The following is a 115,343-nucleotide window of genomic DNA, read 5'->3' on the forward strand; positions in this document are numbered from 1 at the left end:
GTCTCCGAACGAAGCTCGTCCGCAACCTGCTTCAGTTGATCAATCGACAGGTTCCGAAGATCAACAGGATACGAAACACGGTCCAGTAACGGAAAACGACCCCGCGTGGGGCACGATCCTGACGTGTCGTTCATGGCTTTCAGCTCCTGCGCTCGACGACGTAACGCGCGAGGTCGCGTAGCCGGTCAGCTTTCTCTCCAAAAATATCAAGGACATGACAGGCACGATCAGCCAGCTTTTCAGCTTCCCTGCGCGCACCGTCTATTCCCAGGAGAGCCACATAGGTGGACTTTTCGGCGGCAAGATCCTTGCCAGCCGTCTTGCCGAGTTCTTCCTCGGTTGCCGTCGCATCCAGCACGTCATCCGCAATCTGGAAAGCCGCCCCAATGTCACGGCCATAGCTTGCGATGCGATGGCGCTGTTCAGGATTCGCGCCGCCCAGAATAGCGCCGGCCTCCGCGGAATAGCGGATAAGGCAGCCCGTCTTCAGGGCATGCAGGTGACCGACTTCCGTGAGAGACAGCGCGCGGCCCTCCCCTTCCATGTCGATCATCTGGCCACCGACCATACCAGCAGCACCGGAGGCGCGGGCCAGTTCCAGCACGATCTGGATGCGAACAGATGCATCGGGATGGGTTTCGGTCTCGGCCAGCACCTCGAAGGCGCGCGTCTGGAGCGCGTCTCCGGCGAGAATAGCCGTTGCCTCATCAAACTTGCGGTGGGTGGAAGGCTGGCCACGCCGCAGATCGTCGTCATCCATTGCCGGGAGATCGTCATGCACCAGCGAATAGGCATGCAGCATCTCAACCGAGGCAGCGGCGCGATAGGCACCCTCCTCACCCGCCGCACCATCGAACAGGGCAGCGACCTCCGCCACCAGATAACCGCGCAGACGTTTGCCGCCGCCGAGGGTGGCGTAACGCATGGCGTCGATCACGCGGGCTTCCGGTCCCTCGACGCGCGGGATCAGGCGGTCAAGCATCGCCTCCACAGCAGCGGCGCGAGATCCGAGAGACGCGCGGAGCGCTTCGGACGACTGTTCGGAAGAGCTGGGGCTTTGGCTTGCGCCGAGGTTGGTCATGACGAAGTTCAATCCACGTTCTTTGCATCCAGGGAGCCATCAGCTTTCCGGACGATCGCCTGCACGCGCTCTTCAGCCTCGCGCAGTTTCGCTTCGCAGTGGGCACGCAGAGCCGCACCGCGTTCATAAGAGGTGATGGCCTCCTCCAGCTTCATCTGTCCGCCTTCAAGGTTTCGGACGATGCGCTCGAGTTCAGTGAGGGCGTCCTCGAAGGACAGGGAAGCAATCTCACCCGTCATGTCAAATAGCATCCTCAATCGCTCATCAAGCCGCTGCCCTTACCCCGCACACGGGCCCATGCCAAGCCCGCAAGGCCATTCAGGGCCCGGACATTTCGCCTCAAACGTCGATTTTTTTCTTCCTGTCGCCTCCCCGCATCACAGGGAATCCGTCTTCATGCAGCCGGTTCGGGTTTCTTGCGGATGACAAAGGACAGAACCCCCGCCTCTTCTCCCCGTGCCACCAGCGCATGGCCTGTCTGGCGGCAGAATGTCTGGAAATCCGAGGAAGAAGCCCGGTCGGTCGCAAGAACGCGCAGATGGTCGCCGGGGGCGAGATCGCGCAGAACCCGGTTCGCTTTCAGCACAGGCAGGGGGCAGCTCAGCCCTCTCACATCCAGAAGGGTTTCGCTCATGGCACGTATCTCCTTGTCTCCACCGGATTTTGGATAGATTGTCCCCCGGCGGCAGTCATCCGGCTGAAGCAAAACGTCAGGATCTGCTCGGGGTGTCCTGATGCACTGTATCGGGCATTTATGCAGGAGCACACAGCTAGCATGAACAGCATACGCCTTGGAATCGACATGGGCGCCACCAAGATCGAAATCGCGGCGCTCTCCTCTGCGGGTGAAATTCTCCTGCGCCGGCGCGTTCCGAATCCCGGAAAATATGAAGCGCTCCTGACCAGTATTCGTGATCTGGCCGATTCAGCCGAAGCCGAACTGGGTGTAAACGACAGCGGAACACGGCTCCCGCTGGGGATCGGCATTCCCGGCTCCATCGACGAGGTGAGTGGTCTTGTCAAAAACTCCAACGCCACGTGGCTGAACCAGACCCCTTTCGGCAAGGATCTTCCCGAAATCACGGGGCGCAGGGTGCGCGTGGAGAATGACGCGAACTGTTTCGCTCTCTCGGAGGCCATAGATGGCGCCGCCGCCGGGCAACATGTCGTGTTCGGAGTGATCATCGGCTCGGGCATGGGGGGCGGTCTTGTGGTGGACCGTAAACTCCTGACGGGTCGTCATCACGTGGCTGGCGAATGGGGCCACACTCCCCTCCCCTGGCCCCGCATCGACGAATTTCCCATGCCGGTCTGCTTCTGCGGGAACGAAGGCTGCCTTGAACGATTCCTGTGCGGCCCGGCTCTGGCTGCCGCATGGAAAGGCGAAGGTGTGCGCAGCGCCGAAGGAATCGAGGATGCCGCCGCAGGGGGCGACATGAAGGCGCAGGCAGCTCTCGACGCCTATGTCGACCGGCTGGCGCGGGCGTGTGCTCTGGTCGTCAATCTGCTCGATCCCGATGCCATCGTCTTCGGTGGCGGGGTCTCCAACCTGACCACGACGCTCGGGCGCGTGCCGGGCATGTTGTCCACCCATGTAGTGACGCCCGTGTGCAAGACTGACATCCTTGTAAACAAACATGGGGACAGTTCAGGTGTTCGCGGAGCCGCATGGCTCTGGGACACGAAGGAACTCGAAATCTGACAGACACCGGACATCCCATCCTGTGCCGGGATTGCCCGGATCTTTTCTGGCCACAGGGCAGTGGACCCCTCCTCCGCTGCCCTGTCTGCGGCTCTCGCCGCCTCGTTTCTCATCCGGACCTAAGCCGTCTTTCCATTATCCATGTCGATTGCGACGCTTTTTTCGCCAGCGTCGAGAAACAGCGCCGTCCCGAACTGGTGGACCGCCCGCTTCTGGTCGGCGGCACGGGTGACCGTGGCGTGGTTTCGACGGCCTGCTATATCGCCCGGCTGACGGGCGCGCGGTCAGCGATGCCCATGCGACAGGCCCGCGAACTCTGCCCCGACGCCGTCATCCTCGCCCCTGACATCGCCGCCTATCGTGCCGTCGCCGAAAAGATGCGCGCCATGATGCGGGAACTCACCCCGCTGGTCGAAGTGAAATCCATCGATGAGGCCGTGCTGGATATGTCCGGCACACGGGAACTGCACAGCGCGTCCCCCTGTGTCGTGATGGCGCGGCTGGCGCTGAGGGTCGAACGGGAACTCGGTGTCACCATCTCCATAGGACTTGCTACCAATCCGCTGATGGCCAAGCTTGCGGCCGGCATCGACAAGCCGCGCGGGTATGGCGTGATCGGACGGGAAGCACGGGACTGGCTGGCGACCAGGCCCGTCCGCACCCTGCCGGGAATCGGCAAGTCGCAGGAGGAATCGCTTCAACGGGTGGGACTCGTCCGTCTCGGTGCCATCGCGTCTCTTACGACGGAAGAGGCGCTGCGCAGGCTCGGTCCCCGTGGTCCGGAGCTTGTCGCCCGGGCGCGCGGTGAAGACAGACGGCGGGTGACGCCGTTCCATCCGGTCAAATCCGTCAGCACGGAAGTGACCTTTGCGCAGGACATTCGCGACCGTGCCATTCTTGAACGAGAACTCTGGGATCTGTGCGAGCAACTCGCCATCCGACTGAAGAACAAGGAAGTATCCACGGTCGGCATCTCGCTCAAGCTGCGCACCGCCGCTTTCCAGACCCGCAGTCGGGCGCTAAAACTGCATACGCCGACGGTTCTGCCCGACCGCCTGTTCGATGCGGCCCGAGGGCTGCTTATGGCGGAAGCGGAAGGCAGGACAGCGTTCCGCCTGCTTGGGCTGGGATCAAATGGACTGGCGCCTCTCGATGCAGCCGATCCACCCGATCTGGCGGATATGCAGTCCCAGAACCGGGTGGCGATGCAGCGGGCCATCGACGCGCTGAGATCACGCTTCGGCAGGGACGCCGTGCAACGCGGCCGGACTCTCGGCCGCGAATAGGCTGTTCAGACGTGAAAGCTCTGTCCGCAGCCGCAGCGGCCTTTTTCGTTGGGATTGCTGAACACGAATCCCGACTCGAAATCACCCGTCTGGTAGTCCATCTGTGACCCGATCAGAAACAGGATGGCCTTGCTGTCGATCAATACGGTGACACCCTTGTCCGTCACACGTTCGTCGCCAGCCTCTCCCCGCTGATCGACAAAATTCATGTCGTAGGCATGACCCGAACACCCCTTGGTGCTCACGGAAATACGCAGGAGTTGTCCAACGTTTGCGCCCGCATAGAGGACACGCAACCGGTCTGCGGCGATATCGGACAAGGTCATCACCGGCGGAAGTTCGCGGACGGGGCGGCGTGGTGTCTGGCCTGTCGAGGTCTGTGCTTCCATTGTCTCTCTCCGCTCAGAACATGTTCAATGCGAGACGGGCCTCATCGCTCATGCGCGACATATCCCACGGCGGATCCCACACCACATCCACATGGGCGTCACTGACACCCGGCACTTTCTCGACCGCTTCCTTGACCTGCAACGGCAGTTCCTGCGCGCTGGGGCAATTCGGGGCGGTCAGGGTCATCTCCACCTTCACCCGACCGTCATCATGCAACTCGATCGCGTAGATCAGGCCAAGTTCGTAGATATTCACCGGGATTTCCGGATCATGCACGGTCGCGATCGCATCGATCACCGCCTCTTCCGACGGGGCGGCCCCGGCAGGCTGCACCTCCCCATCCGGTGTCCAGTGCGCGACCTCTCCCTTATGAGGATCGGCAGGGCCGGTCGCCGGAGTGACTGTCGCTTGCGGAGCCGCAGTCTCCACCAGATTGTGTTCGTCCTGTGCAGGCATCGTATCAGTCATCAAGCAAGCGCCTCCCCAAGCGCTGTCCAGGGCAAAGTCGCACACCGCAGACGGGAGCGATGGGTTCTGAGAGGCTGGAACGCCAGCAGACCCGCAGGCAGGTTTCCCCTCTCAACGGCGCTGTCCATCGCCGACGGGGTTTCCAGCATATCGGTAAACTGACGCCCCAGTTCAAGGGCGGCGGCAACAGACTGTCCGGTCACGGCCTCTGCCATAAGGTCCGCTGAAGCCTGACAGATCGCGCAGCCTCGCGTCTCATGACGAATACCGGCCACACCTTTATCCGTCGCGCGCAATGACAGTTTCACACGGTCCCCGCACATCGGATTGTTGCCTTGCGCGGTTGCCGTCGCATTCTCCACGATTCCGGCGAATTCCGGTTTCCGCGAGCGTGCGAGAATGAGTGTGTCGTAGCAGGAGGTTCCGTCCACGACACGCCTATACAAAAAACTGACGGATACGTTTCAGGGTTTCCGCAAGCACGTCGATCTCGTCTTCCGTCGTATAGATCCCGAAGCTGGCCCGCGCCGTGGCCGTCAGGCCAAGCCGGTGCATCAGAGGTTCGGCGCAGTGATGGCCTGCACGCACGGCGATCCCATTGCGGTCGAGCAGTGTGGCGATATCGTGCGGATGCACATCCTCCATGGTGAAGGATATCACCCCGCCCCGCTCCCGCGGTGCGCCGACAATGGACAGGCCGGGAACATCGGGGAGAACCCGCAGTGCATGGGCTGTCAGTGCTGCCTCGTGCGCGCCGATGGCCTCGTATCCGATGCTTTCCACCCAGTCGATGGCCGTTCCAAGTCCGACAGCCTCCACAATCGCGGGTGTGCCTGCCTCGAATTTTGCAGGAACCGGTGCCCAGACCGACTTCTCGAAGGTGACGGAAGAAATCATGTCCCCGCCGCCCATGAAGGGCGGCATGGCGTCCAGCAGTTCCCGACGCGCCCACAGTACCCCGATCCCCGTCGGCCCATACAGCTTGTGGCCGGTAAAAGTATAGAAATCCGCGCCAAGTTTCTGGACGTCTGTCTTGCGATGCACCACCGCCTGACTGCCATCGAGCAGGATCTTCGCACCCGCATCATGCGCCATCGCCACCAGCCGCTCGGCCGGGGTAATGGTCCCCAGAACGTTCGACATGTGCGTGATGGCGACCAGCGCGACCTTGCCATCGGAAAGATGCTGGCCATACGCATCAAGGTCGAGATCGCCGTCATCCGTGATAGGTGTGACGCGCAGTTCGATCCCGGTCCTGTCGCGCAGCATCTGCCAGGGCACTAGATTGGCGTGATGCTCCATTTCGGAGATCAGCACCACCTGACCGGGCTTCAGAAGGCTGCCGTAAGTATAGGCGACGAGGTTGATCGCCTCAGTGCTGTTACGTGTGAAAACGATCTCTTCGCGGGACGCCGCCCCCAGAAAGGAGGCGACGCGGCTGCGGGCCACTTCATAGGCTTCCGTTGCCCGCTCGCTCATCCAGTGCAGGCCACGATGGATGTTCGCATACTCCGAACGCATCATGTTGGCCATGGAATCGATCACCACGTCCGGTTTCTGCGCGGATGCGGCGCTGTCGAGAAACACCAGCGGTTTTCCGTGGACTTTTTGCGACAGGATAGGAAACTGCGACCGGATTTCGGAAATATTCATGCCGTTTTCTCCGGTGCGCCCACCCGTTCCGTCAGGGCCTTTTCCAGAGCCTGAAGCAGGATCACATGAGCGGTTTCGTCCTCAACGAGGTCCACCGTCTCGACCAGAAACGCCTCGACAAGCATCTGTCTCGCCTGTGCATCCGGCACACCGCGACTGCGCAGGTAGAAAAGCTGATCCTCATCCAGAGCGCCGACCGTGGCGCCGTGGCTGCATTTCACGTCGTCTGCGTAAATTTCGAGTTCCGGCTTGGCATCTATCTCAGATGTAGGCGACAGCAGCAGCGCCTGATTCATCTGGTAACCATCAGTCTTCTGCGCGACGCGCTCGACCAGAACCTTGCCCTGAAACACCGCCCGCGCCCGGTCGGTCAGCACGTTGCGGACCGTCTGCCGCGAGATGCAGTCCGGGGCTCCATGCGTGATAACGCTGGTGATGTCGCCAACCTGCTCGCCACCCAGCAACTGCGCGCCATTAACATGCACGCCTGCATGGTCGCCACGCAGGGTCACATGGACTTCATGGCGCGCCAGCACAGATCCAAGACCGAGAGTGAAACTGTCATACGTCGCCCGACTGGCGACGTCGGCATAGACAGTCGCCAGATGGACAGCCTGATCCGCCTCGTGCTGGATTTTCACATGCGTCAGATGCGCCCCCTCTGCGATGACGCTGGTCAGGACGGGATTATGCAGATAAGCGCCTGCATGCTTCTCGACGGTGACTGCAATCTCGATAAGGGAAAGACGAGCGCCCTCACCCACTTCGACGGCATGACGGGGATGGAAGGATATATCCTCCTCCAGCCCCATCGCCAGCGAGATGAAGACGATTCTTCCTGCGTTTACATGCGGCTTTACGGAAAGCCTTATCCCATCGCCCGCCAGCGCCGTATTCAGCGCGACCAGTGCATCCCGGTCCGGTGCTGTCTGCGTTCCGAAATCAGGAGACCGGGCAAAGGACGTGAAGACTATGCCCGCGGGAAATTCCGCCGAGGAAAGGGACGGTGCGAAGGCTCCGTTCACCAGGACCAGACGCGGAAGACCTGCAAGCCCACCATTATCCGCAAGAATACCGGCAAGCGCCTTTTGAGCCGCAGCTTCATCAAAACCCGCAGCCGGGGCGGAGAAAACGCGCCCGGACAGCGCACGCAGGTTCGTATAATGCCATGCCTCGACATGAGGTGTCGGCAGTCCCACCCGCGCCAGTTCACCGGCCGCAGCTTTCCGATCCGCGTCCTTAAGCCCGGACAGACGAGCGGCGAACGGCGTGAGACTACGCCCGATCGGCGTTATGACGTTCATGCCGCCTCCTTGAGAAAGGCTGCGTATCCTTCCTCATTGATCTGCTTGGCCAGTTCCGGACCGCCGCTACGGATAATGCGTCCCTTCGCCATGACGTGGACACGATCCGGACCAAGATAATCGAGCAGCTTCTGGTGATGCGTGATGACCAGCGCGGAGAAATTCGGCGAACGCAAGTTCTGCACACCTTCCGCCACAATCCGCAGCGCGTCCACGTCGAGACCGCTATCCGTCTCATCAAGGATCGCCAGTGTCGGCTGGAGCATGGTCATCTGCAGCACTTCATTGCGCTTCTTCTCGCCACCGGAGAAGCCGACATTGACGTTGCGCTTGAGCATGTCATCAGCCATCGAGAGATTCTTCGTGGCTGCACGAACAGCTTTCAGAAATCCAACGGCATCGAGCTCCGGCTCGCCACGTGCACGACGCACGGCATTGACCGCCGTGCGGAGGAAGTTGGCATTATTGACGCCCGGCAGTTCCACCGGAGACTGGAAAGCCAGAAACAGGCCGGCTGCGGCGCGCTCTTCGGGCTCCATGGTCAGGAGGTCCTTGCCGCTGAACAAGGCGCTTCCGCTCGTTACTTCGTAGTCATCACGACCGGCGAGAACATAGGACAGCGTGGACTTGCCGCAACCGTTCGGCCCCATGATCGCGTGAACTTCACCCGGCGGGATGACCAGATCGATCCCGCGCAGGATTTCCTTGGGCGTTCCGTCAGCGTCGATGGTGGCGTGCAGGCCGGAAATCTTCAGTAATTCGCTCATTTCTTCCATTCCTTCCCGACTGTGCCGGGTCAAATCCGCACGTATCAGCCGACGCTGCCTTCCAGACTGATCGCCAGCAATTTCTGCGCCTCGACAGCAAACTCCATGGGGAGTTCCTTCAGGACGTCCTTGCAGAAACCATTGACGATCAAACCCACCGCGTCCTCTTCCGAAAGTCCGCGCTGGCGGCAGTAAAACATCTGATCCTCGGAAATTTTCGAGGTGGTGGCTTCATGTTCCACACGCGCCGCCATGTTGCGGTTCTCGATGTAAGGCACCGTATGCGCTCCGCACTGATCACCGATCAGCAGGCTGTCGCACTGGGTGAAATTCCGCGCACCGGATGCTTTCGGCATGATCTTCACCTGACCGCGATAGGTGCTGTCCGACTTCCCGGCGCTAATCGTCTTGGCGATGATCGTGGAGCGTGTATTGCGCCCGAGATGAAGCATTTTGGTGCCGGTATCGGCCTGCTGATGGTTGTTGGTAACCGCGACGGAGTAAAACTCTCCGACCGAACCCTCACCCTGCAAAATGCAGGACGGATATTTCCATGTGATGGCTGAACCGGTTTCTACCTGCGTCCACGAAATCTTGGCACGCGCTCCGCGACAGGCACCGCGCTTGGTGACAAAGTTGTAGATCCCGCCACGACCGTTTTCGTCACCCGGATACCAGTTCTGCACCGTGCTGTATTTGATGGAGGCATCTTCCATTGCCACTAACTCGACGACAGCCGCATGAAGCTGGTTCTCGTCACGCATCGGGGCCGTGCAGCCTTCGAGGTAGGACACAGAAGCCCGGTCCTCGACGATGATCAGCGTCCGTTCGAACTGCCCCGTATTGCGCGCATTGATGCGGAAATAGGTGGACAGTTCCATCGGGCAACGCACGCCCTTAGGCACGAACACGAACGAGCCATCCGTGAAGACGGCCGAGTTCAGTGCCGCATAGAAATTGTCGGCCACCGGCACGACGCTGCCGATATACTGCTTCACCAGATCCGGATAATCCCGGATGGCCTCCGAGATAGGGCAGAAGATCACGCCTGCTTCGGCAAGGTTCTTGCGGAAGGTGGTGGCCACGGACACGCTGTCGAACACAGCATCGACCGCCACCGGCATGCGGGCTTCCTCACCCTCCGGCACTTCCACACCCGCCAGCAGCGCCTGCTCATGGAGAGGAATGCCCAGCTTCGCGTAGGTCCGCAGCAGTTCCGGATCGACTTCTTCCAGAGACTTCGGGCCATTCTTCTTTTTCGGGGCGGCATAGTAATGCACGTCCTGATAATCGATCGGTGGATGAGTGACCTTGGCCCAGGTCGGCTCCTTCATCTTCAGCCAGGAGCGATAGGCCGCCAGACGCCATTCCAGCATCCATTCCGGCTCTTCCTTGCGGGTCGAGATCAGACGAATGATGTCCTCGTTCAGCCCCTTCGGCGCGAGATCCATCTCAATGTCGGTCTCAAAACCCCACTGATAGGAGGACTGGCCGAGTTTTTCGACCTGTTCACGGGTTTCTGTAATGGCTGGCATGACCCATTATCCTCCAAACGTCCCGACCGTCTCGGCCGCCTTCTCGCCATCCTGCGGCGGCGCGCTGCGGGACATCGTATTATTTCCTCGTAACCGCCGTGGTAGCCCGCTCATCTCGGCCATGCGCGCAATCGACACACCTGACAGAGCCTCACGAATCGCGTCATTCACCACATCCCAGCTTCCGTAAAGAGTACAGTCGCCATTATCGCAGCCAACGCCCCCGGTGACACATGCGGTCAGCGAAATGGGGCCATCCACCGCCGTGATGACGCGCGCGATGGAAATCTCTTCCGGCTTCAGCGCCAGCCGGTATCCCCCGCGTGCCCCGCGCTGGGAAATGAGCAGCCCGTCAGCCGCCAGCGTCTTGAGCACCTTGGCGACTGTCGGTTCCGGCACACCCGTCTCCGCCGCCAGCGTCGGTGACGTGACGATGTCGTCATGACGCCCAAGTCTGACGAGGGTCAGAACCGCGTAATCCGCCAATTTCGACAGTCTCAACATGGTTTCCGTCCGTTGCGGCGAGGATGCCCCGCCATTTCGTACCAAATTAGTCCTCTTTAAGGACAGATGGAGTGCTCAGAGCCGCCCGTCAAGCACAAAGCATTGTGATGGCTGCGCGCGAGGGGCGTCCGGGCGCCGGACTTCGTCACGATAGACGCCCGAAATCCCTGTGTTTCAACCGAAAGCGCCGATCCCGTGCATGATGGCGACGCTGATCTCACGCATGGTGCCGAACATATCCTGTATGGGCTGGAAAATCTCCTCGTGTTCCCACTGGTAGGAGTTATCCAGTTGCGGTCCGGCGGGCTCGTGAAAATCGTAATCCAGCTTGGGACCGCCATGTGGGAATATAGCATTCATTTCCCGCAGCACCGCAGGAATTTCCAGACAAAGAATCCGCTGCATCATCACCTCGCGGGTGAAGTTCCCGCGCGGCATGAAAAAGGGAATCTGGGTGGCAAGCACCCAGCTCTGTTCGATGAGCGCAATGCGGATGGCGTGCAGCAGTCTTTCCGACGGATTGATGGTCGGCGCTTCCGGCCAGACCGCGCGCAGGGCGAGATGGTCCGCCTGAATACGGCGGAACATCGATTGCGTATCCGCCCAGAAATCGAGCCGCTCGAGATCGTGCATGACCGAGAGATACCGCTCCCGACGCGCTGAACGTGGCTCGGCCGTGGCACGATCCAGCCAGTAACCGGGATCGAGCAGCCAGATCACGCTGCGCAGCACCTGATCGTCCGAATGGGCCAGCGCGTGCGCCGCGAAATCAAGGGCGCGACGGAAACGGGCGCTCCCCTCGCGGAACGTCTCGAACGTCTCTGGGTGGCGGCGCGCGGCGGAGCCGAGGCCCTGTATCGTATTGGCGCACCAGCCAAGCTGCTGGAGAATCGCGTTGTTCGGAATGGCGCGAAGCTGACTCGGATGCGTGATGCGCGGGACCGCACCTCCCCCCTCGGTCTGACGCGCGGCTGGCCGCGAGCCCGTCTTGTCGATGAGAGAGGGTCCGAATGCACCGAGGACGTCGGCATATCCGGGGTCTTCCACCAGTCCCGTCATGGCTTCGGCAATGGTGGAGAAGAAGTCGGAGGAAAAATCCGGCTCGTCGTAAACCGGATCATCCTGCCTGCGGCAGGGCTCGAACGTATGCTCGGCAATCGTCACGACGCTTGCGGCCGCCAGATCCGGCGTGCCGAACAGCAGGTAGCCATCGCCCCCCTGAAAGGCGCTTTCCTCACGATATTTGACGCCGCGTTCTGCGAAGCGCGCACGGACATGCATGGGGGAGAGGTAGGAAAAGCGATCCGCCAGACGGAAAGGATGCCCCCCCCGACCGACGCTTTCGCCGTGCGTATCGAACAGGATGACCTCGACGTCCTCCATGTCCCAGACATGCAGCAGATCGAGAATTTTCAGGCGCAGACGCTCGACCAGATAGGTCGCGGCGAGTTGTCCGACATAGCGACCGGAGTCGGAATAACCGAACTGGAGGCTCAGGCGACCCGTTTTGCGCAGATATTCGCGCCAGTGCGGCGAACGCAGGGCTTCCTCGATGATGTGCGCGCCGCCCATCAGGGCTTCGCGCGTCTCGAACAGCGGGGAGATCTCGATCCGGTCTTCGATCCCGAAATTTTTCGCCAGCCACAGAGCCGACAGCAGCGTGTAGCCGCTTTCGGTCTCCGCGATCAGGAAGCGGACTTGGGTGGCGGTGTCGATATGCTTTACGATCTGCGCGACCGTCATCATCAGCCGGGCAGCCGATGCCTGCTCGACCAGCAGAGAGCCGAAATCGACCGGGACGGCTTCGACGGTTTCCAGCGCTTCGTTCATCCGCGCCAGCAGGGCACGGCGGTGCGCCGGATCGGCGGGATCATCAGTAAAGCGGAGGCGCTGGCGGATCACGTTATGAATCTGCGTCGCGTTCAGCCGCGTATGGCTGTGCGAGGCCGACATGCCATGCGCGAAGAAACCGGCGCGGGCGACCGCCAGTGCAAGCGCGACCTCCGGCGGGGCGGTGTCGATGGCGTCCTGCAACGCATCCGACAGCACGGCCGGTTCGAGAATGGCGTCCTCTCTCCGCTCCACCATCAGCGTGGCGAATTCCACTGTCGCATCCGCATCGGCATTTTTCGGACAGGCCGCGATCTGCGCCTCGACAGTGTAGCAGGCGCGTGAGAGGCGGCTCATGAGGGCCGCGGCCTCGACGCCTGATTCGGTGATCTGGTGGCGAAGGCGCTGGAGCTGGAACAGCTTCATCCGCAGCCGAAGACGGAGCGTGTCCCACCAGCCGATATCGGTGCGGCCATCCGTGTCGTACCCAACCCAGCTTGTCATGACGACCGGCTTTGGAACAATGCGCGACCATTCTTCGGGCCATTGGTCACGGGCACCGGATAGCAGGGCAGCGTTCAGGCGATCCAGCGCGTCCCGTCCCCGAAGGATGGCTTCTGAAGCGAGCGTGAACTCTTCTTCAAGCGTGGGGGGGGCAGACCTGCGATGCGTTACCAGAGCCGGTGCGCTCTCCCGGGATTCCGGGGCGGAGGCATATTCAGCAAGAGCAGTGTAAACTTCATTGGCGACCGCGAACGTCGGATGAGCCGTAAAGACGGCGGCATACCGAATGCGCTCCAGCTCGGCGCGGAACGCCTCCAGTGCCTCAGCCGGGGTCCGCTCAGCCGTGGGCTCGGCTCCTGCCTCCGTCACACGCCCGAACGCCGTATCCATCACCAGCTTCACGACGCCTTGCAGGCGTTCCGCCGTGACCGTCGGATTGGTGCCTCCCGGATAGCGATGCAGCCGGGTCGCACGACGCAGAAAGGCATCGTCACGCAGGTGGCGCGTCACAGCCTGCAGGTCGGGGAGGGAAATCTTTCCCTCGGAGAGCAGGGAACCGATTCGCCATGCCATTGAAAGAACATCGTTTCCCGTCACTTCTGTCGGGATGTTTTCTTGTTCCAGAATTAGACCGGTATCGTCGTGCAGACGGGCCATGGCGAGTACGGCGCGGGCTCCGGCGGAGAGTTCAGCCGTGGAGGCGCTCTTTGCAAAACCCGGGGACGACTGCTTTTCGGCCATGGAACTCTTTCCTCGCGAAACGTGGCGGTTACACACGACACATAGAACAGGACAATACGATCCTGAAATCATATCTCAATCAGCACGCCTGCGGTTTGGGAAGACGGTCCTGGCAGTGCTATTCAGGTCGTGATGAGTAACCAGCACCATCCAGACGATGAACTCCGTCGCGCTCTCAGCCGCCAGAAGCGTGGCGCCACCGGCCTTCTGGCCCTTATGGGAGGCCTGACCGCAGCAGGCTATCTCGCCCCGGCCTATGGGTTGCTGCCTGACAGCCTCTGGCTCGACACACTGCGCTCAGGCGCGAAAGCGGGTGTGGTGGGCGGTCTGGCCGACTGGTTCGCCGTCACGGCCCTGTTCCGGCATCCGCTCGGCCTACCCATTCCGCACACGGCAATCATTCCGGCACAGAAGGAACGCCTGGGCCGCGCGCTTGGGCGTTTCGTCTCTACACAGGTGTTCACCGGTGAAGAGATCGACCGTGTTCTGGCAAAGATCGATCTGCCGACGTTCGTGGCCGGTGTCCTGTCTGATCCCGCCACAGCCAACACACTGACCAGCAGCCTTGTCGGCGCGGTTCCGCAAATGCTGAACCGCATGGAAGACGGACGGGCCAGCGCGGCTGTCGGGCGGACCCTGCCGCTCCTGCTGGGGGGCAGCCATCTCGCGCCGCTCCTCGCCCGGGGGATGAGGGCGCTCGTGGATGGCAACCAGCATCAGGAGGTGCTGACTTTTCTCCTACGACAGATGAAGTCGGGAATGAAGGCCAAGGAACCGGCCCTGCGTTCGATGATTGAATCACGCGTTCGGGAGCAGGGAGGACGGTTGCTGGGCTGGGCCATTGGCGGTTCGATTGCGGACAAGGTCTTGGTGGCGGCCAGCGAAGAACTGGATCGCATCAATCCGGAAGATTCCACGCTCAGAGAGGGCTTCACGGATTGGGTGCGTGGTGAGATCGACCGGATCGAACAGGATTCAGGCCGGGCTGACGAACTCTCGCACATTCTCAAGACGGTGTTCGCAAATGAATCCATGGTGTCATGGGGGGCCGATATCTGGGCTCGCATGAAACGCATGATTGAAGAGGATATTGAACGCGAGAACGGCTGGATTGCCACGCTGGTCCGCGAAACTCTCACGCGGATGGCGACCCAGGCCCGCGAAGACCCCGCCATGCGCACCCGGATCGAAGACGCCGCGCGGAAAGGCATTGACCGGTCGCTGCCATACCTGCGCGAGCACCTCGCCAATTTCATTGCGGAAGTGGTGGGAAACTGGGATGCCGAGGTCGTCGCCGAAAAACTGGAACTGCGTGTCGGGCGCGATCTGCAATATGTGCGCGTCAACGGCACACTCGTCGGTTTCGGGGTCGGTGCAGTGCTTTCGCTGGTTCTGGAACTGATTTGCGGCGTTTCTGGACAGTAAATGAATCGTATAAATGGCCTCCGCAACCATCAGAAATGATTGCCGCCTTGAAAATACCTCAAAATTTTCTTGCCATTGCCACTTCCTTCTCATGTAATCCGGTGTATCTGATTATATCAAGGTGGGTGTGAAGCCCTGCCTTTGGTACTTGGCCCTTGCGGCCAGATAAGTTCATAAGGATATGTTTCATGCGGTCGTTCGCTTCCAAGGCCCTTCTCGGCGCAACACTTCTGGTGGGAGCTCCTGCTCTCGTCCTGTCAGTGGCTTCGCCCGCAGCCGCTCACACCCACCACAAGCATCACAAGAACAGCGAGAAGACGACGACGGGCGAAAAAACCGCAAAGAAGAGCGGTGAGTCCGAGACCGCCGATCTGAACGCCAAGAGCCTTTCCGCTGCACAGCAGGACAAAGTTCCGGCGATTGGCACGGCTGCTCCGGCCACTGCCGCACCGACTGCTGCAGTTCCGTCCGTTGCAATGCCGTCCGTTACAGCTCCCGCTGCTGGCACGGGCGTAACCGCACCGGCGACGACGATTCCGACGAACGCTCCGTCAGCAAACTGATCGGAGCCGATCGTTTCGGCCAAAAAGGCACAGGAGATTTCTCCTGTGCCTTTTTTTATATCCTGGGGGTGAAAACGGCGCGAGTAGAACGCCACATCGTGCCTGAGCACCATAACGCCATACTCTCACCACCGGGCTTGAGAGGAAGCGTCTCTCCCCCTCCCGCGCTCTGCTGATCAGGCTGCTTCAGTCAGCGCCTGCGTCGTACCCGTGGCGGCCAGCGGCACTTCAGTCAGCAATATTTTCAGCGCCGCCACCATGTCATCCATCATCTCGTCCGTATGATACGGTCCGGGCGTGAGACGCAGCCGCTCTGTTCCATGCGGAACGGTCGGATAATTGATAGGCGTCGCATACACCCCATATTCATTGAGCAGACGCTGGCTGATCACCTTGCATCGTTCCGCATCGCCCACCGGAACAGGCACGATATGGCTTGGCGTCATCGTGAACGGCACGCCTGCGCTCCGCATCTTCGCGCGGAAGGTCTCGACCCGCTCGAACATCTTCTCACGCCGCCAGTTCTGGGCACGGACCATCTTCACGCTGGCCAGCGCTGCAGCCACGACGGAGGGTGGCAGAGAGGTAGTAAAAATGAAACCGGAGGCCGTCGAACGCAGGTAATCGACGATCTGCGCGGACGCGGTGATGTAACCGCCATGCACGCCGAATCCCTTCGCCAGCGTGCCTTCGATGATATCCACCTGTGCGGCCACACCGTCGCGCTCGGTCACACCGCCGCCATGCTCGCCATACAGGCCGACGGCATGCACTTCGTCGATATAGGTCAGCGCATTGTATTTCCGCGCAAGGGCGCACGTCCCGGCAATGTCGGAGATGTCTCCATCCATTGAATAGACGCTTTCGAAGGCAATCAGCTTGGGTGCGTCGACGGGAGCCGCCACCAGCTTCGCCTCAAGGTCCGCAAGATCGTTGTGCTCATAAATGACCGTCGTGGAGCCACGCGCGCCCTTGATGCCCGCAATCATGGAGGCATGATTCAGACGGTCCGAAAAGCATATCCAGCCGGGCATGGACGTGAGGATCGTCTGCAGGCTGGCCTGATTGGAGACGTAGCCCGAGACGAACAGGAGCCCTGCTTCCTTGCCATGAAGCGCTGCGAGTTCTGTTTCCAGTGCTTTGTGAAGCGGACTGGTTCCGGCGATGTTACGCGTGCCGCCAGCGCCAGCGCCGTGTTCACGGATGGCGCTGATCGCGGCCTCGCAGACTTCCGGCTCGACGCCCATGCCCAGATAATCGTTGGACGACCAGACGACCACTTCCCGACCGATATCGGTATTGGGAAGCTCTTCCTCATAGACCGGATAGCGCGATGCTTCCCGGGCCAGTGGGGTAAAAGTCCGGTAGCGTCCCTGCTCCCGGATGCCGGCAAGCGCCTCATCACAAAAATCGTAAAACGGGTGTCTCGCGTTACGAATGCTCACCCTGCCCTACTCCTGCTTCTGCCTCGATTGCCGAGGCCACTACCGCACGATCAACGCGTCCGGCCCGAACCGCAGTGAGTCCCGAAACGCCGTTTAAGGCCACGGGACCCGACTTTCTCCGGGAGGTCAGACCATTGTCGCAGGCTTCAGTTATGAATCGGAAGACCCCGAGCTACGGTTTCTTCCGTTTTCCGCACCTGCAATAAACCATCGGATCAAACCGCATACAGGTTTTCGTCGCGTAAAGACAACGCACCGACCGGAATTGTTCAACGCACATATACCCGTATGTGCGGTTCCGTCACCGTCGAATCCGGCATGGCCGACATCTCCACCTGTGCCGGAGTGGCTCCCGCCGCCACGATGGCATCGGCGACAGCCTGAGCATCCGTTGAGACGAGATGGGAAAGGACCGTGCGCGTAGCGGCCTCATCTGCTCCCGGAGGAGCCAGAGCCTGAACGAGGAACAGAATATTGGGTTTGTGCGCCAGTGCCTTTTTTACCACGTCGCGGACCGGATCGGCCCACTCCTGCTGCGGCGTGCCGCCCACAAGATCGATCAGTGGCGGGATAGGGGGCGGACCGGGCGGCGGCGGCGGAATATAAACCTTCGGCGGCCGGGAAGCCCGGGGATTGAAGGTCCGCTGGTCAAGCAGGTCGCACCCCGAAAGCGCCACGACGGCGACGCCCGCAAGTCCTCCCCTGAGGACATGCCGACGCGCGACGCCAGACCGCAAGGATCTGCGGACACGTCCGGAAACGCTCCGCGAGGAAAAGGGAGCAGAAGATGGATCAAACGGCATGGCGCAGACGGTCGCAGGAAGTTGGTGACTCGGCAAGGCGTGTCCATACCTCTCCCGGCCGACGAGCGAAATGCCTGGCCGTCGAATACTTGCGGATGAAACAGCCGCAGGCGTAATAACCGGACAGTTTTTGCTTCGCGGATCAGGAATATGGTGCAGACCGGTGTCGTGAGCGGAAAGGGTCCGTCGGGATGATGCAGGCGACGCAGACGGCCAGACCATGCGCTTTGACAGACGCCGAAGCGACGCGGGCATTCGCACACGCCGCCCGCACCTTTGCTCTCGATACGGGCATGCTTTCCCCGTCATCCGCCGCCGCCATTCCCCACGCTTTCTGGCTGATCGCGGCGCTTCTCTGGGGCGACATCCTCCGCTTCGATCCGAAAGCGCCCCTGTGGCCTGATCGCGACCGGCTGTTTGTCTCCTCGCTCCGCCTTCTCCCGCTCCGCAATGCTTTTCTTCACCTGCCCGACACCACGACGGGGCCACAGGCCACGCTGCGCAAAACGGCGGCAGGCATGGCGCAGGAGCTTTTCGGACTTGCCGGCGCGCTCCCCGGACAGGCCATCGCGGCGGCGGCGGGCATGGCGCTGGCCGAGAAAATACTCACGCGGCGATTCGGCCGCTCGCTCGTGGATCACCGTAGCTGGCTTCTCGCACTTCCCGGCGATCTCGACACAGGTGTGGCGCTGGAAGCCGCGGCTCTGGCGGATCGCCTTCATCTTGACCGGCTGACCGTCATCGTGGCTGACACCACACCTTCCCCCGAAGCACGAGCGGATCTTGCGCTGGCTCTGGACCGGATCGAAGCGTCCGGGTGGACTGTGCGGTCCGTTGACGGCGGAGACCTCGCGGCCATCAGCACCGCGCTGGGATCGGTCCAGCGAACGCGCAAGCCAAGTCTCGTTCTCTGCACGTCCTCTGAAAACCCGTTTGACCACGCAGCGACCATCCCTGCCGCTTCCCTGCTCGGCTACAGGGCCTCCCTGCCGGGTGGAAAGCGGCACGGCACGGCACGGCGCGCGTGGCTGAAGCGACTGGCGCGCCACCCTCTGCGTGCCGAGTTCGAACGCACCATTCAGAGCCGCCCGATGCCTCGCCTTGAAGACGATTTCCGTCGTCATACCCTGGAGGAGGAAGCAGGTCTCTCCCTTGTGCATGAGGGTCTCGCGGGACGAGGCAATCTGGCCAGCCTCCTGCCCGAATTCGTCTCGCTGTCAGCCGGACACGGGCATCATGCGCTGGCCATAGAAGCGGCGACAGACATCGCGGCGGGAAGCCCGGAGGACATCATCGGGTGCGGGCCCCGCGAACCGGCGATGGTCGGGATCATGAACGGCCTTGCCCTTCACGGAGGCATTCTTCCCTGTGGCATAGCGGATCTCTCCTCCGCCGACCGGATGCGCCCGGCCCTCCGTTTTGCCTCCCTCGCGCGACGGAGACTGCTTTTCGTGCTGGTGGAAGACGATCCTTTCGCCACGGCCAGCCCGCCCTGGCGGCAGGTCGAGCAACTCGCCAGCCTGCGCGCCATGCCGAACCTCGCGCTGTTCCGCCCGGCCGATGCGCATGAAGTAGCGGCGGCATGGCTGGCGGCGCTCGCATGGCGCCACGGTCCTGCCGTTCTCGTTCTCGGCCGGGAACAGGATCTGCTTCACGATCCCTTCCTGTCGAGCACTCTCACTCCTCCCGAAAGCCGCAAACCTGAATATGGGGGTTATGTGCTGGCCGAGGCCACAGGCGGCCTCGCACAACGGGATGTGACATTGATTGCCTCGGGACCCGAGATCGGGGTCGCCCTGCTGGCGCGGCAGTTGCTTGCAGACAGCGAAGTGCGCGCCGCCGTTGTATCGCTGCCCTGCTGGGAGCTGTTCGAACAGCAGGATAAGACGTATCGCCAGAAAGTGCTCGGCAACCGTCCCCGCGTGGCGATCGAGGCCGCGTCGGGATTTGGATGGGAGCGATGGCTGGGGGACACGGGAATTTTCGTGGGAACCGAAGAATTCGGTATAGCGTCCGGGTTCGAGCCGCTGTACCAGAATTCAGGCGTTACGCCCGAAGTTGTCTGTGCGCGTGTTCATGACCTTCTCGGCATGACACGGAAACAGACACCCCGAGCACAGGCGGCAACCCTGAAACGCGGCGGGGACACGCGACGGCAGGCGCCCCCATCATAAGGTCCAACAGGTGTCCCTGACGGGGCATCCATAAAGAAAAACAAGACGGAGACATTCAGATGGCAGTTAAAATCGCGATCAACGGATTCGGTCGGATCGGTCGCCTTGTACTCCGCGGCATCATCGAAAGTGGCCGCACAGACGTGGTTCCGGTCGTCATCAACGACCTCGGCAGCGTGGAAGCCAATGCCCATCTGCTATCCTACGATAGCGTCCATGGTCGCTTCCCGGCTGACGTGAAGGTTGACGGCAACAAGCTGATCATCAGCGCCAACGGTCGCACGTGGGATCCGATCACCGTGTCCTGCGAGCGCGACCCGTCCAAGGTTCCCCTCCAGGGCGTCGATGTGGCCATGGAATGCACGGGCCTCTTCACATCCAAGGAAAAGGCCTCGCCCCTGCTCGCCGCAGGCGCACGCAAGGTCATCATCTCCGCTCCGGGCGAAGATGTGGATGCGACCATCGTCTATGGCGTGAATCAGGACACCCTGACCACCCACATGACGGTCATCTCCAATGCCTCCTGCACGACGAACTGCCTCGCACCCGTCGCCAAGGTGCTCGATGACACGTTCGGCATCGAGCGCGGCTACATGGTGACGATCCATTCCTACACGGGTGACCAGCGCACGGTTGATACGCTGCATAAGGATCTCCGCCGCGCCCGCGCCGCCGCCTTGAACATGATCCCGACCTCCACAGGCGCCGCGCGCGCTGTCGGCCTTGTCCTGCCACACCTCAAGGGCAAGCTGGACGGCACGGCCATCCGCGTACCCACGGCCAATGTCTCGCTCGTCTCGCTCGACTTCGTGCCGAAGACTGTCCCGGCTTCCGTCGAAGCAGTGAACGAAGCCATGAAGAAGGCTTCCGAGTCCGGTCCGCTGAAAGGCATTCTGGCCTACAACACCGCGCCGCTGGTCAGCAGCGACTTCAACCACGCTCTCGCATCCTCCACCTTCGACGCGACGCAGACCTCCCTCGTCGATGGCGGTCAGCTCGTCCGCATCTGTGCATGGTATGACAACGAGTGGGGTTTCTCGAACCGCATGTCCGATACCGCTGTGGTTTTCGGCACGCTCTGAAACCCATGAGGATGGCCATGCGTTCCGTATGGCCGTCATGCCTTCACATGTTTCCCGTGCCGCAAAACACCTGAATAACAGGGCATCTGCCGTGCCGGGCGACAGGAAAGGATAAAGCGATGGCTACCCAGTCCTTCAAGACTCTTGATTCCCTTGACCCGCGCGGCAAGAAAATCCTTCTCCGTGCCGATCTGAATGTTCCCGTGCACGACGGCGCCATCTCAGACCTCACCCGCATCGAGCGTCTTGCGCCGACGATCAGGGAGCTGGCTGACAAAGGCGGCCGGGTGATTGTCGTCAGTCATTTTGACCGTCCGAAGGGGAAACCCGTTCCCGCCCTGTCTCTCGCCCCGATTTCCGAGGCGCTGGCGAAAGCTCTGGGCAAGAAAGTGACGTTCGTTCCCGACTGCATAGGGAAGGTCGCGCAGAGTGCCGCCGCCGCCATGCAGGATGGAGATGTGATCGTTCTGGAAAACACCCGCTTTTATGCCGGTGAGGAAAAGAATGATCCGGAGATGGCGAAAAGCCTCGCTGCTCTCGCCGATGTCTATGTGAACGATGCCTTCTCCGCCGCTCACCGGGCCCATGCCTCCACCGAAGGCGTCGCGCATCATCTGCCTTCTTTCGCCGGTCGCCTTATGGAGATCGAACTGAATGCGCTGAAAGCGGCACTGGAAAACCCTGAGCGTCCCGTAGGGGCTATTGTTGGTGGAGCGAAAGTCTCGACCAAGCTCGACCTGCTCGACAACCTGATCGAGAAAGTGGACATGCTCGCCGTTGGCGGCGCTATGGCCAACACTTTCCTCGCCGCACAGGGTTATTCGGTCGGCAAGTCGCTCAAGGAAGACGACATGCTCGACACTGCGAAAGCCATCATGGCCAAGGCGAAAGAGCGGGGCTGCGATCTGGTGTTGCCGGTCGATGTGGTTGTGTCATCCGATTTCATGGCGGGCGCACCAACGGAGACCGTTGCGGCTTCGGCGATCCCGGCCGACTGGATGGCGCTTGATGTGGGGCCAAAAACAACCGCCCTGCTGATCCAGAAGCTTTCCACGCTGAAAACTCTGGTGTGGAACGGTCCTCTCGGCGTGTTCGAGCTGCCGCCTTTTGACGAAGGCACCAATGCAGTTGCGCAGGCAGCGGCGAAGCTGACGAAAGAAGGCAAGCTGAAGACCGTTGCTGGTGGAGGCGACACAGTTTCGGCTCTCCGGCATGCTCATGTGCTGCATGACATGAGCTACGTCTCGACAGCCGGAGGCGCTTTTCTTGAGTGGCTGGAAGGCAAGATCCTTCCTGGCGTGGTTATGCTCAGTCAGGCCGGCGAAGACGTCGCTCCGCTTTAACCAATTGTTCATTGGCGGCATCCTAACCTGCCGCCAATGTCCCGGTCAGCGATCTGTATCCCATGATGTCAACCGATCTCATCACTGTCCTGTCCCGACCGGCTGAACGGACAACGCCATCTCGTGTCCGGGGGAGAAATACGCGGACAGTCTCTTCCGCTATGGACAGCGAAGAAGACGAGGCCGGTTTTTCTTCCTCTCCCCTTTCGCCTGACCTGTCGCTCGATGGGCCGATGCCGATCTTCCGTCGCCGCGGGTATTATCTCGATCTTCTGATCTGAATTTTTCCTGCTTGTGACACATTCCCTGCTCGGCTAAACAGGTCATGTGTGTCCGCGTAGCTCAGTCGGATAGAGCACAGGATTCCTAGATAATTGGGCGCCATGCCGGGAAACTGCATGGTGGATCTGCTCAAATTCGGGGAAAGCTTGGCCCGCTCGGGCCGTGCCGATCCCGAGCCAAGTCCGGACGTTTTCCGGAAAGGTGTAGAGACTGGACGGGCAGCGCCTGTCGATCCGCAAGGATCTACGGCGAAGGGACAGTCCAGACCACGAACGCGGCTTTTTGGCTGCGGCGGCGAAAGTCGAAGTGGTATGAATCCTGGGGCCGTGGGTTCGAATCCCGCCGCGGACACCAAACAATCCTGAGAGATAGCAGCGTCTTCCGCCTGCCTTTAAAGTGCTTGGCGGCAGGTAACTGTCAGAACTTTTCTTTGCCTGGGAAGGATTGCCGATGTTTGGCAGGAACGCTTTTGCTCAACTCACGCGATACGCCCTTGCCTATCAGATCGATGAATGGGGCTGGAAGATTGGTGAGCACACTTATGGTGCGCCCAATGTTATAGAAACGGAATATGCCGGGCTGGAGATCGGGCGATTCTGTTCAATTGGTCCCAACGTCACACTGATTCTGGGTAATCATCGCTCTGATCTGGTCACGACATATCCTTTTAAGACCCTCGCACATTTCTGGCCGACTGCGTCAGAAGGACAAGATGACCATACATCCCGGGGCGATATCGTCATCGGTCACGATGTGTGGATTGGCGCGAATGCAACCGTGCTCTCAGGCGTGACAGTAGGATGTGGCGCTATTATCGCTGCCAATGCCCTAGTCACAAAGTCGGTGCCTCCTTATGCGATTGTCGGTGGCAATCCGGCAAAAGTCATCAAATATCGTTTTGCATCCGACCTTATTTCCCGACTTCTTTCTCTCGCATGGTGGGACTGGCCGGAAGACATCCTTCGGGAGCGCCTCCCCGATCTCATGAGCGACGATATTGCTGCCTTTCTCAATCGATATGAAGAACCGTCAATGGAAAGCTGAGAAATTTCCACCATCTGAAGCCCGATATCTTTATCCGTTGAATTTCCCGGTAAATTTCATGAGTTCATCTTAGAGGCTATTTCAAAAGCTCTCTGCTGAGCGAGAGCGCCCCTGAGGTTTGTGTGTGAGCGCCCGGAATGTTTGAGTAATGAAGCGAAGCGGCCATGCAAGCCGTTAGCATCGGATCGAGAAAAACGCGCGTCGGATCCCCAACAGAAAGCTTTTGAAACAGCCTCTTAAACTCTCTTCTGAGGCTGGAAATCAGGGAGTTTCGTTTTCGAGAGGTCGTTTTCTTAGACTCAGGACGCATAGCCAGGTCGGTAGCGGCGAGGCGGATGGCGGAGAAGAAAACAGTTGGGCATCTGTCGTAGCGCGTGGCGACATGTCGCCAGTCCTTGAGCCTGCTGAACATGATCTCGATGTGATTGCGACGTTTATAACGTCGTTTGTCATATTTGATGGGTGTTCTGGGAGATTCCCGGCCCAGAATGCAGAGCTTTATCCCTTTCTCCTCCAGAGCATCCCTGAACCAGTCGGCGGCATAACTTTGATCAGCCAGCAGCCATCGCGCCTTGGGGAGGTTGTCCAGCAGGGTTGAATGCAGAGGATAAGGTCCCCTCACGGTGGACATTGGGTGCACAAGCAAGACTATTGCCCGCACTTGCGCGACAACCACATAGTAACCCTGTTTGTCGACAAACAGAAAAACATTACTCATTTACGATGATGCAGACACATCCTGAACCAGAAAAACGTCTATACCTTCTGATTTTATGGAAATAAATGTCGCCGCCAGAGAGCTTATATTTGCACTCTCACTCACTTCAACAAACACGCAACCAGCGGATGTCCTCGATCCATAACGCGCGGCCTGATTTGCATAGGTTGCATTACCATAACAACCACAATCACTGGCTCTCCACGGTTCCCGGACACTGACTATTCCAGTCTGATCTGCCATTTCTCCATCAAAAGCTGGCCTTGTATTTCTCTTGGTGAAAAAATTCTCTTTGATACGGGCGATATAAGAGGCATCAGTCTCATCACTGACGCGCGGAAGCGTAGCACCAAAATAATCCTGTGCAGCAAAATCAACGAAATTTCCACTACTGGTATCAATGCGCGATTGATTCTTCGCATATGACAGCATCATGTACATCATGGCCCAAGGCCATGCCAGACCAGCCAGCACTCCGTCGAGAACAGGTGTATTGCTGTCCGACACAGCAGGGAACCAAGGCTGCGGCAAAACAGCCCGAATACGACTAGCAATGTCGTTTAAATCGCCTGTAGCCATCTTATCCTCGACAATCAATCATAAGAAACGGATACACTGATAGTTTGCACACGCACGACAGAACCAACCTCTCCACCCACATCTCCAGAAGACTGGTTGACGGTTACAACTCCCATGGAATCCACTTCAGCTTCCACAGCCTCAAGAGCCAGACTTGAAATTTTCGTATAACTACACACAGATCCGACAGCCAGACCATTGACATAGTCAGAAATACTGTTCGTAATACTTGTCTGGATTGATGACGTATCAGTGCCCGTTTTCACAACAATAGGAACCACAATCGCCACATATACAACACTGGCGCGGATCACTGAAAATTCAACGCCACAGGCTCTGTTTTCTTCTATAGAAGCCTGAACAGCACTGAGCATATCAGATGATATATCACCCGACCCATCATCAATCGCGACATAAAAAAATCCTGGACGATAGGAATTATCTACATCCCTGTTTTCTATGACCTGATAAACTATGCTTGATGAAACACTTGATATTGCATATTCGATCGAGGATAATGTCGCAGATGACAGCGACGAAAACCAGAGATTGACACGAGCCTTGACAGCATCATCGCTTTCTTCATCATAGCCATTGCTGATGCTTGCAACATTTGTGCACGTGTCTATTCCGGAAATCTGTGTTCCAAGAATATTCAGCACACCAGACATCACATTTCCAGTGGTTCCAGCGACCGTACAAACGACAGGACAAGTGATGGAAGCCACTCCCTGCTGACGAATATAACCTACTGATGATTCAGACCAGTTGGAATTCGTACTATCTTTCACCACTGAAAATAGCACACTCCCATCTGATGACTTTACAATCGCCCCGACCGGCACAATCGCTGATGAGGAGTTGGGAGAAAGGCTGATGAAAGTTTCTGTCGTGGTCGCGGCTGCCGCACTCAAACGTGTCATGCCAAATTGTGCAATCCAGCTATCAACATCAGTTCCATAAGAAGTCGATAACCGCGTTACAGACAAAACCTGTAGAATGAGGTATTGCAACCATAATGCCACAGTTGCATTTGCCTCGAACAGGGCACGCACCACAGATCCGGCTGCAAAATTCACGAGTGAGGAGCAGGAACTTTGCGCTACAGAGCATGAATTTGAAACGATAGTAGAAAAATTCTGGAGTGATAAGTTCATCTCATAATTCCAAATACACAGTCTGATCCGTATCCGCATCAGAATATTTGATGTTTATTTTTCTATTCCCATATCCAAGATCAGACATTTCGACGACTGGAGTTGGTGACTGTGAAATAGATGTTTCAAGTTTCATCTGCTGCAAAATAACAGCACTGATGTCCGACAATGTATCAGTGTTACCGATCCGGGCTGGCAACCCAGCACCATAATCAAGAGAAAAAATATAATCTCCGGGATTCGTTGCCAGCCTGCGTGTAACTCTCTGCTTCCCAATATCCGAACCCGTAGCCAGATCGAGATCACCATCCGATGAAACTGTTAGGTCATAACCAAATATATGATAAATGTCAGACATAATGCATATCGCTTAATTTATTGAGGAGAACCTGTTTCATCAGCACCGGATTTCACCCCTCCGTGCACATGGTTCACAAGAGAAATATCCGAAGCCTTTACATCTCCCGAAACGGAAACTTCTCCCGTAATAGTCACATTCCCAGATATTTTTATGTCAGAAACAATATTCAATCCACTCTCATCAACAACCAGCTCCACATTCCCTGCCTTAATGCCCATCTGTCCAACCGACACCTTCTGACCATCCAGACATGAAAATGATTCAGGAAGACTTGATGAATCAAAAATTCTGCTTACAACAACGTAATTATCACCATCCCCGTGAGGCGTATCGACGAATACATGCGCTCCCACCTCAGAGGGCGCATAGATCGTAACCGTTCCAACAGAGAGAGCGGCATCACAAATCCAGCCCGTTTCAGTATTTTCTGGCTGCAATCTTATCTTAATCAAACCATTCTCATGATCGACAGCACTTACAATACCGAACCTGGCCCGACCGATCCGATTTGTATGGGCATGAATCAACATATCAAGAGAATTACGTAACTGACTCACTCTAAATGTCCCGTTTGAGAAAACGTCACTGAAATATTTTAGGCAACAAATTTATCGTGGACGCGTAAGAACAGCTTTTGATATGGAATTATCTGTGCAGTCTATTACCACCTGATCAACAGTATAAACCACAGAGTCAAAAGATGTGTTTGTTCCCGTCAACTTGACTAACTGGCGCGTGGAAACACTTACAGAAGGATGGAGATGAATCTCAACCGTTTTCCCATGCGCTACAATTTCGCTATATCTTTGTTGAGCCAGAATCTTACATTGATCAGTAGTCGTTCCTACCGGTGCTGTAAAATTAAATGCCTGTCCTGTAGTCACACCTTCCGGATAAGAAGCCGTATGAGTGATTTTCTGACGGGCATCCCATGATGAAATGACTACATAAATACTGTCTGCATATAAAAGATCATGGGAAAGCGTCAGATCAAGTATCGGACCTGATGAAAAATTCTGACTTCCATTGTTCCCGTTCCAAGTCAGACTGATCAGGTTCGTGCTGGTATCAGGTTGTTTAAAATGCAGCGTCTGATCATCCACCCATAAATCATAGCCATAATCACGCTGGATACCCACACATAAGTCCCATGCCGTTTGATAGCGATGCATACCCGACAATCCGTGCGCCTTATGCTCATACTGGTAAAACTGTCCGATAAATCCAGTCGTGCTATCTACGTCCGCCTCAAGACCGACCTGTTCCGCCAGATATGAAATCGCATCGGAACCCGTCATATTGAGGAAAGAATGACCCGCAAGTTCATAACTGATCAACTTCGATGACCAGTCTCTTCCCCACATGCGAAGCGTTCTGTCCGACACATTGAAACGGGACTTATCCACACCTCCAGAAAAAATTTTTGTCTTGCTATAATCTTCTATCTTTCCTGTTTCCGAAACTCCCACATAAATGCTGACCGTCGCGCCACTATCAAATAATGGAATAGTCTGTAACGTCTGCGCCAGAGAGAGCGTTGCCTCGAAAGTGCTGGCCTCCGCCATACGGGACTGAGTGACCCTCACATGCTGCGGAATAAAGGAATTACCTACTCCATCAGTAATGATGACCTGCGATGAAATCGCGGATGGAACACTCGATAAATCGGAAAGGAAAGATGACATATAAATCGCTGAAAATTATTTCTTTCTGACTATCTGTCCCCTATGTGGCTCACAAGTAATTCCAGAACGATCCCTCCCACGCCTCCCTTACAGGACAGAGCATCAAACTCTGATCGTTTGATCGCAGGCCACGGCCGAGGTTCCCCGTTCTCACAAACATAGCCTTTCGACAAAATCGCCATGGGGGACGTTTTGAGCCTTGCCTCCCCGGCATGTCTTCGGTATGAGCAGAGCCACTGAGGCCGGGTGCGTAGCTCAGCGGTAGAGCATCGCCTTCACACGGCGGGGGTCACAGGTTCAATCCCTGTCGCACCCACCACGGTCTTACTTGTCATGTCACGTGATTGTCGTGCTCAGGTCAGTTTATGATCTGCATGCGGATGGAACGCGATCTCTCCACAACATTGATCGCGACCTCTCGTCCCACCCGGACCAGCCGAACCGTCAGATTTTCCCCCCCGACCGCCAGATTGAAAAGCGTCAGTTCATCAATTGACTGCGGCAGAGTCGGGCGCAGGAACTGCACCGCCACATTCCCCGGATCGTACTGTAGCCCCAGCACCGCCTGAAGCAATGCCGGGAGCGTGGCGGCCGCCCACGCCTGCGGTGAACAGGCGACCGGATACCGCACGGGGCCTTCCGCCCGACTGCGAGTAAAGCCACAGAAGAGTTCAGGCAGCCGCCTCAGATCCGAGTAGAGAGCCGCGTCATTCAAAGCCTCGAAAATACGGGCAGCCTCGGCACGATAACCATGCCGGGCAAATCCCATCGCAATGAGAGCGTTGTCATGCGGCCACACGGATCCATTGTGATACGCCATCGGATTGTAGCGCGCTTCCCCTTCCGGAATGGTCCTGATCCCCCAGCCGGAAAATGAGTCCCTGCGCATCAGCGTCCGGACAACACATTCCACCCGTTCCACAGGCGCGATGTCCGTCAGTAGAACATGCCCGGCGTTTGAGGACCGGACAACACACTGGTGCTTCTGCCCATCAAGCGCCAGAACATAGGTGCCCAGTTCTTCATTCCAGAATTTGACATTGAAGGCGACGCGAAGGGCAGCGGCTTTTTCGTCCTGATACGCTGCATAGGCAATCTGACCGAGCCGCCGCCCTATATTCGCAGCAGCCCGCCGGGCGGCATAGACGTAGGCCTGCACTTCGCACAACGCGATCGGCCCGACAGCCAGCGTGCCATCCGCATGGAAAATACTGTCGTAACTGTCCTTCCACCCCTGATTGGCAAGCCCTTCCTTGGTGCGCCGCTCATATTCGACAAATCCATCACCGTCACGATCCCCGAAGCGTTCGATCCAGTCGATGGCCCGGGTTATATTGGGCCAGAGCTGGCTGAGCGTTCCCACATCGCCTGTCCTGTCGAGATACTCACCAGCCAGCATGACGAAGAGGGGCGTGGAATCAATGGAACCATAGTAACACCGGAACGGCACCTCCCCCAGTTCCGCCATCTCACCCAGCCGCACCTCATGCAGAATCTTGCCGGGTTCCGCATCTGCCGCCGGATCTTCCTTTTCCGCCTGTTTCATCGCCAGATATTGCAAAACACCTTTGGCGATCTCTGGATCAATCCACAGTGTCTGCAAAGCCGTGATCAGCCCGTCACGCCCGAACACGGTGCTGTACCAGGGCACTCCCGCGTAAGGATAGGGTCCCGTCTTTTTATCAGTCACCAGCATGTAAATATCGCAGATACAGCGGCGAATAGCTTCGTTGAAAGCTTCATTCGATGACGCGATGGCTGATGCGCGTGATGAACTGCGTCTTAGCGCACGGCGAGCCTGCACCGCCCCTTCCAGAAAAGCCCTGGGGGGAGGCTGAGGGTGCTCCTCTGTCGGATCGCACTGAATTTCCAGATGAATCAGGATTTTCTGACCCGGTTTGATCGTAAAAGAGAATATCGCACGATCGGAACTAAGAGTTTTTGGAGTGGGACAAAAGCGCAAACGCGTCGTGCGCAGATGATCGTCCAGCCCTTTGTATCTGAGCGTGACCGTATCCCCGTCCACTTCCGGTTCCAGACTTTCTCCGCGATGATCCCGCTTCATGCCACGCGCCTCGAAAAGGTCCGCAAAATCGGCGAAAAACCGTAAATCACACTGAACGTCGTGCGTTTTCACATCGAAATTTCGGATTTCGATCCGCTCGAAACAACTCCCGTTCCAAAGAAACCGGGATCGTAATACATGCAGAAGATCATGACCCAGCCGGGAACCATCCCGAAGCTGCAAGCTTTCGTTCGTCAAATTGACGGACAGCATGATGTTGTTTTCACGCACAACCGATGACAGCAGCACCGGCCGCTGATCTCCGAGGCGAAATATCAGCCCCGACAGATAACGTGTGTCACGATAATACAGCCCGTCGGCAATATCCTGTCCCCACAGAATGTCTCCAGTCTGATCGAACACACCAAAAAGGTCGCCTTGTTTGAGCGCATGCAGCCGCCGACTGGACAGGATGGCATTTCCCGCCAGCGTCAACGCCATGCTGTCATCAAGCGTTTGCGGGGGATTTTCGCCGACTTCCAGCTTTTCCGGCGGGGGATCTTCTCGCTGTACATCCATGGCGCGCGCTCCTAGACAGATGGTCGTGCTGTCGGGACGAAACTGACGATAGAGATCTTCAGACGTCCTAACGCGTCACACACGCAATCGTCGCAGGCACGACCGCAAAAAATCGGCAGTGCAGCGAAGAAGGTCTAGAAACGTGACGGCATGATCATCGCGGAGCGAATGGCGTGCACAGGGTTAGCCCTGTAAAATGCGAGCGAATGGCCCCCATTGCCGCCGGACATCGTCGGACGTGACGGCGGCGGAGAGTATCCGTGAACAGCCGGATGAAACGACGTGGCTGCGGGTGAGCCAGACACTCCGCCACTGGCCACACCAGCACCGCCTGCCGCCGCCGCGCCACCCCCGCCTCCCATCGCCGACAGCGAAGCCGCCGCGCTACTGGCCGTGACATACGGTGTAGCAGGCTGCGTCATGGGAGACAGCGGACTGACATGAGCCACTGCCCGACCAGTCCCCGGAGAACCGGAACGTGGCCCCATCACCCCGGACGGCATCGCCCACGATTCCAGCACTTTCCATTGATAGGCAGTGCCTATTTCCGGCGTGAAGGAATGATATGCAGCAGCAGCGCGGGGCCAGCTACCTGTCTTGCTGAACAGTTCATTCAGAAACCGGGCGGCATAAAGCGCATTCGTCACAGGATCAAAAGCGGCGTCGAGCGACGGAAAGGCATCGGCGTGCTGCAAAAGATTGACCTGCAGGCACCCCACGTCAATCGAACGGATGCCCTGAGCCTGAAATGCCCTCACGGCCTCCACCGCCTGCTGCTTGGTATCGTAAACGTATCCCTTACCCTGCGCGTTGACCGTCCAAGGCCAGGGCACCAGTTCGCCGTTCACATGCCGCCCGCTTTCCACGCGCCCCATGGCAACAAGAAACTGATCGGGAATATGCTGGGACCGCTCCGCCATCAGAATCGCTGAAGAACAAAGACGGGCATCCGCAGGGGAAATCGCGCCGGATGGGCGTTGGAGCGTCATCACAGGCGAGGACGACCCCATCCCGTTGGCAGGGCGCATGCCGGAAAGGACATTTGTCCGTGCAGGCGCGACGGAACCGGCCAGCAGAGATTCGCCCCACGCCTGTGAAACAGGCAGGGCAAGCGCCCCCATTACGAGAAAAAAAATACGCCGCATCCGGGCAAGATGCGGCGTTTTCCCTAATCAAGGGTTAGCAGATGCTCACCCGATATGGAGAGCCTTCTGAAGACGCGCATCGATCACATCAAGAAAGGGCTGTGTATCGAGCCATTTCGTGCCCTTACCGACGAGGAGCGCCAGATCCTTCGTCATCTCGCCGCCCTCCACCGCTTCCACGCAGACACGCTCAAGCGTCTCGGCAAACTTAACCACCTCCGGCGTGTCATCGAAACGACCGCGATAGGCCAGTCCACGCGTCCACGCATAGATCGAGGCAATGGGGTTCGTGCTGGTCGGACGCCCTTTCTGGTGCTCCCGGTAATGACGCGTAACCGTGCCGTGAGCCGCCTCAGACTCGACGATCGTTCCTGTCGGATCGAGCAGCACAGACGTCATCAGACCGAGACTGCCGAACCCCTGCGCGACGATGTCGCTTTCCACGTCACCATCATAGTTCTTGCAGGCCCAGACATACCCGCCCTCCCATTTCAGGGCTGAGGCGACCATGTCGTCGATCAGGCGATGCTCATAGGTAATCCCCAGCTTTTCGAAATCGGCCTTGAATTCCTTGTCGTAAATCTCCTGAAAGACATCCTTGAACATGCCGTCATAGGCTTTGAGAATCGTATTCTTGGTCGAGAGGTAGACCGGGAATTTACGATCACGACCATAGCTGAGCGATGCGCGGGCAAATCCTTCGATCGATTTGAGGGTGTTGTGCATCCCTAGCGCCACCCCCGGCCCGTCGAAATCATGCACGTCGAGCACCAGCGGCTCGCCACCGTCCGCCGGAACGTAGTTGAGCGTCACCTTGCCGGGACCGGGAATTCTGGTCTCGGCGGCACGGTAAATATCGCCATAAGCATGCCGGCCGATAACAACAGGCTTGCTCCAGTGCGGCACGAGGCGCGGCACGTTGGAGCAGATGATCGGCTCGCGGAAGATTGTGCCGTCAAGGATGTTGCGGATCGTGCCGTTGGGTGAACGCCACATCTTCTTGAGGCCGAATTCCGTCACGCGGCCTTCGTCCGGCGTGATGGTCGCGCATTTCACGCCTACGCGATACTTCCTGATTGCCTCAGCCGCTTCCACTGTAACCTGATCGTCCGTCTTGTCGCGGTTTTCGATGCCTAGGTCATAGTATTTCAGGTCAATATCGAGATACGGCAGAATCAGGCGCTCCTTGATGAAGTGCCAGATGATGCGCGTCATCTCGTCGCCGTCGAGTTCCACGACAGGATTCTTGACCTTTATTTTCGCCATGACGAGATGTGTTTCCTCTGATGATCTTGCGGAACACGCCACTGGTTGTGACGCGAACAGGCAATCGCCCTAACACGCACAACACGGCCACCCAACGGAGGCTCCCGGCTTTTCCCCTCACATTTGCGATAGGAGTCATACAAACGGCGTATGAACTGGCCCGCACCTCATTCACTCACGCGTGAGGAACGCAGTTTCTGGATGCAAGGGACCAGCCGACCTTATTCATCAGAACATCGCCTGCGTATTCCCGGCAGCGACGGCCTGCTGCATGCACATGTATTTCCCATGCTGCGTCGCGCCATACCAGAAGCTGCCAGGCAGATGATAAACATGCGTTTGCAGGTTCACCCAGACTTTCACGCATGCAGCATTCCCAGTTGGGCTCACAGACCTCTGATTATCCACGCTTCGGTCACTGACGTTCTGAACGGCCCTGTCACGGGAATGCACCTTCACATCGTCAGCAAAGGCCGCACTGCTCATGGTGGCCAGCACGCACAGAGAAGCAAGAATATTTTTCATGAAACATCTCCGGATTGGTTGGATGATGGTCCAACCGTGCAAGAACCCCGGACAACTCAGCAAGTAACGCTGCCGTTATTTTCAATAATAAAATTGTGTTTTTCCCACATACACGCCATATTATTTTTACATAAAATTTTCTCTTGAGTTTAATGTATTTTAAATATAAATATTATTTTCTCGATATAAAAATTCAACAACTGATTCAATTTCTGTTATGATCATGTACCCATAGAAATATGACTGAACAGATCAGCAAATAACCAAGCGGCATTTCAACACAGCACTCCATTTACCCAAAGCCGGCCTGAATTTACGTTTTCTGAATATTGGTGAAGCAGCATTGTGCCGCGTCTTGTTTATAGGCGCATGGTTTCATCTCGCCTGACGGCAGCGTTGCATTCTGCTCGCTATTGTTACAAAATGAAATGTAGACCGTTCTTTAGGTAATATCGCAGTTAAGGATAATAGAATGCTTCGTAAAATGTATGGACTTACCTCAGCAATAGCCCTGACGGCTTTGGTTTCCCTGTCAGCATGCTCATCGGGCGGCAATGAAAGTATTAAAAACGAAACCGGCGCCAGCATTGATCAAAAAATTCAGGACGGCGTCACGACAAAAGAACAGGTAAGAAGCCAGTTCGGCGATCCTGCCGCTGTGTCATTCACTGACAGCGGGCACGAGCAGTGGAAATACAGCTTCACCAACGCCTCTTCAGATGCCGCGAATTTCATTCCTGTTTATGGTGATTTGCACCAAAGCAGCCACGGCACAGAGAAGACACTCACCATTATTTACAACGGCAATGTTGTCTGGCACCACGCCATGAGTGCTTCTGCCGTCAAACAGGCTGGCGGTCTCTTCTAAGAATTTTCGACCACTCGAAAATGAGCGTATCGACGAAGCATGTGGCATCCACCGCCGCGTGGATCATATCCTTGGCAGCGTCGATACGCTTTTCGTCGCAGTTCACAAGACGGCACTTCTGGATCACCCCACAACACGCTGGGCAAACTCTGAGGCTTCAAGGGCGGCCTGATTGATTGCCTGCCGTATGGCCTCAAATGCCACATCACGACGTCTCAGAGCCTATTGAAGGTTCTGGGCCCCCTGTGTGTTCTGATGATGTCTCGCCGTTGCCCTGTGCGGGCCGTCAGGGCCTTGCCGACATCATGCCAGCGGCCCTTTCGAGATAATGATAGCGGGCATAAAAGCCAGCCTCGCGTGGTGACGTTCCGCACGTCCTCGATACCAATTTCCGGGCAGAGGCGTCCGCACAGTTTTTACGACTCTTGATGTGACGCTGGGTCCCATGACGCACAGTCACAGTGTCCGCTCTTTGTATCTCTCAAACGCATTGATTTTCATGGGAATAAAAATGCTGGGGCGAACGACGGGGATTGAACCCGCGACAACCGGTACCACAAACCGGCGCTCTACCAACTGAGCTACGTCCGCCACACAGCGGGGCAGCTAATAGAGAAAAAAGAGGCGGTACGTCAACAGGAACCTTTACCTTTTTCTATCCCTGACCCAACCAGGCTTCCAGCCGTGTAAGAGCTTCCTGCAAAATCACAGGCTGCTTGCAGAAAGCAAACCGCACGAGATGCCTGGGGGCGCCTTCCCCACTCTCATCGTAAAAGGCGGAAACCGGAATAACCGTCACCCCGGCCTCGACACTCAGGCGGCGACTCCATTCCAGATCAGTTTCCAATGGATCGGCCAGACTGCCCGTGCCGCGAATATCGGCAGTCAGGAAGTAAGTGCCATCACAGGGCAGCACGCCGAACCCAAGAGCCCGCAGCCCGGAGGCCAGAATATCCCGCCGCAACTTCATGTCGGACGAAAGCGTGTCGAAATAGGCTGTATCCTGATCGAGCCCTGTGGCCACAGCACGCTGAAGATTCGGTGCGGTGGAGAATGCCAGATTCTGATGAGCCTTCGCGATCACAGCCGCAAGCTGGGCGGGTGCAGTGAGGTACCCCACCTTCCAGCCGGTCATGGAAAAACTTTTGCCCGCACTGCCAACCCGAATGCAGCGATCCCTCATCCCGGGCAACGTCATGAGTGGTATATGTCGGGCACCAAACGTCAGATGCTCATAGACCTCGTCACAGAGAGCATAGGCATCATGGCGCTCCACCAGCTCGGCGATGAACTGGAGCTCTTCCAGCGTGAACACCTTCCCCGTAGGATTCATCGGAGAGTTGAGGATGATCGCCTTCGTCCTGGGCCCGAAAGCGGCTGACAGCGCCTCGCGCGGAAGGGACCATTCCGGTGGTGTAAGCCGCACGAGTCTGGGCACGGCCCCGAGAAGGCGGATCATCGGCAGATAAGTGTCGTATGCGGGCTCGATGACCACCACTTCGTCACCGGGATTGAGAAGGGCGGCAAGCGACGAGGCCAGGCCCTCGGTAGCACCGGACGTGACGACCACCTCGCGCACCGGATCGACATCCAGAGCGTAGAAACGGGCGTTGGAGCGGGCCACGGCTTCGCGCAGTTCTGGCAGGCCGGTCAAAGGAGCATACTGGTTCCGCCCGTCACGCAGGGCAGCGGAGGCGGCTTCGACAAGGTGCGCAGGACCTTCCGTATCCGGGAATCCCTGACCGAGATTGATCGCGCCATGCTCTGTCGCCAATGCGGACATGACCGTAAAGATGGTCGTCGGCAGCTTCGCAAGCTGATGGTTCAGGGGCTTCACGGGCACTCCGGGGATGCTTGAGCGGGAACGGACGGGCTGCCCGCGCCTGCCGCGAGCAACTTGCTCAGAAGAGCGAAACTAAGCCGTTCTCCTCTCACGCCGTCAATCACCCCCTGTTTCGCACGCATCTGCCCGTCGGACGCCAATTATTTCGGAGTCAACCCGATTGCCCGCGAGGCTAACCCGTGCAACTCTATTGGCGCACCGCAGCCAAAGGTTGTCGGTTCGCAAACGAGATGCGATTACGCAGCAACAGAACTGATGTGACAACGCGGATATGAAGAAGATCGAGGCTATCATCAAGCCGTTCAAGCTCGACGAGGTGAAGGACGCGCTTCACGAACTGGGTCTTCAGGGCATCACTGTCATCGAAGCCAAGGGATTCGGTCGCCAGAAGGGTCATACTGAACTCTATCGTGGTGCTGAATATATCGTCGACTTCCTGCCCAAAATGAAAATCGAGGTCGTGTGCCCCGATGAGATGGCGGAACGCGCGGTCGAGGCGATCACCAACGCCGCCCGCACGGGCCGCATCGGTGATGGAAAGATCTTCATCATTCCTGTCGAGGACGCGGTGCGGATCAGAACGGGCGAGCGTGGCGGAGACGCGATCTGAAGGATGTTTGCGCGAGCGGTCGGACATGTTCCCGCTTGCCACTCCGTCCCTCGTAGGACACAAAGTTTCGGTGCGGTATCGATCCGGCTCCGGCATCCGGAGGGTGGAACCGCAAATCTGGTGGCCGCTTTGGCGGCGCTAACAGTCAGGTAGAGGCACTATGGCGAAAAAAGAAACCAGCTCGACCAAGGCGTCGGCTGAGGCAGTTTCCCGGGTTTTTGAGCTGATCAAGGAAAACTCCGTCGAGCTGGTCGACCTGCGCTTCACCGATCCGCGTGGAACGTGGCACCATACGACCCAGTACATCACGACGATCGAGGAAGACACCTTCACCGAAGGCTTCATGTTCGATGGTTCGTCGATTGGTGGCTGGAAAGCTATCAACGAGAGCGACATGGTGCTGCTGCCGGATCCGGCAACGGCCGTCATGGACCCGTTCTCCGCCAAGCCGCAGCTCATCCTGATCTGCGACATTGTCGATCCGGCCACCGGCCAGTTCTACAATCGTGACCCGCGCTCCACCGCAAAGCTGGCTGAGCAGTATCTCCAGTCCACCGGTCTTGGCGATACGGCATTCTTCGGTCCTGAAGCTGAATTTTTCGTCTTCGACAACGTGCAGTTCGGCACGGGCCCGAATTACGGCAAGTATCAGCTCGACAGCATTGAAGGCCCCGATGCTTCCCTGAAGGAATATCCGGAAGGCAATCTCGGTCATCGTCCGGGTGTAAAGGGCGGCTACTTCCCTTGCGCGCCAGTGGACAGCGAAAACGACCTTCGCGCTGAAATGCTGACGACGATGGGCGAAATGGGCCTGCCGATCGAAAAGCATCACCACGAAGTGGCACAGTCCCAGCACGAACTCGGCACCAAGTTCGATACGCTGGTTCGCTCGGCCGACTTCATGCAGATCTACAAATACTGCGTGCACAACGTGGCCGTGTCCTACGGCAAGACGGCAACATTCATGCCGAAGCCGATCTTCGGCGACAATGGTTCGGGCATGCATGTTCACCAGTCCATCTGGAAGAACGGCAAGCCGACTTTCGCTGGCAACGGTTATGCTGATCTGTCCGATACGGCGCTTTACTACATCGGCGGCATCATCAAGCACGCCAAGGCGCTGAACGCGTTCACCAACCCGTCCACCAACTCCTACAAGCGTCTGATCCCGGGCTTCGAAGCACCGGTTCTGCTGGCTTACTCCGCCCGCAACCGTTCCGCTTCCTGCCGTATCCCGTATGCGACGAGCCCCAAGGCGAAGCGCGTCGAGGTTCGCTTCCCTGATCCGACCGCCAACCCGTATCTGGCATTCTCCGCAATGCTGATGGCTGGCCTCGACGGCATCAAGAACAAGATCCATCCGGGCGACGCCATGGACAAGGATCTTTACGACCTGCCGCCGGAAGAGCTGAAGCAGATCCCGACGGTTGCCGGCTCGCTGCGTGAGGCCCTTGAGTCTCTGGCTGCTGATCACGACTTCCTGCTTGCAGGCAACGTGTTCACGAAGGACCAGATCGAGAGCTACATCGAACTGAAGTGGAAAGACGTGTATCGTTTCGAGCACACGCCGCATCCGGTCGAGTTCGAGATGTATTACTCGGTCTGATCGCTTTCGCGATAAACGATCCCTTCGGTCAGGCGGCAGTTTTCTCCACCTGATCGAAGAAACGGAAAACGCGGCCCTCGGGTCGCGTTTTTTCGTTTTCCATGACCATCAATCCGCACAGAGCAATGGCTTCCGCAGTCATCCCAATAAAAAAGGGAGCATCTGACGGATGCTCCCTTCGGGGTCATGACGGCGTCCTCACATGAAAGACTTCAGTGAAGCATGCCAGCCACCAGCGCATGCTCATCAATCGCCGCCCGCATCATGTCACAATCTTCCGTCGTGCCCATGAGTTGCCCGTTGGCCGCGTAGAGAGCGAACACGTCCTCTCCGAATTCAGACGCCTTTCGGACATACACCAGATTGGGCAGGCCTAGCGTCAGGAACTGAGCATCCGTCAGCTTGCGGATGTCGATCGCGCCGTTTGCGAGAGCGGCGTTCTCTGTTGCTTTGTTCTGCATATCCACTCCTCACATTGCATGCATCAAGAGATGAGGTCAGTCTTCGCCTATCGTGCGCACTGTCCTCGGTGTGGCTTCCACCACTCCGTCACCCGGAACAGGGCGAGCGACCGCACCTTTCTTGATATCAATACGTCTCACGCGGACTTCAGGTTCCGGCCGAAAGAGGTCGATGTTCAGAAGCCCGTTATCGAGCCACGCTCCGCCGATATCGATTCCTTCAGCAAGAACGAAGGATTTCTGGAACTGACGTGCCGCAATCCCCCGATGGAGAAAGACACGCCCCTGCAAATCCTCGGACTGTCGGCCACGGATGACCAGCTGGTTGTCTTCCTGCGTAATCTGCAGGTCTTCCATCGTGAACCCGGCAACGGCGAGCGTGATTCTCAGCGCCGATGCACTGATCTGCTCGATATTGTACGGCGGATACCCGTCGCCTGATGATTTCGACGCTCGTTCAAGCATCGTCTCAAGATGATCGAATCCAAGAAACATCGGTGAACCAAAAACTCTTCCTGACATGTCAGCCTCCTCCAGTGAGCGAGACACCTGCGCCAGCCCCACTGAGGCAACCGGCGTTGGTTCAACATATGGACCACCTACTCCCAGTTGCAAGAGCCCCCACCCTCCGCACCTCCGACGCGCGCACTTTCTTCTCGTCGCCAAAGACGACGGCAGCTAAGGAAAACTGCCGTTTTTCTACTGTCAGCGCGGAGAGTGTCCCTGCTTTTTCCCCATGAAATCCTTCAGAACCGTCATCTGCGGCTTTTCGGTTCCATCCTTTGAAGGCTCGATCGAATACATGTAGTTGCCCCAGAGCGGGCCACCCGCCCAGTAGGTCCAGCCATACCAGACATCCGCCGTCTGCCCGACAAACGTGAGGGCCGCCCGCAGATCCGCGAGACAGCCCTCGTTGCCGCTGACACCGAACTCTCCCAGCAATCCTCTCGCGTGGTGGGCCCGAAGCCAGTCCGTAAAGGGAGAGAGGCGGCCAACGACCTGATCCACCGGCACGCAGTCAGGCGAGGTGCCGGAGTGATCCCGATCGAAATACTGGTGCGCCTCGAAGATCATGGCCTTTCCGGGGTCGTGAAGGCCAGCGAGCGCCTCACCATTCACCTGCGGGAAATTATGCGCGCCATCCCATTGTATCCCCGACACGGAGATCGTGTTCTTCACATCCTTCGCCCGCAAGGCGTTGATGACCTGCTGCTCGATCGCCGCCCATTCCTGCGCGGAGGATTGCTTGGGCTCGTTCATCAGACCGAAGACCACGGACCTGTCCCGTCCGAAAACCTGGGCGAGCCGTTGCCAGACATCCACGAATGCCGTGACCGGGACCGTATCCGATCCAATCAGCGCGCCGTGATACTGGCCGTAATTATGCAGATCGAGAATGACGGTGGCATGGGCAGCTTTCGCATCCGCGACGAAATCCCGGATATGCCCAAGATAATTCGGATCAAGACCGGCAAAAAGCTCCGGCTGCAACCGCTCCCAAAGGAACGGCAGACGAAAAAATTTTATGCCGTGGCCGGTGTAATATGAGATTTCGTCTTTTTTCGGGAACATGTAATCCCAGTTATCCCGACCGGGAATTTTCCCGCTGCCAAAAGCCGCTCCCTCGAGATTGATGCCGGGAAGAGGCTCGGCCCAGGCCGATGTCGCCGTCCCACATGCAACCCCGAGAACAGTCGCGAATCCGCAAATAAGAGGTTTCATCATCATTTCCTGACCAAAGAATGGTTAGCTGGATGCGAATACTAGCGGGTCACCGGCTCCATCCCGCTCCCGTTCTCCTTTTGCCCCGTTGATCATCGCGTAAGGAATGACGATTATCCTCCCGCGACCAAAACCGGGACGCCCCAGCGCGGCTTACGATAAACGGAGAGAACTCTTCATGGCCAATTTCCTCGTTCTCTCGGTGCATGACTTCCGCTCACGCCGCAAGGCCAGCGTGCATTTCATTGCCAGTGAACTGGCGAAGCGGGGTCATGTCCGTTTTTACTCCACCGGCCTCAGCCGTCTGTCCGAACATCGCGGGGACACACGTCTGGATCTCCGTGACCGGGCCAATCGGGTCGAGATCGTCAACGGCGTGGAATGTTACCTCCAGCGCTGGGCCTGGCATCCGTTCCGTCTCATGAACCCACGCCTTCGGCCTCTCGAAGAGGCCATGTTCCTCCTCTATCGCCGGACAATGCCCGCCACCCTGAAACGCTGGATTCAGGAGGCCGACACCGTCTTCATCGAATCCGGAATGGCGGCGATCTACGTCGCGGACGTAAAACGCCTCAATCCGAAAGCAAAGATCGTCTATCTTGCTTCCGATGACCTCGCCGTGGTGGGGGCCGCCCAGACCATCCAGCGTGATTTCACGCGGAACTTCGATAAAATCGACCTCGTCCGCCTTCCCTCGCGCCTGCTGCTGGACGGCATGCCCCACGCCCGAAATTCCATTTTCGCACCGCAAGGCATCGACCGGGAGCTGATGGAACGGCCACGTCCCTCCCCCTTCAAGGACCGCAAAGCCTGTGTCTCCATCGGCTCGATGCTGTTCGACGTGAACTTTTTCAATATGGCCGCCCCGGCATTTCCCGACCTGGATTTTCATGTCATCGGTGCGGGTCGTCCGGCAGAAGCTCTCGAGAAACGCCCGAACATCATCGTCCATGACGAGATGCCGTTCGAAGAGACCCTCGGTTATGTGCAGAACTGCGCGTTCGGGATTGCCCCTTACAAGAGCGCCGATACCCCGCGCTACCTGCTGGATACATCGCTCAAACTGAAGCAGTTCGCCTTTTTCGGAAAACCCGCTGTCTGCCCGGAATTCGCGGCAGGGGATGAAAAAGGCCGCTTCGGGTACACCCCCGGCGACAAAGCCTCCATCCTCGCAGCCATTCGCGACGCTCTGGCATGCACAGAGGCCATCTCACTCGAGCTGCCTACATGGGCCGAGGTGGTTGACCGACTACTTTCACCTCAGCGCTTCCCGGAACACCGCATCTTCCCCGAACAGGAAACCGGGAAGATGCAGGCGCCGTAACGACTTACCGATGCGCCAGCCCGACCCGCCTTTGGGAACACGCACCCGATCGGAGTGTATTTTCATCCGAAAAGGCTGCCGCCCTCCCGCCAAAAGGCAATGTCCTGTGGATCCCTGTCTGTCACGTTTCCGGTCACTCACTGAACGTTCCAACCACAATCCGAATTCACGGATTCCTCTGACAGCGTTCGCATGTGTGAAAATTGACAGGACAGGCGCAGTCCACGCAGTGTCGCCTGCCACCGGAGATATGCTGTGACGAAAATCGATGTTCTGATTCCTGCCTATAACTGCAAGGATTATATAACTCAGGCTCTCAGAAGCATTCAGGATCAAACGGTCCGTGATATCCGCCTCATTGTCGTCGATGACGGTTCGACTGACGGAACCGGAGCCATCGTCCAGGCAGCAGCAAGCGCAGATTCCCGCATCGTTTATCATCGGCAGGACAATGCCGGCATTGTGGCCGCCATGAATGCTGGTCTGGCCCTTTGCACGGCACCTTTCGTCGCACGCATGGATGGCGACGACATTTCCTACGCTGATCGGTTCGAAAAGCAGCTGGCCTATCTGGAAGCGCACCCCAACTGCACGGGTGTCGGGTGCCGCGTTCGCCATATAGATGAACATTCCGCACCATTAGGAACGACGTCAAAACTCAAGGATATGGCGCTCGCCAACTGTTTTTCGTTCCCGGCTATAGAGCCCTACATCATTCATCCGATGCTGATGGCTCCGCGCGCCGCCATCGAAAAGGCCGGGGGCTACAGGCCTGTCTATAACGCGGAAGATTCCGACCTGTACTGGCGTCTGAAGGATCTCGGTGATCTTCACGTCATTGACGCTGTCCTTGGTGATTACCGGATGCATTCCGGTTCCGTCTCATCGGCATCCATTGTGAATGGCCGACAGCAGGCTGTCTGGTCCCAGCTTGCTGCGCTCTCCGAACAGAGACGCCAGCAGAAGAAACCGGATATCGCCTTTACGCTGGAATTCGCAGCCCGCATTCGTTCCCAGAAAAGCTTGCAGGACATCCTTCAGGCCGCAACCGCAGACATGCCTGAATCAGATCGGTTCTGGCTTACGGCGGCCACATGCGCGAAGCTGCTGGAACTTTGCTATTATCGTCCTTTCGAGCCGGATCGCGGGGATATCCAGTATATCGTAGGCCTGCACAAGCTCTATCCCGAAACCAGCCAGCAGGCCCATTTCAATGTGCTGAAAGAAGCCGAACTCTCGGCCGGCATCCGACTGCTGCTGTCGGTGCGCATAGCGGACGCCATCACGCTGGTAGGAATCCGGAACGTTCCGGTCTTGCTGGTCCGGTCCCTGTTTCGGATTGCGATGCCTGAAAGCCTGAAGGAAAAAATCAAGAAAGCGACCGGGCGCTCGAACTGACCGGATTCTGTGTAGGAATGGCCGCTTCGAAGAAGCGGCATCCCACCGTCAGAGTCGTCCTGACTGCTTGAGGCTGGCCCAGCTTCCTCCATGAAGCGCGAAGACATCATGGAGCGTGATGGCCAGCAACCCTCCGCCGCGCAGCAGTTCACGAGCCAGAGGTTCATCCGCGCCAACCGCCTTGCGCGGCTCAATACCTTCACCGCACAGACGAATAAGAATCAGCGCCGTCGCATGGACTTCCAGCGCACGCCGGATGATTCCGGTCGCTTCCTGCGTGGTCTCCCGCGCCTGCCCGGAGCCACTCGTGAGAACGAGTTCATCCGCCAGCAACCGGTTGCGATTGTCGAGAAACAGCGCCCGTAACTGCCCTGGCACGGCCCCTTCAAGAGCTGTATCGAAATAGGTGAGGAGCGATTCCCAGTTTCCAAGCTGCGGACGTTCCCGAGCTTCGGCTCCCGCCAGTCGCCGCGCGGCCAAGGCGGACAGCCTGATCGCAGCGCTACAATCGCTATTGACGCCCGCACTCTTCAGGGCGCCAACAGGCGCAGAGATTACGGCTGCCAGAGAACCAAATTCGTTGATCAGCGCCTTCGCCTGCGGCTTCGTATCCCCGCGTGGCGTGCCGTAAAACAGCAGCATCTCCAGCACTTCATAATCCGCCAGCACTTCCGGGCCTTTGGAAATCACACGCTCCCGCATGCGTTGGCGGTGACCGTAAGGCCCCGTACTCGCAAACGGTGCGCGTGAGGCCGGCTTCGGATCTGGCGTTGGGGCGTCCATCAGGAAACAATGTCACCGAACGGACGGAGCGCCAAGCCTGATGATATGTGCCCCGCGAGCCTAAAAAATGCCCCGCGCGCGCCTCAGTGGGCGCCCCGCGACCCGCCGCCGCTTTTCATGGGGGAGAGGAGGAAGCAGAAAGGGACCACGCAGAATGCCACAAGGCCAAAGATCATGAACGCCTCATTATAGGCGAGCATCGCCACCTGCTGGCCGAAATCCACGTAGAGATGGTGCGTCGCGATTGCGTTCCCCTGCGCCTGATGATTGTGATCAAGGGCGACCTGCCGTCCGCGAGCAAGATACTCGTTGTAGGGCTGATGAAACGGCGTCATCCAGTGAACCATATCCGACTGGTGCGCCTGTCGCCGCTCAATGATGAGGGCCGTGGCACCAGAGATACTCAGGGAGCCGAAGAAGTTTCGCACCATTGAGAAGAGCGCCGAGGCATCCGCATTCATCTCACGAGGAAGAGTCGCGTACGCAATGGTTGAAAGCGGAACGAACAGGAAGGCGAGACACGCCGTCTGACTCATGCGGAAGAACACGAGATGCCGGAAATCCAGCCCCGGCACGAGATGTGCGGACCAGAACAACGCGCATCCCATCAGCCCGAACCCAAGGGCAATCACCGAACGGATCGGCATGATCGTCATCATTTTACCCACGATGGGAATGAGAACGATGACCGCCATGCCACCGGGGGACAGGAGCAGACCGGACAGTGTCGCCGTATAGCCCATCACCTGCTGCGCGAACTGCGGCACGATGATCGCCGCCGAATAGAGCAGCGCACCCATCGCCGCCATCAAAAGCGTGGCGACGGCGAAGTTCCGGTCCTTGAACACCCGCAGATCCACAGCAGGACGCTTGGTCCGGAGCAGCCAGAAGACGGCGCCCACAAGACCTATGGCGGCCAGAACTGCCATCACACAGATGAAGTTCGACCCAAACCAGTCATCATCCTCACCACGGTCCACCATGACCTCGAGGCAGCCGAATCCGAGCGTGATCAGGCTGATCCCGATCACGTCGATGGGTTCGTGCCGCTTCTTCGCCCACGGCGGGTCTTCCACCAGAAAGCCCACCGCAATCGTGGTGAGAATACCGAACGGCACATTGATGAAGAAAATCCAGCGCCAGGAATAATTGTCGGTGATCCAGCCGCCGAGTGTCGGGCCAAGCACCGGCCCCACCACGGCGGCGATGGCCGTCAGGCCGAATGCCGCCGCGCGCTTCTCAGGAGGAAAGACGTCAAGAATGATAGATTGCTGGTTCGGCTGGAGGCCGCCTCCGAAGAAGCCCTGCAACAGCCGGAATATGATCAGTTCGGCAAGACTGTTCGAAACACCGCACAGAAAGGACGTCACGGTGAACATCGCAATGCACACCATGAAGTAGAGCTTGCGCCCGAACAACTTTCCCAGCCATCCGGAAATGGTCAGAACGATGCCGTTGGCCACAAGATAGGAGGTCAGCGTCCAGGTGGCGTCATCATAAGTGCTGGAAAGACTGCCCGCGATGTGCGGCAGGGACACGTTGACGATCGTCGTGTCGAGAATTTCCATGAACGCTGCCATCGTCACGACAAAGGCGACGAGCCACGGATTATATTTGGGCTTCCAGGCCTCGTCCTTTTTTTCGACGGCGCCCGCGGCCGCGCTCATGGCGTGCCGTGCTCCAGTTCCTCGTGGCCCGGATCACGATTCACGACATGACCGTTCGAATCGCGCGCGACGGTGCTGTCCGTATGCACGACGGGCACGACCGAGAGACCCAGCGCCAGAGGAATATCCGGGTTCAGGCCGCTGTCGATGCGGATCTTGACCGGGACACGCTGGACAATCTTCACATAGTTGCCGGTCGCGTTCTCAGGCGGGAAGGCGCTGAACGTCGCACCTGTGCCCTTCTGCAACGAATCGATATGCCCATGCAGATTGTGTGAAGGATAGGCGTCCACGGAAATATCCACCTGCTGGCCGGGACGCATGCTGGTGATCTGGGTTTCCTTGTAGTTCGCCATCACCCAGACTTCAGGCTCCACGATCGAAAACAGGCTCTGACCGGGCGTGACATAGTTGCCGCGCTCGACGTTACGCTGGGAGATCCAGCCATCGCTCGGTGCCCGGATTTCCGTCCAGCCCAGATTCAGTTCCGCCTTGACCAGTGCTGCTTTGGCGCTGGCCAGATCGGCCACGTCGCCTTCAATAGCGGCCTGCGCATTAGCGATGCTGGGCTTAACCGGCATGGCGATCGTCACCTGCGCCTCAGCCTGCTGAACACGCGCCTTTGCTTCCTCCAGCCCGGCCTTCGAATAATCGATATCCTGCTGCGAGGTCGCTGCCCGCTCCACCGAATGCTGACGCTTGTAGTCGGTCAGAGCCTTGAACTCCCCCGCTTTAGCGACGGAAAGATCAGCCTGTGCCGCAGCCAGACGACCGGGGAAGTTCTTTTCCGCGACGGCAAGCAGCATCTGGTGCGCGGCCAGACTGGCCTGAGCCTGCTGCACCGCTGCCGCAGCCCCATCCCGTTCAGCCTGCCAGTTCCGGTTGTCGATGCGGGCCAGCACCTGACCGGCATGGACGAACTGGTTGTCGTCAACCAGCAGGTCGGTCACGTAGCCCGACACATGCGGTGCGATGGTAACGGCACGACCTGCCGTAAAGGCATCGTCGGTCTCGATTTCGAAGCGATGCAGGAACCAGTAAATGGCCGCTCCCACAATAACCAGCAGCAGCACCAGAATGAGAATCACACGGATAAGCGGATTGCGCTTTTTCCCGTTGTTCTTCTTTTCGTCGGTTGGCGTGTTCTGATCCTGCTGTGCGTCGGCCATGCCGTCTCCGTCTGCCTGCTGCCGGGCTTTACAAGGTCAGCACTGCCCCAGATGTCGTGCTGACCGATCCGTTCGGTCAGTTTCTCGCACGCCAGCACGACCCCATCAAGTCAGGACCGTCGCATTCCGGCTTCAATGAGGTCAGGAAAAGGCCTCAAGCCCTCATAACCGTCTGCGAGCGTGAGGTTTTCAGAGCCCCGGCTCGCCGGGCAATGTTTCCCAGCCCAGCCCTATGATGGCGGCGCGCCGGCGACCCGCGCCGTCCAGACGCAGCACAATGGCGTTCTGCTCCTCAAGCCACGCCAGTATCCGGCGCGCCCGTCCCGTGGAATGCGTGCCGTAGACTCTTGCGATGGCCCCATCGGAGGGACAGGCGGACTGCACCAGCGCGGCACGGGCGAGATAGAGAAACACCCCCTGCATATCTTCTGGCAGCGCCGACGCCATCGCCTCGGCTTCCTGCCATTCCGGCGTTTCAGAAGCCTCCACGTCGATTCCACTGCGCGCTGAGGCCAATGCCCGCCGGAAAGCGCGCATATCCATCGCCTCCCGTCCGAAGCCGGCGATACGACAGCGGACCAGAAAATCCTGATAGAGCGAGGCCGGTGGCCGGAAACCACCGTCATCCTCAGTCAGCACCTCCCGCAATACGGCCTGAATCTGCCGACGGCGCTCCACCGGATCAACCGGGTCCGCCTCAGGCTCCGCTTCGGCCAGAGCGGCCCCATGTGTCGCCAGTTGCGTGATCAGATCCGGAGCGGGGGGTGCGACGGGGCGCTTGGGGCGCATCATCATTTCCGGTTCAGGGAGCGGTGCGAGAATCAGGTCCGCGACCAGCTCCGATGGAGGCGCGAACGGCTCCAGCACAGGACCAGCAGAGCGACTCGCAGTGTGCACGGGGCCGATCCGCACCGTCATCGGGCGACGGGACACCGCCGGTCCCAAAGCAACGAAAGTCCCGCGTTGCAGATCGCGGAACGCCTCGGCCTGCCGCCGCTCCATGCCGAGCAGATCCGCCGCCCGCGCCATGTCGATATCGAGAAAGGTGCGCCCCATCAGGAAGTTGGATGCCTCGGCGGCGACATTTTTCGCCAGCTTGGCCAGACGCTGCGTGGCGATCACACCCGCCAGCCCACGCTTTCGCCCCCGGCACATCAGATTGGTCAGAGCCCCCAGCGAAGACCGCCGCGCCTCATCCGATACTTCACCAGCGGCGGCCGGGGCAAAAAGCTGCGCCTCGTCCACCACGACCAGAACCGGATACCAGTGGGCACGCGGAACATCGAACATGCCCCCCAGAAATGCTGCAGCGCGCCGCATCTGAAGGTCGGCGTCCAGCCCCTCCAGATTCAGCACGACAGAGGCCCGGTGGATTCGCATCCGCTCTCCGGCGGCCTGCAGGGCAGCTTCCGTATGCTCCGCAGCATCAATCACAAGATGGCTGTACACCTCGGCCAGACTGACGAAATCACCCTCAGGGTCGATGATCGCCTGCTGCACCAGCGTCGCTGTCTGTTCCAGCAAGCGCCGCAGCAGATGCGATTTTCCCGAGCCGGAATTACCCTGCACGAGCAGACGTGTGGCGAGGAGTTCGGCGAGATTCATCATCGCCGGTCCGCCGCCGACAATCTCCCCCAATTCGATGGTGCTGGTCATGGGCGACCGGATACAGCGCCGACTCCTGTTCGGGCAACTGCCTCACGCTCGGCGAGCCAATCCAGAACGCCCTGCCCGGCAGCATGCCCCGTCGCCATGACAGCCTGAAGAAGATAGCCGCCCGTCGGAGCTTCCCAGTCGAGCATTTCTCCACAAACAAACACACCCGGGATGGCCCGCAGCATGAATCGCTCATCCACAGCGTCCTGCCTGACGCCTCCGGCCGTAGAAATCGCCCGATCCAGCGAATCCGTTGCCACAAGGCGCACCGGAACTGCCTTCAGACGTTGGGCCAAAGACTCTGCGTCCTTCGGCACGATGCCGGACTCGCGTAGAAGCGCCACGGCGACAGAGGGGAGCTGCACGGCTTTTCGCAACCGGTTGGTCAGGCTCTCACGAGGCCGGACCCGCTTCAGTTTCTCCACAATGACCGCAACATCCAGATCGGGACGCAAATCCACCAACACCGTTGCCTCGCCGCGCGTCTCGATAGCATCACGCACGGGGACGGCCAGAGCATACACAACGCCTCCTTCCAGCCCCCGCTCCGTGAGGACCGCCTCACCCCGGCGTGTTTCGCCTGCGAAGGAGAGCGCAATCCTCTTCAGAGGAGTTCCAGCGAAACGGTCGGCAAAGGGTGTCGTCCACTCTGCAAGAAAACCGCAATTTGCCGGACGCAATGGCGAAAGCGGCACATTCCGGGCAGCGAGCATCGACACCCACTGACCATCAGACCCGAGACGCGCCCAGCTTCCGCCCCCCAGCGCAAGGACAACCGCATCCGGAGACAGCGTCTCTTCATGACCCTCCCGTGTTTCCAGAATCACCTCATTCTGGTCGTTCCAGCCGCGCCATCTTAAGCCAGCGCGGAACTGCACTCCCTGTTCCGCCAGTCGCCCGATCCAGGCCCGCAATAATGGCGACCCCTTCATTGATTTCGGAAAAATGCGGCCTGAGCTTCCGGTAAAACAGGGCTGACCCAGTGTTTCAGCCCATTCAATCATCGCGGAGGGTGGAAATGCGGCAATCGCGGAGACAAGCCAGTGTTGAGCGTTACCGTACCGCTTCGGAAAACCTGTTTCCGATTCGGCGTTTGTCAGGTTGAGGCCGCTGCGGCCAGCCATCAGGAACTTACGTCCCAACGTTGGCATGCGGTCGACGACCGTCACGATGGCTCTGCCATTCGCAGACACGATTTCGGCGGCAGAAAGTCCGGCGGGCCCTCCGCCGATGACCAGAATATTTGGCTTTTTCTGCGTCATTCGCGTGGCATCTCTTTCTCGTCCCCAAAAATCGCTGCGTCCTATAGCAGGAACCTCACCTGAAAAGTCAGCCATCTGTTTTTCCGGCTGCTTTCACGCGATGCTCGTTTTTACCGCTGTGGCGAGAGGGGAGCACCTTACATGACAGGTGGACGCTGCGCACCGGCAGGCTGCTTCATGCGCCATACGTAAGCAATAATCGCAGCGACCGCCTGAAAATACTCATAAGGAATTTCGGTGTCCTCAGGAAGTTTATACAGGGAACGAGCCAAGGGCGGATTTGAAACAATCGGGACCTTCGCCTCATAAGCGAACTCCCTGATTCTTGCAGCCAGATCATCAGCCCCTTTCGCCACGATTTTAGGGGCCCCTCCCCCTCCCGTTTCGTAGGATAACGCCACGGCGTAATGCGTCGGGTTCGTCACCACGACTGTCGCCGCCTGGATAGCCTCCCTGATCACCTTGCGGTTGCGCTGCATACGCATCTGTTTCTGGCGCCCCTTGACGTGTGGATCGCCGTCCGACTGCCTCATTTCATCCTTGATGTCCTGACGGCTCATCTTGAGATCCTGCAAACGTTTATAACGCGTCCATCCTTCATCGAAAATGATGATGCCGATCTGCACTACAAGAACGGAAATGAGCGTTTTGACTGTCAGCTTCGAAAACTGCGTCATGAAGGTTTCTGCCGACCAGAAAACCGTTTTCGGAGCGAGTTGCAGAGTATCTTTCACGATACCGTAAAGAATCAGGGAAAAAACGATAACCTTGACTATGGATTTCAGGGCTTCGATCAGGCTCGAAACTCCGAAAAGCTTCTTGATACCCTTTAAGGGATTGAGACGTCCGATATCAGGGATCAACGCATCCGCACGCATCAGGAATCCTGACTGGAGCAGTGCTGTCGTAATGCCACCAGCAACAGCGGCGAGAACAATCGGCAGCGAAAGCATCACAAGCAGCGAGAAGGATGTTTTCAGCAGACCGGCAACGACATCTGGATTCAGATGAGTCTCGCCCGCATGATTAAAAAGAGCACTCATCTCTGACAGAAAACTCTTTGCACTCGTGGGCAAGAACATCACGAGCGCAATAGTGGAGAGCGCCAGACCGGAAAAAAGATGCAACTCCTTAGACTGAGCAACATTGCCTTCGTCGCGGGCCCGCTCCAGTCGTCTGCCTGTCGGCGCTTCTGTATTGTCTCCACCACTAGATTCCGCCACTTATTTCATTCCAAATATTTATATAATCAAGAATAATTCAATTTTTTAATCTGCTTAAAAAACACCATTTCCCGGAATATGACCCAATCCGGCTTCTGTTATATGGATCCACGCAGACAGCATTCCTTTGAGCAAAAGAGCGAACAGGAGAATGCCACCCAGCAACTGCGCGGGCATAGCAAGATTATAAATCTGCAATCCAGGCGAAAAGCGGCTCAAAAGCCCCAGCATCACAGGCCATAGTGTTCCAATGAGCACGATGGGCATAGCCAACTGGAATGCGAGCAAAAAAGAATATTGCGTCGCATGCGTCACACTTCTGGCAGCATCGCCCAAAAAGGGGAAATGACCGGGAGGAAAAAGCTGATAGCTGCCAACAAGAGCATGAAGTGGCAATACATACATGCCTGAAGAAAAAATAACGACTGTTACGATGAGTTCTGCCACATGACTGATGGGTGTACTTTGTGCGCCCAGCTCAGGATCAGGCTGAAGGACATTCGAAAGCCCGATAAAAGTCGACATCATCTGCGCTCCGATAGGAAAAGACGATATCATCAGTTGAGAAAGAAATCCTATCAGGCTACCACTTAGAAATTCCGCACAGAAAAATACAATCAGCCTTCCCGGGTCCATAACATCATTGATATGCGCATCAAAAAACTGTTTTTCGAGAAGTGGAAATAGCAAAAAAGTGAGGCCGACAGCCGTCGCCGCTCTCACAACAGTCGGCACAGACTGTGAAGAGAATGACGGAAATGCCACCAGCAACGCCGCCACTCGCGCAAGGATGGCAACAAAAATCACCATTTGCGTCGGGAGTGTCGCGACGAATTCTGTCAGATCGCTACTCAAGACACCCCGGCGAGGATGACCTGATCGAACACATGCCGGGCGTAGGACACCAGAGTTGAATACATGAACGGCCCCCCGACCAGAAGTGCTGCCATGGAGGCAAGAAACTTCGGGAGGAACGCAAGTGTCGATTCATTGATCTGCGTGACGGCCTGAAAAATAGAAACAACGAGACCAGCAGCCATAGAGGCCAGCAATGCCGGCGCTCCCACTTTTACGGCTACAAATAATGTTTCCCGCAATATAGATGCAACATCGACAGAGTTCATCAAATAAAATCCTGAAATAAAGAAGGATGATCAGATCGTCATACGCATGATATCCTGATAGGACTGAATGACTTTATCCCTGACGGCTGACGCTGTTTGCAGAACCATCTGCGCCTGCGAAATGGACGTGACAATATCGGTCAGGTTGCCATTCCCCTTGAGACCAGAAGCAGCTTTCACTTCCGCCTCCTTGCTGGATGTAACAGCCCCTTCAACGGCGGCCTCAAGCGTTTCACCGAAACTGGCTTTATCTGTTGACGACAGCGACAGATCATCACTGTCGTCAACAGATAGTCCCGTTTCCAGTGCAGACTGAGTTTTGGCGTACGCAGCCGCTGCCGTGGAATTACTGGATGCTGAAGAAATAATCATTTCAGAAGATCTATCGTGCGGGTAATCATGGTTCTGGTATTCTCAAATGTATTCAGATTGGCTTCATAGGATCGCTGCGCTTCATGCGAATCCACCACCTCCACCATCGTATTGACATTGGGCGTTTTCACATATCCCCGCGTATCAGCGGCTGGATTTCCGGGATCATAACGACTTTCAAAGTCGGACATGTCATGCCCGACTTTCTTCACCCGAACTTTCGAAGCGCCCGTCTGCTTGTCCATAACATTTTCAAAGGAGATGACCTTGCGGCGATAAGGATCAGCACCCGGTGAAGAACCAACAGTGTCCTGATTGGCAATATTCTCTGCCACAACACGCAAACGTTCCGATTGCGCCTCCATTCCGGCAGCAGAAACGGACAAGGTGGAATTAATATCCATCGTTCAACCGCTCCTTTATTTACCCAGCACCGTGGTCAGCATACTCCGATAAGCGGAATAAACATTCGTCGCCAGTCGTTGCTGATCGTTCGTTTCCGCAACAAGCTGCATCTGCGTTTCCAGCGAAACACCGTTTCCATCCAGAGACTGCTCCCCTGATGGATCATCCACATGCCTGCGTCCTTTTGATCCGAGGGCAATATGCTTTTCAGACGTTGTGGAAAGCTCTGCACTAGCCTGCGTCATGGCGCTGTCAAAAGACTCAATATCCTGCGCCACATAATGAGGCGTATCGGCGTTCGCGATGTTGGAGGCCACCACCTCCTCCCGTCTGTTCAGCCAGGAAAGACGACGCTGAGCCAGATCAAAAAGATCGACTCCCCCAGCGGCAGGACGAGAAGCATTAATCATGCAGTATTTCCTGAGTTAAACCCGCCAGATGGCGCTTCACCGATAATTGCCCACTGTGACGGCGAAAAACTGCCATATCGTTAAAATTCGGAGCGCATGGATGATTCGTTTAAAATAAAACAAAATACTCCCGCTTAAAGAATTCGTTCATCTCTTCGCTCCAAATCTGACGCATCCGGAACTCCACCACGGAACGCGGCTTTATGGGTCTTTATGACATTCTTTCGGTAGTTTTGGCGCTCATCGCGGTTCTGGCTATGATTCTGCTCAGCAGAAACGGCTGGCAATTTGTGACGAAGTTTGGGGCAAACCGCTCCCGAATGGGAAGCATCGCCATAGAATCCACACTGACGCTGGACCCCAAACGGCGCCTGAGAGTCATCCGGTGGGAAGGGCAGCAGATTCTTCTTCTTACAGGCGGAGCGAATGACCTCGTTCTCGCCAGCAACTTCCCGTTTCCCGACACAGCATCATCAATGGTCGTGGAGGAACAGGCGCCATGATCGCTGTACGCCGCTTGAGCCATCCACTTCCCGTTGCCTGCATCCTTGCAGGGATCATGCTAATTGCCGCTACCCTTTTCATGGCATGGCCAGTTTCGGCCCATGCTCAGTCCCTCAGTGTGGATCTCGGACAGAATGGGGGTGCCGGCACAACAGGGCGCCTTGTCCAGCTCTCTGCCCTCATCACCGTACTCTCCCTCGCACCAAGCCTCCTTGTCATGGTCACGGCCTTCACAAGGATCATCATTGTTCTGTCATTGCTGCGAGGAGCGATCGGTGCGCAGGGAACCCCACCCAACACGGTGCTGATCGGCCTTGCCCTGTTCCTCACGTTGTTTGTCATGCAGCCGGTGTTCGAACAGTCCTGGACGAACGGCGTGTCTCCCCTCATTGAAGGACATGTCAGCGAAATGGACGGTCTGAAGGCCGCAGCTGAACCGTTCAGGGCCTTCATGCTCACCAATGCACGCCCAGCGGACCTGACGACATTCCTCCACCTCGCAAACGTCAAGCCTCCCTCAACAACAGCCGACACGCCTTGGCGCGTGCTCATGCCAGCCTTCATGATCGGGGAACTGCGGCGCGGTTTCGAAATGGGGTTTCTGCTCTATCTGCCTTTTCTCATCATCGATCTGGTGGTTTCGACTGTACTGATGAGTCTGGGCATGATGATGCTGCCGCCAACCACGATTTCACTGCCATTCAAGCTGATCTTCTTCGTCATGATCGACGGATGGCAACTGACGGCAGGGAGTCTTGTCAGAAGTTTTGGCGGAGGATGAGCCAGCCTGACCGGCTCATCCCTGTTTGCCAGTAGGAGAAAGTTAATCGCGATCCAGTCCGGTCGCATAGCCACTGCCACGCGGATCAATCCATCCGAAGCAATGGTTGCTGTTACCGGGCAGACCCTCCCGACATGAAATCGCATTGGCGCGGCCAGAGGAGGTAGCGGCCTTGATGTTACCATCCAGTGCACCTGCCAGCGCCGAGGCCGCAGCATCGGCAGCATCAGCCTGTCCGGACGCCGTCGCCATCGCCACAAACTGGTTATCCCGATGCGCGATAGCCGCCGGCAGGATCGCGGCAGGACGATGAGCAGCGGAAGCTCCCAGCACAATGCCCGTCGAACCGGCCACACGCCCGGTTCCGAACAGATTGTCCATCGACACCGCGCAGGCAACGGCTTCACCCTTCCTGTCCACAACGGCGAACGAGGTAGAAGCCGGAAGGTTAGGCAAACCGCTGCCACCAGCCGTCTTACCCGCATCCAGCAGAGCCTGAGCCCGGGCTGTCAGTGTGGAGACCGATACTCTTTTGCCGTCCACGACATGACGCCAGCCGGTGATGGCGCGTGCGCCGATATTGCTACCGGCTTCCCCGGCTTCCAGCGCTTTCCATGCGAATGCCATCCCATAACCGCCGTCAGCCGGCGGCGGCAGGAACGAAACACTGATGCCACGCATTGTCACTGTCAAAGGCATCGCTTCGACCGGAACAGCCGCTCTCAGACCATTCATACTCAAACCAGCGCCTGTTTTATCATTCGATGCCACGAGCACCTGCGCCAGAGCACCCGTATAGAGATCTCCCGGACCGGCGGAACCAATGCGTTCAAGGGTGCCTGACAGATAACGCTGCGCAAAGATGTCGCCCGCTTTCAACACTTTGCCATCGGAGCGTCCGAAAATCTGTCGTGCTCCCTCATCAGCCAGCAAAGGCGCCTGCACAGCCGCAAGATCGGCGGCGAGCTGAGAGCCGACTTCGATGCCATTTCTGGCCAGCATGACAGCGGGCTGCGTCGTTTCCGAGAAATCGACGCTGCCGTAGCGCAACTGCATCATGAAAAGACCACGCGCCAGCATGGGCACGGAAGCCGGGCGGTCCGCCTGCACCTTTCCTCCTGCTGCTGCATCGGCCGGGGCATCCCCGGTCGGCATAAACAGGAAAGCACGGCCATCGCCCTGATCTTCAGGACGCCATGCCACACAGGCACCACCCGCACCGAGCGACGCGCGCGAGGGGAGCGTCACAGACAGCGCAAGCCCCAGTGCAGTGGCGGCATCGGCCGCATTACCCCCACGCTGCAACACGGTCATGGCGGCGAGAGCGGCGTGCGGCTCATCGGCGACGATGTTCCCGACATAACCGGACAGCATTCTGGAGCCGCTGCCATATAACGACAGCACCGGATGCTCCTCGCCTGTCGTATCATGCGGGGTGATCCCGAACAGCCACGAACAGCCGGAGAGCGTGCCGCTCATTGCCAGCAGCAACCCGGCTTTCCGGATCATCGCGACATTTCTGGGAATACGAGTGGATACGGGCGCTTCTGCGCGCGAAACAGAACGAGAGCTTGCGGAACGTTCACGCACGCGAAAGACACTCCATTTTCTTGCACTGGCTTTTGCCGGAACTGGCCTCCGCCCGCGCGATTAACGGCTTCAGTTCCATCCGATGATACGGACGGTTCCCGCTTTGGTTAGCTTTCTTCCTTACGGGCGGCAACGGGGGAACGTGGTTTTCCCGCTGTGTCATCCACATATCAAGAAGGCCGCCCGGATCGGCAGACGACATCCGGCCATCATCATTTCGAAAGAAAGTCCGCCGACACACCATGTTCGCGGTTGTAGGCAAGCTGGGTATGATTGAGCTGGAAACCCACTTCGAACCGGTAGTCATTGTTGACCGTCGTCGGCTTGATCGGCAGGTCCACCGTCACGAGCCGCGTATCGACCGCCAGCGTATCCTGACCGACCGGGAAGGTGACATCCTGAGCAAACACATGTTTGCCGACGATCTTGTCATTATGCACGACGACGACGAACCACGGCAGCGTCACCTTGGTTCCGGGCGCGGCCGGTCCACGCCGGACGACAAGATGGAGCCCCAGCCGGGTCCTGAGATCTTTCGGTCCCTGTGACATGCAATCCCCGTTGAGAGACGAGATGCTGGCATGGGTGACAAGATGATCGAAGGACGGGCCCTTTTCAGAATAATTATAATAATCAGCCACTTCGGGAGGAATGTGCATTTCCGGGCAGCTCGGGGCAAAGACCAGACTGTTGTCTTCTCCGCATCCCGCCAGAGTCAGAGGAAGCAACAGCGCGGCGAGGCCGACCGTCGTTTTTCTTTCGGGCCAGACGCGACTCGCTGAACGATTGCGTCCCGCAAGAAGGCGGCAAAAACTCTGGGACACAGACAAAAACCGGGTCATGCGACAATCCAAGCTGACAGGTTGTATGATCCGTCGCGCCAGATCCCGCCTTTCGACAGAAAAAAGCAGCCGCACACGCCGGACCGCGTTACCGAGTATCGGACAGAAACGCTCCGCCGAAAACCTGCCTCTTCTGAAAAAGAGCGGCGAAAAGTGCATTACCAGAGTGGGAGGACGGCGCAATACCATCTCATCTGTGTCATAATGACCCGACAGCATCCTTTCCACGATAACGGCTTGCGCGATCCGTCCGTCTTGCGTAGGGCGAAGGCAAAACGATCCTATGGCCAAGCCGGTTCATGCGCCGGTTGCCCCTATGCCGCCCGCCGAAAGTTTGGGGAACATCATGCCCGACCAGTCCACCCTTTCTTCCAGACCCGCCGAAACCACAAGCGAAACCCGTAAGCTGAAGGTTCTTCTGGCAGGTCCCCGCGGCTTCTGTGCTGGCGTCGACCGCGCCATCCGCGTCGTCGAGGAAGCCATCCGCGCCTATGGCGCTCCTGTCTATGTCCGGCATGAAATCGTGCACAACCGGACAGTCGTCGAGGAACTGGAAGAAAAAGGCGCGATCTTCGTCGAAGAACTCGACGAGGTGCCGCCAGACGGTCACGTCGTTTTCTCCGCTCATGGCGTCCCCAAGACGGTTCCGGCCGAGGCCGCACGGCGCAACCTGCTCTATCTTGATGCGACCTGCCCGCTCGTCTCCAAGGTGCATCGCGAAGCCGAGCGGCATTATGCCGACGGCGGACCGGAAAGCCGCCATATCCTCATGATCGGCCACGCCGGACACCCGGAAGTGATCGGCACGATGGGGCAGCTTCCTGCAGGTGCCGTCACGCTCATCAACGATGCCGCGGAAGCCCGCACCGTTCAGCCGGAAGATCCGACCCGTCTGGCCTTCATCACCCAGACAACCCTTTCGGTGGATGATACGGCCGAGATCGTCGAGATTCTTCGGGATCGCTTCCCGCTGATCGAGGGTCCGAAGCGCGAAGACATCTGCTACGCCACGACCAATCGGCAGGAAGCGGTCAAGGCCATCGCTCCGGAGTGTGATCTGGTGATCGTGATCGGTTCGCCGAACTCATCCAACTCCCAGCGTCTGCGGGAAGTGGCAGAGCGCTCCGGCACCAAGCGCGCGCTGCTGGTGCCAAAGCTCTCGGCCCTCGACTGGTCCGTTCTGGAAGGCGTCAAGTCTCTCGGCATCACGGCTGGCGCGTCGGCCCCCGAGGCGCTGGTGCAGGAAATGGTGACCGAGCTTGCCAAGCGCTATACGCTACAGATCGAAGAGCGCACGGCGAAAGAAGAAAACGTCACCTTCCGCCTCCCTGCGCCGCTCGGCTGACATACAGGCACCCATGGCCGTCTATACTGAAATCGAGGACGAGGAACTCGCCTCGTTCCTCGCCGACTATGATATCGGGCGTCTGGTAGCCTTCCGCGGCATTGCGGAAGGCGTCGAGAACAGCAACTTTCTCCTGCGCACCGAGAAAGCCGGACAGGCATCCGACTTCATTCTCACGCTTTATGAAAAACGTGTGAACCCTGCCGATCTGCCGTGGTTTCTCGGCCTGATGCGTCACCTCGCTACGGAAGGACTGTCCTGCCCCCTTCCCGTGACCGGGAACGATGGCGAGGCTCTGAGAACACTCGCAGGACGTCCGGCCGCCATCACCACCTTTCTTTCCGGTGTCTGGCCGCGCCATGTCCATGCCGAACATTGCGGCCCGCTCGGAAAAGCGCTGGCTCAGTTGCATGTCGCGGGCAGAAGCTACACTCCGCAACGACCGAACAGCCTCGGTCCCACCGCATGGCGACCCTTGCTCGAAGAAGCGGCTGCAACATCTTCCGGTGACAATGACAGTGTGCCGGGGATGATCGGGGAACTCAGCAGCGCGCTGGATCGCATCCTGCCCGCATGGCCCGGCCTCAAGGGAGAGGCGGGCCTGCCTGCCGGCCAGATTCACGCCGATCTGTTTCCCGACAACGTGTTCTTTCTCGATGGCCAGGTTTCCGGTCTGATCGACTTCTACTTCGCCTGCAGCGACCTGCTCGCCTACGACATTGCCATCTGCCTGAATGCCTGGTGCTTCAGTGATGACGGCACATTCAACGTGACGTGCGCCAGGCGGCTGATCGAAGGATATGAGAGCGTGCGAGCGCTGAGTGAAGCCGAACGCGAAGCACTGCCCGTCCTGTGCGCGGGCGCAGCCATGCGCTTTGCCCTGACCCGGCTTTACGACTGGATCAACACGCCACCGGGCGCGATGGTCACGCGCAAGGACCCGATGGCCTATGTCCGTCGCCTTCGCTTCCATCTCGCCGCGCCCAATGCCGGAGCCTATGGTGTCTGAAGAACTCGACCTGACCGACTCATCGCTGGGCGAAGCCCTCGTCGAAGTCTGGACGGATGGCGGTTGCAGGCCGAATCCCGGTCCCGGCGGCTGGGGTGTGCTCCTGCGTTATAAAGGCCGCGAACGCGAGCTTTCGGGTGGAGAGCCAGAAACCACCAACAACCGCATGGAACTCACGGCGGCCGCCGAAGCACTTGAGGCGCTTACCCGGCCATGCAAGGTCGCGCTGCATACCGACAGTGAATATGTACGGAATGGGATCACACGCTGGCACACCGGCTGGGTGCGGCGCAACTGGCGCAATGCTGCCGGAGATCCGGTGAAGAACATGGATTTATGGCGACGGCTTCTCGATGCGACCAAGCAGCATGACGTGTCGTGGCACTGGGTGCGCGGCCATTCAGGCGTGCCGGAAAACGAGCGCGTCGATCAGCTTGCCACCGCAGCGCGTATTGTCATGGAGGAAAAGACCGCCTCCCATTGAGACGGTCTTTTCCTGGCAAATGCGGATCGATTAAGAGAGCAGGAACGGCTCCCACAAAGAAAGCCGTTCCTTCGCTTCCGTCTCCTTAAAAAGCAGGGCTTTCGTAGCCCCGCTTTTTCCAGATCTCACGCTCGCAGTGCTTTTTCAGCCGCTGGTCGTGCTGCCTCTCGCGCGCCAAAAACCTGCCCGAGGCACCGGTCCACTTCCCCCACGGAATATTCCTCTCCGATCATCCGGCATCCGATGAGGCCATATTCCTCCGCCATCTCCGGATTTTCGTGCAACTGGATGATCTGTTCGGCGATCGCTGCCACATCATCCTGAACCAGCCCGGACAGACGCTCCGGCATGATCAGCCCTTCCGCCGCCGTCGGGCTCATGACGCACGGCAAGCCAGCAGCGAAGGTTTCCACCACTTTCGAGGCCACACCGGCACCATACCGCAACGGCGCAACACCCAGACGGACGGTTCCAAAGAGATCGTCCCGCAGGTCGGAAATCGGCCCCAGCACTTCCACCCCACCGCAGGTCGCGTCCGCTTCCATGGCAAGCCTCCGGATCACGGACGCCTGCCCATGTCCGGCCAGAACACACCGCACATGCGGCAGGCGAGCCCAGACGAGCGGCATGACATCGCGCACCAGCACCATCGCGGCATCAAGAGCGGCCGCATTGTCGTAGTTGCCCACAAACGCCACGCCGTTCCGGGTGGATGCGGGAGACTGAACCGGATCGACGGTCATTTCCCACGGAGCCACATGAACATTCAGGCCCGATACCATGCCACGCAGCATTTCTGCTTCCACGGTGGAATGCACGATGATCTGATCGCACATGATCGCCGTCGTGACTTCATAGGTGCGCAACCGTCCGATGGCGCGCTTCAGATCCATCCGGCCTTCCACCGTCGCCTGCCGGTCGATCCGGGCATACTGGAGACTCCGCATGCCATAGATCACCTTCGCTTTGTTCATATGGCGGCGAGCAAGTCCGGCGTATGACGAGGCCACACTCAGACCACGCAGATAAACCACCTCGAAAGTGCCGGCCTGTCGTTTGAGAACGTCTTCCGGTGAGCCATAGATCGGCGCACGGGCAACGGTAATGCCCTCCCGTTCCAGCATGTCCTCAATGTCGGTGCACGGACGGCTATCAACCGTGGTGAAGGTCACGTCGTAACCCAGACGCACCAGCGAGCGCATGTGGGAGAGAAGCGGCAGGGCATCGGGATTATCGCCCGTGCGGGGCATCGTCTCCCCGATGACCAGAGCGCGCCGGATCACCGGCATCTCAGCCGCAGCCGGACCAGCCAGCTTCCTTTCACGATGCAGAAGCGCCGTTTCCTCACGGCGTGCATCAAGATCCGCTTCCTGCTGCCGAATGCGATCCGCCTGATTGAGAATGAAGGTCAGCGCCTGTCGACGGCTGGACGAGTTATCAAGATCCTGCACTGCCCGTTCGATAGCCTTGCACATGGACGCATCGAAGTTTTCCGGCACATGCAGACGCGCGGGCGAACCGTTGAGTGAAAGCTCAGTCCCCGCATGAAACACCTCGATCACATGCGGCTCGCGCCAGTCGAGTGGCGTATCTAGCATCAGCCTGAAACCGGCCCAGCCATTGCCGATGCCTGCAGCGACCAGATCAGCGCGGTAATCCGCCGCGAAAACCGTGCCGGCACGGACACCATCGATCACGATATCGACCTGAGCCTTGTCCCACGGGCGCGCCTCATTCCATGCCCAGCCCCCGATGCAGTCATGGGCAATATGGTCCACCCAGCCGTGGAACCGTGCCGGATCGAGATGCTCCGCCTGCGTGCCATTCTGCGACTCGGATGGGGTTTCAGCCGTAATTCCGGGTGTCAGAAGCGCCTTGTCCACCGTCCGACACACTACGACCTGCCGCGCGGACAGTTCATCAAGCGGTGCCTGATATGTCAGGGTGAAGCCCTGCCGCAGCTCTTCCCGCCCGTCGCTCCCCACGAAATGAGCGTCTTGCGTACTCCCCTTTGCAACGACGTTCCCGTCCAGCACCGCCACAATGTCGAAAGGCTGCGAAGCGGTTTCAACGGAAGAAAACCAGCCTGACACCCCACGGATATCGGCGTGGGCCACATGACCTTCAAGGCGCGGAGCCTCAAGTGACAGGGCGCGTTCATTCAGGCGGTTCCAGATGGTCAGCAGACGCTCGCCCGCCTCGACACGCGGTGCGCAGTTCACTGCGGCTTCGGAGTCGCTATCCGGATAACGTGCATAGAAATCTGCCGCGTTATGGAAAATGCCACGGCCACCTTCCTCAAGATAGCTCTCCGAGGCCGCGCCTTCCGCCAGGAGGATGTCATGGCTTTCAAGCTCGAGATGAAAATAATCGATCTGCTCAGGATCATCCTGCTGAACGATCGTGCGGCCATTGAGCAGCGAACTCGCGGGGATCAGCACGCCATCCAGATACATGGCGTGAAGCGGGGAGACGCGAAGATCACGGCGCGGCACGTTATCGGCCAGAGCATTTGCCCGGATGACAATCGGGAGCAGGCCACGACTGTTCCGCACGAATTCAGGCGCGTAACTCCGGTGTCCGATCCAGCGGATTCTGCGCAATGCCCCCGATGAAGTCCGCACATGGTCACCGATCCGCAAGGTCTCGATCGCTGCCTCACCATTCTCGATGGCGATCAGAGTGCCAAGGCAATAACAGGCAACGTAGGTGAGCGTGGAGCCATTGCTTCCGTCATTCGCAAGCTGGAACTCACTGGCCGTAATGGTCCCTGCAGTATCCGCGAAGCTGAAGGCCTGGGTAACGGCATCGCCGCTGTCGTCATATCCCGAAATCGTGGCGGTATCGCCAGTCACCGTGACTGTTGGAACACCACTCGTATAATTGAAGCTTGTCAGATCCACTTCCGCGCCACTGGCAAGCGTCAGGCCCGTGATCGTGAAATTGGTGCCGTTGAGAACGAGGTCGCCTCCACTTTGCACCGTGACATTGGCAAGCGTCGGGGGCGAGTCAGTCGTGTCAGTCGCACTCAGGACGCCGCCGCTTTCGACTGTCGCGCCGGTCAGGGAGCCATTATCACTGACCTGTATGATGCCGCCGCTGCTGACGGTCGTATTCGTGGCGGAGGCTCCACCTTCAATGATCTGTGTGCCTCCGGACACCACCGTGGTATCGGTCGCCGAGCCGCCCTGCTGAATATCCTGATTGCCGTAATTGGTAATCGTGGTGTGCGATGCGTAACCGCCGTCGGCGACTGTCTGGCCACCATCACCGATGTCATTGGAGCCGCCACCAATCACGGTCGTCGAAATGGCGGAACCGCCCTGATTGACGTTCTGGACACCGCCGGACTCAACCGTCGCACCAACCGCACTGCCATGCGAATAGATAGTCTGCGTGACGGTGCTCGTGAGAATTGCGCCCGAGTCCACCCCGTAAACCATTTCAGTGACGCCGGAATCCAGCATCAGGCTGCTTGCCACAGCACCGCTGGAAACGAGAACCATGCCAGCCTGAACTTCTACATTCTCGACGAGACCACCCGCATAGAGCGTCAGCACGCCGCCTGATGAGACTATTCCTCCGCTGACAATACCCTGGGAACCGACGCCGTCCGTTGTTTCGGCCTGCTTGCCGACATACAGGAAACCGCCACTCATGACGGTCACGGCGGAAATGACACCTCCACTGGAAACGGTAGTTTTGGCGCCATTTTCAATTATCGCCGAAGCCACCGACGTCGTAACGGAGGTCGCGCCCGGTCCGGTAAAATCTTCAGTCGTCATCAGTTCCCCCAATTTTTGGCGAATTCAGGTACGATTCTTCAAAACCTGTCTTGGTCTCATTATTCGGGCGAATGACTAATTTTCCGGATACAAAGCTTTCCGTGCCGTTAATGCGCCAGCAGGGCGGACGTCCGCATAAACAAGAAAGCCGCCACGTTAACCGTGGCGGCTTTCTTTAATCAGGCAAAGCACTGTCAGGAACGGTTTACTGACCCTTCAGTCGCTTCGTGCACTGGCTGTAATACCCACCGCCCTTCTGGATCCAGGTCAGGCCGCCATTGCCGCCTGTCGTCTTGTTCGTGTGGTACTGATCAAGACAGGTTTTCATCCGCGCCTTGCCAGCAGACAGGGATGAGTATTTCGAAGACACCTGACTCGGGAAAACAGCGTTACCGGTATAAGTCGACGCCGTGGTCTTCTTGGTATCGGTCGCCTTGCTGGTCGCCGCCGGAGTCGCCGCCTCTGGAGAGGCCTTGGCAGTCTCGTCGCCACTCTTGTCTTCCGCCTCGGACTCCGCGCCCGCGCACTGAGCGGTCTTGAATTCCTTGTAGCTCTGACCGGCCAGCGTGCCACCTTCCTTGGCGGCCTTGAATTTCGCGTGGCATTCCTTGGCCGTGATGGCAGTTTGCGCCTCGGCTGGCGTCACACACCACGCCACACCCGCGAGCAGGGCGAGCGAGGCAGTTACCGCACGCGCGGAACTATTGAAGCCCATCGGCTTTCCTTTGCATTACTATGTCAAAACCCTGCCATGTCGGCATGACACAGCAGCATATCGACACAGAACCCAAGAAACCGGTGTCATGCAAGCCCGACAGGATATGGCAAGCTCCGCAACGCCCTGAAAAACAGGACTTTTGCGATTACGGACAACAAAAAGCAGAAGGAAGTGGAAGCATCTGAACCTGCTGCGGCCATAAAAAAAGGGCGGATCGCAAGACCCGCCCTTCTCTGAAACAGACCTGAAAGCCTAGGTCAGTTGATGCGTTCGCCATGCAGCGCGACATCCAGGCCTTCCTGCTCCGCTTCCGTGGAAACGCGCAGACCAACCAGCAGATCGACAATCTTCAGCAGGATAAACGTCATGATGCCGCACCAGATGATCGTCACGCCGACCGCTTCAGCCTGAACCAGAAGCTGGTGCAGAGAACCGGAGGTGCCCGCCGGGTTGCTCTCGGTCGCCGAGAGCGGGCCATAGGCGAAGACGCCGGTGAGCAGCGCGCCGACAATGCCGCCAATACCATGCACACCGAAGGCGTCGAGGCTGTCGTCATAACCCATCATATGCTTAAGCGACGTCGCTCCCCAGTAGCAGACGACACCCGTGATCAGACCAATGGCCAGCGCACTGCCCGGCAGAACAAAACCAGCAGCAGGTGTGATGGCGACGAGACCACCGACAGCGCCGGAGATAATGCCCAGAACAGTCGGCTTGCCGGTGCGAAACCACTCGGCCAGCATCCAGGAGACGCCTGCCGCAGCAGCGGCGATCTGCGTGGTGGCCATCGCCATGCCGGCGCGACCGTTCGCGCCCACGGCGGAACCCGCGTTGAAGCCGAACCAGCCGACCCACAGGAGAGCGGCTCCGATGACGGCATAAGTAAGATTGAACGGTGCCAGATCTTCCGTGCCATAGCCCCGACGCTTGCCAAGAACGAGGGCGCAGACAAGACCGGCGATACCGGCGTTGATATGCACGACTGTGCCACCGGCGAAATCAAGCGTTCCCATACCGGCCAGCCAGCCGAGCGGACTCCAGACCCAGTGGGCGACCGGGGCATAAACGATCAGCGACCACAGGATGGTGAACACGCACACGGCGGAAAACTTCATGCGCTCGGCATAGGCACCCGCGATCAGGGCGGGCGTGATGATGGCGAAGGTCATCTGGAACATCATGAAGACGCTCTCAGGAATGGTCATCGTCGCAGCGGCGGGGGTTCCTGCGCCGATGGTGAACGGAATATCAGCGCCCTTGCTGATATGGTCGCCCAACGTCGCGAGAAATGCCTTGGAGAGGCCGCCGATATAAGGCGTACCGTTGGTGAAGGCGAGCGAATAGCCAGCCACCATCCAGACAATCGTGATGATGCAGCAGATGCTGAAGCTCTGCATGAGCGTCGACAGAACGTTCTTTTTCCGGACCATGCCAGCATAGAACAGGCCGAGACCGGGAATCGTCATCAGCAGCACGAGCGCCGTGCTGACCAGCATCCACGCGGTATCACCCGTGTCGATGGTGGGTGCCGGAGCGGCCGCCGCGTCCTGGGCAAAAGCCGGGACGGATGAGAAGAGCGCCGCAGCACCTGCCGACACAGTGGCAAGAGCCCCCGAAACGCGAAACACGGACTTTTCCGTCGCTTCACTGTTTCGCTGCGGGGACTGCCCCGCGAACGAGGAAAACTGAATATTCATAAACGCTCGCTGCCCCCTGCCTCATTCGCGTTTTGTTTCACAAGCCGGCTCGCACACGCACAAGGTTCATCGCCATAATACTGCGATAAAACAGGCCGTTACGATCACGAAACACCGCAGAATGCACGTCTTCCACCCAGAAGACATGTATCTTACTTATACGTAGCCTATTCGAAACGAACTACTCAAGCCCATGAGACGCAAAGAAGATCATGGGATGAGCGAAAAAACCGTCAATCGCCGGAGACGCGGGTCCTCGTCCGCATGGTCACGAACTCTTCGCCCGACGTCGGATGAATACCGATCGTGCGATCAAAGTCCGCCTTGTGCAGTCCGGCGGTGACGGCAATGGCCAGTCCCTGCATCAGTTCGGGCGCATCTTCACCAATCATGTGCACGCCAATGACCTTCTGCGTGGCCTGATCCACCACAAGTTTCATCACGGTACGCCGTTCGCGTCCGCTCAGCGTGTGTCGCATCGGACGGAATTTCGAGACATAGATATCCACCGTCCCCTGTTCCGCAGCTTCCGCTTCGGTCAGACCCACGCTGGCCAGCGGCGGCGTGAAGAACACGGCTTTCGGGGTCGTCTCGAATGACCATGCACGCGCCCGGTCGGCGAACAGGCGATCTGCAAGGATATGTCCCTCCGCGATGGCGACCGGCGTGAGATTGAGGTGATTCGTCACGTCGCCAATGGCGAACACGCCGGGTTCCGCCGTCTCGAAGTGCCGATCCACCTCGATACGGCCTTCTTCCGTGCGGCGCACGCGCGTGTTTTCCAGCCCAAGCCTGCCGCTTTTCGGGTGACGCCCCGTGGCCATGAGAACACAATCGACCGTCACTTCGGTGCCGTTATCCAGCGTGACGACCAGATCGCTTCCCTCACGACGGATTCGCGTCGGGCTAGCCTTTTCATGCTGCGTCACGCCCCGCTGGCCGATGGCTTCATGCAGAGCGACTCGCAGATCCTCATCGAAGCCACGCAGCGGAAGCGGCTGCCGGTAGACCAGTTCGACACTCGCTCCGAGGCCCGCGAAGATTCCGGCGAACTCGACGCCGATATAGCCGCTGCCGATGACGCAGACGCGACGTGGCATCTCCGGCAACCCGAACACCTCATCCGACGTGATGGCCAGATCGGCGCCCACAATGTCGAGCTTCGTCGGCGTCGAACCTGTCGCGATGACGATATGTCGGGCCGTAATCCGTTCGGGTTCCGCGTTCGGGGCCAGTTCCGTCGGCGTGGTGACAACGGTGTGCGCGTCCTCGAAGCGGGCGAATCCCGTCAGAAGGCGGACGCCCGACTTTTCCAGCATCGAGACGTAAATGCCGTTGAGGCGAGAAATTTCCTTGTCCTTGGCCGCGATCAGCCGATCCCAGTGAAATGCGCCTGCCTGTGTGTCCCAGCCGAAGCCGTGACTGTCCTCGACGTAATCACCGTATTCGCTGGCCTGCACCATCAGCTTCTTCGGCACGCAACCAAGATTGACGCAGGTGCCACCCCAGTGACGCCCTTCGACCACAGCCACTTTCGCCCCGTGGCCAGCAGCGATTCGTGCGCAGCGAACACCGCCCGAACCTGCGCCGATGACCAGCAGGTCAACGTCGTAAGATGTGTCTTGAGGCATGCTGCGCTCCGCTTATTCGTGACTGTTGGCAGGGATCGGGACGAAAAACCCCGCCACACCCGTGTGTCGGGGAGGAAAGTGCCTTGTGCGGACGGTGGAGACAACTCTCCGACAGGAATTAAGAAGTTGCTTCACAAACGCTCCGCCGTCTGAGAATACCCCTGCGCGGGTTACCCCGGCATGTATCCCTGAGCATTGAAGTCGAGCGGCCATGCGGGCTTTGACCATCTGGGCGCAGGAAACGCGCGTCGGATCATCAGCAGTCAACAGGTTCTGCAAAGCTGGGATATCACGTCACCCACAGGAGGCGTGATACTTCCCGGCGGCCGGTAAAAAGCCGGGGCTCTGTCCCGCCCGCATGAAGCGACGGGACAGACCATCGGCAATCAGCGCTCGGCGAAGGCTTTCTCGACGACATAAGCGCCGGGCCGTGAGTTGTTGCCCTCGTCGAAGCCGAGGCTCTCCAGCAGTTTCTCCGTATCGGCCAGCATCTCCGGCGAACCGCAGATCATCACCCGATCCACGGCCGGATCGAAGGCCGGAAGGTTCAGGTCGCTGAAGATCTTGCCGGTCTCGATCAGCGTCGTGATGCGGTCGGTGACTGCGAAATCCTCGCGCGTCACGGCCGGATAGTAGTGCAGTTTGGATGCGATGAGTTCCCCTAGGAACTCATGTTCCGGAAGCTCGTGGCGGATGTGGTTGAAATACGCCAGTTCGCCCGAGATGCGGACAGTGTGCGTCAGCACGACGTTCTCGTAACGCTCGTAGCACTCCGGATCCTTGATCAGGCTCATGAACGGCGCGAGGCCGGTGCCCGTGGACAGGAAATAGAGATTCCGGCCCGGACGCAGATTGTCGAGCAGCAGCGTGCCCACCGGCTTGCGGCCGATCAGGACCGTGTCGCCGACCTTCACATGACGCAGGCGGGAGGTCAGCGGACCATCCGGCACGGCGATGGAGAGAAACTCCATGTGATCTTCGTAGTTAGGCGAAGCGATGGAATAGGCGCGCAGCAGCGGCTTGCCGTCCACTTCCGTGCCGATCATCGTGAACTGGCCGTTCTCGAAGCGGAGTGCCGGGTCGCGGGTGGTGGTGAAGCTGAACAGGCGGTCGGTCCAGTGGTGAACCGTCAGCACCTTCGCAGGGTAGAGATGACCGTATTCTTTCCCCGGAGGCGCAAGGTGCCACACACCCTCCTGACCCTCGACCGGCAGCAGGCCGGAGGGAGCCTCTTCAGGGGAAACGCGTGGCAAGATGTCGGACATGAGCCGGATATCTCCGTATCAGAGGCGGTGTGCAGAGGACGGAGTCTGTCGCGCGCTCGCAAAAAGACCGTACCTGCGGCAGCGCCGGGTTAGGGACGAATTTCGGGAGCGGGTTTAGGAGGAAGCGGCGGCGGGCACCAGAAATAATTTACAAACCCTGCCCTGAGGATGACGGGGTTCTTCCGGGGAAGGATGAGTTTCCCTTCCTCCGGAAAAGCGTGACCGTCCAAAAAGCATGACAGGCAGGGCAGACTGTCTTCAGCGCATGATGCCCGTATGCCCGACCGAATAACGGCCCGGCTGCGGCCAGACGGCCAGCCCGTGAGGCTCGGCGCCGACGGGAATGATCTGCATCGTGCCGCTGGTCGTGTCGATGGCATACACCACGTCATCGAAGCGACCCGACAGCCACAGAAGCTTACCGTCCTGGCTGACATTCCCCATGTCGGGGCTGCCACCGCCGGGAACCGGCCAGGTCTTCACCACCTGATTCGTCGCGAAATCAATGACGGACACGCTGCCGTCCTTGCTGTGACGCGGCCCGTGCACCTTGTGAGACCCGCGATTCGCCACATACATGACCTTCGCGTCCCGGCTCGGATAAAGCCCGTGGGTTCCGACACCGGTCGGAATAAATCCTGTCTCTTTGAACGTGTCACCGTCGACGACGAACACGCCATCGGCGTGCATGTCCGCCACATAAAAGGTTTTGCCGTTCGGGGCCGTCAGGATGTCCTGCGGCATGCCACCCTTGGAAAGCTTCAGATAACCAAGCAACTGGCGGTTGACCGTATCCACCTTGGCCAGCATGCCGCCGAATTCACAGGTGAAGATCGCGTAGCGGCCGTCGATGGAGAAACCGGCGTGGTTGATGCCACGGCACTGCGGCGCCTCGACGGAACCCTGCATCTGCATCGTGTGCGGATCACGGAAATCCAGACGGCGACGGGCCTCTGCCACGACGATCGCCGATTTGCCGTCGGGTGTGAAATACATGTTGTAGGGATCGTCCACGGCAACGGCCGGTCCCGGCTTGCCGGTCCGTGCATCGATCGGCGTCAGGCTGCCATCGGTCGTGCCTTCGGCATTGTTCGTCGCCCAGAGCGTGCGCAGATCCCATGAGGGCACGACGTGCTGCGGGCTCTTGCCGACCGGAAAATGGTCAACGACCGTCATTGTGGCCGGGTCGATGACATACACATCGTTCGACCGGAGATTCGGCACATAGATACGTGCCGGGTCCTTCGCCACTTCCGGGTTGAGATTACCGGCCCGCGCTTCGGAATAGATATTGGCGGGGTTCACCACCGGCGGCATTCCGGGAATGGTCTGCACCGTGCCCACCGGAGAAGCCGTTGCCGGTGCAACCGTCGCAGGCGGAGCAGAATCGGTCTGCGCCTCCGCCGGAGTGAGGCCAATGGCGCCGAGCAGTGCAACAACCACCGCGCCTGTCAGAAATCGATTTTTCGTCATGATGCGTCCGTAAACCTCCGCAGGGCGTCGGACATACCACACGGCACCGGACCGGCAAGCGATCTGTGTCAATTCAGACTTCTTCGTGTACTGTTTTTACTCAGAAAATCGCTCAGCCATTTCCGACAGTGGCCAGCGTGGCCGGGGGCGCATGCGCCGGTCATCCGGCATCAGCAAGCCGCGCCGTGCCGCTTCCCGGCACACTTCAAGCGCCGCCCACCCCACCATCACGGCGTTGTCGGTGCACAGTCGCAATGGCGGGGCAATGAACGGCACGCCGTGATCCGTCGCAATCCGCGTCAGGCAGGCCCGCAGCACCCCATTGGCCGCCACGCCGCCCGCCGCGACCAGGGCTGTGGGCGGTTCCATCATCGCGAAGGCATGGCGCACCCGGTCCTCGATCACATCCGCAACCGCCTGCTGAAAGCTGGCCGCCAGATCGGCAGCCAGAGCACGGGGCAGCGCCGTATTGCCATAAGGCTCAAGCTGCCGTGCCAGCGCGGTTTTCAGGCCAGAGAACGAAAAATCGCACCCGACCCTTCCTTTTAGCGGACGGGGAAAAGCAAACGCCTTCGGATCGCCTTCCCGCGCCAGTGCTTCGAGCTGCGGGCCGCCCGGCCAGCCCAGCCCGAGCATCTTGGCGACCTTGTCGAACGCCTCACCCGCGGCATCGTCGATCGTGCCGCCCAGACGACGATATTGCCCGATCCCTTCGACAGCCAGACACTGGCAGTGCCCACCGGAGACCAGAAGCAGCAGGAAAGGGAATACCAGCCCCTCTTTCGCAACGCCGGGCAGCCTTGCGGAAAGAGCATGGGCCTCAATGTGATTGACCGCGATGAAAGGTTTACCCAGTGCAATCGCCAGTCCCTTGCCGAAGTTCGCACCGACGATCAACCCCCCGATGAGACCGGGTCCGGTGCTTGCCGCAACGGCCCTCAGATCGCTGGGTATCAAGCCTGCTGCTTCCACGGTTTTCCGCGCCAGATCAGGCAAAAGTGCCAGGTGCGCGCGGGCTGCGATCTCCGGCACAACCCCTCCGAATGCGGCGTGCGCCTCCTGCGATATCACCTTCTCCGCGAGCACTGTCCCCTGCGGAGAGAGGATGGCACACGCCGTCTCATCGCATGACGACTCAATGGCAAGCAGCGGCCCCGTGGGGTATAGAACCCCCTTTGAGGCAGCGTTTCTGTCGGTCCTGTCTGGCGTCACGTCACCTTTCCTTCATCCGGTGCTGGTAATAAACACGCCCAATGGTCCCCGCACAGCCATCACAAACCTCCCCCTCTCCCGCACTCCAGAAGGTCGCGGCCGAGGCAGCCGCGCGCCGGAAGACAGCGACGCCGCAACACCGGCGCCAGCTTCCGCTGCGCGTCGGCTCGCGTGGCTCGCCGCTCGCGCTGTGGCAGACCCGCGCCTTTCTCACACGCCTGACGCGATTCTGTCCCGTGTTGCGGGACATGAACGCCTTTCAGGAGCACCTGATCAACACGACGGGTGATCAGGTGCAGAACCGCGCACTGGCCGAAATCGGCGGCAAAGGGCTCTTCGCCAAGGAAATCCACGAAGCGCTGGTGGACGGACGTATCGATTTCGCGGTCCACAGCCTGAAAGACCTTGAGACGACCCTGCCGCCCGGCCTTGTGCTCGCCTGCACCATGCGCCGCGAGGACGCACGCGATGCGCTGATCCTCGGTCCGGGTCTGAAACCGAGCGGCGATCCGAACAATCCCTATTCCGCGCTGCCTGAAGGTGCGCTGGTCGGCTGTGCGTCTGTCCGCAGACAGGCTCAGATGCTGCATGTGCGTCCCGACCTCCGATTCGGACTGCTGCGTGGCAACGTGCAGACGCGACTCGACAAACTTGCCGCCCGCCAGTGCGACGCAACACTCCTCGCCCTTGCCGGTCTCCGCCGCCTCGGCATGGAAGACCGTGCGTCCGTGGTGCTGGAACCCGCGATCATGGTGCCATCGGCCGGACAGGGAATCGTCGGTGTCACCGTTCGTGAGAGCGATGTGGAACTGCGCGAACTGCTCTCGGCGATTGAGGATTACGAAGCCCGCGCCGTCTCGACGGCCGAACGCGCCCTTCTGGCTGAACTCGACGGCTCCTGCCGCACGCCGATCGGTGGCTATGCCCGCCTGCTGACGCCGGGTGCGGGCCCTCGAAGCGCGCTGCATCTCACGGGGCTGGTCGCCTCGGAGGACGGCACCTTCCTGCTCCGCCGGGAAATTGTCGGTCCCGCAGCCGATGCCGAACGCATGGGTCTCGAACTTGGACGCAATCTGCGGGCTGACAGTCCTGCGTCCATCTTCACCGATTGACCCTGAGGCCATGAGCAGGGACACGCCCCCCCGTCGCGGCGGCGTCCTTGTCGTGCGCCCCGAACCCGCCCTGACGGAAACCCGTGAGACACTCGAACGACAAGGGTGGCTGACATGGGGGATGGAATCCCTCATCGTCTCCCCCCACACCCTACCACTCCAGACAGGCATCGCGGGCGTGCTGATCACCAGCAGTCAGGCTCTTCCGGCGCTGGCCGGATCGGTATCGCGCGACGTTCCCATTTACGCGGTGGGCGATGCGACTGCCGCACGTATCAGTGCCCTCGACTTTCCCTCCGTGATCAGCGCCAGCGGCAACGCCGCGCAACTGGCGGACCTCATCAAAATGCAATGTTCGCCAGCGGGCGGTCCGCTGCTGCTGCTGTCGGGACAGAAACAGGGGCTGGATCTCGCCAGCAGCCTCCGTGTGTCCGGTTTCCAGATCCGTCGGCGCGTTGCCTACAGCACAATGCCCGCACACTCACTGCCGCCGGACACGCTGCGCGCTCTGCATGAAAAACTGATCGGTACCGTCATGGTTTTTTCCACGGCAAGTGCCCGAGCCTTCTGTTCAGCCTTCATCCAGTCAGGGGGTTCATTTCAGGGCCTGCGTGGCATCACTATTTCTGAAAATTCATCGAAAGAACTACGCAAAAATGGTTTCGGGCAGACCGCGACGGCAGCCACGCCGGACATGCGGGCGATGATTGACCTGCTTGAGCATTATGGCAAATCACCTTCTCAGCCCTGAATATTTTCTGACTGACTTTGGGCTTCCATCCATATCGGACACATGCTGACCCTGCTTATGTCCTCCGCACGCCGCACGTTTCAGGAGCAGTCAATGACCACCCCATCACCCGCCGATGCACGCGATACGGAACTCGCCGCGCAATATGAGGCGTATCCTTATCCCGAACGTGATCCACGCGACGAGAGCAAACGTCTGCTGATCGGTAGCCCCAGCCATTTGCGGGAAATAGATTACTGGGTGTTCGGCGCGCGCCGTCCGCGTAACCAGCCCTTACGGGCTCTGGTCGCGGGCTGCGGCACTGGGGACGGCGCCATCATGCTGGCCACACAGATGGCGCGGGTAAACCGTCCGGGGGAAGTTGTCTGCCTCGACCGCTCGTCGCAGGCTCTCTCGATTGCGAAAGCGCGCGCCGAAGCAAGAGACCTGCCCAATATACGTTTCGTTCAGGGCTCCTTGATCGACCTTGAAACCCTGAATCTGGAGTTATTCGATTACATCGACTGTTGTGGCGTTCTTCATCACCTTCCAGATCCCGCCGCCACCCTGAAAGGGCTCGAACAGCTTCTCACACCGGGCGGGGGCATGGGGCTGATGGTCTATGCACCCTATGGGCGGACAGGCGTCTACATGATGCAGGAAGCTCTTGAACATCTGACGCCTTTTTCCGAACCACCGACCTCTCGTCTGGATATCGCCAAACGTGTGATGCGGCATCTCCCTGCAACAGCATGGCTTCATCAGAACGGAAATTTCGGGGATCATCTGAACGGCGGGAACGCCGGTCTCTATGACCTCATCCTGAATCCACGGGACCGCGCCTATACCATCGCGGATTTTCTCGATCTTCTGGAAAGCACGGGTCTGGAATCATCTTGCCTGATGGAACCGGCCCGTTACGATCCGGCACTGTTCCTCCCGGACCCAAAACTGCGCCAGCGTGTCGAACACATGAACTGGCGCGACAAAGCCATTGTCGCCGAAGCTCTCACGGGCAACATGGCGACGCATGTGGCCTATGTGGTCCGCAAAGACGAGCGCATTGTGCCACCGAACGCCGACGATACCGCCGCCATTCCCATCATGAGGGAAATTCCGGGGATTGAACTCGCGAAACAGATTCTGCCTAACTGTACACTGCCTTTTTCATTCGGCACTCTTGTCGTGCCGGTTCCGCTCCCCACTGCCGCACGCAGCATTCTGCCTCTGATCGACGGCGAACGCACTGTGGGAGATCTTGCCGCCTCCATGGCTGAACGTGGCATGTCGGAAAACAAATTCTTCACGGTATGGAAAGAGCTTTTCTCGACGCTGGAAAGCCTGAACCGTGTCCTGCTACGGTCCGCGATATAAACGGGTTATAGGAACGATCCTGCCCGGATGAGGAACATTTCCTTCCAGCGCATGAAACCAGCTTCAGTTTTCCTGATCCATCCGTAGCAGTTCAAGCGCTTTCGCAATGATTTCCGCTGGCGATTCAGATGCTTCCAGCAGCAACACATGCTCTGCGGACTGCGGCTCTTCCAGCGTATCAAGCTGGCTGTCCAGCAGGGAAGGCGGCATGAAATGCTGCCTCCGCCCTTGCAGCCGACGCGCCAGTTCCTCGCGAGGAACCTTGAGGAACAGGAACGTCACAGCCAGACCATCCTGCCTCAGAATGTCGCGATAACGCGCCTTGAGTGCCGAGCAGGCGAGAATACCGCCACTCCCTTCGCGCGCGCGGTCGGCCATCCAGTGGCGGCACTTTTCAAGCCATGGAAAACGATCTTTATCCGTGAGCGGCGTGCCGCCAGCCATCTTCTCGATATTCTCAGGAGGATGAAGCGCGTCACCTTCCTGAAACGGCCAGCCGAGCTGGTGGTGCAGCCCTTCGGCAACCAGCGACTTGCCGCTGGCCGACACCCCCATCACCACGAGGAGACGTGGCCTGATATCTGCCGCACTGGAGTGCTCCATGATCCGGCTTCTCCCGTGTCGCCTGCGCAGAAAGGGATGGGTAATCCTCCTCCGCACTGGTGATAAGATCTTTTCAGCCCACGCCCCTACCCTACGGCCAGACGGGAAAGACCTTCACTGCCCGCAACGACGGCTTCGGTCGCCATCCCGACGAACAGACCGCTTTCCACCACACCGACCACGGAACGAATGTCCTGCTCAAGCTGTGCTGCATCGACAATCTCATGGAATTTACAGTCGAGAATCAGATTGCCACCATCGCTGACAAAGAATGCACCGTCACGATTACGACGCGGTGACGCCTGCGCTCCGAATTTTTCGAGATGACGCACCGTCGCTTCCCACCCGAAAGGCGTGACCTCGACCGGAAGCAACGTCTTCATGCCAAGATGATCGACAAGTTTGCTGTCATCCGCGATGATGACCAGCCGCGAGGATGCCGCGGCCACGATCTTCTCCCGCAGAAGCGCGCCGCCAAGTCCCTTGATCAGATTGAGCGTGCCCCGCTGGATTTCGTCGGCACCGTCAATGGTCAGATCGACCGTTGCATGATCGGCGAACGTCGTCAGAGGAATACCAAGCCCCTGCGCCTGCTGCTCGGTCGCCACGGATGTCGGAATCGCCACGAAGCGCAGCCCCTCATCCTTGTGACGACGCCCCAGAGCGTCCACCACGAAGGCTGCCGTGCTGCCCGTGCCAAGACCGACCACCATGCCGTCCCTGACCATCTCAGCCGCGAACTCCGCTGCCTGACGCTTATATTCGCTCGCGCTCATCTCACTATCCCTTCCCGGTGGCCTGCCCTGCGGCCTCCCTGTCAACAATCCACACGACCTCGCCTTCCGAACGGATATGGCTCGCCGGTTCCACCGGATCGCCTACCCTAACCCGTTCGAGAACCGCCGCTTTAGCTGCCCCTGTCACCAGAAACAGCACATGGCGGCTAGAGGCGATCGCCGGATACGTCAGCGTCAGTCGCGTGTGGGGCGCGTCATCCGGCACACAGGACGCGACCCAGTGCGTCTTTTCCTCCAGAACGGGCTGTCTTGGGAAGAGAGACGCCGTATGCCCGTTCTCACCCAGACCCAGCAGGACGACATCGAACAGGGGACGACCTGCTTCCAGCCTGTCAGCGCCATAGGCCCGTTTCAGTTCCACCTCATAGGTCCGGGCGGCTTCGTCCGCGTCCCCCTGATCCGGCATCGGATGAATATTGTCCCGTGGAACCGGCACATGCGCAAACAGGAGGGACTGCGCCATACCCCGGTTGCTGTCGGGAGAGTCGGCCGGAACGAAACGGTCATCGCCATAGAAAAACTGGGCGCGACCCCACGGAAAACGGTCGGCGTAATCCGGCTGCGCCATCAGCGCGTACAGTTTTCTGGGCGTCGAACCACCTGAAAGGGCAATCCGGAAAACACCCTTCGACTGGCAGGCCTTTTCGAGCAGGAAGCTGGCCACACGCCGGGCGACAGCGTCCGAACTATCGAGCACGACCACGGCGGCCGATGTCACATCATGACCGCCCTGCATGTCACCCGGCCTTCGGTGAAACGCGCGGCATGACCCATGTCTCAATGGCCTTCGCCCAGCCCTCGTTCTCGTTCGTGTCCGTCACGAAATGCGCGTGTGATGCCACTTCACCCGAGGCGTTGCCCATCGCGATGGAAAGCCCGGCGATGTCGAGCATCGGCACGTCGTTGGGCATGTCACCGAGACAGGCGATCTCATGAGGAGCGACACCCAGAAGACGCCCCAGTTCCCGAAGCGCATACCCCTTGTTCGCATCCTTTGGCGTCACATCGAGATAATACTGCGCCGAACGGGCGACACTGGCGCGCCCTTCCAGCATCTGGCTGATTTCACCTTCCATGCGCTCCAGCAGATCATAATCCGCGCTGGACCCGGTGATCTTGCCGACCTGCCCTTCCCACGGACCGAAATCCTTAGCCACGGTCGGGGCAATACCCAGCGTTTTATGCTCATAGGGAACATAGCCGGAGGTCGCGTCCTTCACGATCCAGTCCGTGCCACAGAACAGCCAGGCATCGACCTCGTGCACATCCAGCATGTCGAGCGTGGCTCTGACCGCATCAGGCGGCAGCACGAGAGAGGACAACACCTTTCCCTGCGCGTCCCGCACGAGCGCACCGTTCATGGCCGCATAGGGCGTCGTCAGATGCAGGGCCTCATGATACCGTTCGACGCCGACTACCGCGCGACTGCTGACCAGACACACGGCCACACCTGCCGCATTCAACTTTTCGATGGTGTCCACGCTGCGCCGCGTGACCTGCTTCTCCGGTGTCAGCAGCGTCCCGTCCATGTCGGTGACGACAAGACGCACACTCTCCGTCGGAGCCAGCTTTGCGTCATGCCTTGCAATGTCATCAACTTTCACAGCAACACTCCCGGAAGAACGGATGGTTCTTGTTATTTCTGTTCAACGTGGCCGCCAAAGCCGAACCGCATGGCCGACAGCACTTTCTCGCCATAGGTATTGCCGCTACGGGACCGGAACCGGGTGAACAGTGCCGCCGTCATCACAGGCACCGGAACTGCTTCCTCCATCGCCGCCTCGATGGTCCAGCGTCCTTCACCGGAATCCTGAACCTCGCCGCTGAATTCGGACAATTCACCGTTTTTCGCCATGGCTTCGGCGGTCAGGTCCAGCAGCCATGACGACACCACGCTGCCGCGACGCCAGACTTCAGCAATGTCCGCCATGTTCAGCGTGAAGCGCTCATCTTCTGGCAGAAGCGGCGAATCCTTGCTCTTCATGACGTCAAATCCTTCCGCGAAGGCCTGCATCATGCCGTATTCGATGCCGTTATGGACCATCTTCACGAAATGGCCCGAACCCGCCGGACCACAATGGAGATAACCCTGCTCGGCGCGGGCATCGAGCCCTTCCCGGTCGCGATCCGGGGTTGGCGGAATGTCGCCGTTGCCCGGCGCCAGCGCGCTGAGGATGGGATCGAGATGCCCCGCTGCCTCTTTCGAGCCACCAAACATCATGCAGTAGCCACGTTCCAGCCCCCACACGCCGCCGGACGTGCCGACATCGACGTAATCGACGCCCCGATCCTTCAACTGAGCCGCACGCCGCAGATCGTCCTTATAATAGGTGTTGCCCCCGTCAATGAGGATATCGCCCTTACCGAGCATTCCTCCTACCGACTGGACGGCAGCCTCGGTGATCTCTCCTGCCGGCAGCATCAGCCACACGACTTTGATCTCACCAGACAGTTTCGACACCAGATCGGCTTCGGACTCAGCCCCGTTGGCACGACCACCCTCGGCACGCTCCACGGTTTTCTTAACAGCTGCCGGGTCACGGTCATAAACCACGACCTCATGCCCGTGACGTGTGAGGCGAACGGCAATGTTGCCGCCCATACGGCCAAGACCAACGAGTCCGATCTGCATGTCTTTTCTTCTTCCCTGTCCGCTCAGATCGCGGCCCTGATGGCCGAAGCCAGTGTCGTCAGACCCTTTTTCAGGTCGCCTTTAATGTGCACACGCAACGCACGCCGACCACGCTCGGCCAGCACATCGAAATCACCCCGCGCCTGAGCTGCCTTCACGACACCAAAGCTGTAACGCGCCCCCGGCACGGGAAGATCATGCGCGTCATCCGCCGTGATCTGAAGGAAGACACCCGTATCCGGGCCTCCTTTGTAAGCCTGCCCCGTGGAGTGCAGGAAGCGCGGACCGAACTCGGCAGCCGTTGCAATCGTCTTGGCGTCACGGATGGCAAGACGTGTGTGCTGAATCCACTCGATGCTGCTCCGGTCACGCTCGATATAAGCCAGCAGACCGACATAATCGCCTGCCTTCACCCTGTCGAAATGCGCCTTCAGGATCGCCTGCGTGGTGTCGCCCTTCAGAAGCTCGGCATTCTTCCTGTCCGCGAAGAACTCCAGATCGCCATCCGTCGCAAACGGTGATTCCGGCGGCAACGAGCCGGTTTCATTGTAAGCGGCTGTCAGCTTCTTCGTTTCGATCTTGCTGGCTTCGACATCCGGCTGATCGAACGGATTGATCCCAAGGAACACCCCGGAAACTGCCGTGGCGATCTCCCAGCGGAAGAACTCCTGCGCGATCTGGCGACGGTCATGCAGGTTGATCGTCACGACGGGTTCACCGGCGTCGATCAGCGTGCGAACTGCCTCGTCCTGCTCATGCGAATGCTCGCTGGCCAGACGGAAATAGACGAAGAGCCGGTCCTTGCCGTAATGCGTCGGCCCCGCCAGCGTCTCATCGTCGATGGGGATCAGCCCTTTGCCGCGCTTGCCGGTCGATTCCGCGATGAGCTGCTCAGCCCATGCGCCGAAATCCATCACCTGCTTCGTGGCAATGATGGTGATCTTGTCGCGCCCAAATTTCTCCGCACCGACACCGAACACGGTGCCGAGCAGCACACCGGGATTGGCCGATGGCGGCACGCTGCCATCGCACGCTTTCACGCCATGCAGCGCGTCTTCCAGAAACAGCTTCAACGGAACACCGGATGCCGCCGCAGGAACCATGCCGAAGTTCGACATGACGGAATAACGACCACCGATCTGCTTCTCGCCGTGAAAGACCTTCCAGAAACCGTCCGCTGCGGCCTTCTTTTCCAGTGCCGAACCGGGGTCCGTCACCGCGACAAAATGCTCGCCAGCCTTCGCACCGATTGCCTTCTGCGCGACATCGAAGAAGTAAGACAGCATAATGTTTGGCTCCAGCGTGGAGCCTGATTTGGACGAGACGATGAACAGTGTCTCTTTCGGGTCGATCTTACCCTCAAACGTACGGACCTGCTGCGGATCGGTGCTGTCCAGCACATAAAGATGACCGTAGCCCTCATGCTTGCCGAACGTCATGGCCAGCACTTCCGGACCAAGGCTGGAACCGCCCATACCCAGCAGCAGAATCTGCTTGAACCCGCGCGCCTTCACTTCTTGCTGGAAGGCTTCCAGTTCGGTGAGGTGCTCCAGACGATCACTGACGATATCAAGCCATTTGAGCCACTTCGCCTCGGTGCCGTTCGTCCACACTGAAGCGTCTTTCGCCCACAGGCGACGGATCGTGCCTCCCTTGCGCCATTCTTCAAGACCGGCCTTCACGGCATCGTCGAACTCTTTCGGCAGGGAAAGTTTCGTTTCCGTCAGCTTCTTGCCAAGAAGCTCGTTCTGCTTCTTCGCCACGGAGCCCAGGAGACCGTCGAAGGCATCCTCGAACGAGACGACGCCTTCATCGACCAGCTTCGTCGTCATGGCGTCAAGATCGAGACCAAGGCGCTTCACCTCCGCCATGACCTGCTTCGCGGCATCGACATTCTCTCCGAGAGAGGCATGAGCCGTCCCGTGATCGCGAAAGGCATCCAGCGTCGCGGGCGGCAGCGTGTTGACTGTCTCCGGTCCGATCAGCCCATCGACATACAGGACATCGCTGTAGGCTTTGTCCTTGGTGCCGGTCGATGCCCACAACAGCCGCTGCGGCTGCGCACCGGCGGTCTTCAGCTTTGCCCAGCGCTCGCTTTTCATGATCTCCTGCCAGTGCAGGTAGGCCATCTTGGCGTTGGCAATGGCCACCTTGCCACGGATGGCTTTCAGGGCCTCGGCATCCTTGTCACCGGCCTTTACGCGACGGTCGATCTCGCCATCCACCTTGCCGTCCACGCGGCTGACGAAGAACGAAGCCACGGACGCGATGCCGGACACGCTCAGGCCGTCCTTGTGGCGCGCTTCAAGGCCGGAAATCCATGCCTCGACCACCGCCTTGTACATGTCGAGCGAGAACAGCAGCGTGACGTTGATGTTCACCCCATCCGCGATCTTCCGATGGATGGCAGGCAGGCCTTCCTTCGTGGCCGGGATCTTGATCATCAGGTTCGGCTCGGAAACCGTGTGCCAGAGCCGCCCGGCCTCCTCGATGGTGGCCTCGGTGTCCCGCGCCAGATAAGGCGAGACTTCGAAGCTCACATAGCCATCCTCGCCTTTCGTGCGGTCGAAAACAGGCTTCAGGACGTGGGCTACCTCACGGATATCCTCGACGGCCAGCCGCTCGTACAGTTCACCGGCCGAGACGATTTCCTTACCGAGAATATCCCTGATCTGGGCGTCGTAATCAGTGCCCTCGCCCATCGCCTTCTGGAAGATGGCAGGGTTGGAGGTCACCCCCCTGATGCCGTCCTTCTCGACGAGAGCGGCCATTGAGCCATCCCGCGTGTAGCCTCGACGCACAAAGTCCAGCCAGGGCGACTGCCCGAACTGCTCCAGCGCGCACAGGGGACTTTTGCCGCTCGCGGATGAAGCGTTCATGGACCAATTCTCCTCAACGTCGGCAACCGAGCCTGCCGATCTGTTCAATCAAACAAAAACCCCGCGTCCGGAACCGGACGCGGGGGCGGGAAATCAGAGGCTGGCCTGGCGCTTTGCAGCAGCAAGGACCGCCTCAACCGTAAATCCGAACTTCTTCAGCAGGGCCGAAGCAGGAGCCGATGCACCGAAGCCGTGCATGCACACAACCTCGCCCGTCAGGCCGACATACCGATGCCAGCCGATGGGAGAAGCCGCCTCCACTGCCACGCGGGCCGTGACGGAGGGCGGAAGCACCTCATCGCGATAGGACTGAGGCTGCTCTTCGAACAGTTCCCACGACGGCATGGACACGACGCGCGACGCCACGCCTTCCGCTTCCAGCTTCTCATGTGCTTCGATGGCCAGAGAGACTTCGCTGCCTGTCGCGATGATGATGACAGCGGGGGTTTTGCCACTATCAGCCAGCACATACCCCCCCTTCGCCAAGCCAGCGGCGGAGGCATATTTGCTGCGATCCAGCGTCGGCAGATTCTGGCGACTCAGCGCCAGCACGGCCGGACGATCGCGGAACGGGATCAGGGTGCGCCATGCCTCCACAACCTCGTTGGCGTCACCCGGACGGATCGTGACGATGCCCGGCGTCGCACGAAGCTGCGTCAGTTGTTCGATCGGCTGATGCGTGGGGCCATCCTCGCCAACGCCGATGGAATCATGCGTGAAGATGTAGATCGCCGGCAGATGCATGAGAGCCGAAAGACGGATCGGCGCTTTCATATAGTCCGAGAAAATGAGGAATCCCGCGCCATAGGGGCGCAGGCCGGACAACGCCAGACCGTTGACGATGGAGCCCATCGCGTGTTCGCGCACACCGAAATGGAAATTGCGCCCGGCATAGCTTCCGCCCCACGCTTCCGGCTGGAAAGCGCCACCATTCTTGATCAGCGTCTTGGTGGAGGGCGCGAGATCAGCGGAGCCGCCGACAAGCCAAGGGAGATTCTTCGCAATCGCATTCTGCACTTCGCCGGAGCTGGCGCGGGTCGCAATGCCCTTCGGGTCCGCCGGATAGGACGGAATGTCCGCATCCCAGCCCTTCGGCAGGTCGCCGCTCAGGATCAGGTCAAGTTCCGCGGCTTCAGCGGGAAATTCCTTGCGATAGGCCGCGAACAGATCCGTCCACGCCTTGCTGGCCGTAGCACCGCGCGCACCGAGACGCTGCTGGAAACGCTCCGTGACGCCCTCCGGCACATAGAAGCTCTTGTCCTCCGGCCAGCCATAGGCGCGCTTGGTCGCCGTGATCTCGTCAACACCGAGAGGCTCCCCGTGCGCTGCCGCCGTTCCGGCTTTTTTAGGCGAACCCCACGCAATGACCGAATGAAGCACGATCATCGTCGGACGATCGGTCTCTGCTTTCGCCTCGGCAAGCAGCTTGCTGAATGCTTCCGTGTCGTTGGCGTCGGCAAGCGTCAGAACCTGCCAGCCATACGCCTCGAAACGCTTGCCGACATTTTCCGTGAATGCGAGTTCGGTGGACCCCTCAATGGAGATCTGGTTGGCGTCATACATCCAGATCAGGTTGCCGAGCTTCAGATGCCCCGCCGTGGAGGCCGCCTCGCTCGACACGCCTTCCATCATGTCACCATCGCCGCACAGCGTGTAAACATGATAGTCGAACAGCGGGAAACCCGGCTTGTTGAAGCGGGCCGCCAGCCATTTCTCGGCGATGGCCATGCCGACCGAGTTACCGCAACCCTGCCCGAGGGGACCGGTCGTCGTCTCGATGCCAGCGGTATGATGATACTCGGGGTGGCCCGGCGTCTTCGAATCAAGCTGACGGAACTGCTCGAGATCCTCGACCGTCAGGGACGGCGCATTGAGCACCGTGCCGTTCTTCACATCGCGCACGCCACTGAGGCAGATCAGCGAATAGAGCAGCATGGAAGCATGTCCGACGGACAACACGAAGCGGTCGCGGGCAGGCCATAGCGGATTGGCCGGGTCGTAGTTCAGAACATTCTGCCACAGCGTATAGGCCACGGGAGCCAGAGCCATCGGTGTGCCGGGGTGGCCGGAATTCGCCTTCTGAACGGCGTCCATCGACAGAGTACGGATCGTGTCGATGCAGATCCGGTCGATGTTGCCCGCAGATGCGCCGCCAGTCTCAGGCGCGCGGCTCGCATCGGCCATACCGTTTGCAGCGCCCCACTCAGTGGCATGGAAAGAACGCATTATGAACGATCCTCTATCAAACAGGCCCACGGCGGAGACACATCCGGCACGACGGGCCATACAATCACACGCGCCTCCGAGCCCGGCAAGGCATCAGGCGCGAACGTTTCGCAAACGGATCTGCCGACTCAAGCCCGTAGCCGCACTCCAGTTCCGGCAATCACGGTCTTGTGAGCAGACCCGACCTCAGGCTCCTGCCGCCAGCGCCCGCACACCGATATCCCGGCGCCAGACCGCGTCCTGCCAGCGGATCGCCGCCACGCCCTGATAGGCCGCCGTTACAGCCTCTTTCAGAGTCGGTGCCGTCGCGCACACCGCCAGCACACGCCCACCGGCCGCCACGAGGTTTCCATGCGGATCGCGCGCTGTGCCCGCCTGAAACACACGCACGCCCGGAATGGCCTCGGCCTGCCCGATCCCGTCGATCAGGCCGCCTTTCGCATAGCTGCCCGGATAACCCTTAGCCGCCATGATCACCACCGCCGAAGCATCGTCCGAGAAGGAGATGCGCACATCGGTCAGCGACCCCTTCGCCACGGCGGCCAGCGCGGGCAACAGATCCGACGTCAGACGCGGCAGCAGCGCCTCCGCCTCCGGATCACCGAAGCGCACATTATATTCGATCAGTTCCGGTCCGGTAGCGGTCAGCATCAGGCCAGCGAAGATCACCCCCCGAAACGGCGTGCCGCGACGCACCATCTCGGCCAGCATCGGGCGGACCAGAATGTCGAGCGCCTTTTCCTGCGCGTCGCGGTCGAACCCGGCAGGCGGCGATACCGCACCCATGCCGCCGGTGTTCGGTCCGGTATCACCATCGCCGATGCGTTTATGATCCTGCGCGGCACCGATCAGCACTGCCGTTTCGCCCGAGCAGAACGCGAAGAGCGAAACTTCCTCGCCCACCAGACATTCCTCGATCACCACCGAGTGCCCTGCATCGCCGAGCTTGTTGGAGGTCATCATGTCGGTGACGGCGTCTTCCGCCTCCGCTGCCGTCTGGGCCACGACCACGCCTTTACCGGCGGCAAGACCGTCGGCTTTCACCACGATCGGCGCGCCACGGCGACGCACAAAGGCAATCGCGTGTGCCGGATCGGTGAAACGCTCCCACTTTGCGGTCGGGATACCTGCGGCGTCGCAGATTTCCTTGGTGAAGGTTTTGCTACCCTCAAGCTGTGCCGCCGCTCTGGTCGGTCCTGCACAGGGAATTCCGGCTTCTTCGCAGGCATCAGCCAGTCCCGCGACCAGCGGCGCTTCCGGCCCGGGCACCACGAGGTCGATGCTTTCCTTTTGCGCAAAAGCGACGAGAGCGGCGACATTTCCGGCTCCGATGGCGACATTCGTGCCGCACAGCGCCGTGCCGGGATTCCCCGGCGCAATGTAGAGCTGCGTGAGGGCTGGCGATTTCGCCAGCGCCACCGCAAGCGCGTGCTCACGGCCACCCGAACCAACCAGCAGGACTCTCATCGCTTCACCTTCTTTCCGGCACGCATAGGCTGCGGCTCTTGTTGAGAACGCTGCGTCTGTAGCATAGGGTCGCGTCATGGACGATGGCTCTCCGACCCCACCCTTCGGCAATGTGCCGGAATATTCGGTCTCCGAAATTTCGGGGGCCATCAAGCGGACCCTTGAAGGCACGTTCGGACGTGTGCGGGTGCGCGGGGAAATCACGGAGTTCAAGCGCTACAGCTCCGGGCACCTCTACTTCTCGCTGAAGGATGAAGGCGGCAAGATTTCCGGCGTCGTCTGGCGCGGCTCGGTCTCGCGTCTCGGGCTGGTGCCGGAAAACGGACTGGAAATCATCGCCACCGGGCGCGTTTCTTCCTATGGCGAACGGTCCAGCTATCAGCTCATCGTTGAAAAGATGGAGTATGCGGGCGAAGGTGCGCTGCTCGCCCGGATCGAACGATTACGTAAGAAACTCGCGGATGAAGGGCTGTTCGACGCCGACCGCAAGCGGCGCATTCCCCGCCTACCCAGCGTCATCGGCGTTGTCACCTCGTTGCAGGGCGCCGTGCTGCACGACATCCGCACCACCATCGCCCGACGCTTTCCCCGTCATCTGCTCATCTGGCCCGTCGCGGTGCAAGGCGAAGGTGCTGCGGCACAGATTGCCGGAGCCATTGAGGGTTTTCGTGAACTCGGCCACCCCGGTCCGGGCAAGAGACTGCCGCGTCCTGACGTCCTGATCGTGGCGCGCGGCGGAGGATCACTGGAAGACCTGATGGCCTTCAATGACGAGGCCGTTCTCCGCGCCGTCGTCGCGTGTCCCATTCCGCTCATTTCCGCGGTTGGGCATGAGACCGACACGACACTGATCGATTTCGTCTCCGACATGCGCGCACCGACGCCGACGGCTGCCGCCGAACTGGCCGTGCCGGTGCGCGACGAACTGCTTGCCGACCTCACGCATCGCGCCGCCCGGATGGGAAGCGCGCTGAACCGCGTCGCCCAGACTGCCCGACTGCGCCTCGACCGTGCGGCTTCCGGTCTGCCGGACCTGCCTGCCCTGCTCAGCACGGCCCGGATGCGGCTCGATGACCGCTCGCACCGGCTTGATCTTGCCCTGCCCTCACTGCTGGAACGTCGCAAGGCCGCGCTTGTCGCCGCCGAACGGCGCATGCCGGTTGCGGCGACTTTGTTCAGCGACCGCCGCTCCCGCCTTGCTCTCGATAACGCCGCGCTGGGTGCAGTCATGACGGCGGCGCGGCGCGCGGCTGACGCCCATCTCGGACGCACGCGCCTGACCGTCGCCCCCCTTCAGGCTCTTTGCCGTGAACGGCAGGCACGTCTGACCGGCGTGGCGAATGTATTGGACTCTGTCTCGCCGCGTGCTGTACTGGAGCGCGGTTATGTTCTTGTTCGGGACGCAGCCGGAGAGCCCGTCACACGCGCGACGAAACTGCACAACGGCAATCATGTCACCCTTGTCTTCGCTGACGATGAACGTCACGCGCGCATCGAAGACCGCAAGGCAACAACTCAGGGAGCCCTGGACCTGTGAAAAAGTTCAAAGACAACCTCAGGAATTTCAAGGCGCCCAAAATCGATATGCTCAAGGAGCCGCCGGTCGATCACGAACTCAACGAGCACCCGGCCGACAAGCTGTTCTTCATCGTCACGATCGTCCTTGCGTCGCTGTCAATGGTGATCTTTATCGGCGGATCATTCGTGAAGGCCATCAGGATGTCGGAGCAGCCCCCAGCGGTGGAACAGACAATAGCGCCTGCTGGAGATAACCAGAAGCTCGCGCCCGAGAAGAACTGACACCGCGCGCTTATACGCTGGATCAGGATCAGGAAAACGCCGCACAGAAGTCAGACTTATTTCCTCACTTAGTGAGACGTGACAGGATTTTTCTGTCCGCCCCATCTGAAATCAGAGACCTGCGGCTGTTTCTTCCCCTTGGCGCAACATCCTGATCGGCGAACCGACAAGCGCAACCGACAGGATGCCCGCAACGACCAGCGCTCCTGAGCACATATACCACGCCATATCGAAGCGCCCTGTCCAGGACACGATATATCCTGTGACAATCGGTGCGAACAATCCGAGAGAATTGCTGCATGTCAGGGTCACGCCCGTGACCGTGCCGATCTTCTGCCCGTCTTCCAGCATATCCGTCAGCAAAGCCGTGTTCGCCCCATTGGCGGCAATCAGGCAGCCCAGAGCGCCCGACATCACCAGCAAAATCGGCGTCATCGTGTGAAAAGAAGGAAGCAGTCCGATAGTCGATGCACCAGCAAGACAGGCACCGACAATGAAACGTCGGCGCGAGGGTGAAGGATTGCTGCGAAAGACCAGGCTCTCCAGTATCTTTCCAATAATGATGGCACCAATGGCAGCCGCCAGATAACAGAGCGCCGTTCTCGTCCCCGTGCCCGTGATGTCGATATGCAGTTCATGGATGAGATAGAGCGGCATCCACGACATCATCAGGAAATTCAGGTAATTCTGCGTGCACTGCACGACAAGAATTCCAACAAACGACGAAGAACGAAACAGATTCTTCACTTCCGCAAAAGAGATACTCTTTCTGGAAGAAAGCGTCTTTCCGACAGACGGATTCCGGTAAACCAGCCACCAGACCAGCGACCAGGCGAAACCAATAATACCCAGAATGACGAATTCAATGCGCCAGTTGAAGAGTGTTATCAGCCACGCCCCTGCTATCGTGCCACCGGCCAGACCGAGCTGCATGCCGGTCAGCAGAACAGTCATGACAGAACCACGCTCTTTCGGAAGCGCCCAGTTTCTGACAACGGTTGCGCCAACGCCAAATGTGGGGGCCTCACCAACACCAAGCAGAACGCGGGTGAGAAGAAACTGGGAGATGTTCTGCACCATGCCACCGAGAAGCATGGCAAAGGACCAGAGAGATACGGCAAGACTGCCGACCAGACGCGCACCCACTCTGTCCAGCAGCATGGTCGATGGCAGGTTCAGCAGAAAGTACGACCACAGAAAGCTGGAGGATACCCAGCCCATCTGCACGGGCGTCAGGCTGAATTCCTTGCCCAGATCCGGCATGGCGATGGAAAGAGCTGCCCGGTCCCCATAGCTGATGACATACATGAGGAAGACCAGAAAGAAGAAGACATAGCGTGACGTCATCTTTCCCTGCTTCTGCATAGTGGTTTCCATATTGCCGGTCACTGGAAGTGACGTTGCCTGATCAGACTGCATGACAAGGAACCCTGACGTGGCACTGCGGGAGAGCGGAACATGAACGGCACATGCACAGGATCATGACTGCATTCCCTCATTTGTTGTTGTGAGCGCATCCGTTGTGACAACAGGTGGCTTTTTCGTCGGACGGTCATGACGAAGCATCCACAAACCGGAGCCAATGATCAGCAGTCCGCCGATCAGCATCGCCATGCCCGGGATCTCCCTGAACCCTAGCCAGCCGATGATCGCGGCCCAGAGCAGCCCGGAATAGGCAAACGGACCAATGGCGGAGACCTGAGCCGAGGCAAAGGCCTCGGTCTGCAGCACCTGCGAGATCCCGGCAAAAGCACCGACAGCAACAAGGCATATCGCATCAGCTATATGCGGCGTGGTCCAGATGAAAGGCAGCGGGGCAGCGGTCATCACCGTCATGAGAATGGCCTGCCACAGCGAAATGGTCGTGCTAGCTTCAGTCGCCGAAAGCTGCCTGATCTGCATGGTGGTCAGCGCCCCGACCGCCCCCTGTGCCAGTGCGATGAAATACGCCCATGTAGGCACTACCGCCGAGGCACTACCGTGAAGCAGTCCCTTTCCCAAAGCGACCACCACGACCCCGGAAAAACCTATGCACACTGCAATCCATCTTTGAAGCGACGGTTTTTCATGCAGGAGCGGAATGGAGAGTAACACCAGAAAGAGCGGCTGCGTGTAGGACAGCACCTGCTGCTCCGCCAAAGGCAGGCGCGTGACACTGACCACCACCATGATCATGCTGATCAGTCCTATGACTGACCGCATCAGATGCCCTCTGAAATGCTCTGTCCTGAGAACGATCTGAGTGCGGGATGCGATGAGCAGGACGAACGGCAGCGAAAACAGGTTACGGAAGAAAATGATTTCAAGAGCGGGCAGCGTCGATCCGGTCAGTTTCTGAAGGGCGTTGAGGAGGGCTATAAAGAACGTCGCCGAAATAAGAAGCAGTGCACCACGCTTCAGGTCATGCTTCATTTCAATCCCACCTCAAGGCACCTCATGGTCGTTTCGATCCAAGCATGAACGAACCGCACTCATGACACGTATTCCATTGCGATACAGCAACATTATATTTTCAGCAGAAACGCAGTCCCCTTATCGAAGCACCCACGTGTCCTCTCAGAGAGTGGCTAGTCCGCCAGCAGATGCGCCGGTGTCAGCACGGCCCCTGTCGCGTCGATTTCGGCCCTGATGGCCTTCGCAATGTCCAGCGAACCGGGTGTGTCGCTATGCACCAGGATCGACTTCGCCTTGACCGGAAAACGGACGCCATCAATCGTGGTCACAGATCCGTTTTCCAGAAACTGACGGACACGGGCGCGCACAGCATCCAGATCATGGATGACTGCTCCCGGTTGCCCGCGCGGCACCAGCGCTCCGGACACGGTATAGGCCCGGTCGGCAAGAAAGAGCGTATGGACACGCAGACCGACTTTTTCCGCTGCCCGTTCGGTCGGCTGCCCCGTCATGGCGAACACTGTCAGTTCCTTGTCCAGAGCCGCGATAACCCGAACAAGACGGAGAGCGCGGGCTTCATCCGCATTGGCCATGGTTCCGAAAGCTGCATGATAGCTCACATGGGTGACGCGATGACCATGTCGGGCGGCAACCCCCTGCAATGCGCCGATCTGACAGGCCAGCATCGCCTCCATGTCAGAATCGGAAACAGGCATCGCTCGCCTCCCGAAACCGATAAGGTCGGGCAAACCGGGATGAGCCCCGATGCCGATACCTTTTTCTTTCGCCAGCCGGACAGTGTGATCCATGATCGCATAATCACCGGCGTGAAAGCCGCAGGCGATGTTGGCGGAAGACACGATATCCATCAGGCTGTCGTCGTCGGCAACACGCCACTGCCCGAAGCCTTCACCCATATCGGAATTGAGGTCAATTTTCATTTCTTTCCTCCACCCTGCCGACGATTTATGGAATGGCTATAACGGGCAACCATCTGACGGAGGCTTTCGAGATACGCCTCGACAGGCTGCATTGCCGCAACACCCTGCTCATGACTGCATTTCTGAAAACGGATACGCGAACCGATTCTCGCCTGTGCCAACCGCCACAGATCACTCTCGATCACGGTCGCAATGCGCGGATAGCCACCTGCCGTATTGGCATCCGCCATCTGCACGATGGGCTCACCAGCAGGTGGAACCTGAATAATGCCCGGCACAATACCATATGAACGCAATTCAACTGGTTGATGAAGTTCCAGCTTCTCACCGGTCAGCCTGTAGCCGACGCGATTGCTCTGAGGCGTGATACGCCACTCGCAACTCCAGAACCGCTCCCGCGCCGTATCCGTAAAAAGCATGTAATCCGTTGCAGGTATTGCACGCAGGCTGATGACTCCTGCTTTCTCTTCCACTGCGTCGAAGCGAAGCGCAACGGACGGCGGCAGTGCTGCATACCCGGTCGTCAGCATCTCGCCGAGGCGAGCCCGCAGGATATCGCCTTCTTCCAGAAACCTGCCAGCCAGACCACCAAAGCCTCCACGCAACTGCGTGCTGCGTGACCCCAGAATGACCGGCACATCGACGCCACCAGAAAAACAGATATAACCCCGCGCGCCCTGCCGGGGCTGCCCGATACGGAGAACCTGCCCAGCCTCAGCAGTGGCAACCGACCAAGGAAGAAGCATGCGCCCATCCAGTTCAATGGCGGCATCAATTCCGGTCACAGCAAAGCTGAGCGGCTCGTCGAATTTCAGCGCGAACGGATAAGTCTGCAGTTCGATCCCGGCGGCATCAGCGTCATTATCCAGCAGGATATTGCCAACCTGAAGCGCCAGAGAATCCATGACGCCGGAAGACCCGACACCAAGATTACGATATCCCGGTCGCCCCAGATCCTGAACTGTGTTCAACGGGGAGGTTTCAAGGATCGTGATCACAGTTCGATACTTTCCGGATGGAAGCGGATGCGGTCCCCTATGGCGAAAAGAGCGGGAGGTTCGCGGGCAGGATCGAACAGCGAAATTTCCGTGAAACCAATCGAATTCCAGCCATTGGGGCCGGTCAGCGCTGAAATGCCCGCTTGCATCCCGCCGATGGTAACCGTTCCTGCGAGCATATTCAGGGAAGGAACCGATTTGCGCGGGGTTGCGATACGCGGGTCCAGACCATGCAGATAACCAAAACCCGGAGCGCTGCCGATCGCGCAGACCGTGTAATCATTTGCATGGTGGATCGCGATGACCTCATCCGGCGTCAGTCCGGCATGCTCGGCCACACGTCCGAGATCCTCTCCCAGCGCACCACCGTAACGCACGCCGATTTCAAACAGGCGTCCTTCGATATGACGTTCCGGGAGGGTTTCCCAGGCCTTAAGCAGCCAGTTGGTAATGCGCTCAGGGTTTTCCGGAGGGGCAGAAAAAACCAGCATCAGATTTGTCACGCCCGGAATAAGCTCCTGAACGTCATTACGGCTGCCAGCCTCTTCGATCAGCGCCCAGATCCTGCGCTGCTGCGCCATCGTGAACGCACCGGGCGCTTCAAAGAGCATGGCCCGCGTGCCGATCATGCTGATCGTCGGCGCATCTTCCGCAGAATGGAGAACCCGACCGCCTGCGAGACCAGTATTGCTTTCCGGATGATGTGTCACGTCGCCATTCAAAATACACAATCCAGCACTGTTCTTGCGACAGGAACACCAGGGCCGCCAGTTTGGACCGGGTTCGTAATGAGTCGCATCATTTAGCGGCTGGTCAGCAGATTAGGATTGTTTCCGAAATGATTTCCAGACCCATTCCCGATGTGAGGCCATCGGATAATCTTATGGCTCATCATATGAATGTGCACGGTATAGTATTATCTTATGACGCGAGAACGAACTGCTCTTGGCACTGAGATCGTTACGATACTAGCATCATTTCAACACTCTCCGCGGATAATCCTTATATTGCGGGCGCAGTGGTATTTTTGTTGCAGTATCGAGGTTATCAGCATGAGCAGTCAGCCGTATCGTAACGCTCTCGTTACCGGCGCATCCTCCGGAATAGGTGCGGCGATTGTCAGACGTCTCCGGGAAGCCGGACTGGACGTGCATGCCGTGGCGCGCGACGAGAAGCGTCTGGCGCAGCTGGCTGAAGAAACCGGCTGTATCCCTCACGCGGTCAGTGTCTCCGACCAGAAAGGCATCGAAGCCCTTATCAACGACATCGAGGTGGATGTTCTTGTCAATAACGCCGGTCAGTCGCGGACGGGCAACATCACCAAGACGACGCCGGACGATATCGACGCTCTGGTCGACGTCAATCTGCGTGCCGTTCTCCAGCTGACGCGCCTTGTCGTGCCGGGCATGATGCAGCGTGATCGCGGGCATATCGTGAATATCAGTTCCATCGCGGGTCACTATGCCTTTGCTGGTGGCAACACGGTCTATCACGCCACCAAGGCAGGTGTGCATTCGCTCTCGCAGCAGTTGCGCTGCGATCTGTTCGGCCACCATGTCCGCGTCACCGAGATTTCGCCCGCGCGTGTCGAGACGGAAGTCTTCGGCCGTCTGATCGGCGACATGGCGGAAGCTAAAAAGCGCTTCTTTGACGAATACGACTCCCTCCTGCCGGAAGATATCGCGAATTCCGTCGCTTTCGCCGTGCTGGCGCCCTCACGCATGAATGTCAGCTTCATGGAAGTGTTGCCGACCATGCAGGTCGTGGGCGGCCTCAACTTCGCGAAGAAAACAGCGGATCGGACCTGAAGTCAGTGGATATCACGCAGATCAGACGACTGACGGATCTGCTTTCTCGTACCCCGATCGAGGAACTGGAGATCGAGGAAGGAGGGCAGAAGATCAGGCTGACCCGCCGTGCAGGAAACAGCACGGCAGTCCCTTCGTCTCCTTCCTCCACTCCACCTATCCCTAGTGGGCCGACGGATGCTCCGCCCCCCGCAGCCTCACCAGTAGCGGAACGGATCATTTCCTCGCCTGCATACGGGGTTTTTCATCTTTCGCCGTCTCCCGGCACCCCGCCGTATGTACAGGTCGGAGACACTGTCGAGCCCGGACAACAGATAGGACTGGTTGAAGCCATGAAAGTCTTCAATGCCGTCAAGGCAACCGAGGCTGGCCGGATCGAGAATATCCTCGTGACGGATGGCGAAGAAGTTGAGGCAGGCTCGCCCCTGTTCCGCCTGTCATGAGCACCGAACGACGCTTTGGCAGGGTGCTGATCGCCAACCGTGGCGAGATTGCTTTGCGTATCCAGCGGGCCTGTCGCCAGCTTGGCCTTGAAACCGTGGCTGTTTATTCCGAGGCCGATGCGGACAGTCGCCATGTCCATGAGGCTGACATAGCGCTGTGCATCGGCGCACCGGCCGCATCACGCAGCTATCTCGACCCTGAAGGTCTGCTGCTGGCCGCCCGGATGACTGGTGCCACAGCTATTCATCCGGGCTACGGCTTTCTCTCCGAAAATGCTGATTTTGCCGATGCTGTCGAGGCTGCCGGGCTCACCTTCGTCGGCCCCACCGGCGACTCCATCCGGATGATGGGCGACAAGATCACGGCCAAACGCACTATGCAGGCAGCCGGTGTCCCTTGCGTGCCGGGTTCGGACGGATCGTTACCCGCCGCGACCGACGAGATTCTGGCGCTGGCCGAAACAGTCGGTTTCCCCGTCATCGTCAAGGCGTCTGGTGGCGGTGGTGGTCGTGGGATGCGTGTGGTGCATCATGCTACTGATCTTGCGGAAGCGGTCGCGCTGACAGCAAAGGAAGCACAGCAGGCATTCGGAAATCCCACGCTATATCTCGAACGCTTCATGCAGAAACCTCGGCATATCGAGATTCAGGTTCTGTGCGATACGCACGGCAATGCATTGTGGCTCGGTGCGCGTGATTGCTCATTGCAACGACGCCACCAGAAGATTCTGGAAGAAGCGCCTGCGCCGGGCATCGATCCGGCCACCATCGCCGAGATCGGCGAACGCTGCGCGGAAGCCTGTCGCAGGATCGGTTATCGCGGCGCCGGGACGTTCGAGTTTCTGTATGAAGACGGGGTATTCGCCTTCATTGAGATGAATACCCGTGTGCAGGTCGAACACCCCGTGACGGAACAGATCACGGATATAGATATCGTCGCTGAGCAGCTCCGCATCGCCCAGGGTGAACCCCTGAGAGTGAGGCAGGAAGATATCGCTTTCCGTGGCCATGCCATCGAATGCCGCCTGAACGCGGAAGATGCTTTCACGTTTCTTCCCTCTCCGGGAACAGTCACGCGGTGGGATCTTCCGGGTGGTCCCGGCATCCGGATCGATACGCATGTTGTCGCGGGCTATACGATTCAACCTTACTATGATTCGCTGATCGGCAAGATCATCAGCTACGGCGCAACACGCGAAGAAGCAATCGCCCGTCTGCGGGTGGCACTGGCGGAGATGAACGTCGAAGGTGTGTCCACCAATATCCGCCTGCATGAGGATCTTCTGGCAGACCCCCATATTCAGGAAGGGGGCATGGACATTCATTTCCTTGAGAGATGGCTTGAGGAAAGGACCGCATCATGACCGGCACACCATCACTGCTTCCGTCATTCGATTCAGTCTCCCATCCTGACGATATTGGCAGACTCGCCGACCTTCTCGTGGAGGCCGGTCTGGAAACCCTGGAACTGTCGAATCAGGACGGCTCCAGACTGTTTATAAGGGTTTCACAGCCGCAATCCGTACAGGATGAGCGGCCCTCTTCCAGCCTGCACACGGGGACGCCGACCCACGTTCATGACACGACCGTTTCAGTCAAAACACCATATTTCGGCCTTCTGAGCTATACGCATCCCTTGCGTGAGGAGCCTTTTGCACCTGTAGGCTCCACGGTTCAGCGGAGCGATGTCGTGGCTCTTTTGACCCTTGAGACGCTCCAGATTCCCGTTCTGGCAGGCGCTGACGGAGAAGTCATGGAGGTGACTGCTCAGGCCGGAGCACTGGTCGGTTTTGGTACCGAGATCATGAAAATCCGCCCGATTTCCATTTAAAACCCTGACCTGCTGATCAGGTTTTTTCAGATGCTGTTTTGTTTTCCGGATGTGAGGGAAACAAAACGGTCTACCCTTCCAAAACAGAAAAAGCCCCGAATGATCGGGGCTTCCTCTCTCATGCGCGGAAGCCATGACGACTTCCGCGCGCTTCGCTCATATTATTTCAGCGACAACACAAACTCTTCGATACGGCGGCATCCTTCGCGCAGCGTCTCGATACTGGTTGCATAGGAAATACGGAAGAACGGGCTCATCCCATAGGCTGCGCCCTGCACCGTCGCGACCTGCTTTTCTTCCAGAAGTGCCATGACGAAGTCCGCATCGCTCTGGATATGACGGCCTTCAGGTGTGGTTTTCCCGATGCAATCGCTGATCTCGGGATAGACATAGAATGCCCCCTGCGGCGTATGGCATTCCACCCCCGGGATGGCATTCAGCAAGCTGACCACGAGATCCCGACGTCCCTGATATTCAGTCGCGCGTTCGCGGAGAAAATCCTGCGGTCCTTCCAGCGCGGCCACGGCGGCAGCCTGCGCGATGGTGTTAATGCCGCTGGTGGACTGGCCCTGCATGTTGTTCATCACGGCAATCAGGTCACGCGGCCCACCACAGAAACCAACACGCCAACCGGTCATGGCATAAGCCTTGGACACACCGTTGACTGTCAGGACACGATCTTTGAGGCGTGGTTCCACTTCCGCCAGTGTACAGAACTGGAAATCATCATAGACCAGATGCTCGTAGATATCATCGGTCATGATCCAGACGTGCTCATGCTTGAGCAGGACTTCGGCGATTGCCTCCATATCCTTGCGTGGACAGCATGCTCCCGTCGGATTGTTCGGAAAATTCAGCACCAGCCATTTCGTCTTCGGCGTGATGGCGGCATCCAGGGCCGCTGCGGACAATCGGAAATTATTCTCTGCAGGACACGGAACCTGCACAATGTCCGCCCCCCCAAGTCGGGCGATATCGGCGTAGCTGATCCAGTAAGGCGTCGGCAGAACAACCTCGTCACCGGGATTACAGGTCGCCATCATCGCATTGTAGATGATCTGCTTGGCACCGTTGGCCACCAGAATTTCATCCAGCGCGTAATCGAGATTGTTATCCCGCAGAAACTTGGCCTGAATGGCTTTCTTCAGCGCCGGTTTTCCCGCTTGTGGGGGATATTTCGTATCGCCACTGCGGGCAGCTTCGACAGCGGCCTCCACCGCATGAGACGGCGTCGGGAAATCCGGCTCGCCCGATGACAGGCTGATGATTTTCAACCCCTCCGCCCTGAGGACAGACGCCTTGTCCGTCATGGCAGCAGAAGCAGAGATTCCAATCCCGTTCAGTCGATCTGCAAAGCCCCGCATCAGCGATCTCTCCAAATTTTTTCAAGAAATGTACGATTACACAGTTCCTACACTCTAAATCGTTACGGAAAAGAATAGATAGGAATGAAAATGATCTGACATCATAACATAATCATATGGGGTCAGGCTGGATGTTCGCGGATAGCCTGCCTCAATTACAGCAACTTGCCGCCCGAAATCAGATCACCTGCTGTATGTTGCAGAAAGCGTTTCGGCATGTCTTCCTTCCCGGCTTCCAAGATGACCACTGTAGCGCATGATGCAGAACATGCAGCCTTGCCTGCCCCCGGGAAGCTGGCCGAATATCGCACGGAACGCGACCTTCTGGGTGCAGTCGAAATTCCGGCTGACACGCTGTGGGGGGTCCATACCTTCCGGGCCCTCCAGAATTTCCCGATCAGCGGCACCCCCATCGGCTCATTCGGCGCGCTGGTAAACGCTCTGGTCACCGTAAAACGCGCTGCGGCCCGCGCCAACCACGCGCTCGGTTATCTGGATACAAAACGGGCACAGGCCATTGAAGACGCCTGTAGCGCGATTCTGTCTGACAGACGCTATCACAGCCATTTTGTCGTGGATGCGATGCAGGGCGGCGCGGGCACTTCGTCCAACATGAACACGAACGAAGTCATTGCGAATGTGGCACTGAAAATTCTGGGTGAGGCCCCGGGCACATATGCGGTGCTTCATCCCAATGATCATGTGAATATGGCCCAGTCCACCAACGACGTTTATCCGACGGCGCTGCGACTGGGTCTGATGCAGGCCGTTAAGCCTTTGCTTGAGGCCCTGAAAGCCCTTGCTGAGGCATTTGCGGAAAGGGCGGATATCTTCGGACAGATCCTGAAGGTTGGACGCACACAGCTCCGCGACGCTGTCCCCATGACTCTCGGGCAGGAATTCCGCGCTTTTCAGCATACGATAGAGAATGAAATCAGCAGCCTGGACAACAGCCTGTCGATGTTCCTGCAAGTTAACCTCGGTGGAACCGCCATCGGCACCGGCCTGAATACGGATACACGTTATCGCGACGCCGTCATTGCGGAACTGCGGGTCCTGACAGGCCAGAAGATTGAGTCGGTCCCTGACCTGATCGAAGCGACATCCGACGTTGGAGCATTCGTGTCCTTCTCGGGTCATCTCAAGAGGCTGGCGCTAAAACTATCCAAGATTTCCAGTGATCTGCGGCTGCTTTCCAGTGGTCCGCGTGCCGGTCTGGGAGAGATCACGCTGCCTGCCGTGCAGGCTGGCTCTTCCATCATGCCCGGCAAGGTCAATCCGGTCATTCCGGAAGCCGTCAATCAGGTGGCATACCTCGTCGCCGGTTACGATACGACAGTCACGCTGTGCGCGGATGGAGGGCAACTCCAGTTGAATCCGTTCGAACCGATGATTGGGTACTGCCTTTATTCATCACTGACAATTCTGCACTCAGCTGTGAATGTCCTGGCATCCCGATGTGTATCGGGCATTTCAGCAAACATCGTTCAGTGTCAGTATCTGTCTGAGCGCAGCATTGGGCTGGTTACGGCTCTCGTGCCGGTTCTCGGATACGACACGTGCTCGGCCATTGCCCGACGCGCTCTTACGGAAAACAGGACCGTAAAAGAACTCGTGCACGCAGAAGGCCTGTTACCTGACGATCAGCTCGAAGCACTCCTGCGTCCGGAAGCGCTCACGCGCCCCAACCTGTAGAAGCTGTTACTCACAAAGCCGAATGTGTGCCCGGCCAGTTACGGGAAGCCGCCATCGATTTGGCCACTTCGATCAGGAGTTCACGCACGGCAAGAGAGGCTTCCGTTTCCGGGATCATCTCCGGCATGCAGAGCGAGACATCTTCCTGAATGGTCGGACTCTGCAAAGGATAGATCTTCGATTTTCCCGGCACGACAATCCGGCTCGCGACTGACCAGGGCAGGATCGTACTGCCAAGCCCGTCAGCAATGGCGTACTGCAGCGTGATCAGCGCCTCTATCTCCGCGACGATGGTCGGCTGAAGTTGCTTGCGCAGAAAAGCCATGTCGATGCTTTTCCGAACAAAATTGTGCCGGGGCGGCACCAGCAGCGGGATATCGACAATATCCTGAAGCTGCACAGCCCCGCCTTCCTCGCTGGAAAGCTCAAGACTCTCGGGAGCCAGAAGAAAGAATTCCTCTTTCATGAGGGGCATGAACATGACCCCCTTGATCGGCCCGGCACCATGAATGACCGCCATATCCAGCCGTCCGGTCATGATCAGCTCGCTGTAGATGTCGTCGAAACTTTCCGTCAGATGCAGTGTGATACCCGGCAGCTTTTCGCGAACGAGATGAAGGAGTTCCACGGACAGCGTTGAGCCTGCGCTGTAAGGAGACAGGCCGACCGACACCTTCCCCACCAGCGGCCCACTTCCCTGGCTGATCTCCACCATGGCCCGGTCCAGCTGCTTGATCAGCGTTTGCGCATGACGATAAAGATCAGAACCGGCGGCCGTAGGCGTCACGCCACTTTTACTGCGTATAACGAGCTTTTTCTTGAAAGCACTTTCAAGAGTTGCCAGTTGCTGGCTCAATGCAGGCTGTGCAATATTGAGCAGATCCGCCGCACGGGAAATGGACCCGAGGTCGATAATCTTTACGAATGCCTGAAGGCGCCTGATGTCCATGTGAACCTCCGGGTCAGTCCGAGTGAAGCGAAGGCTCGAAGAGACAAGGTTCGAGGCGCTCAGTCAATGAGTTCCTCTCGCCGAACATTTGCACGTGTCTCACATGACACGGCGGATGCTGATTACAACGTCCGTCTCCACGCCGTGATTTTTCACATGCATTTCTATTTATTATTTAATTATAAGATGTTTGTCGCATTTCGGCTTAAAAAGGGAATGTCAAACGTTACATATCGATAATCTGTATGACGCCACATCATAACGATACCGTATCATATTAATTAGCTAATTTGTTGTGCTCATTTTGTGCGGTCTTCGGGAGAGTGTCATGGCGGGTCTGTCGAAAAAGAAATTATACCTTGTTTCCGGAGTAATGGTCAGCACCTTTGTTCCCACTCTTGCTCATGCGGAGACTTCTACTTCGTCGAAAAGCGTGAAGCATTATAAAGTGGAAAAAAAGGCGGTCGCTTCGGCACGCCCGGCCCATACAGCTCCCACCTCCGTTCACGCGTCCAACGCTGAAGTGGTTCATGTCGCCGTCCACAGAACGAACTCCGTTTTCAACACATCCACGCCACAGCACAGCACAACGCAGGTCACGGTCGTAACGGGTGCGGAACTCCTCAAAACCGGCCAGTCGAATGTTCTCTCCGCTCTCGCGCAGGCTAACCCGGCGATCACCACCGCAGCTCTCCCCGGTGGCGGCGCGAGTTCCTTTGTGCAGACCATGCAGCTCCGCGGCCAGTCGCCTGATGACACGCTGATTCTGATCAACGGACACCGCCGCCACATCGGTGCGAATTTCAACTCGAACTCCGGCACCAACTGGGGCAGCGAGCCCGCCGACATCTCGCTCATCCCTGTGAGCGCCATCGATCATATCGAAGTGATCACCGAAGGCGCGTCCGCTCTGTATGGACAGGATGCCATCGCGGGCGCGGTGAACATCGTGCTTAAGAAAGACACGCATGGTGGCAGCGTAAACTTCAAGAACAGTGGTTTTTATGCCGGTGACGGTCAGGCCCTCGACGGGTCGGCGAATTACGGCATGGCGATCGGCAACAAGGGCGGTTATCTTGATCTCGCCGCACAGGTTGCGCACCAGATGCCGACAACCCGTGGTGGAGATTTCTACGGGACGCTGTTCAGTGATTCACGAAACGAAACAGCAAACCGCAATGTCCAGCGGGGTCTCGGGATCCCTAAATCCACTCTGGAAACGCTGAGTGAAAACATGGCCGTGCCGTTCGGGCAGGGTTTCGAATTCTACAGCACATCGACCTTCTCTCACCGTCGGGCAAATGTTGCGGAAACGTACCGTAGCGCCGCTGCTACCGATAGCTGGATCAATCCTACCCTGTATCCCAATGGTAACCAGCCCTACATTACCATGGACCAATATGATTTTCAGACTGACAACGGTATCAGAACGCATAAATTCGGTTTTGCGTGGGATGCCTATGTCACTTACGGCCGTGACCAGCAGAAATACGGCACTAAGGATTCCGAGAACGTTTCGATCCCGGGAAGCACCCAGACCTCCTTCTATGATGGCTCTTCGATTGCCTCCGAACTGACCGCCGGCCTGCGCGGCTCCCGTTCGTTCCGCACAAGCCTTCTGCCGCGTGAAATCAATCTTCGGTTCGGCGCTGAATATCGTCACGACACTTTCCAGATGACAGAAGGTGAACCTGCTTCATGGGAAGGTCTCGGGGCTACCGATCACCCTGGTAACGTGCCTCTGGCGGTGACCGATCAGAACCGTGACGTTTATGAAGGCAACGTCAATCTTGATTTCCATATCACCAAAAAATGGGAATGGACGCTGGGAGGCCGTGCCGCGAGCTACAATAATCTCGCCACGGTGGAAACTGGGTCGATCGGCACGCGCTATGACTTCAATAAGCGCTGGGCCATTCGTGCCAACATCAACACCGGCTACCGCCCGCCGACACTGGGTGAGATGTCCTATTTCTACTCGGCGCCGTATCCGGGCTACACCGTCGATCAGATTCCGGCCAACAGCGCCATTGCCAAATATCTTGGCGCAGGGAAAATGAAGGGCGAATACTCCCGCAGCTATTCAATCGGTCTTGATGCAAGCCCGATTGATAACTTCCACATCACCGGCAATCTGTATTACATCGCGATCAATGGCCGTCTGGGCAGCACGAAATCCTACAGTGTTGACACAAGCGACACCACTCTGATGAACCTGCTTTCGGCAGCAAGCCTTACGAGTGCAACAACGCTGTCCTATTACGCCAATCTTTATAACACCCAGACTTTCGGTGGTGATCTCAACGCGAACTATACTCTGCATACCAATCGCTATGGTAAGTTCGTATTCTCCATGGGCATCAACTTTTCCGATAACGAAATCCGGTCCGCCAAAGACAACCTCGTCAATGAATACACCAAGCAGATGGTCCTGCATGCTGCCCCAAAAAACCGTGAACAGATCAGTGTAAACTGGGAAATGGGCAAATGGTCCTTCTTTGTGCAGGAAATGCGTTACGGTTCGATCATTTACATGGCATCCCCAACCGGCGCGGGCAGCGTTCCGTTCAAACAGAACCCGGGTTTCATCACGAATCTGGAACTTGATTACAAAATCATGCCTCGCTGGACTGTCGGTGTGGGCGCCAATAACGCTGGAAACAAATATCCGACCCACATTTCCCGTATTATTGCCAACACTCAGCAGGGTCTTTCCAAATACGCATCTTACTCCCCGTATGGGTTTAACGGCGGCATGTATTACGTGAAGACTTCGCTCGACTTCTGAGACCTTTTTACGAAGAATCTGAATTCCGGGGCAAAAAGACCCCGGAATATCTGAAGACTTTCCACCACCATGATCCGGAGACTGCACGTTCTCCGGATCGAGAAAAATCTTTATTCCTGCCAATCACTCAAGGATTGTCAGGAATAGGCTTTCTCCTGCCAGACGATCTTTCCGATACATTCGTGGACTGCCGGGTTTTCATACCCCTTCTCTCAAGCTCCGTTGGCAAACAGCCCACCAGCTGGTCATGTCAGCCGCACCAGATACTCATCCCGCCCGCAACCGAAGCTATGGCACAATTGCCCTTCGTGGCCTCCTGTAAATCCTGCACCGCCACGGCAGAGCCTTCCGGCAGGCTTTCATGTGCAGACCTTATGTAGGTCCAGAACATTTTTCCGCACATGATTACTCGGCGATCGAAAAACCCATCACATAATGCAGAATGTGCCCCCTGAGGCAGATACATCCTCCGCACCAAGGGATCTGAGAACCTGGATCGGTTGCGAAGTGACATATGCGGCATGGGGTAAAAACGGATAAGTCCGGGCCAGAAAGCGTGCCCCGGCCCCGCAGGCGAAAAGAGGCTACCCCCACCGGGACGAGCGGGATGCTCCAATGCCTCTCTCCGGCGGGGGTGTGCGACATTCCCAAGCAATGCAGCCGCCAGATATCCGCACAACCCGTCATCAACAGGCTCGCTTTCGCTCCTCTCGCGCTCCACCCAATCGGTAGGTGCACACCCGACTGTCAGTTGGACTGTCTACACATTTCAGAGACCTAGCCACTACCCTCTTAAAAAGAGGCCGGGCCGCCTGTTAAGGTGCGCGCAAAAGGACTGTGACAATGCGGTATGTCTTTCCTCCTGCTCCCACTCCCTCCATTCCCGTCTCCGGGACGGACTCAGCCTTTCCCGTCCGCCGCATCTGGTGTGTCGGGCGTAACTATGGCGAACACACAAGGGAAATGGGGGGAGATCCGGCCAACGATACGCCGATCTTCTTCGCCAAACCCGCTGACGCCGTCACGCTGGACCGCACACTGCCGTTCCCACTGCACACAACCGATCTTCACCACGAGATCGAACTTGCCGTCGCCATCGGTGGACAGGGCGTACATGTGCCCGCAGGGAAAGCGCTCGATCTGGTGTATGGCTATGCGCTCGCACTCGACATGACGCGCCGCGACCTTCAGGCCATCGCCAAGAAAAAAGGTCAGCCCTGGGATCTCGCCAAGGGATTCGATCAGTCCTGCCCGATCACTCCCATCCGCCCGGTTACCGAGATCGGCCATCCCACGCAGGGGCGTATTTCACTGAGCGTGAATGGCGAAATCCGTCAGAATGGCGAAATCCGTGATCTGATCTGGCCGATCCCCGAGATCATAGCGACCCTCTCCAACTTTGTGGAACTCCGTCCGGGCGATCTGATCCTGACCGGCACGCCATCGGGCGTCGGCCCCGTACTGGCAGGCGACAGGCTGGTCGGAGAATGCGATGGCGTAGGACGGCTGGAGGTCGCATACGCCACCCGGGACTGAGGGTTGCAAAGACGTTTGTCCGCACGGAACAACTCTTGCATTCGCTTTCTTTGCCCCCATATTCTTCTACAAGATCAAGACCATGGCCGCGCCGCCTCCTTGAGGGGCGCCCTCCCATGGCCCTGACCGTCGCCTCACTTCAAAGGGACACACAGGAATATGGATATCCAGAAGTTTACTGAACGGTCGCGTGGTTTCCTTCAGGCCGCGCAGACGATCGCGCTCCGCGAATACAACCAGCAGCTTACGGCCGAGCATCTGCTCAAAGCGATGCTTGATGACAATGAAGGGGCTGCCTCTTCGCTGATCAAGGCAGCGGGCGGCAATCCGCTCGGCGCTCTTTCCAGCGTGGAAGAAGCGCTTGCCAAACTGCCTAAGGTGCAGGGTGGCGGTGCCGGTCAGCCGCAGGCCACCCCCGAACTGGTTCGCTTGCTCGATAATGCGGAACAGAGTGCACAGAAGGCAGGCGATTCCTTCGTTGCGCAGGACCGTCTGCTGGTCGCTATCGCGGCGTCTGACACACCAGCCGGGCGGGCGCTGAAAGATAACGGTGCGTCTGCCGATACGCTTGAAAAAGCTGTGGTGGCGGTTCGTAAAGGCCGCACAGTGACCGGCGAGAACGCCGAGGCCGGGTTCGATGCGCTGAAAAAATATGCGCGTGACGTGACCGCCGTAGCGCTCGCTGGCAAGCTTGACCCTGTAATTGGTCGTGACGAGGAAATCCGTCGCGCCATTCAGGTTCTCGCGCGCCGTAGCAAGAACAATCCCGTCCTGATCGGTGAGCCGGGTGTCGGCAAGACCGCCATCGTGGAAGGACTGGCCCAGCGTATCGTCAATGGTGACGTGCCGGAGGCGCTTCGCAACAAGAAGCTGCTTTCCCTCGACATGGGCGCGCTGATCGCCGGTGCGAAATATCGCGGTGAGTTCGAAGAACGCCTGAAGGCTGTTCTCAAGGAGATTGAATCCGCCGAAGGACAGGTCATCCTGTTCATCGACGAGATGCACACGCTTGTTGGTGCGGGTCGTTCCGACGGCGCGATGGACGCCTCCAATCTCATCAAGCCGGAACTTGCTCGTGGCACGCTGCATTGTATCGGTGCAACCACGCTCGACGAGTATCGCAAATACATTGAGAAAGACGCGGCGCTTGCCCGTCGGTTCCAGTCGGTCTTCGTGGGCGAGCCGTCGGTAGCCGATACGATCTCGATCCTGCGTGGCATCAAGGAGAAGTACGAGCTTCACCACGGTATCCGCATTGCGGATGGTGCGCTCGTCGCCGCCGCCACGCTGTCGAACCGCTACATCACCGACCGGTTCCTGCCGGACAAAGCCATCGACCTGATGGACGAGGCATCCAGCCGCCTGCGGATGCAGATCGACAGCAAGCCTGAAGAACTCGACGAGCTTGATCGTCGTGTCATCCAGCTCAAGATCGAACGGGAGGCTCTCCGCAAGGAGGATGACTCGGCCAGCCGTGAGCGTCTTGAAAAGGTCGATGCCGAACTGGCCGGGCTGGAAGAGAAGTCCGACGCGATGAACGCCGCCTGGCACGCGGAAAAGGACCGGGTCAACGCGGTTCAGAAACTCAAGGAGCAGCTGGACGAAGCGCGTTCACATGTTGAAATGGCACAGCGCAAGGGCGATCTCGGGCGTGCGTCTGAACTGATGTATGGCGTCATCCCCGATCTCGAAGCCAAGATCGCCGAGGCCCAGAACGCGGAACAGAACAGCGCCTCCGGCGACCTCGTCTCGCAGGCCGTCACCGAGCAGAGCATTGCTTCGGTCGTGTCGCGCTGGACCGGCATCCCCATGGACCGGATGGTCGAAGGGGAGCGTACGAAACTGCTCCGTATGGAAGATGAGCTGCGTAAGCGCGTCGTTGGGCAGGAAGCAGCACTCAAGGCCGTAGCTCATGCTGTGCGCCGTGCCCGCGCCGGGCTTCAGGACCCGAACCGTCCGATCGGCTCGTTCCTCTTCCTCGGCCCGACCGGCGTCGGCAAGACCGAACTGACCAAGGCGCTCGCTGAATTCCTTTTCGACGATGAAAAAGCTCTGCTCCGCATCGATATGAGCGAGTTCATGGAAAAACATTCCGTGGCCCGCCTGATCGGTGCACCTCCGGGCTATGTCGGTTACGAAGAAGGCGGTGTTCTGACTGAAGCCGTTCGGCGGCGGCCCTATCAGGTCATCCTGTTCGATGAGGTGGAGAAGGCGCATCCGGATGTCTTCAACATCCTGCTTCAGGTTCTTGATGATGGGCGTCTCACGGATGGTCAGGGTCGAACGGTGGACTTCCGCAACACGCTGATCGTGCTGACCAGCAACCTCGGCTCGGACGTTCTGGCCCACCAGCCTGATGGCGAGACCACGGACATGGTACAGGCTCAGGTCATGGAAGTGGTGCGTGCGCATTTCCGGCCCGAGTTCCTGAACCGTCTGGACGAGATCGTGCTGTTCTCGCGGCTACAGAAGAAGGACATGACGCGGATTGTCGATATCCAGATCAGTCGTCTCCAGTCTCTGCTGACCGACCGCAATATCGTGATCAAATTGGACGATCTGGCCCATCAGTGGCTGGCCAACGAAGGCTACGACCCTGTCTACGGGGCGCGTCCGCTCAAAAGGGTGGTGCAGCGCAGCTTGCAGAACCCGCTGGCGGAACTCCTGCTGGAAGGCACGATCCACGATGGTGAGACGGTCAATGTTTCCGCCAACGGCGATGGCCTGATCATCGATGGGCGCGAAGCGGAATCTGTTCTCGGCTGATCGCCAGTTCAGTCGCGTTGATTAAAGAGAGGCTCCCATCCGGGGGCCTTTTCTTGTTTTGTGGAGGTTTTCGGGATGTTCCCCTCGCGCTCCGGGGAGATCGCCATTGCGGAGGGTGAATCTGGGTGAACACCCTTTTTCCTGCGTTGAGAACAGCCAAACAGTTTGCGCAACTTTTCCCGGCAGCCCCGCGTTCAGATTATCAACTCAACACGGAGCTATTCTCATGGACCTTCTTCGCTGGACCCTGATCTTTCTGATCTTCGCGCTGATCTCCGCCGTGTTCGGCTTCACCGGCATCGCCGCGAACTTTGCCTATATCGGTAAGATCCTGTTCTTCATCTTCATCATCCTGTTTATCGTCGGCCTGCTGTTCGGCCGCCGAGCGTGACCACAAGGACCAGTAATCCAATCAGAACCGCGCAAGCTGCCAGCCCTCCCATCACAGTGAGTGAGATGGGAAGCCAGTTGAACAGATAGGTGGGCTGATCACAGGGTTTCCCCGGATGCAGGGGCATGGAGGCCAGACGTTCAGCGATCGTCTGGCCTTTCAGTTGAGGGGCCGCACATTCCGGCAGTGGACTTGGCCAGAAACCCCACTCGACACCCGCATGAACGAGGCTCAGAACCATATCTGCCAGCAGGGCAGGCACTCCCAGCACCGCGACGGGAACCGCCCAGCGCCGGGGAACGATCATCCCGATGACACCAATGGCGATCGCGATGCGCCAGGGCCAGCGCTCCCAAAAGCACAGGGCGCACGGAACCATCCCCATCCTGTTCTGAAGCCACCACACCAGAGACAGGGCGGCCACGCCGGAGACAATCAGCAGGAGATTGGGCAGGCGAACGGAGCCCGGCGTCTGCCGAATAAAAATCCTGCGTCGTGATATCATGCGCATACGTCCCGCGTGGTCATGGTCATCGTGCGGAAACCCTTCCGGGTTACCTTGCCCGACGCCTCTTTATCACGCTGACTCTGTTTTCTGCGACTTGTACAGCATGGCAAGGAAATCCCGCGCCCACGTTCCGGCTGTCGTATTGCGAACTTCAACGTTCAGGGCGTCCCAGCGCTTCTTGCGGTCTTCACGTTTCATGGTCAGCGCGAGATGCAGCGCATCGGCAATCTCGTCAGCATCGTGCGGATTGACGAGCAGGGCCTCACTCAGTTCCGGGGCCGCGCCTGCAAGATGCGAGAGTACAAGCGCGCCGGGATCTTCAGGGTCCTGCGCGGCGACATATTCCTTGGCGACCAGATTCATGCCATCGCGCAGCGGCGTCACAAGCCCGACATCCGCAAGGCGATAGAACCCGGCGAGCGTCTGCCGTGGAACGGGGCGCGTCAGATAACGGATGGGCGTCCAGTCATATTCGGCAAAGGCCCCGTTGATACGGCCGATCGTCTCATCAAGCTGCCGCCGCAGGAGGCGATATTCTTCCACCTCACCCCGCGAAACCGGGGCGACCTGAAGATAGGTCACATGACGGTGATGCTCGGGATAACGGATCAGCAGCCGTTCATAACCGAGGAAGCGCTCTTCCAGCCCCTTGGAATAATCCAGCCTGTCCGCACCGATGATGAGCGGCTCGTCATGCAGACTTTCCCTGAGGCGACGGACTTCGGGACCACCGAACGCCTCGCGGGCATCCTCCCCGAACGACACCGGATCGATCCCGATCGGGCAGGCCACCACGCGCGAGGGGTCGTTCATGCCTTCAACGTGCAGGCATTCCCACAAATTCTGCGCATCCTCCTCGGTCTGCACGCCCATGACATCATAGGCCTGCATGTCACGCAGAATGTCAGCCGCGCAGGGGAGCGCCCGAAACAGGCTCCAGGGCGGAAACGGAATATGGAGAAAGAAGCCGATAGGGTTCGTCACGCCGAGTTCGCGAAGTGCCTGCCCCAGCGGGAAGAGATGATAGTCATGCACCCAGATGACGTCGCCAGGCTTCAGCAAAGGCTTAAGCACCCGCGCGAACATCCGGTTCACATCCAGATACTGATGCCAGTCCGCCCGGCCGTAATCCATGAGGCCAAGCCGGTAATGACACAGCGGCCAGAGGATGCCGTTCGAAAATTTCTGATAATAGCCCCGGTGCTGGGCGGGCGTGAGCGGCACTGTCGCGTATGTGACCTTGCCGTGCGTATCGAGCGACGGTGCGGGATCTCCTCCCCGACTCTCCGCCTGATGCCCCGACCAGCCGAACCAGAGGCTGCTCGGCTCGGTGCGCAGCGCGTCGGCGAGTCCTATCGCCAGCCCTCCCGCAGGCTGGTTGCGTTCACGTGGGTCCGGAACCCGGTTAGAAACAATGACCAGACGACCCATGATTATGCCTCAGTGCCCGCAGCTATCGTCTTTTCGCCGACCGGCACGAGAGACGATAGCCAGGCCCGCAGCACGGCGGGCGTCGGAAAATCGATCGGAATCCGAAATCCGGTTCCACCCAGACGAATGGCCGCCTTGATGGCGTCCTCATCCGTCACGTCGTCTCCGACAAAGACCGGCTTCCGTCCGGCAAAGGGCGCATCCTCCATCAGAAGAGAAACAGCATAGCCCTTGTCGACGCCTGCTGGCCGGATTTCCCATGCCATTTTGGCGGCCTGAATATGGAATTTGTCTCCTTCAGGCTTCACCCATGCCTCCGCTGCGCGGCGGAGTTCCGCCTGTGCTTCAGGAGCACCGCGATAATGCAGGACGAACCCACCAATCTTGCGTTCCAGTCGCGTGCCGGGGAAGGACGCCACCAGCTCCTGCGCCTCCCGCACCCATTCACTCGGCACGGACGGCAACGCCGCACGCTGGATGGGACCACCGGGACGGTGCCTGATGGCGATGCCATGCTCTCCGGCCACCGCAAAAGGAATATCTCCCAGAAAAGCGTCGATCTGATCGACCGACCGTCCGGAAATGATGGCCAGCGCGTTTCCAGTGGCATCCCGCAGCCGACGCAGCACGTCTTTCAGTTCAGGTGCCACGATAACGGATTCGGGCGTCGGCGCGATATCGACCAGCGTTCCATCGAAATCCAGAAGAAAGGCAACCTGATCGAGAGGCATATGCATGCGGGTGAGACTGGAACCAGTCCGAGAAGCCGAAGGGCTGTTTGACGCAATCACGGTGAAGAACCTTCCCTGTTCGTCTGTACGCTCTTCAGGCAACCACTGCACCCACTCTAGGTCACACCTGGAGTTGCCAAGCCTGTTGCCACCATGCCGAACAGCCTTTCCCGCAACAAGGGGCACCTCCGCAGGGAGGGTATGCCACACCCGTCACCTGCCATTGTTCACCATATTTTCCTTGCAATGAGGTAAACACACGAAACCGCGATCGGTTCCGGATTACTGGGAATCGGGCTGTCCCTCACCGGAATCTGGTACGGTGCCACCTTCGGGCGCGGCTTGAGACGGTGCGCCCTTCTGGCTGTCATCACTGGGAGCGGTCGGTGTCCCGGCTGGCGATGCCTCACTACTGCCGGGCAACGAAGGAACCACCGGTGCCTGGAGCGGGAGCGGAGTGGGAGCCACATTGTCTCCCTCGCAGGTCACGACGCGAATATCGTAGATCGGACTCTCGAAGATACCGAGCGAAGGCTCCTCGGCCAGCATCCAGCCGTGAAAGACCGCTCCAGCTTCGCGCTTATCCTGCACGTCCACCCACGCGGCGGTATCCCGCCGCAAAGTCGGCGCATGAACCAGACACCGGTTCACGGTGATATCCAGCGTTTCGTAGTGTCCGGCACTGCCGACTGGCAGCGTAAGCGTTTCCACACGGGAATCGAGCCTGTTAAGCACACGAACGACGGCCGTGCTTTTCCCCTGCCAGGTGTTGGCAGGATACATCGCTGGCGGCGCCAGAGGCTCGGCAGCGAAACCTCTCCCCTGCGTCAGCAGAAAAGCCCCCGCAGCGAAGGCTCCTTTCAGAAAACGTCCGACCACAGAAGTCCTCACTGTGTGCCTCCGGCACGTGGGCTGGGAAGCGCCGCCACCATCTCGGTCAACAGCTGCTTCATTACCGCTTCATCGACACCGATCAGAACCGCATCCTCAAAAGCATCCCGCAGCACGCCCTGCAGTTCGTCCCAGTTCTGTCGCAGCACCAGCAATTTTTCCGTGCAGGAAACCGGGGTGCCATCTTTCTGAAGCCAGTGAGCGGGCACTTCCATCATGGGAGATCAGAGGCCCCCTGCCCTTTTGACGCTCCCTCATCAGCCTTTGACCGATTGGCCTGCGTCAGCGTGTCCGTCACCGAGAAGATGAACTTGCTCAGCAACTGCTCCAGGCTGATAGCGCCCTGCGTCACGCTCACGACGCCGCCCGCCCTGAGCATCCGCGTATCGCCGCCCGGAGAGAGGGAGATATATTTACCACCAAGCAGGCTGTCGCTCGTGATGATAGCAGCGGTGTCAGTCGGAAGCTGGACATCGTGACGCACTGTGAAAATCACACTCGCCTTGAAGGTTTTCGGGTCCACCGTCTCCGACACGACGTGCCCCACGCTGATTCCCGCCAGTTTGACGTCCGAACCGACATCAAGCCCGTCGATATGGGAGAAGTCGGCGTTCAGGTGATAGCCGTCATCGGTCTTGCGCCCGGTGTTCAGAATGGCGAACGCCAGCAACAGCGCGAGCAGAACAATCACCCCCACCCCGGCGATAAGCTCGACCGTCGAACGGGTCTGCCGAAGCGGCGGCAGCACGGCTGCGGATGGCGGGGAATTGGTCGAAACGGAACTCATCGGCCCTCACACGGCTCTTTTACTCACACGCTTTTGATCAGAAATACGAGCGGGTGACAAACGGGATAACGTCACTCTCAGGCAAAAATATGCCTTTCGTTCCTGCCGCAGCGGCAAAAAACGATTTACGTCTGATCCCTGCCCCACAAAAACGAGCAGCTTCGGAGCAGAAGTCCGTGAGAATTCAGCTTTCGGGGGTCCATGCGTCATAGTCGCCGGTCGCAGGCGCGCGCTGGCCACCACGATAAACACTTCCCGGCGGGCGATAGGCAGCCGGCGTGCCGGTCAGGTTCGGCTGGTGAGGAAGCTGCCACGGCTTGCGGGCTTCCATCGGGATCGGCTGATCGTCCATGGAATGGAGCCATCCCCACCACTCAGGCGGAACGGCTGAACCATCCTCACCCTTGTTATAGATGACCCAGCGCTCATACCGCTCTCCGCCCGCTGTCTTGCGGGTCGGGCGACGCGATTCGTAATAAGCGCGACCATCACTGTCCTTGCCCACAAGGCGTCCATGCAGGCGGGTATGAAGAAGGGTGCCGAGCGTTACCATAAGATGGACCATAAGCCGTCAGATGACCCTCGTCCACTGTGCCGGACGCCGCATCACTTCACGATCTGCGGCATAGGATGTGGCCTGTTTTTCCCTGTCATAATACGGCTCCTGACAGTTATCCCCCATATCCCCACTTTGCAGAGCATTATACCCCCCATATCCTCAAGCTGACCCGCTTCCTGAGAGGCCAGCGGCAACGGTAGTCTGAGGGCATGAACGCTCATCATTACTGGAACGGTGTCGAAATGCGCACCGTCATGGCCTCGGCCGACCCGGACGCTCCGGCACGCGCGATCACGCTGCCGGCCAACTGGGATGACGAAGCCGCCGCCGCCCTCGCGGACCTCGTTCCCGGCACGAGAGCGATCTCGCTGCCTTCGGAGTCCGCGCGCTGGATCGACGCACTGATTCCGCATGGAAAGGAGCAGTCACCTTCCGGCGAGACCATCAGCGGACGGTCCCTCGCGTGGCTGCTGATCCTGAGACAGGCGGCTCCGACGCTCGCCGTCTGGCATGGAGCGTTCGATCGTCGTCCGGGATTCGTGCTCAATCTCGGCGCTTTCGTGCTGCCGGGTGAAGGATTTGCCGCCGAGACTTTCGTCGCAGCCCTGCGCCTCCTGTGCCTCACCCTTCGCACCGAAGCGAAAGCGAAGGCGATGCGTCGCAACGGCGAACTGCCGCTCGATGAGGTCTCAGACCGTGAACCGAGCCTGTTCGATCTTCCCGAAACCCCATCGGCGCCAATACCAGACACGACCGGTGATCTGCTTCCGGATGCTCCGCTACCCATCGCGGGCGAGATCCTGCTGACCAATCTCGACGCCTGCCTCGCGGGTCTCGGCCTCGACTATGACAGTGATATGGGCCGCGACGCCGCATGCTCTCTGGTCGCGCTGACCACACTCGTGGCCCGCGAAGGCACCGGCTGTGACCACCTGCCTCTCATGCCGCACCGCCACGTCATTCCCGGCCTGACCGCCGCCATCCGGGATGCATGGTCACGGGCCGCCGTCGAGACCGATGTTCCTGAGGCCCGGATCGAAACCGGTTTCTCCTCTTCAGGTCCGGTCGACGCCCTGCTGGGATGTGAAGCCTGCGGCATCGCACCGATCTTCTCACCGTTGAGCCCGGACGGTCGGCTTGCCGTCAGCGCGCTCAATCGTCTTGCCGCCAAAGGTCTCTCGGTGGAAGCAGCTCTTGCGGCCTCACTGGCCGGTGAGACACCTCTTTTACTACCCGGAACCGACGCCCACATGCGGATGTACCGGGCTCTGGCCGGCTTCGTGGATCGTGTCCCGGCTCGGCCCGACCCAACGATGCCCATCCCGCCGCGCATCCTTCCGCGCGGGGTGATCCATCCGCTGCCGGAACGGCATGCCGGGATCGCGCAGAAAGCATCTGTCGGCGGTCATCGATTTTTCCTGCGAACTGCGGAATATGAAGACGGCACGCTGGGTGAAATCTCCCTGACGCCTGCTCGCGAAAGCGCCATGGTGCGTGGGCTGATGGAAAGTTTCAGTCAGGCCGTCAGTCTGGGGCTACAATATGGTGCGCCGCTCGAAGACTATATCGAGCGTTTCGCCTATTCCTCGTTCGGTCCGGCCGGGACCGTCGAGGGCGACCCCGTGACCTCTTATGCCACCTCGATTCTGGATTATGTCTTCCGCTCACTATCCAGCCTGTATCTCCAGCAGCGCCTGCCGGACGCGCCGCACGAAGAGAACGGTGGCGACAGTTCTCCGCTGTTGCCGTTCGACGTGGCCCAGACAGAGGGGAAGCCGACACAGCCTCCCCGCCGTGGGCTGCGCCTCGTCAGTTAAGACGGTCTCCCGGCATTCTTCAGCGAATGCCGGGAGGTTTCCAGTGATGATGAAATAAGAAAGCAGGAGCCGGTCGCGATCCTGAAGGATTTTAGGCTGTGGGGTCCGCAGAGTGCTTTCCTGCGTTTACAGACTGTTTGACAGTCTTCCTCACGCGAAAACCGGCCACATCCCTCCTGTATCTGCATGCCCTAAGCACGCAGATGCAGGAGGGGCAGTTATTCAGGGGTCACGAGGTCGTAGTAGTTCTGGTCGAGCATGAGATGCTGTGAATACGCCGGATCCCGCCGATACAGATCCACATCTCCCCACCGCTGATGCATGTATTGGGTCTCGGCGAAGAAGCGCGCCTCGTGCTCCGGGCGATCATCACTCCCACGCGACAGGCTCTCGTGGTGCACGGCGACGAAATTATTGCACTGAATGATGCGCCATCCTGCCTCGCGCAATTTGAGGCAGAGATCGACATCGTTATAGGCAACTTTTAGATTTTCTTCGTCAAACCCACCGACTTCCCGGAACGCATCCGCCCGCACCAGCATACCGGCCGCCGTAACCGCCGTTACTTCATGGCTCAGCACAGCACGGCCGATATATCCGTAGTCGTCGCCCCGCAGGCCCCTATGCACATGCGTCGCCACGCCATCCGGGCCGACTGCCACACCAACATGCTGAACAGCCCCGTTGGGGTAAAGGAATTTTCCACCTACCGCGCCGATATCGGCTCCGGCCAGCGCCTCTCCAAGAATGGTTTCCAGCCAGTCAGCGTCTTCCACGAACAGATCGTTGTTCATGAAAAAGAAAAAATCAGAAGAACTGCTGGCCGCCGCAAGATTGTTGAGGCGTGAGAAATTGAATTCCTCTTTGATGGTGAGGACGCTGACCTGCTTGTGCTTCTCCATCTCCTGGC

At 58.8% G+C, this 115,343-nt stretch carries 104 protein-coding genes, 2 tRNA genes and 1 pseudogene (1 of these 107 running past the window's edge); 35 read left to right on the forward strand and 72 right to left on the reverse strand.

Features of this window, described 5'->3' with window-relative positions; genetic code table 11:
- Window positions 1-139: 139 nt before the first annotated feature.
- From GOB81_RS11090 to GOB81_RS11100, 3 genes are all read right to left on the reverse strand, one after another.
- The gene (locus GOB81_RS11090; RefSeq protein ID WP_173570496.1) at window positions 140-1,081 is read right to left on the reverse strand and encodes a polyprenyl synthetase family protein; all 942 of its coding nucleotides are present in this window, start codon (window positions 1,079-1,081) and stop codon (window positions 140-142) included.
- Between the two features lie 8 nt (window positions 1,082-1,089).
- Window positions 1,090-1,320, reverse strand: coding sequence for an exodeoxyribonuclease VII small subunit (locus GOB81_RS11095; protein ID WP_173570497.1), 231 nt, complete (start codon window positions 1,318-1,320; stop codon window positions 1,090-1,092).
- A 155-nt stretch (window positions 1,321-1,475) separates the two neighbouring features.
- Window positions 1,476-1,715, reverse strand: coding sequence for a sulfurtransferase TusA family protein (locus GOB81_RS11100; protein ID WP_173570498.1), 240 nt, complete (start codon window positions 1,713-1,715; stop codon window positions 1,476-1,478).
- Window positions 1,716-1,856: 141 nt separating this feature from the next.
- On the opposite strand from GOB81_RS11100, the gene GOB81_RS11105 reads away from it, so the two are divergent.
- Together GOB81_RS11105 and GOB81_RS11110 are read left to right on the forward strand one after the other, a co-directional pair.
- Window positions 1,857-2,783 (forward strand): ROK family protein, encoded by a 927-nt coding sequence (locus GOB81_RS11105; protein ID WP_173570499.1) that lies wholly within the window; start codon window positions 1,857-1,859, stop codon window positions 2,781-2,783.
- Window positions 2,750-4,069, forward strand: a complete 1,320-nt coding sequence (locus tag GOB81_RS11110; protein ID WP_173570500.1) for a DNA polymerase IV — start codon at window positions 2,750-2,752, stop codon at window positions 4,067-4,069. Before GOB81_RS11105 ends, GOB81_RS11110 begins: the two co-directional genes overlap by 34 nt.
- 5 nt (window positions 4,070-4,074) lie before the next feature.
- Here GOB81_RS11110 and GOB81_RS11115 read toward each other — a convergent pair whose 3' ends face one another.
- The 9 genes from GOB81_RS11115 to GOB81_RS11155 form a co-directional block, all read right to left on the reverse strand.
- Complete coding sequence (locus GOB81_RS11115) at window positions 4,075-4,458, reverse strand: HesB/IscA family protein (protein ID WP_173570501.1); 384 nt, start codon at window positions 4,456-4,458, stop codon at window positions 4,075-4,077.
- Window positions 4,459-4,471: 13 nt separating this feature from the next.
- Window positions 4,472-4,927, reverse strand: coding sequence for an SUF system Fe-S cluster assembly protein (locus GOB81_RS11120; protein WP_242010211.1), 456 nt, complete (start codon window positions 4,925-4,927; stop codon window positions 4,472-4,474).
- The gene (gene sufU, locus GOB81_RS11125) at window positions 4,927-5,358 is read right to left on the reverse strand and encodes a Fe-S cluster assembly sulfur transfer protein SufU (protein ID WP_173570502.1); all 432 of its coding nucleotides are present in this window, start codon (window positions 5,356-5,358) and stop codon (window positions 4,927-4,929) included. The genes GOB81_RS11120 and sufU overlap by 1 nt, the downstream gene beginning before the upstream one ends.
- Window positions 5,359-5,365: 7 nt before the next feature.
- Complete coding sequence (locus tag GOB81_RS11130; protein WP_173570503.1) at window positions 5,366-6,580, reverse strand: aminotransferase class V-fold PLP-dependent enzyme; 1,215 nt, start codon at window positions 6,578-6,580, stop codon at window positions 5,366-5,368.
- A complete protein-coding gene (gene sufD / locus GOB81_RS11135) occupies window positions 6,577-7,884 on the reverse strand; it encodes a Fe-S cluster assembly protein SufD (RefSeq protein WP_173570504.1) in 1,308 nt (435 codons plus the stop codon). Before sufD ends, GOB81_RS11130 begins: the two co-directional genes overlap by 4 nt.
- Window positions 7,881-8,651 (reverse strand): Fe-S cluster assembly ATPase SufC, encoded by a 771-nt coding sequence (gene sufC, locus GOB81_RS11140; protein WP_173570505.1) that lies wholly within the window; start codon window positions 8,649-8,651, stop codon window positions 7,881-7,883. Before sufC ends, sufD begins: the two co-directional genes overlap by 4 nt.
- A 44-nt stretch (window positions 8,652-8,695) precedes the next feature.
- On the reverse strand, window positions 8,696-10,186 hold the full coding sequence (sufB, locus tag GOB81_RS11145; RefSeq protein WP_173570506.1) for a Fe-S cluster assembly protein SufB: 1,491 nt from the start codon (window positions 10,184-10,186) through the stop codon (window positions 8,696-8,698).
- Window positions 10,187-10,192: 6 nt separating this feature from the next.
- On the reverse strand, window positions 10,193-10,690 hold the full coding sequence (locus tag GOB81_RS11150) for an SUF system Fe-S cluster assembly regulator (protein WP_173570507.1): 498 nt from the start codon (window positions 10,688-10,690) through the stop codon (window positions 10,193-10,195).
- 174 nt (window positions 10,691-10,864) lie between these two features.
- A complete protein-coding gene (locus tag GOB81_RS11155; RefSeq protein ID WP_242010212.1) occupies window positions 10,865-13,765 on the reverse strand; it encodes a phosphoenolpyruvate carboxylase in 2,901 nt (966 codons plus the stop codon).
- A 132-nt stretch (window positions 13,766-13,897) separates the two neighbouring features.
- On the opposite strand from GOB81_RS11155, the gene GOB81_RS11160 reads away from it, so the two are divergent.
- Both GOB81_RS11160 and GOB81_RS11165 read left to right on the forward strand, forming a co-directional pair.
- The gene (locus tag GOB81_RS11160; protein WP_173570508.1) at window positions 13,898-15,190 is read left to right on the forward strand and encodes a DUF445 domain-containing protein; all 1,293 of its coding nucleotides are present in this window, start codon (window positions 13,898-13,900) and stop codon (window positions 15,188-15,190) included.
- A 188-nt stretch (window positions 15,191-15,378) separates the two neighbouring features.
- Complete coding sequence (locus tag GOB81_RS11165) at window positions 15,379-15,753, forward strand: hypothetical protein (protein ID WP_173570509.1); 375 nt, start codon at window positions 15,379-15,381, stop codon at window positions 15,751-15,753.
- A 176-nt stretch (window positions 15,754-15,929) separates the two neighbouring features.
- Here the strand turns inward: GOB81_RS11165 and hemA are convergent, their stop codons facing one another.
- Together hemA and GOB81_RS11175 are read right to left on the reverse strand one after the other, a co-directional pair.
- Window positions 15,930-17,198, reverse strand: coding sequence for a 5-aminolevulinate synthase (gene hemA / locus GOB81_RS11170; RefSeq protein WP_173570510.1), 1,269 nt, complete (start codon window positions 17,196-17,198; stop codon window positions 15,930-15,932).
- A 269-nt stretch (window positions 17,199-17,467) separates the two neighbouring features.
- On the reverse strand, window positions 17,468-17,935 hold the full coding sequence (locus GOB81_RS11175; RefSeq protein WP_242010213.1) for a hypothetical protein: 468 nt from the start codon (window positions 17,933-17,935) through the stop codon (window positions 17,468-17,470).
- Window positions 17,936-18,192: 257 nt separating this feature from the next.
- On the opposite strand from GOB81_RS11175, the gene GOB81_RS11180 reads away from it, so the two are divergent.
- From GOB81_RS11180 to GOB81_RS11200, 5 genes are all read left to right on the forward strand, one after another.
- Complete coding sequence (locus GOB81_RS11180; protein ID WP_242010214.1) at window positions 18,193-20,175, forward strand: transketolase-like TK C-terminal-containing protein; 1,983 nt, start codon at window positions 18,193-18,195, stop codon at window positions 20,173-20,175.
- A 59-nt stretch (window positions 20,176-20,234) separates the two neighbouring features.
- Window positions 20,235-21,257: a type I glyceraldehyde-3-phosphate dehydrogenase gene (gap, locus tag GOB81_RS11185; RefSeq protein WP_173570511.1), complete on the forward strand. Its 1,023-nt coding sequence runs from the start codon at window positions 20,235-20,237 to the stop codon at window positions 21,255-21,257.
- 119 nt (window positions 21,258-21,376) lie between these two features.
- Window positions 21,377-22,600, forward strand: coding sequence for a phosphoglycerate kinase (locus GOB81_RS11190; RefSeq protein WP_173570512.1), 1,224 nt, complete (start codon window positions 21,377-21,379; stop codon window positions 22,598-22,600).
- A 62-nt stretch (window positions 22,601-22,662) separates the two neighbouring features.
- On the forward strand, window positions 22,663-22,881 hold the full coding sequence (locus GOB81_RS11195) for a hypothetical protein (protein WP_173570513.1): 219 nt from the start codon (window positions 22,663-22,665) through the stop codon (window positions 22,879-22,881).
- A gap of 451 nt (window positions 22,882-23,332) precedes the next feature.
- Window positions 23,333-23,926: a CatB-related O-acetyltransferase gene (locus GOB81_RS11200; RefSeq protein ID WP_173570514.1), complete on the forward strand. Its 594-nt coding sequence runs from the start codon at window positions 23,333-23,335 to the stop codon at window positions 23,924-23,926.
- A 319-nt stretch (window positions 23,927-24,245) separates the two neighbouring features.
- On the opposite strand, the pseudogene GOB81_RS11205 reads toward GOB81_RS11200, so the two are convergent.
- The 6 genes and pseudogenes from GOB81_RS11205 to GOB81_RS11230 form a co-directional block, all read right to left on the reverse strand.
- Window positions 24,246-24,524 (reverse strand): annotated as a pseudogene (locus GOB81_RS11205) (transposase); the annotation flags it as partial.
- A gap of 120 nt (window positions 24,525-24,644) precedes the next feature.
- On the reverse strand, window positions 24,645-25,223 hold the full coding sequence (locus tag GOB81_RS11210) for a hypothetical protein (RefSeq protein WP_173570515.1): 579 nt from the start codon (window positions 25,221-25,223) through the stop codon (window positions 24,645-24,647).
- 14 nt (window positions 25,224-25,237) lie between these two features.
- Complete coding sequence (locus GOB81_RS11215; protein ID WP_173570516.1) at window positions 25,238-26,380, reverse strand: baseplate J/gp47 family protein; 1,143 nt, start codon at window positions 26,378-26,380, stop codon at window positions 25,238-25,240.
- Window position 26,381: 1 nt separating this feature from the next.
- A complete protein-coding gene (locus tag GOB81_RS11220; RefSeq protein WP_173570517.1) occupies window positions 26,382-26,738 on the reverse strand; it encodes a phage tail protein in 357 nt (118 codons plus the stop codon).
- A gap of 17 nt (window positions 26,739-26,755) precedes the next feature.
- A complete protein-coding gene (locus GOB81_RS11225) occupies window positions 26,756-27,298 on the reverse strand; it encodes a phage baseplate assembly protein V (protein WP_173570518.1) in 543 nt (180 codons plus the stop codon).
- Between the two features lie 51 nt (window positions 27,299-27,349).
- Window positions 27,350-28,426 carry a hypothetical protein gene (locus tag GOB81_RS11230; protein ID WP_173570519.1) on the reverse strand — a complete coding sequence of 359 codons (1,077 nt, stop codon included), beginning with the start codon at window positions 28,424-28,426 and terminating at the stop codon, window positions 27,350-27,352.
- Between the two features lie 244 nt (window positions 28,427-28,670).
- Between GOB81_RS11230 and GOB81_RS11235 the strand changes: the two genes are divergently transcribed.
- A tRNA-Val gene (locus GOB81_RS11235) sits at window positions 28,671-28,745 on the forward strand.
- Between the two features lie 39 nt (window positions 28,746-28,784).
- Here the strand turns inward: GOB81_RS11235 and GOB81_RS11240 are convergent.
- From GOB81_RS11240 to GOB81_RS11255, 4 genes are all read right to left on the reverse strand, one after another.
- Window positions 28,785-31,010 carry an amylo-alpha-1,6-glucosidase gene (locus GOB81_RS11240; protein ID WP_173570520.1) on the reverse strand — a complete coding sequence of 742 codons (2,226 nt, stop codon included), beginning with the start codon at window positions 31,008-31,010 and terminating at the stop codon, window positions 28,785-28,787.
- Between the two features lie 134 nt (window positions 31,011-31,144).
- Window positions 31,145-32,155 carry a transglycosylase SLT domain-containing protein gene (locus GOB81_RS11245; protein WP_173570521.1) on the reverse strand — a complete coding sequence of 337 codons (1,011 nt, stop codon included), beginning with the start codon at window positions 32,153-32,155 and terminating at the stop codon, window positions 31,145-31,147.
- A gap of 45 nt (window positions 32,156-32,200) precedes the next feature.
- On the reverse strand, window positions 32,201-33,421 hold the full coding sequence (locus tag GOB81_RS11250) for an NADP-dependent isocitrate dehydrogenase (protein WP_173570522.1): 1,221 nt from the start codon (window positions 33,419-33,421) through the stop codon (window positions 32,201-32,203).
- A gap of 228 nt (window positions 33,422-33,649) precedes the next feature.
- Window positions 33,650-33,946, reverse strand: coding sequence for a hypothetical protein (locus tag GOB81_RS11255; RefSeq protein WP_173570523.1), 297 nt, complete (start codon window positions 33,944-33,946; stop codon window positions 33,650-33,652).
- Window positions 33,947-34,430: 484 nt separating this feature from the next.
- On the opposite strand from GOB81_RS11255, the gene GOB81_RS11260 reads away from it, so the two are divergent.
- On the forward strand, window positions 34,431-34,814 hold the full coding sequence (locus tag GOB81_RS11260) for an outer membrane protein assembly factor BamE (RefSeq protein ID WP_173570628.1): 384 nt from the start codon (window positions 34,431-34,433) through the stop codon (window positions 34,812-34,814).
- 515 nt (window positions 34,815-35,329) lie between these two features.
- On the opposite strand, the gene GOB81_RS11265 is transcribed toward GOB81_RS11260, so the two are convergent.
- Window positions 35,330-35,405, reverse strand: a tRNA-His gene (locus tag GOB81_RS11265).
- Window positions 35,406-35,469: 64 nt separating this feature from the next.
- The gene (locus tag GOB81_RS11270; RefSeq protein WP_173570524.1) at window positions 35,470-36,651 is read right to left on the reverse strand and encodes an aminotransferase; all 1,182 of its coding nucleotides are present in this window, start codon (window positions 36,649-36,651) and stop codon (window positions 35,470-35,472) included.
- 277 nt (window positions 36,652-36,928) lie between these two features.
- Here GOB81_RS11270 and GOB81_RS11275 point away from each other — a divergent pair, with 277 nt between their 5' ends.
- Both GOB81_RS11275 and glnA read left to right on the forward strand, forming a co-directional pair.
- Entirely contained in the window at window positions 36,929-37,267 is a 339-nt protein-coding gene (locus GOB81_RS11275) for a P-II family nitrogen regulator (protein WP_173570525.1), read from the forward strand.
- Window positions 37,268-37,427: 160 nt separating this feature from the next.
- On the forward strand, window positions 37,428-38,873 hold the full coding sequence (gene glnA / locus GOB81_RS11280; RefSeq protein WP_173570526.1) for a type I glutamate--ammonia ligase: 1,446 nt from the start codon (window positions 37,428-37,430) through the stop codon (window positions 38,871-38,873).
- Window positions 38,874-39,085: 212 nt separating this feature from the next.
- Here the strand turns inward: glnA and GOB81_RS11285 are convergent, their stop codons facing one another.
- The 3 genes from GOB81_RS11285 to GOB81_RS11295 form a co-directional block, all read right to left on the reverse strand.
- Window positions 39,086-39,334, reverse strand: coding sequence for a hypothetical protein (locus tag GOB81_RS11285; RefSeq protein WP_173570527.1), 249 nt, complete (start codon window positions 39,332-39,334; stop codon window positions 39,086-39,088).
- A 36-nt stretch (window positions 39,335-39,370) separates the two neighbouring features.
- Window positions 39,371-39,856 (reverse strand): Hsp20 family protein, encoded by a 486-nt coding sequence (locus GOB81_RS11290; protein ID WP_173570528.1) that lies wholly within the window; start codon window positions 39,854-39,856, stop codon window positions 39,371-39,373.
- 183 nt (window positions 39,857-40,039) lie between these two features.
- On the reverse strand, window positions 40,040-41,056 hold the full coding sequence (locus GOB81_RS11295; protein WP_173570529.1) for a glycoside hydrolase family 5 protein: 1,017 nt from the start codon (window positions 41,054-41,056) through the stop codon (window positions 40,040-40,042).
- Between the two features lie 178 nt (window positions 41,057-41,234).
- Here GOB81_RS11295 and GOB81_RS11300 point away from each other — a divergent pair, with 178 nt between their 5' ends.
- Both GOB81_RS11300 and GOB81_RS11305 read left to right on the forward strand, forming a co-directional pair.
- Window positions 41,235-42,380 (forward strand): GumK N-terminal domain-containing glycosyltransferase, encoded by a 1,146-nt coding sequence (locus tag GOB81_RS11300; protein WP_173570530.1) that lies wholly within the window; start codon window positions 41,235-41,237, stop codon window positions 42,378-42,380.
- A gap of 255 nt (window positions 42,381-42,635) precedes the next feature.
- Window positions 42,636-43,778 carry a glycosyltransferase gene (locus GOB81_RS11305; protein WP_173570531.1) on the forward strand — a complete coding sequence of 381 codons (1,143 nt, stop codon included), beginning with the start codon at window positions 42,636-42,638 and terminating at the stop codon, window positions 43,776-43,778.
- Between the two features lie 48 nt (window positions 43,779-43,826).
- Here GOB81_RS11305 and GOB81_RS11310 read toward each other — a convergent pair whose 3' ends face one another.
- The 11 genes from GOB81_RS11310 to GOB81_RS11360 form a co-directional block, all read right to left on the reverse strand.
- A complete protein-coding gene (locus GOB81_RS11310) occupies window positions 43,827-44,561 on the reverse strand; it encodes a JAB domain-containing protein (protein ID WP_173570532.1) in 735 nt (244 codons plus the stop codon).
- 83 nt (window positions 44,562-44,644) lie between these two features.
- Window positions 44,645-46,228 (reverse strand): DHA2 family efflux MFS transporter permease subunit, encoded by a 1,584-nt coding sequence (locus GOB81_RS11315; protein WP_173570533.1) that lies wholly within the window; start codon window positions 46,226-46,228, stop codon window positions 44,645-44,647.
- Window positions 46,225-47,397 (reverse strand): HlyD family secretion protein, encoded by a 1,173-nt coding sequence (locus GOB81_RS11320; protein WP_173570535.1) that lies wholly within the window; start codon window positions 47,395-47,397, stop codon window positions 46,225-46,227. The genes GOB81_RS11315 and GOB81_RS11320 overlap by 4 nt, the downstream gene beginning before the upstream one ends.
- 189 nt (window positions 47,398-47,586) lie before the next feature.
- The gene (locus tag GOB81_RS11325) at window positions 47,587-49,053 is read right to left on the reverse strand and encodes an ATP-binding protein (protein ID WP_173570536.1); all 1,467 of its coding nucleotides are present in this window, start codon (window positions 49,051-49,053) and stop codon (window positions 47,587-47,589) included.
- The gene (locus GOB81_RS11330; protein WP_173570537.1) at window positions 49,050-50,315 is read right to left on the reverse strand and encodes a TIGR03862 family flavoprotein; all 1,266 of its coding nucleotides are present in this window, start codon (window positions 50,313-50,315) and stop codon (window positions 49,050-49,052) included. The genes GOB81_RS11325 and GOB81_RS11330 overlap by 4 nt, the downstream gene beginning before the upstream one ends.
- Before the next feature lie 137 nt (window positions 50,316-50,452).
- Window positions 50,453-51,538 carry an EscU/YscU/HrcU family type III secretion system export apparatus switch protein gene (locus GOB81_RS11335; protein WP_173570538.1) on the reverse strand — a complete coding sequence of 362 codons (1,086 nt, stop codon included), beginning with the start codon at window positions 51,536-51,538 and terminating at the stop codon, window positions 50,453-50,455.
- A 54-nt stretch (window positions 51,539-51,592) separates the two neighbouring features.
- Complete coding sequence (locus tag GOB81_RS11340; RefSeq protein WP_173570539.1) at window positions 51,593-52,393, reverse strand: flagellar biosynthetic protein FliR; 801 nt, start codon at window positions 52,391-52,393, stop codon at window positions 51,593-51,595.
- On the reverse strand, window positions 52,390-52,662 hold the full coding sequence (locus tag GOB81_RS11345) for a flagellar biosynthetic protein FliQ (protein ID WP_173570540.1): 273 nt from the start codon (window positions 52,660-52,662) through the stop codon (window positions 52,390-52,392). The genes GOB81_RS11340 and GOB81_RS11345 overlap by 4 nt, the downstream gene beginning before the upstream one ends.
- 30 nt (window positions 52,663-52,692) lie before the next feature.
- Window positions 52,693-53,034: a flagellar hook-basal body complex protein FliE gene (locus GOB81_RS11350; RefSeq protein ID WP_173570541.1), complete on the reverse strand. Its 342-nt coding sequence runs from the start codon at window positions 53,032-53,034 to the stop codon at window positions 52,693-52,695.
- A complete protein-coding gene (flgC, locus tag GOB81_RS11355) occupies window positions 53,031-53,438 on the reverse strand; it encodes a flagellar basal body rod protein FlgC (RefSeq protein ID WP_173570542.1) in 408 nt (135 codons plus the stop codon). Before flgC ends, GOB81_RS11350 begins: the two co-directional genes overlap by 4 nt.
- A 15-nt stretch (window positions 53,439-53,453) precedes the next feature.
- Window positions 53,454-53,849, reverse strand: a complete 396-nt coding sequence (locus GOB81_RS11360; RefSeq protein ID WP_173570543.1) for a flagellar basal body rod protein FlgB — start codon at window positions 53,847-53,849, stop codon at window positions 53,454-53,456.
- Between the two features lie 203 nt (window positions 53,850-54,052).
- Here GOB81_RS11360 and GOB81_RS11365 point away from each other — a divergent pair, with 203 nt between their 5' ends.
- The gene (locus GOB81_RS11365; RefSeq protein ID WP_242010216.1) at window positions 54,053-54,352 is read left to right on the forward strand and encodes a hypothetical protein; all 300 of its coding nucleotides are present in this window, start codon (window positions 54,053-54,055) and stop codon (window positions 54,350-54,352) included.
- A gap of 56 nt (window positions 54,353-54,408) precedes the next feature.
- Window positions 54,409-55,134, forward strand: coding sequence for a flagellar type III secretion system pore protein FliP (gene fliP, locus GOB81_RS11370; RefSeq protein ID WP_173570629.1), 726 nt, complete (start codon window positions 54,409-54,411; stop codon window positions 55,132-55,134).
- Window positions 55,135-55,176: 42 nt separating this feature from the next.
- On the opposite strand, the gene GOB81_RS11375 is transcribed toward fliP, so the two are convergent.
- Window positions 55,177-56,724, reverse strand: a complete 1,548-nt coding sequence (locus GOB81_RS11375) for a gamma-glutamyltransferase (RefSeq protein WP_173570544.1) — start codon at window positions 56,722-56,724, stop codon at window positions 55,177-55,179.
- A 212-nt stretch (window positions 56,725-56,936) separates the two neighbouring features.
- On the reverse strand, window positions 56,937-57,566 hold the full coding sequence (locus GOB81_RS11380; RefSeq protein WP_242010217.1) for a hypothetical protein: 630 nt from the start codon (window positions 57,564-57,566) through the stop codon (window positions 56,937-56,939).
- A 346-nt stretch (window positions 57,567-57,912) separates the two neighbouring features.
- On the opposite strand from GOB81_RS11380, the gene ispH reads away from it, so the two are divergent.
- Genes ispH through rnhA form a run of 3 tightly spaced genes read left to right on the forward strand, consistent with a single transcriptional unit; the run spans window position 57,913 to window position 60,404 of the window.
- The gene (gene ispH / locus GOB81_RS11385; protein WP_173570630.1) at window positions 57,913-58,911 is read left to right on the forward strand and encodes a 4-hydroxy-3-methylbut-2-enyl diphosphate reductase; all 999 of its coding nucleotides are present in this window, start codon (window positions 57,913-57,915) and stop codon (window positions 58,909-58,911) included.
- A 13-nt stretch (window positions 58,912-58,924) separates the two neighbouring features.
- Window positions 58,925-59,920, forward strand: a complete 996-nt coding sequence (locus GOB81_RS11390; RefSeq protein ID WP_173570545.1) for a homoserine kinase — start codon at window positions 58,925-58,927, stop codon at window positions 59,918-59,920.
- Window positions 59,910-60,404 (forward strand): ribonuclease HI, encoded by a 495-nt coding sequence (gene rnhA / locus GOB81_RS11395; RefSeq protein WP_173570546.1) that lies wholly within the window; start codon window positions 59,910-59,912, stop codon window positions 60,402-60,404. Before GOB81_RS11390 ends, rnhA begins: the two co-directional genes overlap by 11 nt.
- Window positions 60,405-60,529: 125 nt before the next feature.
- Here the strand turns inward: rnhA and GOB81_RS11400 are convergent, their stop codons facing one another.
- The 7 genes from GOB81_RS11400 to tsaD form a co-directional block, all read right to left on the reverse strand.
- Complete coding sequence (locus GOB81_RS11400) at window positions 60,530-64,189, reverse strand: Hint domain-containing protein (protein ID WP_173570547.1); 3,660 nt, start codon at window positions 64,187-64,189, stop codon at window positions 60,530-60,532.
- A 205-nt stretch (window positions 64,190-64,394) separates the two neighbouring features.
- Complete coding sequence (locus GOB81_RS11405) at window positions 64,395-64,904, reverse strand: hypothetical protein (RefSeq protein WP_173570548.1); 510 nt, start codon at window positions 64,902-64,904, stop codon at window positions 64,395-64,397.
- A 260-nt stretch (window positions 64,905-65,164) separates the two neighbouring features.
- Window positions 65,165-66,604: an ammonium transporter gene (locus tag GOB81_RS11410; protein ID WP_173570549.1), complete on the reverse strand. Its 1,440-nt coding sequence runs from the start codon at window positions 66,602-66,604 to the stop codon at window positions 65,165-65,167.
- A gap of 233 nt (window positions 66,605-66,837) precedes the next feature.
- Window positions 66,838-68,235, reverse strand: a complete 1,398-nt coding sequence (gorA, locus tag GOB81_RS11415; RefSeq protein WP_173570550.1) for a glutathione-disulfide reductase — start codon at window positions 68,233-68,235, stop codon at window positions 66,838-66,840.
- Window positions 68,236-68,621: 386 nt separating this feature from the next.
- A complete protein-coding gene (locus GOB81_RS11420; RefSeq protein ID WP_173570552.1) occupies window positions 68,622-69,500 on the reverse strand; it encodes a ferredoxin--NADP reductase in 879 nt (292 codons plus the stop codon).
- 258 nt (window positions 69,501-69,758) lie between these two features.
- Window positions 69,759-70,973 (reverse strand): YncE family protein, encoded by a 1,215-nt coding sequence (locus GOB81_RS11425; protein ID WP_173570553.1) that lies wholly within the window; start codon window positions 70,971-70,973, stop codon window positions 69,759-69,761.
- A 96-nt stretch (window positions 70,974-71,069) separates the two neighbouring features.
- Window positions 71,070-72,185: a tRNA (adenosine(37)-N6)-threonylcarbamoyltransferase complex transferase subunit TsaD gene (tsaD, locus tag GOB81_RS11430; RefSeq protein ID WP_173570554.1), complete on the reverse strand. Its 1,116-nt coding sequence runs from the start codon at window positions 72,183-72,185 to the stop codon at window positions 71,070-71,072.
- A gap of 41 nt (window positions 72,186-72,226) precedes the next feature.
- On the opposite strand from tsaD, the gene hemC reads away from it, so the two are divergent.
- The 3 genes from hemC to GOB81_RS11445 all read left to right on the forward strand — a co-directional run bounded on the left by hemC (window position 72,227) and on the right by GOB81_RS11445 (window position 75,401).
- A complete protein-coding gene (hemC, locus tag GOB81_RS11435; protein ID WP_173570556.1) occupies window positions 72,227-73,297 on the forward strand; it encodes a hydroxymethylbilane synthase in 1,071 nt (356 codons plus the stop codon).
- Between the two features lie 10 nt (window positions 73,298-73,307).
- Entirely contained in the window at window positions 73,308-74,048 is a 741-nt protein-coding gene (locus tag GOB81_RS11440) for a uroporphyrinogen-III synthase (RefSeq protein ID WP_173570558.1), read from the forward strand.
- Window positions 74,049-74,141: 93 nt separating this feature from the next.
- Window positions 74,142-75,401: a class I SAM-dependent methyltransferase gene (locus tag GOB81_RS11445; RefSeq protein ID WP_173570560.1), complete on the forward strand. Its 1,260-nt coding sequence runs from the start codon at window positions 74,142-74,144 to the stop codon at window positions 75,399-75,401.
- 63 nt (window positions 75,402-75,464) lie between these two features.
- Here the strand turns inward: GOB81_RS11445 and GOB81_RS11450 are convergent, their stop codons facing one another.
- The 8 genes from GOB81_RS11450 to purD form a co-directional block, all read right to left on the reverse strand.
- Window positions 75,465-76,004 carry a gluconokinase gene (locus tag GOB81_RS11450; RefSeq protein WP_173570562.1) on the reverse strand — a complete coding sequence of 180 codons (540 nt, stop codon included), beginning with the start codon at window positions 76,002-76,004 and terminating at the stop codon, window positions 75,465-75,467.
- A gap of 86 nt (window positions 76,005-76,090) precedes the next feature.
- Window positions 76,091-76,780: a ribose 5-phosphate isomerase A gene (rpiA, locus tag GOB81_RS11455; protein ID WP_173570564.1), complete on the reverse strand. Its 690-nt coding sequence runs from the start codon at window positions 76,778-76,780 to the stop codon at window positions 76,091-76,093.
- Window positions 76,781-76,784: 4 nt separating this feature from the next.
- Entirely contained in the window at window positions 76,785-77,537 is a 753-nt protein-coding gene (gene pgl, locus GOB81_RS11460) for a 6-phosphogluconolactonase (RefSeq protein ID WP_173570565.1), read from the reverse strand.
- 1 nt (window position 77,538) lies between these two features.
- Window positions 77,539-78,405 (reverse strand): HAD family hydrolase, encoded by an 867-nt coding sequence (locus GOB81_RS11465; RefSeq protein WP_338421356.1) that lies wholly within the window; start codon window positions 78,403-78,405, stop codon window positions 77,539-77,541.
- Window positions 78,406-78,437: 32 nt separating this feature from the next.
- The gene (gene gnd / locus GOB81_RS11470; protein WP_173570566.1) at window positions 78,438-79,433 is read right to left on the reverse strand and encodes a phosphogluconate dehydrogenase (NAD(+)-dependent, decarboxylating); all 996 of its coding nucleotides are present in this window, start codon (window positions 79,431-79,433) and stop codon (window positions 78,438-78,440) included.
- A gap of 23 nt (window positions 79,434-79,456) precedes the next feature.
- Window positions 79,457-82,312: a bifunctional transaldolase/phosoglucose isomerase gene (locus GOB81_RS11475; protein ID WP_173570567.1), complete on the reverse strand. Its 2,856-nt coding sequence runs from the start codon at window positions 82,310-82,312 to the stop codon at window positions 79,457-79,459.
- Window positions 82,313-82,405: 93 nt separating this feature from the next.
- On the reverse strand, window positions 82,406-84,496 hold the full coding sequence (gene tkt, locus GOB81_RS11480; protein ID WP_173570632.1) for a transketolase: 2,091 nt from the start codon (window positions 84,494-84,496) through the stop codon (window positions 82,406-82,408).
- Window positions 84,497-84,724: 228 nt separating this feature from the next.
- Entirely contained in the window at window positions 84,725-86,005 is a 1,281-nt protein-coding gene (gene purD / locus GOB81_RS11485) for a phosphoribosylamine--glycine ligase (protein ID WP_173570633.1), read from the reverse strand.
- Window positions 86,006-86,081: 76 nt separating this feature from the next.
- On the opposite strand from purD, the gene xseA reads away from it, so the two are divergent.
- Together xseA and GOB81_RS11495 are read left to right on the forward strand one after the other, a co-directional pair.
- A complete protein-coding gene (xseA, locus tag GOB81_RS11490; protein WP_173570568.1) occupies window positions 86,082-87,542 on the forward strand; it encodes an exodeoxyribonuclease VII large subunit in 1,461 nt (486 codons plus the stop codon).
- Window positions 87,539-87,805: a hypothetical protein gene (locus tag GOB81_RS11495; protein ID WP_173570495.1), complete on the forward strand. Its 267-nt coding sequence runs from the start codon at window positions 87,539-87,541 to the stop codon at window positions 87,803-87,805. The genes xseA and GOB81_RS11495 overlap by 4 nt, the downstream gene beginning before the upstream one ends.
- A 111-nt stretch (window positions 87,806-87,916) precedes the next feature.
- Here the strand turns inward: GOB81_RS11495 and GOB81_RS11500 are convergent, their stop codons facing one another.
- The 5 genes from GOB81_RS11500 to pxpB all read right to left on the reverse strand — a co-directional run bounded on the left by GOB81_RS11500 (window position 87,917) and on the right by pxpB (window position 92,767).
- On the reverse strand, window positions 87,917-89,170 hold the full coding sequence (locus GOB81_RS11500) for an MFS transporter (RefSeq protein WP_242010218.1): 1,254 nt from the start codon (window positions 89,168-89,170) through the stop codon (window positions 87,917-87,919).
- 114 nt (window positions 89,171-89,284) lie between these two features.
- Entirely contained in the window at window positions 89,285-90,217 is a 933-nt protein-coding gene (locus GOB81_RS11505) for a DMT family transporter (RefSeq protein WP_173570570.1), read from the reverse strand.
- A gap of 155 nt (window positions 90,218-90,372) precedes the next feature.
- On the reverse strand, window positions 90,373-91,140 hold the full coding sequence (locus GOB81_RS11510; RefSeq protein WP_173570571.1) for a LamB/YcsF family protein: 768 nt from the start codon (window positions 91,138-91,140) through the stop codon (window positions 90,373-90,375).
- Window positions 91,137-92,138 (reverse strand): 5-oxoprolinase/urea amidolyase family protein, encoded by a 1,002-nt coding sequence (locus tag GOB81_RS11515; RefSeq protein WP_173570572.1) that lies wholly within the window; start codon window positions 92,136-92,138, stop codon window positions 91,137-91,139. The genes GOB81_RS11510 and GOB81_RS11515 overlap by 4 nt, the downstream gene beginning before the upstream one ends.
- Window positions 92,135-92,767 carry a 5-oxoprolinase subunit PxpB gene (gene pxpB / locus GOB81_RS11520; RefSeq protein WP_173570634.1) on the reverse strand — a complete coding sequence of 211 codons (633 nt, stop codon included), beginning with the start codon at window positions 92,765-92,767 and terminating at the stop codon, window positions 92,135-92,137. Before pxpB ends, GOB81_RS11515 begins: the two co-directional genes overlap by 4 nt.
- Before the next feature lie 423 nt (window positions 92,768-93,190).
- On the opposite strand from pxpB, the gene GOB81_RS11525 reads away from it, so the two are divergent.
- Genes GOB81_RS11525 through GOB81_RS11540 form a run of 4 tightly spaced genes read left to right on the forward strand, consistent with a single transcriptional unit; the run spans window position 93,191 to window position 96,220 of the window.
- A complete protein-coding gene (locus GOB81_RS11525; protein ID WP_173570573.1) occupies window positions 93,191-93,946 on the forward strand; it encodes an SDR family oxidoreductase in 756 nt (251 codons plus the stop codon).
- 5 nt (window positions 93,947-93,951) lie between these two features.
- Window positions 93,952-94,389: a biotin/lipoyl-containing protein gene (locus tag GOB81_RS11530; RefSeq protein WP_173570574.1), complete on the forward strand. Its 438-nt coding sequence runs from the start codon at window positions 93,952-93,954 to the stop codon at window positions 94,387-94,389.
- Entirely contained in the window at window positions 94,386-95,753 is a 1,368-nt protein-coding gene (accC, locus tag GOB81_RS11535; RefSeq protein WP_173570575.1) for an acetyl-CoA carboxylase biotin carboxylase subunit, read from the forward strand. The genes GOB81_RS11530 and accC overlap by 4 nt, the downstream gene beginning before the upstream one ends.
- Window positions 95,750-96,220: a biotin/lipoyl-containing protein gene (locus GOB81_RS11540; RefSeq protein WP_173570576.1), complete on the forward strand. Its 471-nt coding sequence runs from the start codon at window positions 95,750-95,752 to the stop codon at window positions 96,218-96,220. Before accC ends, GOB81_RS11540 begins: the two co-directional genes overlap by 4 nt.
- 161 nt (window positions 96,221-96,381) lie before the next feature.
- Here the strand turns inward: GOB81_RS11540 and GOB81_RS11545 are convergent, their stop codons facing one another.
- Window positions 96,382-97,584 (reverse strand): pyridoxal phosphate-dependent aminotransferase, encoded by a 1,203-nt coding sequence (locus GOB81_RS11545; RefSeq protein ID WP_173570577.1) that lies wholly within the window; start codon window positions 97,582-97,584, stop codon window positions 96,382-96,384.
- Window positions 97,585-97,824: 240 nt separating this feature from the next.
- Here GOB81_RS11545 and GOB81_RS11550 point away from each other — a divergent pair, with 240 nt between their 5' ends.
- On the forward strand, window positions 97,825-99,279 hold the full coding sequence (locus tag GOB81_RS11550) for an aspartate ammonia-lyase (RefSeq protein ID WP_173570578.1): 1,455 nt from the start codon (window positions 97,825-97,827) through the stop codon (window positions 99,277-99,279).
- A gap of 10 nt (window positions 99,280-99,289) precedes the next feature.
- Here the strand turns inward: GOB81_RS11550 and GOB81_RS11555 are convergent, their stop codons facing one another.
- Window positions 99,290-100,228 carry a LysR substrate-binding domain-containing protein gene (locus tag GOB81_RS11555; RefSeq protein ID WP_173570579.1) on the reverse strand — a complete coding sequence of 313 codons (939 nt, stop codon included), beginning with the start codon at window positions 100,226-100,228 and terminating at the stop codon, window positions 99,290-99,292.
- 328 nt (window positions 100,229-100,556) lie between these two features.
- On the opposite strand from GOB81_RS11555, the gene GOB81_RS11560 reads away from it, so the two are divergent.
- The 4 genes from GOB81_RS11560 to GOB81_RS11575 all read left to right on the forward strand — a co-directional run bounded on the left by GOB81_RS11560 (window position 100,557) and on the right by GOB81_RS11575 (window position 107,709).
- Window positions 100,557-103,016 (forward strand): TonB-dependent receptor plug domain-containing protein, encoded by a 2,460-nt coding sequence (locus GOB81_RS11560; RefSeq protein WP_173570580.1) that lies wholly within the window; start codon window positions 100,557-100,559, stop codon window positions 103,014-103,016.
- 843 nt (window positions 103,017-103,859) lie between these two features.
- Window positions 103,860-104,552 (forward strand): fumarylacetoacetate hydrolase family protein, encoded by a 693-nt coding sequence (locus tag GOB81_RS11565; protein WP_173570581.1) that lies wholly within the window; start codon window positions 103,860-103,862, stop codon window positions 104,550-104,552.
- Between the two features lie 159 nt (window positions 104,553-104,711).
- Window positions 104,712-107,318: an ATP-dependent chaperone ClpB gene (gene clpB, locus GOB81_RS11570; RefSeq protein ID WP_173570582.1), complete on the forward strand. Its 2,607-nt coding sequence runs from the start codon at window positions 104,712-104,714 to the stop codon at window positions 107,316-107,318.
- A 226-nt stretch (window positions 107,319-107,544) separates the two neighbouring features.
- On the forward strand, window positions 107,545-107,709 hold the full coding sequence (locus tag GOB81_RS11575) for a DUF1328 domain-containing protein (protein WP_173570583.1): 165 nt from the start codon (window positions 107,545-107,547) through the stop codon (window positions 107,707-107,709).
- On the opposite strand, the gene GOB81_RS11580 is transcribed toward GOB81_RS11575, so the two are convergent.
- The 7 genes from GOB81_RS11580 to GOB81_RS11610 all read right to left on the reverse strand — a co-directional run bounded on the left by GOB81_RS11580 (window position 107,675) and on the right by GOB81_RS11610 (window position 112,610).
- Window positions 107,675-108,214, reverse strand: coding sequence for a disulfide bond formation protein B (locus GOB81_RS11580; protein ID WP_242010219.1), 540 nt, complete (start codon window positions 108,212-108,214; stop codon window positions 107,675-107,677). The genes GOB81_RS11575 and GOB81_RS11580 overlap by 35 nt on opposite strands.
- A 72-nt stretch (window positions 108,215-108,286) precedes the next feature.
- Window positions 108,287-109,648, reverse strand: a complete 1,362-nt coding sequence (locus tag GOB81_RS11585) for an alpha,alpha-trehalose-phosphate synthase (UDP-forming) (RefSeq protein ID WP_173570585.1) — start codon at window positions 109,646-109,648, stop codon at window positions 108,287-108,289.
- A gap of 2 nt (window positions 109,649-109,650) precedes the next feature.
- On the reverse strand, window positions 109,651-110,379 hold the full coding sequence (gene otsB / locus GOB81_RS11590; RefSeq protein WP_173570635.1) for a trehalose-phosphatase: 729 nt from the start codon (window positions 110,377-110,379) through the stop codon (window positions 109,651-109,653).
- Window positions 110,380-110,661: 282 nt separating this feature from the next.
- Window positions 110,662-111,270 carry a DUF2155 domain-containing protein gene (locus GOB81_RS11595; RefSeq protein WP_338421357.1) on the reverse strand — a complete coding sequence of 203 codons (609 nt, stop codon included), beginning with the start codon at window positions 111,268-111,270 and terminating at the stop codon, window positions 110,662-110,664.
- Window positions 111,267-111,485 carry a hypothetical protein gene (locus GOB81_RS11600; RefSeq protein WP_173570637.1) on the reverse strand — a complete coding sequence of 73 codons (219 nt, stop codon included), beginning with the start codon at window positions 111,483-111,485 and terminating at the stop codon, window positions 111,267-111,269. The genes GOB81_RS11595 and GOB81_RS11600 overlap by 4 nt, the downstream gene beginning before the upstream one ends.
- Entirely contained in the window at window positions 111,485-112,057 is a 573-nt protein-coding gene (gene mlaD, locus GOB81_RS11605; protein WP_173570586.1) for an outer membrane lipid asymmetry maintenance protein MlaD, read from the reverse strand. Before mlaD ends, GOB81_RS11600 begins: the two co-directional genes overlap by 1 nt.
- A 184-nt stretch (window positions 112,058-112,241) precedes the next feature.
- On the reverse strand, window positions 112,242-112,610 hold the full coding sequence (locus tag GOB81_RS11610; RefSeq protein WP_173570638.1) for an NADH:ubiquinone oxidoreductase subunit NDUFA12: 369 nt from the start codon (window positions 112,608-112,610) through the stop codon (window positions 112,242-112,244).
- A gap of 215 nt (window positions 112,611-112,825) precedes the next feature.
- On the opposite strand from GOB81_RS11610, the gene GOB81_RS11615 reads away from it, so the two are divergent.
- Window positions 112,826-114,433 (forward strand): TSCPD domain-containing protein, encoded by a 1,608-nt coding sequence (locus tag GOB81_RS11615; RefSeq protein WP_173570587.1) that lies wholly within the window; start codon window positions 112,826-112,828, stop codon window positions 114,431-114,433.
- A gap of 218 nt (window positions 114,434-114,651) precedes the next feature.
- Here the strand turns inward: GOB81_RS11615 and GOB81_RS11620 are convergent, their stop codons facing one another.
- A protein-coding gene (locus GOB81_RS11620) for a glycosyltransferase family 2 protein (RefSeq protein WP_173570588.1) crosses the window boundary here: on the reverse strand, window positions 114,652-115,343 show its 3' end. 1,825 nt of this gene lie beyond the right edge of the window; the window shows 692 of its 2,517 coding nt (coding positions 1,826-2,517); its start codon lies off the right edge, out of view; the stop codon is at window positions 114,652-114,654.

This window comes from Acetobacter conturbans, assembly GCF_011516755.1.
In the GTDB taxonomy this organism is placed as follows: Bacteria; Pseudomonadota; Alphaproteobacteria; order Acetobacterales; family Acetobacteraceae; genus Acetobacter; species Acetobacter conturbans.

Excerpts from the sequence above, each read along its gene's own strand:
- GOB81_RS11090 (WP_173570496.1), bottom strand. The coding sequence starts at position 1,081 with ATGACCAACCTCGGCGCAAGCCAAAGCCCCAGCTCTTCCGAACAGTCG.
- GOB81_RS11095 (WP_173570497.1), bottom strand. The coding sequence starts at position 1,320 with ATGACGGGTGAGATTGCTTCCCTGTCCTTCGAGGACGCCCTCACTGAA.
- GOB81_RS11100 (WP_173570498.1), bottom strand. The coding sequence starts at position 1,715 with ATGAGCGAAACCCTTCTGGATGTGAGAGGGCTGAGCTGCCCCCTGCCT.
- GOB81_RS11105 (WP_173570499.1), top strand. The coding sequence starts at position 1,857 with ATGAACAGCATACGCCTTGGAATCGACATGGGCGCCACCAAGATCGAA.
- GOB81_RS11110 (WP_173570500.1), top strand. The coding sequence starts at position 2,750 with ATGGCTCTGGGACACGAAGGAACTCGAAATCTGACAGACACCGGACAT.
- GOB81_RS11115 (WP_173570501.1), bottom strand. The coding sequence starts at position 4,458 with ATGGAAGCACAGACCTCGACAGGCCAGACACCACGCCGCCCCGTCCGC.
- GOB81_RS11120 (WP_242010211.1), bottom strand. The coding sequence starts at position 4,927 with ATGACTGATACGATGCCTGCACAGGACGAACACAATCTGGTGGAGACT.
- GOB81_RS11130 (WP_173570503.1), bottom strand. The coding sequence starts at position 6,580 with ATGAATATTTCCGAAATCCGGTCGCAGTTTCCTATCCTGTCGCAAAAA.
- sufD (WP_173570504.1), bottom strand. The coding sequence starts at position 7,884 with ATGAACGTCATAACGCCGATCGGGCGTAGTCTCACGCCGTTCGCCGCT.
- sufC (WP_173570505.1), bottom strand. The coding sequence starts at position 8,651 with ATGAGCGAATTACTGAAGATTTCCGGCCTGCACGCCACCATCGACGCT.
- sufB (WP_173570506.1), bottom strand. The coding sequence starts at position 10,186 with ATGCCAGCCATTACAGAAACCCGTGAACAGGTCGAAAAACTCGGCCAG.
- GOB81_RS11150 (WP_173570507.1), bottom strand. The coding sequence starts at position 10,690 with ATGTTGAGACTGTCGAAATTGGCGGATTACGCGGTTCTGACCCTCGTC.
- GOB81_RS11155 (WP_242010212.1), bottom strand. The coding sequence starts at position 13,765 with ATGGCCGAAAAGCAGTCGTCCCCGGGTTTTGCAAAGAGCGCCTCCACG.
- GOB81_RS11160 (WP_173570508.1), top strand. The coding sequence starts at position 13,898 with ATGAGTAACCAGCACCATCCAGACGATGAACTCCGTCGCGCTCTCAGC.
- GOB81_RS11165 (WP_173570509.1), top strand. The coding sequence starts at position 15,379 with ATGCGGTCGTTCGCTTCCAAGGCCCTTCTCGGCGCAACACTTCTGGTG.
- GOB81_RS11180 (WP_242010214.1), top strand. The coding sequence starts at position 18,193 with ATGATGCAGGCGACGCAGACGGCCAGACCATGCGCTTTGACAGACGCC.
- gap (WP_173570511.1), top strand. The coding sequence starts at position 20,235 with ATGGCAGTTAAAATCGCGATCAACGGATTCGGTCGGATCGGTCGCCTT.
- GOB81_RS11190 (WP_173570512.1), top strand. The coding sequence starts at position 21,377 with ATGGCTACCCAGTCCTTCAAGACTCTTGATTCCCTTGACCCGCGCGGC.
- GOB81_RS11195 (WP_173570513.1), top strand. The coding sequence starts at position 22,663 with ATGATGTCAACCGATCTCATCACTGTCCTGTCCCGACCGGCTGAACGG.
- GOB81_RS11200 (WP_173570514.1), top strand. The coding sequence starts at position 23,333 with ATGTTTGGCAGGAACGCTTTTGCTCAACTCACGCGATACGCCCTTGCC.
- GOB81_RS11210 (WP_173570515.1), bottom strand. The coding sequence starts at position 25,223 with ATGGCTACAGGCGATTTAAACGACATTGCTAGTCGTATTCGGGCTGTT.
- GOB81_RS11215 (WP_173570516.1), bottom strand. The coding sequence starts at position 26,380 with ATGAACTTATCACTCCAGAATTTTTCTACTATCGTTTCAAATTCATGC.
- GOB81_RS11220 (WP_173570517.1), bottom strand. The coding sequence starts at position 26,738 with ATGTCTGACATTTATCATATATTTGGTTATGACCTAACAGTTTCATCG.
- GOB81_RS11230 (WP_173570519.1), bottom strand. The coding sequence starts at position 28,426 with ATGTCATCTTTCCTTTCCGATTTATCGAGTGTTCCATCCGCGATTTCA.
- GOB81_RS11240 (WP_173570520.1), bottom strand. The coding sequence starts at position 31,010 with ATGGATGTACAGCGAGAAGATCCCCCGCCGGAAAAGCTGGAAGTCGGC.
- GOB81_RS11245 (WP_173570521.1), bottom strand. The coding sequence starts at position 32,155 with ATGCGGCGTATTTTTTTTCTCGTAATGGGGGCGCTTGCCCTGCCTGTT.
- GOB81_RS11250 (WP_173570522.1), bottom strand. The coding sequence starts at position 33,421 with ATGGCGAAAATAAAGGTCAAGAATCCTGTCGTGGAACTCGACGGCGAC.
- GOB81_RS11255 (WP_173570523.1), bottom strand. The coding sequence starts at position 33,946 with ATGAAAAATATTCTTGCTTCTCTGTGCGTGCTGGCCACCATGAGCAGT.
- GOB81_RS11260 (WP_173570628.1), top strand. The coding sequence starts at position 34,431 with ATGTATGGACTTACCTCAGCAATAGCCCTGACGGCTTTGGTTTCCCTG.
- GOB81_RS11275 (WP_173570525.1), top strand. The coding sequence starts at position 36,929 with ATGAAGAAGATCGAGGCTATCATCAAGCCGTTCAAGCTCGACGAGGTG.
- glnA (WP_173570526.1), top strand. The coding sequence starts at position 37,428 with ATGGCGAAAAAAGAAACCAGCTCGACCAAGGCGTCGGCTGAGGCAGTT.
- GOB81_RS11285 (WP_173570527.1), bottom strand. The coding sequence starts at position 39,334 with ATGCAGAACAAAGCAACAGAGAACGCCGCTCTCGCAAACGGCGCGATC.
- GOB81_RS11290 (WP_173570528.1), bottom strand. The coding sequence starts at position 39,856 with ATGTCAGGAAGAGTTTTTGGTTCACCGATGTTTCTTGGATTCGATCAT.
- GOB81_RS11295 (WP_173570529.1), bottom strand. The coding sequence starts at position 41,056 with ATGAAACCTCTTATTTGCGGATTCGCGACTGTTCTCGGGGTTGCATGT.
- GOB81_RS11300 (WP_173570530.1), top strand. The coding sequence starts at position 41,235 with ATGGCCAATTTCCTCGTTCTCTCGGTGCATGACTTCCGCTCACGCCGC.
- GOB81_RS11310 (WP_173570532.1), bottom strand. The coding sequence starts at position 44,561 with ATGGACGCCCCAACGCCAGATCCGAAGCCGGCCTCACGCGCACCGTTT.
- GOB81_RS11315 (WP_173570533.1), bottom strand. The coding sequence starts at position 46,228 with ATGAGCGCGGCCGCGGGCGCCGTCGAAAAAAAGGACGAGGCCTGGAAG.
- GOB81_RS11320 (WP_173570535.1), bottom strand. The coding sequence starts at position 47,397 with ATGGCCGACGCACAGCAGGATCAGAACACGCCAACCGACGAAAAGAAG.
- GOB81_RS11325 (WP_173570536.1), bottom strand. The coding sequence starts at position 49,053 with ATGACCAGCACCATCGAATTGGGGGAGATTGTCGGCGGCGGACCGGCG.
- GOB81_RS11330 (WP_173570537.1), bottom strand. The coding sequence starts at position 50,315 with ATGACGCAGAAAAAGCCAAATATTCTGGTCATCGGCGGAGGGCCCGCC.
- GOB81_RS11345 (WP_173570540.1), bottom strand. The coding sequence starts at position 52,662 with ATGAACTCTGTCGATGTTGCATCTATATTGCGGGAAACATTATTTGTA.
- GOB81_RS11350 (WP_173570541.1), bottom strand. The coding sequence starts at position 53,034 with ATGATTATTTCTTCAGCATCCAGTAATTCCACGGCAGCGGCTGCGTAC.
- flgC (WP_173570542.1), bottom strand. The coding sequence starts at position 53,438 with ATGGATATTAATTCCACCTTGTCCGTTTCTGCTGCCGGAATGGAGGCG.
- GOB81_RS11360 (WP_173570543.1), bottom strand. The coding sequence starts at position 53,849 with ATGATTAATGCTTCTCGTCCTGCCGCTGGGGGAGTCGATCTTTTTGAT.
- GOB81_RS11365 (WP_242010216.1), top strand. The coding sequence starts at position 54,053 with ATGGGTCTTTATGACATTCTTTCGGTAGTTTTGGCGCTCATCGCGGTT.
- fliP (WP_173570629.1), top strand. The coding sequence starts at position 54,409 with ATGCTAATTGCCGCTACCCTTTTCATGGCATGGCCAGTTTCGGCCCAT.
- GOB81_RS11380 (WP_242010217.1), bottom strand. The coding sequence starts at position 57,566 with ATGACCCGGTTTTTGTCTGTGTCCCAGAGTTTTTGCCGCCTTCTTGCG.
- ispH (WP_173570630.1), top strand. The coding sequence starts at position 57,913 with ATGCCCGACCAGTCCACCCTTTCTTCCAGACCCGCCGAAACCACAAGC.
- GOB81_RS11390 (WP_173570545.1), top strand. The coding sequence starts at position 58,925 with ATGGCCGTCTATACTGAAATCGAGGACGAGGAACTCGCCTCGTTCCTC.
- rnhA (WP_173570546.1), top strand. The coding sequence starts at position 59,910 with ATGGTGTCTGAAGAACTCGACCTGACCGACTCATCGCTGGGCGAAGCC.
- GOB81_RS11400 (WP_173570547.1), bottom strand. The coding sequence starts at position 64,189 with ATGACGACTGAAGATTTTACCGGACCGGGCGCGACCTCCGTTACGACG.
- GOB81_RS11405 (WP_173570548.1), bottom strand. The coding sequence starts at position 64,904 with ATGGGCTTCAATAGTTCCGCGCGTGCGGTAACTGCCTCGCTCGCCCTG.
- GOB81_RS11410 (WP_173570549.1), bottom strand. The coding sequence starts at position 66,604 with ATGAATATTCAGTTTTCCTCGTTCGCGGGGCAGTCCCCGCAGCGAAAC.
- gorA (WP_173570550.1), bottom strand. The coding sequence starts at position 68,235 with ATGCCTCAAGACACATCTTACGACGTTGACCTGCTGGTCATCGGCGCA.
- GOB81_RS11420 (WP_173570552.1), bottom strand. The coding sequence starts at position 69,500 with ATGTCCGACATCTTGCCACGCGTTTCCCCTGAAGAGGCTCCCTCCGGC.
- GOB81_RS11425 (WP_173570553.1), bottom strand. The coding sequence starts at position 70,973 with ATGACGAAAAATCGATTTCTGACAGGCGCGGTGGTTGTTGCACTGCTC.
- hemC (WP_173570556.1), top strand. The coding sequence starts at position 72,227 with ATGGTCCCCGCACAGCCATCACAAACCTCCCCCTCTCCCGCACTCCAG.
- GOB81_RS11440 (WP_173570558.1), top strand. The coding sequence starts at position 73,308 with ATGAGCAGGGACACGCCCCCCCGTCGCGGCGGCGTCCTTGTCGTGCGC.
- GOB81_RS11445 (WP_173570560.1), top strand. The coding sequence starts at position 74,142 with ATGACCACCCCATCACCCGCCGATGCACGCGATACGGAACTCGCCGCG.
- GOB81_RS11450 (WP_173570562.1), bottom strand. The coding sequence starts at position 76,004 with ATGGAGCACTCCAGTGCGGCAGATATCAGGCCACGTCTCCTCGTGGTG.
- rpiA (WP_173570564.1), bottom strand. The coding sequence starts at position 76,780 with ATGAGCGCGAGCGAATATAAGCGTCAGGCAGCGGAGTTCGCGGCTGAG.
- pgl (WP_173570565.1), bottom strand. The coding sequence starts at position 77,537 with ATGCAGGGCGGTCATGATGTGACATCGGCCGCCGTGGTCGTGCTCGAT.
- gnd (WP_173570566.1), bottom strand. The coding sequence starts at position 79,433 with ATGCAGATCGGACTCGTTGGTCTTGGCCGTATGGGCGGCAACATTGCC.
- GOB81_RS11475 (WP_173570567.1), bottom strand. The coding sequence starts at position 82,312 with ATGAACGCTTCATCCGCGAGCGGCAAAAGTCCCCTGTGCGCGCTGGAG.
- tkt (WP_173570632.1), bottom strand. The coding sequence starts at position 84,496 with ATGGCCGATGCGAGCCGCGCGCCTGAGACTGGCGGCGCATCTGCGGGC.
- purD (WP_173570633.1), bottom strand. The coding sequence starts at position 86,005 with ATGAGAGTCCTGCTGGTTGGTTCGGGTGGCCGTGAGCACGCGCTTGCG.
- xseA (WP_173570568.1), top strand. The coding sequence starts at position 86,082 with ATGGACGATGGCTCTCCGACCCCACCCTTCGGCAATGTGCCGGAATAT.
- GOB81_RS11500 (WP_242010218.1), bottom strand. The coding sequence starts at position 89,170 with ATGCAGAAGCAGGGAAAGATGACGTCACGCTATGTCTTCTTCTTTCTG.
- GOB81_RS11505 (WP_173570570.1), bottom strand. The coding sequence starts at position 90,217 with ATGAAGCATGACCTGAAGCGTGGTGCACTGCTTCTTATTTCGGCGACG.
- GOB81_RS11510 (WP_173570571.1), bottom strand. The coding sequence starts at position 91,140 with ATGAAAATTGACCTCAATTCCGATATGGGTGAAGGCTTCGGGCAGTGG.
- pxpB (WP_173570634.1), bottom strand. The coding sequence starts at position 92,767 with ATGATCGGCACGCGGGCCATGCTCTTTGAAGCGCCCGGTGCGTTCACG.
- GOB81_RS11525 (WP_173570573.1), top strand. The coding sequence starts at position 93,191 with ATGAGCAGTCAGCCGTATCGTAACGCTCTCGTTACCGGCGCATCCTCC.
- accC (WP_173570575.1), top strand. The coding sequence starts at position 94,386 with ATGAGCACCGAACGACGCTTTGGCAGGGTGCTGATCGCCAACCGTGGC.
- GOB81_RS11540 (WP_173570576.1), top strand. The coding sequence starts at position 95,750 with ATGACCGGCACACCATCACTGCTTCCGTCATTCGATTCAGTCTCCCAT.
- GOB81_RS11545 (WP_173570577.1), bottom strand. The coding sequence starts at position 97,584 with ATGCGGGGCTTTGCAGATCGACTGAACGGGATTGGAATCTCTGCTTCT.
- GOB81_RS11550 (WP_173570578.1), top strand. The coding sequence starts at position 97,825 with ATGACCACTGTAGCGCATGATGCAGAACATGCAGCCTTGCCTGCCCCC.
- GOB81_RS11555 (WP_173570579.1), bottom strand. The coding sequence starts at position 100,228 with ATGGACATCAGGCGCCTTCAGGCATTCGTAAAGATTATCGACCTCGGG.
- GOB81_RS11560 (WP_173570580.1), top strand. The coding sequence starts at position 100,557 with ATGGCGGGTCTGTCGAAAAAGAAATTATACCTTGTTTCCGGAGTAATG.
- GOB81_RS11565 (WP_173570581.1), top strand. The coding sequence starts at position 103,860 with ATGCGGTATGTCTTTCCTCCTGCTCCCACTCCCTCCATTCCCGTCTCC.
- clpB (WP_173570582.1), top strand. The coding sequence starts at position 104,712 with ATGGATATCCAGAAGTTTACTGAACGGTCGCGTGGTTTCCTTCAGGCC.
- GOB81_RS11575 (WP_173570583.1), top strand. The coding sequence starts at position 107,545 with ATGGACCTTCTTCGCTGGACCCTGATCTTTCTGATCTTCGCGCTGATC.
- GOB81_RS11580 (WP_242010219.1), bottom strand. The coding sequence starts at position 108,214 with ATGATATCACGACGCAGGATTTTTATTCGGCAGACGCCGGGCTCCGTT.
- GOB81_RS11585 (WP_173570585.1), bottom strand. The coding sequence starts at position 109,648 with ATGGGTCGTCTGGTCATTGTTTCTAACCGGGTTCCGGACCCACGTGAA.
- otsB (WP_173570635.1), bottom strand. The coding sequence starts at position 110,379 with ATGCCTCTCGATCAGGTTGCCTTTCTTCTGGATTTCGATGGAACGCTG.
- GOB81_RS11600 (WP_173570637.1), bottom strand. The coding sequence starts at position 111,485 with ATGGAAGTGCCCGCTCACTGGCTTCAGAAAGATGGCACCCCGGTTTCC.
- mlaD (WP_173570586.1), bottom strand. The coding sequence starts at position 112,057 with ATGAGTTCCGTTTCGACCAATTCCCCGCCATCCGCAGCCGTGCTGCCG.
- GOB81_RS11610 (WP_173570638.1), bottom strand. The coding sequence starts at position 112,610 with ATGGTAACGCTCGGCACCCTTCTTCATACCCGCCTGCATGGACGCCTT.
- GOB81_RS11615 (WP_173570587.1), top strand. The coding sequence starts at position 112,826 with ATGAACGCTCATCATTACTGGAACGGTGTCGAAATGCGCACCGTCATG.